The following is an 87,754-nucleotide window of genomic DNA, read 5'->3' as shown; positions in this document are numbered from 1 at the left end:
GTGATTCCCGTCCGACTGGACCCCTACCCGTCCCTGCCGGCAGGGCCCAGTAACTGACGAAGGTTGCTGAATCCGTCACGGATGCGGGACTTGACCGCCGGGACGCTCAGATTCAAGGTTTTTTGAATGCCCGACCCCGCAATACCGCGGCTGGGAACCCACGCCAAGTGTCTGGCCGGACTACTGCAGGTCCGGGCCAGCGGACATACGGTGGAGGTGGTTCTCAGAGGTAGCTGCAGATGCGGCCGGGATCGCAGCCTGCGGGGGTCCCGGCTGCGACGGTGGCGTGAAGCCCGGCGACGGCGGAACGGAGCGCCATCAGCTCGGTGATCTGGTTATCAAGGTCGGCCAGTTGCCCGGCGAGCATGTCATGGACGTGGGTGCACGGAGCCTCTCCGGCTTCGCGGATGGCCAGAATCTCCCGTATCTGCGCCAGGGCCAGCCCTGTACGCATATGAACCTCTGTCAGTGGAACCGCGATCCTGCCTGCCTTGACATTCCAGTGTAGGGGAAGGTTGAGAATGAGAGTCAGGCACCTGACCTCGGCTGAGGGTGGGGATGAAAGTATCCGGGGCAGTGCCGGGCATCGCGCGGGCTGCCGGCGTCAGGACAAATGGAGGGTTCATGACCGGGGAATCGGTTTTTGATTATGATCTGGCCATCATCGGCTCCGGAGGCGGGGCGTTCGCCGCGGCGATACGGGCTACAAACCTGGGCAAGCGGGTGTTGATGGTCGAACGCGGCGCCGTGGGCGGGACGTGTGTGAACACGGGCTGCATTCCGTCGAAGGCTCTGCTGGCCGCAGCGGAGGCCCGACACGTGGCCATGGACGCGTCCGGACGCTTCGCAGGCATCAGCACCTCCGCCGCACCGGTGGAGATGGCCGAACTGATCGAGGCCAAGCGGTCCCTGGTCGAGACCATCCGGGCGGAAAAGTACGTTGACTTGGCCGCTGACTACGGCTGGGAAGTCCGGCAGGGCACGGCCGTGTTCGCCGGCACCTCGTCCGAACCTGTCCTGCAGATCACCGGACCCGATGGTGCCGGCACGCGGGTGAGTGCCGAACACTATCTGGTAGCCACCGGCTCAGCCCCCAGGATCCCGCCGGTCCAGGGGCTGGCGGATGTGGAGTACCTGACCTCCACCACTGCCATGGAACTGGACGAGGTGCCCGCATCCATGCTGATTCTCGGCGGCGGGTACGTGGCGCTGGAACAGGCACAGCTTTTTGCCCGGCTGGGAACGAAGGTGACCATGCTGGTCCGCTCCAGGCTGGCCTCGGCCGAGGAACCCGAAGCCGCCCACGCCCTGATGGGCGTTTTCGCTGAGGAGGGCATCCGGGTCGTCCGCCGGGCAGCCGTGTCCTCCGTCCGCACCGATCCGGCCAGCGGGGACGTGGTCGCCACCGCTGCCGTATCCGGAGGGCAGGAGGAATTCCGGGCCGCCCGGGTGCTTATCGCGACTGGGCGGCGCCCGGTCACCGAAGCACTGAATCTGGCCGCCGTCGGTGTCCGGACCGGAGACTGCGGCGAGATTCTGGTTCAGGCCACTCTTCGCAGCACCAACCCCAGGATCTGGGCCGCCGGTGACGTGACCGGCCACCGTGAGTTCGTATACGTCGCCGCCGCCCACGGAACCCTGATGGTAGAGAACGCGTTTAACCATGCCGGCCGTGACGTGGACTACCGGCACCTGCCCAGGGTCACGTTCACCGGCCCCGCCCTGGCAGCTGTGGGGATGACCGACAAGGAAGCCAATCAGGCAGGCATCCGGTGCACCTGCCGGGTCCTGCCCCTGGAATATGTCCCCCGCGCCCTGGTGAACCGCGACACCCGAGGCTTCATCAAGATCGTCGCCGACGCCGATACCGGACGGATCCTCGGCATCACTGCGGTCGGCAAGGAAGCCGGGGACATTGTCGCCGCCGGGGTCTACATCCTCGAGGCCGGCATGACCGTAGAGCAGGTCGCGAACCTCTGGAGCCCCTACCTGACCATGGCAGAAGGCATCAAAATAGCCGCGCAGTCGTTCACCACCGACGTCTCCAAACTCTCCTGCTGCGCAGCCTGATCCCTTGCCCTGGCCGAGATGAGTGTCTTAAGGGATATGTCTCGCCCCGGGCCAGAACCACGTCATACACATCGCCTGGCTAGGGCTGCCGTGCCGGGATGGAAGTCATCTCCGGGACGCGGGAAAGGGCTAGAGATCACCCCGCACCCCCTTCCCAAAAGACTCCTGCTGAGCCGGGATGACTCTCCGGCTGGCTCACGTTCCCGCTACGTCCGGGCAAGAGCGCCTGGATTCGCGAGCTTTCGCAAGCGCTTGCGAAATGGGCAGATCAGGATCTACCCTTAGCACATGACGTCTGCCGTGGATACCGTCGCTGAACTTGCGGGTGTTTCTGTTTCAACGGTTTCCCGCGCCCTTCGCGATGTTCCCGGCATATCTGCCGAAACACGCAAGCGCGTGCGAAAGATCGCTCAAGAGCTTGGATATGTGCCTTCCCTCGCCGGATCCCGTCTGGCAACCGGCAAAACGGGCACCGTGGCGATCGTGACCCCCAGTCTGTCCAAATGGTTCTTTGGCAACATCCTGGCCGCCGCCGGCGGCGTCCTGCGGGAGGCCGGGTACGACGTTCTCTTGTACGAGTTGGCTGATGCGGCCACGCGCGGGCGTTTCTTTGACGGGCCCACGTTGCCGGGCCGCGCCGACGGTGTGCTCATCCTCGCCCTGCAACCCACCCCTGAAGAGCTGGCCATCCTGACCGCACAGGGGTTGCCCGTGGCTGTGCTGGGATCCGAACAACACGGCATACCCGGCGTCCGGGTCCAGGACAGGCAGGCCGGCAGATCAGCAGTGCGCCACCTGCTGAATCTGGGACACGAACAGATCGGCTTCATCGGCATCAAGGAACCTGCCGGAAGCACCCTTGGCGGCGTGCCGCCAGCCCAGCGGCTACTCGGCTACCGAGATGCCCTCGCCGAAGCCGGGCTGGGCTCGAGCCCTGACAGCGAAGCTTTCGAGGAAAACTCGATGGCCGGAGGCTCTGCAGCCATGGCTCAACTGCTCTGTGCCGACATCACCCTGACGGCCGTGTTTGTTGCTTCCGACGAAATGGCCTTCGGCGCCCTCCGCACTCTCCGCAAGGCCGGGATCAGCGTTCCGGGTGACATGTCCGTGGTCGGCTTCGACAACCACGAGCTCTCCGAGCTTCTCGAGCTGACGACCATGGACCATTCCGTCGCCCGCCAGGGTAGCGAAGCGGCACGACTTCTGCTCGCCAGCCTCAAAACTACCGGCTCTGCACCAGCAGCCGTCACCGTCCTGGCCACCTTGGTCATCCGGGAAAGCACCGCACCCCCGCGGCCGCTACGCACCAGAACATCCCTCCGCAACACCAGCATCTAGACACCGACACCGAAAGAAGCAGCTCATGGAATACCGCAAGCTTGGCTCATCCGGCATGTATATCAGTGAACTCGCGTATGGAAACTGGGTCACCCACGGCGAGCAGATTGGCCAGGATATCGCCAGCGCCTGCGTCCGCCAGGCGCTCGATCTGGGAATCACGACCTTCGACACCGCCGACGCCTACGCCGGAACCAAGGCCGAGACAGCCCTCGGCGAAGCACTTAAGGGCGTACGGCGCGAGAGCCTGGAGATTTTCACCAAGGTTTACTTCCCCACGGGCGAAGGCAAGAACGACCGTGGGCTGTCCCGCAAGCATGTGATGGAATCCATCAACGGTTCGCTGCGCCGGCTGCAGACGGACTACGTGGACCTCTACCAAGCCCACCGCTACGACTACGAAACCCCGCTGGAAGAGACCATGCAGGCCTTTGCGGACATCGTCCGTGCGGGCAAGGCCCTCTACATCGGCGTATCCGAATGGACGGTCGATGAAATTCGCGCCGGCGCGAAACTGGCCCGCGAACTGGGCATCCAGCTGATCTCCAACCAGCCGCAGTACAACATGCTCTGGCGCGTCATTGAGGAAGAAGTGGTGCCGGTCAGCGAGGAACTGGGACTTGGCCAGATCTGCTGGTCTCCCATGGCCCAGGGTGTGCTCACCGGCAAATACGTGGCCGGGCAGCCCGCCCCTTCGGCATCGCGCTTCACGACAGGCGACGGCGGACTCAAGACCGACCACCGCTACCTCGGCGATGACGTCCTCACCCGGGTCCAGCAGCTCAAACCCCTCGCCGAGGAGGCGGGGCTGTCAATGGCAGCCCTCGCGCTGGCCTGGGTACTTCAGAACAGCAACGTCTCCGCCGCCATCGTCGGAGCCTCACGCCCCGAACAACTTGTGGACAACGCAGCCGCCGTCGGCGTGAAGCTGGAAGCGGATCTTCTGGCCCAGATCGACGCCATCCTGGAACCCGTCATTGAACGCGAACCCGGCAAAGTCGAGTCCTTCCTGACCCGCCCATAAAACAACCTTGGTTCAAGTCAGAATGATCGATGCGGGGCACGGCCGGAAAGACTCGGCCGGCGCCTTGCAGAGCCTTCCGGGCCAGAGTGTACGAAGCCGACCACCGGGCCGCGGCCGTGGCGCCGTTGAATGAGGGACGGGCAAGGCCGTTCCCGGCCGTCCCCTTCACCCTAGACCCGCGAGCCGTACCCCCGACAGGGCAGGACAAATCCGCAATTACGAGGCTATTCGGCGTTCGCGGCCCGGAACGTCATTCCTCCATCTGTGGAGGCAACGATCCCGTCCGGGGTGGCAGCCCAGATCCATGGCCTGCCGTCGGCGCCCTTGACGGCGGCGATTGCTAATACCGCGGCCTCGATGCGGCCCTCCTTCATCACTCGACCCTCGAAGGGGCGCAAGCGAACCCTCAGCCCCGAGCTGGTGGCCGAGCTGGCCCATCGCGCCGACCCCGAAACAGGACCTCGACCGGCAGATCGAGGCACTGCGCGGCGAGGGCATCCCTGCCCGGCACATCTACGTGGGAGGGCGTGCACGGCAACGTCCCGGGTCCACGTCACGCCCGGAGTCCGCAGGAACTCCTTGAGGCACTGACAGCGGAAGCCGCCGCATAGACCGTCGGCGACGGCTTCGACAGTGACGGCCCGGCCGTTGTCCGCGTGGGCGCCGTGGTGAGCAGGCAGCAATTCGAGCAGGACCAGGCAGCGGTGCGCACCGCCGTCGAACGCGGTGCTAACCTCCTGCACGGAACGTACGACGGCGACCCCGCCGGCGCGCTGTTCTTCCCGACCGCCGTGCTCACCGACCTGCCGTTCGACGACGCCGCCGTGACCGAGGAGATTTTCGGCCCGGTTGTGACAGTCCTGGAAGTGGCCGACTAGGAAGCCGGGCTCGCAGCCATCAACGACTCCCGCTACGGCCTGACCGCCGGCATCTGCACCGCCTCCCTGGCTCGCGCCCCGGACTTCGCCGCCCGTGCCCAGGCCGGCGTGCGCCTCCGGCCTCGGAACCTGGGCCGGGACCACCCGGTAGTCGCCGCAGCCCGGCCGGTCGAGGGTTGAGACTGTCGAAACTGAGCCTGCAACAATGGCCCCATGAGCGACATCATCCTGGGCTGGGACCCGGCCGGCCGGAACCGCTGGAACTACGCGGCTGTTATTGAACAGGTCGCCGCGACAGGGCTGCACCTGGAGCCATGGAGCGTGGGCCGGAGCGTTGCCGCAGGCACCAGCGTGTGGCTAGTCCTGTTGGGAGCTCACGGTCCCGGCGTGATCGGCCATGGCGTCGTCCTGTCGGATCAACCCGGGCAACCGGAACAGCCGGAGTCCGCGCCCAACCCAAATAAGGCTGAATTCACCGTGCACGTGGCGTTCGATGCGCTCCTGCCCCTGGGCGACCAGGTGCCCGCCCAGGTCCTCATCGGGGCGATACCCGACGTCGCGTGGGACAGCGCCGACATCGCAGGAGTGGAACTCGGAACCGCCGATGCGGCGGCCATCCGCAGCGTTTGGACCGCCTTCGGGCCGGTGTCGGGGCCAGACCCCACCCAACCGGTCCCCGGCACCTACCCGGAAGAGGTGGTCACCCGGGTGCCAGTCAACCGGTACGAACGCGACCCTGAGGCCCGGCGGGCCTGCATCGCGCACCGCGGCAGCAGCTGCGCGGCCTGTGGGTTCTCCTTCGAGCTGGCCTACGGGGAGCTCGGCAAAGACTTCATCGACGTCCACCATGTGGTGCCAGTGGCCCAACTCGGCGGCGGCTACCAACTGGATCCGCTCACGGACCTGGTTCCGCTCTGCGCCAATTGCCATGCCATGGCCCACTACGGAGTGAGCACACCGCGGACCGAGGTGGAGCTGCGGCGGGCCCTTGCCAACGCCGGATTCCTTGGCGGAAAAGTTGTCTCCCCGGAAGAACTCGACGCGGTGCAGGCGGCCCGCGAGATCCTGGGCCCGGAATAAGGCCCACCTGTTCACCCAACCTTTCCCTCTGCTCAACCCGAGTGACCCCGCCCCGACAGGCGCCGCGCCCACCGTGGAGGGGTGAGGATCGCAATTGTTGCCGAGTCATTCCTGCCGCTGATGAACGGGGTAACCCACTCCATCCTGAGGGTGCTTGAACACCTGGAGGACCAGGGCCACGACGTCCTGGTCATTGCCCCGTCCACCCATGCAGTCGCCGAGTTCGCGGGACCGGCCGAGGTTGTTCACGGCGCGACGGTGCACCGGCTTCCTGCTGTTCCACTGGCCGGCTACACCAACGTGCGAGTGGCGATGGGCGGTGTGTACCGGGTCAAGCGAATCCTTGCCGACTACGCACCCGACGTTGTCCACCTGGCGTCACCGTTTGTTCTGGGCTGGCGGGCCGCGCAGGCCGCGCATCAGTTACGGATCCCCACCATAGCCATCTACCAGACCGAGGTTCCCAGCTACGCCGCACGCTATGGTGTGCCGTTCCTGGAGAACTGGGCGTGGCATCGGGTGGAGAACATCCACCTGCTGGCCACCCGGACCCTGGTACCGTCCACCTTCGCGCTGAACCAGTTGCGCGGCCGCGGGATTCCCCGGGTGGGAATGTGGCGGCGCGGTGTGGATACCGCGCGGTTTTCGCCGGAAAAGCGCGACGACGGGTGGCGGGCAACGGTTGCCCCCGGCGGTGAGCGGATCATCGGCTACGTCGGCCGGCTGGCCATCGAAAAACAGGTGGAGGACCTGGCCGCGCTCGCCGACGTCCCGAACAGCAGGCTGGTGATAGTGGGCGACGGACCCCAATTGTCCGCCCTGCAGGAAGCCCTGCCGGACGCCGTTTTCACGGGGTTCCTCGGCGGGGAGGAGCTCGCGAAGGCGGTGGCGTCCTTCGACCTTTTTGTCCATCCCGGCGAGTTCGAGACGTTCTGCCAGACCATCCAGGAGGCCATGGCATCCGGGGTTCCGGTGGTGGCGACCGGCCGCGGCGGGCCCCTGGACCTGGTGGAAAACTCCCGCACGGGCTGGCTGTACAAGCCCGGCGATCTGGCTGGTTTCCGGGCCCGGGTGATGGACCTGATGGGCGACGACGCCAAGCGCCGCGCGTTCGCCACGGCAGCGCACGCCTCGGTCCAGGACCGGACGTGGCCTGTGCTCAGTGCCGAACTGGTGCGTCACTACCGATCAGTAATCACCGGTGAACCGGTGGTTGAGCCCGTCGAAACCAAGAGCGGAGCGTCCCTGTGAAAATATCGGTGATCGGCTGCGGCTACCTCGGCGCGGTGCACGCCGCCACGCTCGCGTCCATGGGCCACACTGTGGTGGGCATCGATGTGGACGCCGCAAAGGTGGACCAGCTGGGCCGCGGCCAGGCCCCCTTCTTCGAACCCGGCCTGGACGAACTGCTCCGCGACGGACGCAGCACAGGCCGCCTCAAGTTCTCCACGGACGTCGCCGCTGCCGCCGGCGCCCAGGTCCATTTCCTGTGCGTCGGGACGCCGCAGTCCAAGACGTCCGACGGCGCCGACCTCACCTTCCTCGTCGCCGCCACCGAGGCGCTGCTCCCGCACCTGGCGAGGGGCGCCGTCGTCGTCGGTAAATCAACGGTGCCCGTGGGCACTGTCGACATGCTCCAGGGCGTCCTTGCGGGGCGGCCGGACGTACAGCTGGGCTGGAACCCGGAGTTCCTGCGTCAGGGCACCGCGGTGAAGGACTCGCTGGTGCCGGACCGGCTGGTCTACGGCGTGGCGGGCGGACGCGCCGCAGCCTTCAACCCCAAGACCGGGGCGCCGCGTGCGGTGACGGCTGCGCTGGATGCCGTTTATGAGCCGCTGCTGAACGCCGGCATTCCGCGCCTGGTGTGCAACTTTCCCACGGCGGAGCTGATCAAGTCGGCCGCCAACGCGTTCCTGGCCACCAAGGTCAGCTTCATCAACGCCATCTCCGAACTGTGCGACGCGTCCGGCGCGGACGTGGCCGAACTCAGCGAGGCCATGGGCATGGACCCGAGGATCGGCAACCGCTACATGCATGCCGGGCTGGGCTTCGGCGGCGGGTGCCTGCCCAAGGACATCCGCAGCCTCCGCAGCCAGGCCGCCGCGCTGGGTGTAGACCCCGTCAACGACTGGATGGGCGTGGTGGATGCCATCAACGTCCGCCAGCGGCCCCGGACAGTGGCCCTGGCCGCGGAACTGTGCGGCGGCGGGCTGTCCGGACGCGCGATCACCATCCTCGGAGCCTCCTTCAAGCCCGAGACCGACGACATCCGCGACTCCCCCGCACTGGACGTCGCCGCCCGGCTGGCGGCCGCCGGCGCGCACGTTACGGTGACTGATCCGAAAGCCGTTAACCACGCGTGGCTGCGGTATCCACAACTGCGGTTCGAAGCCTCCCCAACGCGGGCTTTGGAGGGTGCGGAGCTGGTGCTGCTGCTCACCGAGTGGGACGAATACCGGCGCCTGAGCCCCGCCGTTGCGGGCGCTTTGGTGCGGCGGCGGGTGATCCTGGATGCCAGGAACGTGCTCGACGCCGCTACCTGGCAGGCGGAGGGTTGGGTGGTCCGCGGGCTGGGCACCAACGCCGGCGCCGCTGCGAGTCAGGTTTCCGGGGCCGGGCGGGCTGCGGGTCAGGTTTCCGGGGCCGGTCTGACGGGAATGCGTAACTCTTAGCCCGGTTCCACCGCCGCGGACCAGCAGCAACGCCAATTCCGGGGCCTCCATTCCTAAGGGCCGCGCAAAAGTCACGCATTTTCGTTCCGCGATCCCCACCTGCACTCTAGGATGTGCGTGGGGGGTGGTAGCGCATGGGGGGTTCCAGGCGGCAGAACAAGGATTTGGGCGCGCCGAATTTCGGGGCGCTTCTTGATGCAAGCCCGGATGCGCTTCTGGCGGTCAGCGCCGACGGCACCATCAAAATGGCCAACGCGGCGGCCAGCAGGCTCTTCGGCTACACGCGCGACGAGCTGATCGGAAGCGACCACTGGCTGCTCCTGTCGGAGGGATTCCGGAACGAAACCAGGCTACTTCGGGAGCACCTGCAGGCGCAGCCCGACGTACCGCTGCCGCCGCGGGAGGTCTACGGACTGCACCGGGACGGCACGGAGTTCGCCGCCGAGGTGGCCGGCTCATTGCTGGACGACGGCGGCTCGCAGGTTTTGCTGGTTTCGGTACGGAGCACGGAGCACCGGAAGGGAACTGACGCCGACCTCCGCGAGGCCATGTCCCTGCTGACGGCCACCCTCGAGTCCACTGCCGACGGCATCCTCGTGATCAGCTCTGACGGCAGTGTTGCCGGGTTCAATGACCAATTCCTGAAAATGTGGGGCATCCCGCCGGAACTCCTGGACGGTGACACCGATGTGCCCATCATGCGGCTGATCGTCTCCCAGGTTGCGAACCCGGAGGCCTTCATGGCCAGGATCGCCGAGGTTGTGGACAGCCCCGGGGCCGAGAGCCACGACGTGCTGGACTTCAGGGACGGCAGGACTTTTGAAAGGTATTCGCGGCCCCAACGCGTGGGCGAGCGGATCGCCGGCCGGGTGTGGAGCTTCCGGGATGTCACCCCGCGCAGGAGGGCTCAGGAGCAGGCCGAGCAGGCCCTGACTGATCTGGCGGCCCAGGCGGAACAGCTGAGAGCCCTTGCGTTCCAGGATCCGCTGACCGGGCTGGCCAACCGGGCAGTGTTCAACCAGGCCCTCACTGCGGCCCTCCGCGAACCACGCCTGAAGACCGTGGATGTCCTGCTCATTGACCTGGACGATTTCAAGGAAGTCAACGATATTCTGGGGCACCAGGCCGGCGATGACATGCTGGTGGAAGTGGCGCGCCGGCTGCGCGGCTGCGTCCCCACCGCCGATGTGGTGGCCCGGCTCGGGGGCGACGAGTTTGTGGTGCTGCTGACGGCCTGCCCCGACGCCGATGCCATTGCCATTGCCAAATGCATCGTCCGCTGCCTGCGTGTTCCCGTGACCATCAACAGCACGGTGCTGCGGCCGAGCCTGAGCCTGGGGCTCGCCTCCACCGGTAAGGAAGCGATCGTCGCTTCCGAGTTGTTGCGTGAGGCGGACATCGCCATGTACGCGGCCAAGGCTGCCGGCAAGAACCGCTTCCTGCGCTTCCATCCGGACATGATGACTGCCCTGGTGCAGCGCACGGAGATGGAAGCGGGACTGCAACTGGCCGTCACGCGCGGCGAAATCACGGTGGCCTTCCAGCCGATTGTGTCCGCGCGGATCGGGCAGGTGGTCCAGTTCGAGGCGCTGGCACGGTGGGACCACTCCGGCGAGCGCATCCCGCCGTCGGTCTTCATCCCGATGGCGGAGCGCAGCGGCATGATCAGCGAAATCGGCAACGAGGTGATGGGGCTCAGCCTGGTGCAGTTGGCGCCGTGGCTGCGCGAGGACCCGTCGCGGTCGCTCGCGGTCAACGTGTCCGGCGTGCAGCTGCAGGAACCGCAGTTTGCCGACGACGTCCTCCGCCTGGCCGCTGCCTGCGGCGTGGGCGCCTACCAGCTGGTCCTGGAAGTCACCGAGAGTGTCTTTTTCGACCCGGGCTGCGGGCTGATCAGGCAGCTCAGCAGCCTGCGTGAAGCCGGCGTCCGAGTGGCGCTGGATGACTTCGGCACCGGCTACTCATCGCTGGGTCGGCTGCAGGACCTGCCGGTGGACACAGTCAAAATCGACCGCACGTTTGTGTCCATGGTGCAGACGGGACGGGAACGCCTGCCCATCCTGCGCTCCATGATCAACATGGCCCACAGCCTGGGCCTGACCGTCACCGCCGAAGGTGTCGAATCGGCCGCGCAGGCAGACTACCTGACCGCACTGGAGTGCGATTCGCTGCAGGGGTACCTCTTCTCGCTGCCGGAGACCGGGCAACGCCTGGAAATCGCAATCCGGCAGGCCGAAGGCGCCTTAGGAGCTCTGGCGGGCCGGCGGCCAGGGACAGCTGACCCGTGCCAAGATCAGGACACGCGAGGACAATGAACCTATGGACGTCGTTGTCATCGAAACGCGGCCGCTTGGGGACCGCAGCTACCTGGTACACGACGGCGAGGTGGCGCTGGTCATCGATCCGCAGCGGGACACGGACCGGGTGGAGGCCGCGGCGGCGGAAGCCGGCGTCCGGATCACCCACGTTGCCGAAACCCACCTGCACAACGACTACCTCACCGGTGGGCTCATCCTGGCCCGTGCGCACGGTGCCGAGTATCTCGTCAGCGCGGCGGACGACGTCGGGTTTGAGCGCCGGCCAATAGCCGACGGCGGCACGGTCCAGGTGGGCCGGCTCACTGTGAAGGCCGTGGCCACGCCTGGCCACACCCACCATCACCTCAGCTACCTGGTCAGCGACGGCGATGAACAGGCGGTGTTCTCTGGCGGCAGCCTGCTCTACGGGTCTGTGGGGCGCACTGATTTGGTCAGCGGCGAGGACACCGAACAGCTGACCCATGCCCAGTACTCCGCCGTCCGCCGTCTGGCCGCCCAGGCCAAGCCGGACGCGGCCCTGTACCCCACCCACGGGTTCGGCTCGTTTTGTTCATCCGGGCCGGCATCGAGCGTCCATGCCTCCACCATTGCCGAACAGCAGGAAACCAACCACGCGTTCACGGACACCGATGAGGACCACTTTGTGCGGGAGCTCATCAACAACCTGACCGCCTACCCGTCCTACTACGCGCACATGGCCGCGGCGAATCGGCAGGGTCCCGGGCCGGCGGACCTCACCGTGCCGGAATCCGTGGATCCGGACGAGCTCTCGCGCCGGCTCGCGGACGGCGAATGGGTGGTGGACCTGCGCCACCGGGTGGCCTTCGCCAGCAGCCACCTGCAGGGATCGGTGAGTTTCGAGTATGGCCGCGGCTCCAGTTTCACCGCGTACCTGGGCTGGGTCCTGCCGTGGAACCAGAAACTGACGCTGGTGGGGTCAGAGGACGACGTCGAAAACGCCATCCGGGACCTGTCCCGCATCGGCATCGAATCCCCCGATGCCGCCCTCGGAGCGGACCCATCGGCACTCGCGCCGGGCACCGCCGTCGTGCATTATCCGCGCGTGGGGTGGGAGGACCTGCTGCACAGGCGCGGGGCCGGGGACGTGGTGCTGGACGTCCGCCGGACGGAAGAGTACGACGCCGGCCACGTCGCCGGGGCGGTGAACATCCCGCTGCATGAGCTGCTGGCGCGGATGGCCGAGATTCCGGCAGGCAGGGTGTGGGTGCACTGCGAGTCGGGATACCGCTCGGGTGTGGCAGCCAGCCTGCTGCAACGTGCCGGCCGGGAGGTAGTTCATATAGACGCGAAGTACCATCGTTCTTGAGCTGTGAGGGATATCATAGGGGTGCGTCTTCGCCCAGGTCTCGGGCGGCCCCTGGTCTCAAGCTTTGCGGGTGAAGGGCGCACTTATGGGGAGGGATCCGCGTGTCTCAGACTGGTCTCTTGGAGCGACGTCCCGCCATCGGCAGGAGCACGGCCAGGCTGGGTTGGCTGATCGCGCTTGGTGCTGTGGTGCTGGGCGTTCTTGGACTGTTTTTTGCTGCCAACAGCGGCACTCCGGCGGCCATGGTGGCGGGCGACTTTTCCGTTCTCGCGGCCGCCCTGTTGGCCGGTTTCAGCTGCGGCCGGACGGCTTTGCGCGGCGGAATGAATGCGCGCGCCTGGACCCTGATGTCGGTGGCCGCCTTCGTCTGGGCCGCCGGCATGGCGGTCTGGACCTACTTTGGCCTCACGAACAGTCACGTCTACCCGTTCCCGTCCCTGGCAGATGTCGGGTTCGTGGGGTACTCGGTGCCCGCCGCTGTCGCACTTTTCAGCTTCAAGCGGCCGGGCGGCACCACCCGTGTCGGGTTGCTCCGGACAGTGCTGGACGCCGCTGTGATTGCCGGCTCGGTCCTGACGGTCAGCTGGTACGTGGCGTTGGGCCCGGCCTTCAGCTCGGGCGGGGACTTCCTGACCCGGCTCACCACCATTGCCTACCCGGTGGTAGACGTGATCATCACCTCGCTCGTGCTGGTCCTTGCGATGCGCCGGCAGCCCGGCGAACGGCTGCCGTGGTTCTGCTTCGGCGGCGGCCTGCTGGTCCTCACCATCGCGGACAGCACGTATGTGAGGCTGACGTTCGACGGCGTCACGGGTGTCACCGGTTCACCGCTCGCCTTGGGCTGGATCAGCGCCTTCCTCCTGATTGCGCTGGCACCGCTGCTCCCCTACGCCGAAAAACCGCGGCCGGACCGCAAGGCGTTTGCGCTGGCTCTGGAACTGCTCCCCTACGCGCCCATCCTCGTGGCCGTGGTGGTGGTTGCGGCCCCTCACGTTAGCGAAATGAGTTCTTTCGTGCTGGTGGTGGCCAGAGTCACTGTTGCCCTTGTCCTGGTCCGCCAGGTGTTGATCGTCATTGAGAACATCACCCTGACCACGGGGCTGGAGCAGGAAGTGGCGGCCAGGACGGTAGAGCTCGAGGGCCTGGGCGCGATTGTCAACGCCTCCAGGGACGCCATCCTGAGCACCACGCCGGAGGGCATCATCACCAGCTGGAACCCGGGAGCAGAACAGCAGTACGGCTTCACAGCCGCGGAAGCGATCGGCAGTGATGTGGTCCAGATTCTCCTGCCTCCGGGGAGCACAGAAGGCGATGAAGTCTTTGTGCACCTCCGCGACAGCGGGGAGGCCATGAGCTTCGAAACCGAACACACGCGCAAGGACGGCGTAGTCATTCCCGTGTCCGTGACCGTCTCCCCGATCCGGGAAGGCGGGACCCTCCGCGGGGTTGCCTCCATAACCAGGGACATCACCCTGCGCCGGGCCGCCGAGCAGGAACTGCAGGCGGCCCGGGAGGCGGCCTTGGAATCCAGCCGGCTCAAGTCCGAGTTCCTGGCCACCATGAGCCACGAAATCCGTACCCCCATGAACGGCGTGGTGGGGCTGACCGCACTGCTGCTGGAGACGCCGCTAGACCAGACGCAGAAGCAGTACGCCCAGGGCGTCAAGGGCGCCGGCGAGGCGCTGCTATCGCTCATCAACGACATCCTGGACTTCTCCAAGCTGGAAGCCGGCAAGGTTGACCTGGATATCCGTACCTTCGATCCCCGCGTCCTCGTGGAGGAAGTGGCGGGCTTGCTGACAGAGCCCGCCCAGGCCAAGAACCTGGAGCTCATCGCCTACTGTGAACCGGAAGTTCCGGCCAGGCTGCACGGTGATTCCGGCCGGATCCGCCAGATCCTGCTGAACCTCGCCTCCAACGCCGTCAAGTTCACGGCGGCCGGGGAGGTGTCCATCCGCGTGACGACGGAGACGCCGGACGCGAAACCCGGGGCCACCGCCATGGTTTGTTTCGAAGTCCGCGATACCGGCATCGGCATCGACCCTGCGCACCACGCTCGGCTGTTCGAATCCTTCTCCCAGGCTGACGCTTCCACCACCCGGCGCTACGGCGGCACCGGCCTGGGCCTGGCCATTTGCAGCCGGCTCACTGACGCAATGGACGGCGAGATCGGCCTGGAAAGCGCTCCGGGCGAGGGCAGCATGTTCTGGTTCCGTATCCCCGTGCCCGTCGCACCGCCGTCCACGGATCCTGTGCCGGCCGCCGGGTTCCTCACTGGGCTGCGCGTCCTGGTGGTGGACGACAACGCCACCAACCGCCTAGTACTGGAATCCCAGCTGCGCGGCTGGAAGCTGCAGCCGGAGGCGGTGCCGGATGCCCGCGCAGCGTTGGCCCGCGCCCACGAAGCCGCAGCCGACGGGATGCCTTTCCACCTGGCCGTACTGGACCTCTGCATGCCTGATACCGACGGCTTGGAGCTGGCCCGCGAACTCAAGGCCGACGACGCACTGGCGGACATCGAGCTGATCATGCTCACGTCCACCATGCAGGTCAACGCGGCCGAGATCGCCGACGCCGGAGTCCGCGAATGGCTCATGAAACCGGTCCGCAGCTCCGAGTTCTACAACCGCCTGGTCCGGCTGATGTCCACGAGTGAACACCATGCCCCGGCGCCCTCGCCCTCCGGCCGACCTTCCGACGCTGACTCCTCGTCTGGGTCATCCCATGAGTCCTCCGCTGAGTCGCCCCTCCGGGGGGCATCACGGGGCCGCATCCTCGTGGTGGAGGACAACGAGGTGAATCAGCTGGTGGCCCGCGCCACGGTGACCAAATTCGGCTACGCGGTGGACGTGGTGGCCGACGGCGCCGAGGCCGTAGCCGCCACCGCCAGCACCCGGTACGCCGCCGTCCTGATGGACTGCCACATGCCGGTGATGGACGGGTTCGAGGCCACGCGCGTCATCCGGCGGCGCGCCGGGGACAGCCATCTTCCCATCATCGCGATGACCGCCGGTGCCCTGGACGGGGACCGGGAACGCTGCCTCGCCGCCGGCATGGACGACTACCTCTCCAAGCCGGTGGACGCCGCCGAGCTTGAAGCTGCCCTGGCCCGCTGGGTCCCCGAACAGGCACCGCACTCTTCGCTGGAAGAGCTGGTGGCTCCTCAGTTGGAGGCGGCTCCCCAGCACGACGCTCCCCATCTGCTGGCCGTCACCGGTAGAGGTGCTCCGGCGCTGGATACGGACCGGCTCGCCATACTGCGCGACCTCGGCCCGGAGGACGGCCTGGGCTTGCTGCCCGCAACGACGGAGGCGTTCCGTAAAGACGTTCCCGCGCGGCTCGCGGCGCTGCGCGGAGCGGTGACCGACGGCGGCGGGCCGGCCCTGGCGCAGGCCGCGCACGCCCTGAAAGGTGCGGCCGCCAACATCGGGGCCACCGCCGTCGCAAGCCTGTGCGGCGAACTGGAAGACATGGGCCGCAGCGGAAGGCTCGACGGCGGCCCGCGGCTGGTCAGCCGGCTGGAAGCGGAGCTTGTGCGCGTGGACTTTGAACTCGATTTAGCGCTGGAGGTGGCACAGTGAAAGTCCTGGTGGCGGATGACGATACGGGCTCGCTCCTGGTGGCCCGCGCCGCCGTCGAACGCTCCGGACATGACTGCCTGACGGCGGCCGACGGTGACGAGGCGTGGGCCCTCTACCTGGAACACCAGCCCGACGTGGTAGTCACGGACTGGATGATGCCCGGGATGGACGGGCTGGCGCTGTGCCGGGCCATCCGGGCGCGCGAGGCGGATCTGTACACGTATATTGTGCTGCTGACGTCTCAGGGGTCCCGGGACGATGTGCTCGCCGGACTCGAAGCCGGGGCGGACGACTACGTCACCAAGCCGCTGGACCCGTTCGTCCTGCACGCGCGGCTCCTCGTGGCGCTCCGCGTGACCACACTGCACGCGGACCTGGCGCATTACCGGAAGGTGCTCTCGCAGCAGGCGCGGACCGATCCGCTGACGGGGCTGCACAACCGGCTCAAGCTTTCCGAGGACCTCGAGCAGCTGCATGCGCGCAGCCAGCGGTACACGGAGGGGTACTGCGTGGCCATGTGCGACGTGGACAACTTCAAGAGCTACAACGACATCTACGGGCACCAGGCGGGCGATCTCGCGCTGCGGGCCGTGGCGAAGGCGCTGGTGGGCGCGGCGCGGAAGAGCGACGGCGTGTACCGGTATGGCGGCGAGGAGTTCCTGCTGGTGCTGCCGAACCAGTCGCAGCTGAGCGCCAAGGCCTTTATGGAGCGGGCGCTGGACACTGTGCGCGAGCTGGTGATTGTCCACTCCGGGGACCCGCTGGGGCAGCTGACGCTGAGCGCCGGGATTTCCGCGTTCACCGCCGAGCACCGGGCCGACGCCGACACCCTCCTGGGCGAAGCCGACGCCGCGCTTTATGCTGCGAAGGCGGCCGGCCGGAACCGGGTGGAGCTGGCGCTGCAGTAGCGGCTACGCGGCTTTTTTGCGCTGCTTCGTCTGGGACGGCTGCTGGTTGGCGGGCTGCTGCTGCACCGGATGGCGCTTCCCGGGCTGCTGCTGGGTTACCGGGCGGTGCTGAGCGGGCTGTTTCGGGGCGGACTGCCTTGGGGCTGCGTGCTCGGCGGGCTCCACCGGGGCCTCAGGCTGTGTTGCGGGTTCCCGAACTTGCTCGTCCGCTGGTTCCGCGTCCTGCACCGCTTCGTCCTGCACGGTCTCGTACTCGGTGGTCCCGTCCTGCTCCAACTCAACCAACGCGTACATGCGGTTGCGGCGCCAGCGGCGGACCAGGTCCACACCGGCAAGGATGCCTGCCAGCGGCGTCAGGACAGCCGCAGCGTAGACGAACAGCATCCACGTCAAGGTAGCCATGGGCGGCTGGTTGTTGTTCAACAGGGAGAGCCCGCCGAACATGGCGATGATCCAAAAAAGCAACACTGCCGTCAACACCGCGGCCGCGGGGAAGTACTGGTTGCTTACGATTTTCTTCAGGGTTTCCATGCAATTTCCTCCTGCCTGGCCGGGGGTGCGGCGAGAGGCCGCATGAACACCAGTATGGGGCTGCCGGTCCGCGGATTTGCGCAACACGCAGGCGGTGGTGACGAACGTAACTGCGGACAGGTTGAGACCGGTGATCGAGCCTGTCCAGATCCAGGTTCGACAGGCTCAACACCGGTCGGGGCTTCCCTGCTGCGGGCACAGCCAATACCGTGGATGCCAACTGCCCCTGACCTTGGAGGACATCATGCGCAAAGTCACGTCCGGCCTGTTCCACTCCGTTGACGGCGTGGTCTCAGACCCGTTCCTCTGGCAGTTCGACAGCTTCGACGACGACCTCGGAACGGCCCTGACCCGCATGATGGAAAGCGTGGACACCGTGGTGCTTGGCAGGGTGAGCTACCAGGAGTGGGCTGGCTACTGGCCAACAGCGTCCGTGGACGAGGACTTCGCCGGCTTCATCAACCCGGTGGAAAAGTTTGTGGCCTCCCGGACGCTGATGGAGCCGCTTGAGTGGCAGAACTCCCACCTGATCGAGGGACCCCTGGAGGAATTCGTGGCCGGCCTCAAGGAACGCGACGGCGGCGAGATCGCCGTGACCGGCAGCATTTCCGTGGTGCGCCAGCTGCTGTTCGCCGGGCTGCTGGATGAGCTGACCCTGATCACCCACCCCGTGGTGGCCGGCAGCGGCCGGAAGCTGTTCGAGGACGGCGACCCCGTGTCGCGGCTCGGCCTGAAGGACCAGTACCGGACCACGAAGGGCAACGTCGTCAGCACCTACGGGCTGCTGGGCGAATAAGGACCGCTACCCCGTCAAGCCCCGTTGCGTTCGATTGCCTGGCCAATGATCCGGGCGCCCTCCGGGAAGGCACCCGGATTCGGCCCTGAGTAATTGAGCCGGATGTAAGCACCGGCGGGTTCGGCGGGGAACCATGCGCGGCCTGCAGCGATGATCACCCCGGCGGTTTCGCAGTCGCGGGTCAGCCGTTCGAGGTCAGTCCCGTCAGGCAACCGCGCCCATAGGTTCAGGCCGCCCTTGGGCACCTGCTCGATGTGCACCCGCGGAGCGTGCTCGCGCATGCTGGTGACCAAAAGATCCCGACGCGATTGGAGCTGATGGCGGAGGCTGCGCAGGTGCGTCTGCCACCCAGGCTGCGTCACGACGTCGAGCGCTGCAGCCTGGAGCAGGCCGCTGACGTACATCGATTCGGCCGCCCGGTCCGCCAGGATGCGCTCCCGCGCCGGCCCGCGCGCGATGACGGCGGCGATGCGGATAGCCGGCGACACGCTTTTGGTCAGCGAGCGCAGGTAGACCACGTGGCCGGAGTCGTCGCGGGAGGCGACGGGCACGGGGTTGGTGGTGATGCCGAAGTCGTGCGCCCAGTCATCTTCCACAAGGAATGCGCCCTTCGCCCGCACCACTTCCAGGACCTCGTCGCCGCGTCCTGCGGCCCACTGCGCCCCGGTGGGGTTCGCGTAGTTGGGCTGGGCGTAGAACAGCCGCGCACCGGTTTCGTCAAAGGCGCGGGCCAGTTCCGCAGTGTCCGGCCCCTCTGGCCCGCTGGGCACCGGGACAACACGGACACCGGCCTGGGCGGCCGCCAGGATAGCGCCCCAGTAGGTGGGCGATTCCATGAGCAGCGGCTGCCCGCGGCCCGCGAGCGCGCTGAAGATAGAACTGAGCCCGCTTTGGCTTCCGGGAAGTATGACGACGTCGCTCGGGTTCGGCGGTGTGGTCCCGGCCGGCGTGGACGCCCCTAGTTCATGCGCGAACCACGACTGCAGTTCCGGCAGACCCGCCGCGGGCGGACGGGACAGCGCTGCGTCGCCGCGGGCGGCGCGGGTGAGTGCGGACCGCACCAGCCGCTCCGGCAGGAGTTCCCGGTCCGGGTAGCCGGAGTGGAAGGAGATCGCATCGTTCGGCACGTTACGCATGGTGGTGGAGGCCGGAGGCAGCGGTGCCAGCGGAGACCGCAGCGCCGCCGTTTGCCAGCCGTAGTCCGACGGGCGCGCGGTCCGGACAGCCCGCACGAATGTGCCAACGCCGGGCCGGCTCTCGATCAGCCCCTGTGCCGTGAGCGTCTGCAGGGCCTTCTGCACCGTGACGGGACTGGCCTGATAGTCGGCCACCAGCGACCGGGTGGACGGCAGCTTCGCACCGGGCGCGGCCGAAGAGATCCATTTCTTCAGATGCGCCGCAATCCGGGAACTGCTATCGTTGTTCATGAGAGACAATAGTAGCGCTACTACACTTATGCCGCCACTGATACCGTCCAATCAGCCCACCGGACTGTGGTGGGGCCTCCTTGGAGTAGCGGCCTTCTCCTTCACGGTTCCGTTCACCAAGGTGGCCGTCGCAGGCCTGTCCCCGATGTTCATCGGGTCCGGCCGCGCTGTGGTAGCCGCCATTCTCGCCGCCTTTGCCCTCGCACTCACCCGGCAACGACTCCCCCGGGGCACGCACTGGGCGCGCCTCGCCGTGGTGGCCGCCGGCATCGTCGTCGGGTTTCCCCTCCTCACCTCCTTTGCGCTCACCACCACACCGGCCAGTCACGGCGCCGTGGTGATCGCGCTGTTGCCCGCTGCAACGGCCACCGTGGCTGTCCTGCGCGGACGTGAGCATCCCCCACTGGCGTTCTGGCTCATCACCGTAGTGGGCGGGCTGGCAGCGATAGCGTTCGGCTCCCTGCAATCCGGCGGGTTCGGGCAGCTGCACTGGTCCGATTTGCTGCTCCTCGGCGCGGTGCTGGCCGCGGCCATCGGCTACGCGGAAGGCGGCCTGCTGGCCCGCGAACTCGGCGCCTGGCAGACCGTGTCCTGGGCGCTGGTGCTGGCATCGCCGCTGATGGTGTTCCTCGTGGCGTTGTCCGTGGCGCAGCAGCCGCCGTCGGGCACGCCGGTCCAGTGGCTGGCCTTCGCCTACCTGGGAGTGGTCAGCATGTTCCTGGGCTTCTTCGCCTGGTACCGCGGCCTGGCCATTGGCCCCATGGCGCAGGTCAGCCAGATCCAGCTCGTGCAGCCCGTGCTGAGCATCTGCTGGGCGGGCTTCCTGCTCGGTGAGTCGCTGACGTGGAGCACCATCGTCGGCGGCCTGGCCGTTATCCTCTGCGCGGGCGCCGCGGTCCGGGTCCGGCTCAAGCCGGCACCACCACAACCCGCCGCCCCCTCAGCCCGCCGCCCCCACGCCACAAGCACCTCAAGCACCTCAAGCACCTCAAGCCCCGTAAAGGATTAGTCCCATGTACACACCAGCCCATTTCGCAGCCGGCCCCGACGCCGTCCGGGAACTACTCACGAGGCCTGGCGCAGCGAACCTGGTCACCATGACCTCGGAGGGCCTGCTCGCCACGCTGCTGCCGTTCGTGTACGACCCCTCGGTGGGCGAACATGGCGCGCTGCATACCCACGTCGCCAGGAACAACCCACAGTGGTCCGAACCGGCGATCGGGGAATCACTGATGATCGTCCAGGGCGCGGACGCCTACATTTCGCCGTCCTGGTATGCGTCGAAGGCCGAGCACGGACGCGTGGTGCCCACGTGGAATTACTCCACGGCGCACGTATACGGCACCGTGGTGATCCATGACGACCCTGCCTGGATCGCCGGCCAGGTCAGGCGCCTGACCAACGTCAATGAGGCCGGTCTTGACCACCCGTGGGGCGTGGACGACGCGCCGGAACGCTACATCTCCGGCCAACTGCGCGCCATTGTGGGCATCGAACTGGTCATCACCAGAATAGAGGCGATAACCAAGCTCAGCCAGAACCGGTCCGCAGCGGACGTCGACGGCGTCGTGGCTGGGCTCAGCGCCCGCGGGCAGGCGGACAGCGCCGCCGACGTCGAGCGGGCCCGGCGGGGTCGCGCCTAACCGGCGCTTCGGCTCAGCGTGCGACGAGCGCCTCGCTGGCCTCCCACAGACCCTGCGCCAGCTCGGCGTCGTACGCCTGGGCGTTGGCCTTGGCCAGGGCGCGCTTGGCGTAGTAGGCGCCGGAGATCCAGTCAGTGCCGGCGGTGCCGTTGATGAGCCAGAGCAGCGTGTCGGCGCCCTGGTCCGGGGTGAGCATAAAGCGGTTGAGCAGTGTCTTGTAGGCGTGCCGCATGGGGCTGGTGGACTCTGCCGCGAAGTTGGTGCGGACCACGCCCGGGTGGAACACCGCCGTCGTGATTCCCTGCTCGCCGAAGCGGCGGTGCAGCTCGGACGTGAAGAGGATGTTGGCGAGCTTGGCGGTGCCGTAGGCGCGGTTGGTGGAGTAGGTGTGCTCCGATTTCAGGTCGAACAGGTCCATCTTGCCGAAGCCGTTGGCCGCGCTGGCGGTGTTGATGACCTTGGCGTTGCTGGCGGTGAGGACGTCCATCAGCTCGGTGGTGAGCAGGAACGGCGCCAGGTGGTTGACCTGGAAGGTGGACTCATTGCCGTCCACCGTGAACTGGTGCTTGCCCATGATGCCGCCGGCGTTGTTGGCCAGGACGTCGATCCGCTCGTAGTCGTCCTTCAGCTGCGCGGCGAGCGTGCGGACCTGGCCCAGGTCGGCGAAGTCGCTGACGAAGTAGTCGGCGTTAAGCTCCTTCGCGATGGCCTGCGTCTTCTCCTCGGAGCGGCCGACGACGACCACCCGGTCGCCTGCCTGCGTCAGCGTCCGCGCGGCTGCCGCGCCGATGCCGTCGCTGGCGCCGGTGATCACGATGGTGCGTTGGGTCAAGGGGTGTCCTTTGGTTGGGGCAGAACGGGATGGGCTGCCTCTGGCACAACGACGGCGGGACGGCAGGTGTTCCCTGCGCCGCCGTCGGGCTAGGTCACGCTTCCTGTTCGGGCTTCAGCTCCCGGACAACAGGGCTGTTCACCGCGGGCCGCGGCCCCAGAGCCAGCGTCACTTTGGCCAGCCAGCGCCGCCCAACGGCCTGATTGGCCCCCACGAGGACGAATATTCCGAGCCAGACGATCAGCGCAATATCCTTCGACGCCTGGAACTCGGCGTAGCTGGGATGGCCGGGGCTCACCTTTCCCGTGAGCAGGGGGAACCACAGATCGATGGCCCGGTACGTGGCCAGGCAGAAGCCCGCGATGAGGGTCCATCCGACGATGCTGAAAAGTAGGCCGATGCGCCTCAGCCTCTTGCATTGGCTGTCCCAGGATGCCGCCGATATTTCGGGCATCCGTGTTGTCTCTTCCATATGGCCCCCAAGTTCCTGTCACGCGCATCCAAAGTGTCCGCGCCTGCAATATTGTCCACCATCAGGCGCGGAGCCAGGGGACCTCCGGGGTACGACGACGGCGGGGCGGCCAGCGTTTCTGCCGGCGCCCCGCCGTCGTACTTCAGTCAGCCGTGGCTGGAGTCAGAGCGTCAGCCCGCCACACCGGCGAGCAGGAAGAGGACCGCCGCGATGGCGAAACCCATAACGCCGATGAGGGTTTCCATGACGGTCCAGGTCTTGAGCGTGGTCTTGACGTCCATGCCGAAGAAGCGGCCCACCAGCCAGAAGCCGGAGTCGTTGACGTGGGAGACCACTACGGAGCCGGCGGCCACGGCGATGACCAGGGCCGCCACCTGCATTCCGGTCAGTCCGGCCAAGGCCACGGCCGGGGCGATGAGGCCCGCGGTGGTGGTCAATGCCACGGTGGCGGAACCCTGGGCGATGCGGAGGATGGCTGAGATCAGGAAGCCTGCAAGGATCAGCGGGATGCCAAGGTTGCCCAGGACGTCTGCCAGTGCGGCGCCGATGCCGGACGTGCGCAATACGCCGCCGAACATGCCGCCGGCGCCGGTGATGAGGATGACCGAGCAGACCGGGCCGAGCGAGGATTCGAGCAGCTTCTCGATGGCGCCTGCGTCCTTGCCGCGGCGGGCGCCCAGGACGAATACGGCCACCAGGACGGCGATCAGCAGGGCCACCGGGGTTTCACCGATAGTGCGGAGGATCTGGAACCACTGCTCGCCCTTAACATCGTCGGGCAGCACACCGGACGAAGCGAGGGTGTTCAGGCCGGTGTTGATGAAGATCAGGACGAGCGGCAGGAGCAGCAGGCCCACGATGGTGCGGAAGCGCGGCGGGTTGGACTCGGCTTCGGCACTGGCGTGGCCCAGGATTTCGGGAACCGGAAGGACCAGCTTCTTGCCAGTCCACAGGCCGAACAGGTAGGCGGTGACGTACCAGGTGGGGATGGCGGTGATGAGGCCGGCGATCATCACCAGGCCGATGTTGGCGTCGAAGAAGGCCGCAGCGGAGACCGGGCCCGGGTGCGGCGGCAGGAAGATGTGCATCACGGAGAATGCACCGGCGGCGGGGAGGCCGTAGCGCAGCACTCCCCCGCCCAGGCGGTGGGCCACGGCGAAGACGACGGGGAGCATGACCACAAGGCCGGCGTCGAAGAAGATGGGGAAGCCGAAGAGCAGGGAGGCGAGGCCCAGGGCGAAGGGGGCACGCTTTTCACCGAAGACGCCGATCAGGTAGTCGGCCAGGACTTTCGCGCCGCCGCTGGTTTCGACGATGCGTCCGAGCATTGCACCCAGGCCGACGAGGAGCGCCACGGTGCCCAGCGTGGTGCCGAACCCGTTGATCAGCACCGGCACCACCTGGTTGGCGGGGATTCCGGTGGCAAATGCGGTGGCGAGGCTGATCACGATCAGGGCGACGAGTGCGTGCATCCGCAGCTTGATGATCAGGAACAGCAGCGCGACGATCGCTGCCGCTGCGATGAGCAGCAGGGGGCCTGCGCCCAGCGTTTGGGTCCATCCTTCGATGACCATGATTCTCCTTTGAAACAGAATTTATTGGGGATTGGGGGGGTGAAAAGCCTGAGCGCAGGCTCAGGAGTTACAGGGCGCCTAGTGCGCGGGGAGCCGGAGTGCAGCGACGATGGTCTTAATGAGCTCCTCCGGGGACCTGGAAATGTCCAGGCGCAAACTGCCCGCGGCCACTTCCTGATCGGTCAGCGGTTCCAGGGTGGCCAGCTGGCTGGGCAGGAGGGTGGGCGGCATGAAGTGGCCTTCGCGGCCCTGCATGCGCTGGCCGATCAGGTCGGCCTCGCCGTGCAGGTGAAGGAACAGGACCCGGCCCTGCGCTTCGGAGAGCAGCTGGCGGTAGCTGTGCTTGAGCGCGGAGCAGGTGAGCACGGTGCTCTTCCCGGCCGCGGCCTGGGCAGTCATCCAGTCCTGGATTTCCTGCAGCCAGGGCCAGCGGTCCTCGTCCTGCAGTGGGATGCCCTGGGTCATCTTGTCGATGTTGGACTGCGGGTGGAACTCGTCCGCTTCAGCGCAGGCCCAGCCAAGCTGCTGGGAAAGAGCTGCCGCAATGGTGGACTTGCCGGAACCGGCAACGCCCATCACCACCAGGTGCGTGGCTGGATACTGCATGTTTTACCTCCGAAGAAGACGCCGTTGGCTTAGTGAAGAAAGCTCGTAGCACATGCCACAAGGAAGTGCGCTGGAGATAAGGTATCACCATAACTGACCACAGATACTATCTTTTGGTGTCACAAGTCATACCTTTCCGACTTTTTCGGTACGATTGGAGGGCGCGCAGGCGCAGAGGAAGGCAGGAAAGATGTCGACGGCGACACTACCGGACGCGGATGACGCGCACGACGGCGGGGCCTCCCCCGCCATGCATGAACGTGTTCTCGAGGCGGTTGGCGTTGCCATTGCTGAAGGGAGCCTTCCTCCGGGCAGCCGGCTGACCCTTGAAGGCCTCCAGCAGGAGTACGGCATCTCCCGCACCGTTGCGCGGGACACCATGAAGGTCCTGGAGTCTATGAACCTGGTGTATTCGCGCCGACGGGTGGGCATCGTGGTCCAGGAGCGCAGGCTGTGGAATGTCTTCGATCCCAAGCTAGTGCGCTGGCGCCTGGGCTCTGCCCGGCGCGATAATCAGTACAGCAGCCTCACGGAGCTGCGCATCGCCGTCGAGCCCATTGCAGCTGCCGGTGCTGCCCGCCGGGCGAGCGCCGCGGAACGGGCCAAGCTGGTTTTCCTGGCCGCAGAGCTGCGGCGGCTGGGCGAAGCCGGCGAACTCGAGGCGTTCCTGGCGGTAGACATCGAGTTCCACTGCCTGCTGCTCCAAAGCTGCGGCAATGAGATGTTCACGGCCTTGGAAGGCATGGTGGCCGAGGTGCTCACCAGCCGGACCAAACAGGGCCTGATGCCCTTCAAGCCGCGGAACGAAGCGCTACAGGCCCACGAGGATGTTGCGGCGGCAGTGGCCCGAGGGGACGCCGTGGGGGCGGAGACCGCCGTCCACCACATCCTGGACGAGGTCCGGAACGCGATGGGCCTGCACTGACTCTTTCGGTACGCCGCGTTAGTGAGTAGCCTGCAAATAGGGGCTTATGCAAAGGGCCCATACATGCCGTGCAGAAGTATCTGTGAGGTGAAAGATGGCCATCACCGGACATTCACGAATAGGGACCGCCTCAACCGCTGCTCCTGCGGTGGTACCCCGGCGCAAAGGCGCCATGGTGGTCAGCTGGATGACCTCCACCGACCACAAGGTCATCGGATACATGTACCTGATCGCCTCGTTTGTGTTCTTCATGATGGCTGGCGTTATGGCCCTGCTGATCCGGGCCGAGCTCTTCGAACCTGGCATGCAGATCCTGCAGACCAAGGAGCAATACAACCAGCTGTTCACGATGCACGGCACCATGATGCTGCTGATGTTCGCCACCCCGCTGTTCGCCGGCTTCGCCAACGTCATCATGCCGCTGCAGATCGGCGCCCCCGACGTCGCCTTCCCGCGGCTGAACGCTCTGGCCTTCTGGTTCTTCCTCTTCGGATCCACCATCGCCGTCTCGGGCTTCATCACCCCGCAGGGCGCGGCGGCGTTCGGCTGGTTCGCGTACGCGCCGTTGAATAACACCACTTTCACCCCCGGCGTGGGCGGTGACCTGTGGGTCTTCGGCCTGGCGCTGTCCGGATTCGGCACCATCCTTGGCGCGGTCAACTTCATCACCACCATCATCTGCATGCGCGCCCCGGGCATGACCATGTGGCGGATGCCGATCTTCACCTGGAACACACTGGTCACGGCCATCCTGGTGATCATGGCATTCCCGCCGCTCGCGGCGGCACTGTTTGCCTTGGGGGCGGACCGCAAGTTCGGTGCCCACATCTATGATCCGGAGAACGGCGGGGCGGTTCTGTGGCAGCACCTGTTCTGGTTCTTCGGCCACCCTGAGGTGTACATCATTGCGCTGCCGTTCTTCGGCATTGTGTCCGAAATCTTCCCCGTCTTCAGCCGCAAACCGATCTTCGGATACAAGGGCCTTGTCTACGCGACCATCGCCATCGCAGCCCTGTCCATGACCGTGTGGGCACACCACATGTACGTGACCGGTTCGGTGCTGCTGCCGTTCTTCGCCTTCATGACCATGCTGATCGCAGTACCTACCGGGGTGAAGTTCTTCAACTGGATCGGCACCATGTGGCGGGGGTCCCTGACGTTCGAGACTCCGATGCTGTGGAGCCTCGGCTTCCTCATCACATTCCTTTTCGGCGGCCTGACCGGCATCATCCTGGCTTCACCGCCGCTGGACTTCCACGTCTCCGATTCCTACTTCGTGGTGGCGCACTTCCACTACGTGGTGTTCGGCACCGTGGTGTTCGCGATGTTCGCAGGCTTCTACTTCTGGTGGCCAAAGTTCACCGGCAAGATGCTCAACGAGCGCCTCGGAAAGATCCACTTCTGGATGCTGTTCTTGGGCTTCCATGGGACCTTCCTCATCCAGCACTGGCTGGGTGTCAAGGGCATGCCCCGCCGCTACGCGGACTATCTGGTGGAGGACAACTTCGCCTGGATGAACCAGTTCTCCACCATCTCGTCATACCTTCTCGGCGCCTCGACAATTGCGTTCTTCTGGAATGTTTACATCACGTCGCGCAGCACGGACCGCGTTGAGGTGGATGACCCGTGGGGCTTCGGCGCCTCGCTCGAATGGGTAACGTCCTGCCCGCCGCCGCGGCACAACTTCACCTCCCTGCCCCGGATCCGTTCGGAACGTCCCGCCCTGGACCTCCACCACCCGGAGCTCCGCGTCCGCGAGCACGACACCACGCACAGCCCTGCCGCGGCTGCCCTGGGTGCTGCCGATATCGGCGAAAAGGACGTACGCAATCCAGACCCGGGCCAGTAACCGGGTGGGGAGCGAAAACCGGCCCTAACCCGACCGCCCCACAGCCCGGACTGCCAACAGGAACTTCACGCCGCCGTCGGTTAGCAGCGCCGGGGCCGCGTTGCTCCATTTTGGGCGCCATCAGGTGCAGGGATTTGAGGTTTCGCCGCACCACCTGGTTGATGTCGCAACCCAGTCGTCGGGAATGGGATGGCCGGGCCGTTCGAGGCAGCGTTTGCCGCGCGGCGTGAGTATCAGCCTGCCCTTGAACTTCCGCAGGAGCCTCCAGTCGATAAGGTGCTCCCGGAGCTCTCGGACCGCCGCGCGTGGGCCTCCCGGTTGCCCTTGCCCATGATGGGATCGCTCCAGCCGAACTCCTCCATGGCGCGGAGGACATGGCGGGCCTCAGGTAGCCGTCCTTCCCGTAGGTCGCCAGTCGGGGCAATTGGTCGGCGTGTATTAACCCCCTTTGAAGCACATCCGGGTTAACAAAAGCAGGGCCGGTCAAATGACCGGCCCTGCTTTGAAAATGAAACCCTAAGGCCCCAGAATCTCTAAAGAATTAGAGTGCCTGGATGTTGACGGCCTGGGGACCCTTGGGGCCCTGCTCGGTTTCGAAGGAAACCTTCTGGTTCTCTTCGAGTGAGCGGAAGCCGGAAGAGGCGATCGCGGAGTAGTGAGCGAAAACGTCCTGTGAGGAGTCATCGGGGGAAATGAAGCCGAAGCCCTTTTCAGCGTTAAACCATTTGACGGTACCAGTAGCCATTATTTTTGTCCTTCGTGAAGGTGGAGGAAAAGTCCCGACTTTCGGGTCCTCCGGTGTGGGGTGTTCAAAACCGCTACTTCAGAAAGACGCGGACTTTCGACCGCGCGTACTGCCTGAACTACCAACTGCATAAACACAACAACAGGATCAACAGTACAGGAGATTTTCCCAACCATTTACCACTCGGCTACCGAGACGGGTGGTTGAGCCTGTCGAAACCCCGGCGTAGCGTTCTCCTATGGGACCATTTCGGGCAATTCTCCTACCGGGTGCTGTACTCCCCGCCCAGGCCGCCTACGGCGGACTCATCGCAGCCCTCGGGCCGGATGTCCAGGCAATCGCCAAGGATCTCGAGCTTTATGCGGGCGATGAGCCGCCGTTGGACTGGAGCCTGGACACAGAGATCGACGGCGTGCTGCGCGATGCCGATACCCAGGGATGGGAAGCGTTCCATTTGGCGGGCTATTCAGGTGGCGGCGCGGCGGCGCTGGCGTTCGCTGCCAAGCACCCTGACAGGCTGTTGAGCCTGGCGCTGCTGGAGCCAGCCTGGGCCGGGAACTGGGACTGGAGCCCCGCCCACACGGAGCTCTGGAAGAAGTACGAGCAGCTGGAATCACTGCCGCCGGAGCAGTTCATGCCCGCCTTCATGAGGCTGGGAGTTAAGCCCGACGTCGTCCTTCCGCCGCCGCCGGATCCCCCGCCGCCGTGGATGGCCAAACGGCCCGCGGGTATCAGGGCGTTCCTGCGGTGCTTCAAAAACTATGACCTGGAGAGGACGCGTCTGGCCGACTTTCGCCAGCCCGTCTTCTTCGCTCTCGGCGGCCTGAGCAATCCCGATGACTACGGCGATATTGCCAGCCGGCTGTCCAGGGTCTTCTTCCCGGACTTCCGACTGGAAGTGTTCCCCAAGCGCCACCATTTCGACCCGCCACACCGGATCGAGCCCGAGCGGCTGGCTGAGTTGCTCCGGCGGCACTGGGAGCAGGCGGAAGCAGCAATCCCCGGCTGATCCTTTACCTTTGGGCGCGGCGGTTGCTGCGCTTGCTACGGAGGCAAACATGACGACCATTCCTCACCGGAAACTGCGCAACCAGAGCAGCAAAATCCTGGAGCGCGTTAAGAACGGCGAAACCATCGACGTCACGAACAACGGCGAAATAGCCGCGACCTTGATCCCGCCGGCGGCGTCACCTTTTGAGCGGCTACTGCTGGCGGGACAGGTCCGTCCTGCTGCCAAGGGCCCAGTCGATTTCCTGACACTTCCGCGAGTCACGTCCGAAGTCGACACGGCTGAGATCCTGGCTGACCTCCGAGGGGACCGTTGATCATCTATCTGGACACGTCGGCTGTCCTCAAGCTGGTGGTCGAAGAGGCGGAATCATCCGCAGCCGCCCAATACCTTTCGGAAGCTGGAGCCCAGGGGCACGAGTTGGTGGCGTCGATGCTGCTCTATACGGAGCTTCATTGCGCGGCCCATCGCCGGGGATTTCCCCGCGAGCCAGTCAATACGGTTCTGGGTGCCATCAATCTGGTCGATGTTGCCCGCTCGGACTTGATGTACGCGGCGGCCTTGCCGGCAGGCTTCGAAGCGCTGACGCCATTCATCTGGCCGCAGCCATCCGGCTGCAGTCCGACGTTATGGTGGCGTATGACGCCCAGCTGCTGACCGCCGCCGTCGAGGCAGGCCTGAACGTCCGCTCCCCCGGTGGTTGAGAGCGCCCGGTCGTTGAGCCTGTCGGGTCCCCCGGAAATTGTCACTGTCGCCGTGTAGCTCAGGAATCACCGCACCCCTGCATGAGGACACTTAGTTGATGGTGCCGGCGTCGTATTGAAGGGGTGCCTCGGTCGCGCCGGGAATGACTGCCGCAGGGGTCGGGGCGATGTGAAGACGAGTGGAGAACGCGGCGACCAGGGCAAACAGGAAGGCTGCTGCCGCGATGGCCAGCGCTATCGCTGCGACGGTTCCGTAGCCGCTGACCCGGGGGTCCAGGAACGGGTAGGGGTACCAGTCGACGATGGGACCGCGGATCAGGCTGTAGACCAGGTAGAGCAGGGGGAACCCGAGCCAGATCAGCGAGGTGCGGACGGGGACCCTGGTTCTGGGCAGGTCAACAAGCCAGTCGATCACCATGATGGTCGGGATGGTGTAGTGCAGGACGACGTTGATCCAGGGGATGGGCGTGTTGACGTCGATGTTGCTCAGCAGGAGGTTGTAAACGATCCCCGTGATGGTCATGTAGATGGTCGCAGCTCCGCGCAGGAGTTCAAGCCAGCGGGGACTTTCGCCCTTCCACGCATACCGGCCGGCGATAGCCAGGGTGATGACGGCGATGATGTTTGATTCGATGGTGAAGTAGCTGAAGAAGTTCCCCGCAGAGGCGCCGGGAACATTCTGGAGCAAGTGTGTCAGCTGGAAAAATATGGCCAAAAATCCGAGCAGGGCAAACCAGAATCTGAAGAGGGCGAGACCTCGATTGGGTGTCATATGGAGATCCTATGTGGCCAGGAAACGCCGAGTCCCCAGCTAATGGTTATTGTGACGGCCATTAAACGGCTTTGTGGTCATAATTATGAGCACTAGATGCGCGGCCGTGGCCTGTCGAAACCCCCGGGCCGGGAGCTGGGACTGGAGCCCTGCGCACGCCAGACTCTGGAAGCAGTACAAGCAGCTGGAGGCGCTGCCGCCGGGAGACTTCATGCCCGCCTTCATGATGCTGGGTGTATTGCCCGACGTCGTCCTGCCGCCTTCGCCGCCCGATCCCCCGCCGCCGCGGATGGCCAAGCGCCCGGCCGGCATCAGCGCGTTCCTGCAGACGGACACGACCTATGACGGCCGTTGAATCGCACCGGGCGTTCCGGCAGCGCCGCACCGCCGCGTTCCAGACATAGCACGAGAACATGCCCCTGCGGGCCTCGTCCGTGCCGGCCGGGTTCGACATGAAGAGGTGCTGACGGCAGGCGGATGTGCTGTTGGAAGGCTAGGGCTGGACAACATTCACGAGTTCTGACCGTTTTCCTGTCTGCAGGTCCTCGGTAAGGACCAGCGCACCGACCTCGGGGCAGTGATATTTATGCTCCCGGGAATTCTTTTCAAGCGGCGTCCAGTCGTAAACCTTGACGCAGTCGGTGTAGGTGCGGGTTTTCGTGGAGACGGTCTCGCCGGTAGCGACGGTGTCCCGCTTATCTTCTGCATGACCAACGTAAAATTCCTGCCTATAGGAATCGCCAACGCGCTGCTCGGCCTTCATCCAGATGCCGGCTTTTGCCCCATCTTTTCCGTGGAGAAAGCTGCCGGAGTGGTCCAGCAACATCCCATTCCAGTAGTTGTTCACGTCCTCGCCGAAGTACCACACGTCACCGTTTTTGTGTTGTGCCAGGTAGTCCCGGGTTTCCTCTACGAGCTGCCCGTTCTTGTATTCCTTATCTAGATAGACAACCGTCTCAACGCCCTCTATGGTCTTGGTCTCCTGCAGGATTTCGATTTCAATCCTCTCGGTGACGCTTCCTTGCTCGGTGGTCTCGTAGGTCATCTTTTTGCCGACGGGGAGGGCAAAGTGTTTATTAGTGATTTTGGTGGTGAAATCGGCAGGGTTGATCTGCGGACTGTACTCCCCGGCCCTGCTCCTTTTGGTGTTTTCGGAGAACAGAAGTGCCGCCCCGCCAGCAATCAGCAGCACGACGATGAGAGCAAAGAATATTTTGGTTCGTTGATTCATGACCTTTCCCACTCCTTCTAAGTAGAAATTCCTGTAGGGGTCAGAGCACCGTTGCTTGCCCATGGCCATAGGAGAAAGATAATGCAGTCCGTCTTGAACCTGAACCCCCTCGACGAACACTCCGCATGGAGAGTCACCGCCCCGTAACGTCAGTGAAGGTACGATCTGTCCTGAACACTTCGCGCCTATCCAGGACGGAGTGCCGTGGGCGTGACCCCGGGCTGCCGTAGCATCCTGATTTTTCCGTTCTTGTCCTCGCGGTTTTCTAAGTCCCGGAATAAACTGCGATTATCGATCCCCACGATGAATGAGCAGGACTGGTCATGAAACTAGATCGCTCCATTGTTATCAACAAGCCTCCATCGGTCGTTTTTGATTTCGTCGCCGTGAACCACCTGCACAACCATCCACGGTGGGATCCCCACATGGAGCTTCAACAGCTCACGGACGGACCTGTCGGCATCGGCACACGGTATCAGCGCCGGCACACACGGATCGGCGCCCCCATCGAGGGCACGATGGAGGTCGTCGAGTTCGAACCAGGGCAGTCCATGGGCTTCCATATTCATGACCAAACACCCAACGGGCCGCTGGAAGTCCGCTCACGCTCAACCCTGGAGCCCCTGGACGAGGGCGCCAGCACCAGAATGACCATCTATCTGGACATTCCTGCCATGGATGCTTCGATGGACCCGACGATGATCGAAGGCAGCCTCCGCAGGATGAAGGAACTCATCGAAGCCGAAGCCTAGGCAAAGACCGGGCCAACCGCGGTGGTTGAGCCTCTCGAAACCACTGCCGGCCGCCGCGCTGTCCGGCCATTGCCGCTCCCCTACCCCGGGAACCCAAAGCAGGGGAAGAACTCCTCCACACCCGGGCGGGCAATTTCGATGCAACGCGCCTTCACCTGTTCCAGGACTGCATTGCTGTCCGTGCCTGCAGCCGTCAGTCCGTTGACCGTGACCGACACATTTGCCGTGGCGGCACGCCTCAAATTGTTGTCGGTTGAGTTGACGTTTCCCACGCCCGGGATGTTCTCGTGTGAGCTGAGGGTGTCATGCTCGAGCGGGCCGGTGCCGGTCCACGACGCCGAGAGGCTGATAGTGACGGGGTTGCCGTCGCCGTCGGTGCCGGCAAGTTCGGTGGTGATGGATGCACTGGTCAGTCTCGGATCAACCTCCAGGGGTGCAAAGTTCTGGCCGTCAGCCTGGAACAGCACCACGCCGCGGCCGGGCGCCGCACAGACGTCGCTGATGCGCACGAACACGCTGGTCAGGCCCTGCTTGTTCACGGGGCCGGGCTGGGCAGCGAACATGCCCACCATTGAGGAGACGAAGATTTCGGTCCGCTCGCAGCCGACGGTCTCGACCACCGCTGCAGAGCCATGCGACGACGAAATCGTGTGGTAAATATTGGGAGCGGCTCCGGCCGGTGCCGCACTCAGGGCCACCATGGCCGCCGTGGACAGTCCGATGAGCAAGCGTTTCATGACGACTCCTTTGTCCGCTTCTCTCAGGTTAGGCCTCCCAAATAAGGCAGTCCATAGGGGGATGCATCCAGCCCATTCTTTAGAGCAGCCAAGGCCCCCGGGCCCCGCTGCGAGGCGACGAATTCGCCGTCGTCGTTTCTGCATAACGACGACGGAGCTCCCCCAACGGGGTGCGTCGCCGAAGGGAGCACTGGGGGCAAGGCGGAGGGGCGCCCTGCCTGATCTCTCTGCTAAATGCAGCTGGGCTGGTAGGCCGGATCAGCGGGGCCGGAAGCCTTACCCAGTGCGTGGGCCACGATCTGGTGCACCACGGGGTCGTTCGGCGTCTGGTCATGTTCGAAGAGATCGGCCGGGCACTTGTCCTGGATGGTGATGTTTGTGACCTGCCGTGCCGGGCCGTTGAGGAACTGGCTGTGGTAGGGAATGACCACTTCGTCGTAGACCGTGGAGATGACGGTGTAGGCAGGCCCCGCAACGGTGTCGCCGATGGAGTTGAGCTTCTGCATGAATGCCGAGCCTGCCTGCTGGTCGGCGCAGGCAGCACAGCCCAGGCCGGTGTGGTCCGGATCCGGGATAAAGCCCGGCGGCGGGACGATCACGCCCTCCGTGCCGTGGTTGGAGGGTGCGATGCCGATGAGCTGATGGACATGCTTGGCTCCGCCGAGAAAGCCCATGTAGTAGCGGGGCATCATGCCGCCCTGGCTGTGGCCCACCAGATTCACTTTCTTGGCGCCGGTGGCAGCACGTACCGCGTCCACGAACGGGGCGAGTTCCTGTGCGGATTCGGCCACCGGCGCGGTGGCGTACACGCCGTTCGTCTCGCCGTAGTTCAGGGCGAAAACGCAGTACCCGGCGCTCTTGAGGTACGGCGAGAGGGTAGACCAGTTCTTCACCATGCTCTCGAAGGTTCCAGGCACCAGAATGACCGGATACGGATGCTCGGCGGTTGGTTTGCAGGACCAGTCGTTGGCTCCGGGCGGGGAAATCTCAACAACGTCCGCTTGGGCGGGAGCCACGGCCAGGGACCCGGCGAGGACGGCGGCCGCGGCGATAGACAGGGTTTTGGTAAGCAGTGACATAGAAACCTCATTGTTTGTGTGTCAGCGGGGGGCCGGCCGTGGATCTTCGTGTCAACCAGGGCTTGGGCTAGGGATACTCAAATGTACGCAGCCCGGAAGTCCATATGGAGTTGGCTGCACGGATGTGCGCGAAGAAAGCTGCCAGCCCGGGCCCTCCTGCGAAAGGGTGAAACCCTCGTTCGCCTCGCTATTACTGGTGAGTAGCTTTCGCTCAGGCGTTTGGGGCGGAGAGGATCGCCAGGAGCACCTGCACAAACGTTCATGGCCCGGTACGCCTGAGAGGGAACTGCCACCAGGCGCCGCTTGTCCAACAAACGCATCAGACCGGTAGGCTGGGTTTCCGAACACCACTAAGCGAGGCATAACGTGCACGAGGACGCCGTCCGGTTCCTGTCCCAGCCGGTGGAGGCACAGCCCGGCTCACCTCTCCGGGTTGCGGTGTACTCCCGGATCGCTGAGGCCATCCGCAACAGCCTGCTGACGCCCGGCTCGATGCTCCCCACTGAAACGGAGCTCGGCGCGGACATGAAGGTCAGCCGCACCGTGGTCCGCGAAGCCCTGATGCTGCTCGAGGAGGACGGGCTCATCCGGGCCCGCCGGGGCGTCGGCCGGTTTGTCGCCGACACCCTCCCCCGCATCGGCATCGAGCGGATCCGCCCCTTCGAGGAAGTCCTCGGCGGGCCCGGCCAGCACCTCGAGATCAAACGCATCCAACGGGAGCGGGAGCCCGCCTCCGAGTTCGTTGCCCCCGGCGTGGGCGTCGAGCCCGGCGCCGACTGCTGGCTTTGGGAGTCCGTCCTGATCCGCGACGGCGAAGCCATCGCCCACCTGCAGGAAAACATCTCGGCCCTGCCGGTGAGCCTGGGTAGCAGTTCCGCCCCCGCGACGTTGGAGATCGACGACGACGGCGGCACCCTGCTTGCCAGCCTGAACAGCCGCTTCGGCCGGGTCCTCGGGCCGGGCGAGTGCCAGATCAGCCTGAGCCAGGTGGGGCCCAGCCGGGCCAAGCTGCTGGACCTGCGGGCACCGGATCCGGTCCTCGTGCTGACGCAGTACGTCAGGCACGCGAACCGGCCCTTTTACCTGGCCAAGTGCCTGATCGCGGCACGCGCCGGGCACCTCTCCGTGATGCAGTCCCTCCAGTCCTGACCGACCCGGCCAAGAAGCCCGTTTAGGCGACCGCCGCACTCACGGCCGCTGCCGCCGTCGTACTTTCAAGATCCGCAAACCCCTGCAGCACCTCCACCAGGTGCGGCGCGAAGTCGCCGTCCAGCTCCAGCACCACACGGCACCGCGCTCCGGGCTGCTCCGGGTAACCCATGTACCGTCCGCGCATGTCGCAGACGGTCTGGCCGCGGCCGGGACCGTCGGTGGTGTCGACGTCGACCGTCACCACCGGGGCCACCGTCGCTTTGATGCCGCCCACTGCGAGGGCCGCGGCGAGGGGGTCGTGCATCGCCGAGCAGGCCCGCCCGAACTGGCTCTCGTAGAAGCGGAAGTAATAGCCCAACATCTCCCCCAACGCGCGGGGAACCGGGTGGCCGGCGGCGAGCAGTTCCTGCCGGTGGCTTTCCTCGAGCACGCTAGTCATGGTGACGTCCAGCGGCACCAGGGTCACGTCCCAGTCGGCGGCGAGCACGTCCGCGGCGGCTTCGGGGTCGTTGGCGATGTTTGCCTCGGCCACCGGCGTGATGTTGCCCGGGGCCAGGGCGGCGCCTCCCATGATGGTGATCTGGTCTACCAGCGTGGGCAGCGCTGGTTCCAGCCGGAGGGCTTCGGCGATGTTGGTCAGCGGGCCGATGGCGAGCACCCGGAGCGTGCCGGGGTGTTCGTGGGCGAGCCGGACCAGCATCTCGGCGGCGGTTTCGGGCGCAAGCGAAGCAGAGGCGGTCTCCAGCGAAACCCCGCCGATCCCGTTCTCCCCGTGCACCCACGGCGCCCCGCCACCGAACGAACCGGCCTGGGGGTCGTGGGCACCGAGTGCCACAGGAATGTGCGCGTGGCCGGCCAGCTGGAGCAGGTCCAGGGTGTTGCGGGCGCCGACGGCGGCACTGACGTTGCCGCTGACCGTCCCGATCCCCACCACTTCGGCCGTGGGGGCGGCGAGCAGGTAGGCCAGGGCGAGGGCGTCGTCGATCCCGGTGTCGCAGTCGAGGTAGAAGGGGTGGGTGGTGGGCGTGGTCATGCTTGGTTTCTCGTTTCGTTGGTGCTGGACGTGATGCTGGACGGCGTGGGGTTTAGAGCTTTTCGCCTTGGGGGGCGGCGACGAAGAGGCTGACGATGAACGCGGCGGCCGTGATGGCCACCGAAATCCAGAGGGCGGTGGCGTAGCCGCCGGCCGTGGCCTGGGCGGCGAAGGGCGCCACGAGTACGACGCCGAGGCTCGCCCCGATGCCGAAGGAGGCACCGTTGATACCGGGCAGGGCAGCGGGGGCTTCCTTGGGTGAGAGCAGCACCGAGAGCCCGTTGATAGCAGTGAGGAAGAAGCCGTTGTAGAAGATGCCGAGTGCCGCGACGGCGATCAGCACCGCCACCTGGTTGTCGGAGAAGGTGGCCGCAACAATTGCGCAGGCGAGGCTGAGTCCGGTGCCGATGCGGAGCGTTTTGATCCAGCCGCGGCGGTCGGCCAGCCAGCCAGCGAGCGGGGCCGCGAAGACGCCGATGAGGGCGGCCGGGGTAAGGAACAGCAGCGCGGACAGGGATGCGCTCAGGCCGAAGCCGGCGACGGTGTCCTGGCTGAGGAGCACCACGGTGAAGTTGATGATGGCGAAGATGCCGGCGAGGGTGAGGACGGTGGTGGCGATGACCGGCCAGACCTGGCGCGAGCGCAGGTGGTGGACGGCGATGAGCGGGTGGCTGCGCTTCTTCTCGATCATCCAGAAGGCGGCGAAGGACGCGACGGTGCCGGCGAGCAGGGCCAGGGTGCTGGGGGCGGTCCAGCCGGCGGCCGAGCCGCCGGAGACGAAGTAGGTGATGAAGACCAGGAACACGGACAGGGATCCTGCGCCCCACCAGTCCATCGCGCCGCGGATGCCCTGCGGGCGTCCGGCCGGGACGATCCTGATGATGCAGATGGCTGCTATGGCCGTCAGGACGAGGACGACGACGAAGATGGACCGGAATCCCAGGGTTTCGGCCATGAGCCCGCCGACGTAGCCGTCCACGCCGCCCACTCCCCCGTTGATGGCGGCGATGATGCCCACGGACGTGCCGAACACTTTGGCCTGCAGGTTTTCACTGAGCACGATGTAGGCGAGCGCGAAGACCGCGCTGGAAACGCCCTGCAGGAACCGGCCGGCAACGAGCAGGGGCAGCGTGGGCGCGGCGATGCAGAGGATGGTCCCGGCGCCCATGATGCCCAGTACCAGCAGCAGCGCGGCGCGGCGGCCAATGAAGTCGCTCCAGCGTCCGATGACGGGTCCGGCGATGGCGCCGGCGAGGAAGAACATGGACTGGACGGGTGCTGCGCTCTCGGCGCCCTGGCCGAACGAGGCCGCGATCTGCGGCAGCGCCGGGGTGACCATGCTGGCGTTGAGCTGGAAGGACAGCACGCCGAGCAGCAGCGTGGAGATCAGCAGGGCGGCGCGGCGCCCGCCGAGTTTTTGTTCCCCACCGGCGATGGCCGGCGGCGAGGTGGTGACCGGGGTTGGGGTGTTCACATCAAACTCCTTTGTTCTGCAGGGCGGTTCCTGCCCTTGGGATGTGAGTTGTTATACAACCATGTATGACGAACAAGTACAACCATGGCGTACACTATTTCCTAATTCGGCCGCTTCCGGCTTCACCTCGAGAGAGACTTCCCATGAGCAATCGACTTTCTGCCGTCACCGTCGTCGGCAGCATCAACCTGGACCTGATCGCCACGGCCGAAAGGCTTCCCACGGCCGGCGAAACCATCGGCGGGGCCGTGCTCTCCGAACAGCCCGGCGGCAAGGGCGCCAACCAGGCCGCGGCAGCAGCTCGTCTGGGCGGCAGCGCCCGGATGGTGGGTGCGGTGGGGAACGACGCCCAGGGGCGGCGGATGCTTGACGCCTTGGTGAGTGCCGGCGTCGACACCGCGGGTGTCGCCGTCCTTCCCGACGCGACGGGCACCGCGCTGATCGTGGTGGACCGCGACGGCGAGAACCAGATCGTCGTCTGCCCGGGCGCCAACTCCAGCCTCTCTCTGGACGGCGTGGAGTTCGGCCCGGACGAGACGGTGCTGTGCCAGCTGGAGGTGGGCCTGCCCGTGGTGCTGGAAGCCGCCCGTCGCTCCTCCGGTTTCTTCGTGCTGAACGCGGCCCCGGCCTTGGACCTGCCGGCGGAGCTGCTGGAGCGCTGCGACCTGGTGATCGTCAACGAGAGCGAGTACGAGCTGATTCCGGCACTGGCAGAAGCGAAGCTGGTCGCCGTGACGTACGGCAAGGACGGCTCGGCGATGTTCGAGCATGGCCGGAAGGTGGCCGAGGCGCCTTCAGCTTCAGTGACGGTGGCGAACACCGTGGGCGCCGGCGACGCGTTCTGCGCCGCCCTGGTCCTGGCCCTGCGGAACGGGCTGGACTACACCCGGGCCCTGGCCGTCGCCAACGCGGTCGGCGCGGACGCCGTGGGCGATCCCTCTTCCCAGCCGGAGTTGGCACGGCTGAGCCACTACATCCAGCGGACCGAGCGAGCCGCGGACAGCGCACGGTGAGCGTCGCATTAAGGCGGGCGACGCCGTCGGACTTTCCGGACGTCCGCCGGATCACCCGCGAGGCGTACCTCCGCGCCGGGCACTTCACGGCGGACCATCCCTACATGAGCGTCCTGGAGGACGTGGAACACCGCGCCGAGCACGCGCAGGTGTGGGTGGCGGAGGCCACCGGGCAGGTGGTGGCGGCGGTGACGCTGACGTTCGCCGGCCAGCCGTACAGCGAGATCGCCACCGACGGCGAGCTGGAGTTCCGGATGCTCGCCGTGGACCCGGCGCGCCAGGGCGGCGGCGTGGGGCGCTCGGTGGTGCGCAAGGTGGTGGACCACGCCCGGCAACTGCCCGGCATCGAGGCGATCAGCATCACCAGCGCCACGTTCATGGAACGCGCCCACGGCCTCTATGAGTCGCTGGGCTTCCGGCGCGCGCCGGAGCGGGACTGGTACGTGCCGGGCGAGGACGTGCTGCTGTGGGTGTTCCGGCTGGAGCTATAGGGCACGGGCCGTAAGGCACGACGGCGGCACTCGCCATTGGTGCGCGTCTCACCGGCGACGCACCAGCACCGGTATGGCAGCCCGGACGCCTTGGTTGATGTTGGCGTCGCGCACACGCGATGCGTACGCACAAGGCTGGGTGGCAGAGTGGAACACGCTCGTTAACAGCGGTGACATCAACCGGCTTGTGGAGGGCATCTGTTCGTTAAGGCGCTGGTTGAGCACGGCTTGGTGGACCCCGCCCTCGTCGCCGAGCGGTTGCTGACAGTGACCAATGACGACGTTCGCCGGGACCGCGCCCTTCCGTGGATCCGGAGCGTGCCCGAGATCTGACACGAAACCGCCTCGGGTTCTTGGCTGGTCTGGCATCCTTCTGGGAGCGGCCCCCGGTGGTTGAGCTACGGATGCACCAGCACCTTCACGGCCATGTCCTTGTTTGCTCGACGCCGTCCTCGCCCGGGACGGCATGGTCATTGCAAGCGGGCACAACGAACGAGTTCAAAACGCCGATCCGATCGCGCACGGAGAAATGTCCGCGCTCCGCGCAGCCGGCCGGCAGAGGAGCTACCGCATCCTCGGTAGACGTGTTCTGGCTGGTCAACTTTGTCACCTTGGGGTTCAGCATGTAGTGCGTTTTGTAGTCGAACGACGACTGGCCGTCTTCGCCCTGCACAGTACTCTGCTCGCGGGTGTTGGTCGTGTAACTCACCGGAGGCAAGGGGGCCGACGTCGCTTTTGAGTGCGCCGGCGTGAACGCCGTGCCGGACACCATACCTGCCACCAATCAGACAGAAGGTGAGGTCGCATTGTCAGTCGTCTTAGGTGATTTCAATCTCCTGATTGCATATGTAACAGCCACTCCACCAAGGACTAATCCGAGCGTGATTACCCAAACAGAGTTGATCGCTCCCGCGACGACCTTACCCTCCGTCGGGTCTTCGAATGTACCCCCAACAGGGGCAATAGTGGCAGCGCTACTTGGTGATGGGGCAGAGGTAGAGTTCACTGTCGCTGTTGACGACGGTGTTTCCGAAGATGTCGTTTCAGGTTCCTGGGTGAATTCATCCACCACAGCCTCGGGTGAATTCACACCAGGTTCAGCCACCGTCATTTCCTGCGCCGCATTGCCAGCAGCAGGGATGTTTTGGGTGGAAGCGGCTTCAATCTGCTGGGAGGGAGCATAAGCCCGCGCAGGAGCCGGTTGCGCAGGCGCTGGTGTTGGTGCAGTAGTAGCAGGTGCCGGGGCAGCATTAGTCGTAGCAACGGGAGCTTCAATAGCAGTTACGGGGGGAGCTTCAGCAGTGGAGAGCGTAGAACCTGCTGATCCCTGCAACCCGCAATGCGTACCTACCCCTGCCCATGCAGCACCAGGTTGGAGATTCAAGCAGGAGGGAGCAGCCTGATTAGGCGCGGGGATGAATAGCAACCTGTTAGGGGTTGCGCCCTTACTGGCAGTGATTACACCTGTCGTCGCGTTATTGATCATCGACTGGTGAACTTGTGCGGGGGATAACGAAGGGTCACGGGAAAGCAGGATTGCGGCCGCACCAGACACGTGAGGAGCAGCCATTGAAGTACCGTCCAAAGTGTTGTAGCCGGTAGGAGCGTTGCTCCAAGCAGACCTGATGGATACTCCCGGCGCTTGAATATCGACGCAGGAGCCGTAGTTAGACCATGACGCTTGAGCGTCGTTAATATTCGTTGCTGCAACGGTAATAGCAGTCGGAACTCGCGCAGGAGAAGTAGCACAGGCATCCGCGCCGGAGTTGCCTGCTGATGCGACTACTGTTATCCCGTCGTTCACAGCGCTTTGAACGGCTTCGTCAAATGAAGCATTAGTGAAACCACCAATACTGAGGTTTAGTACTGCTGGCTGACCAGCCACATGGTGCTGAACTGACCAGTCAATTCCTGCCATGATCGTTGAAGCCCAACCGCTTCCATCACACTCAAGCGCTCGGATGGGGATGATGCTGGCTTTCCTGGCAACGCCATATGTTGTTCCGGCGGCGGTTCCAGCGACGTGCGTCCCGTGACCATTACAGTCATTGATTCCATTACCATCATGAACTCCCCACCAGACAGCAGGAACCCTGCCGGAAAATTCTGTATGGGAAACATATAGCCCTGTATCAACAATATAGACGTTCACCCCAGCACCTTCATCACCGATGCTGTACTGTCCGTCTCTTCCTGATCGCTGATCTACTCGGTCAAGCCCCCAAATGGAAGTAGTGCCAGAGATTGAAACGGGAGTGTCAAGTTCAACTGAGGCCACGTCTTCCGATTCTTTCAGGGACTCCACTTCCCTAGGTGTCGCTACAACTACCGAAGCTTTCATAGCGTGGGAAAGAGTCGCCTTAACTTCAATCCCTTGTTGCTGCAGGGACTTAGACTCCGCTTCTGCATTCACATCATTGCCATATTTCACAATATACCTCTGCTCTCCTTCGGGTAGAGCAGAGGAGGACGAAGGAGAAGGAAAGGCTGGAAATGGCGGATTGGTTGCAAGATCAGCATGAGCAACAGCAGGGGCTAGAGATAGAGCTATTGATGCGAGGAATACAGATGTAACGGCTTTAAGGAAATAGGGCGGTATTGACATCTGCATTGTTCTTTCGTATAGAGGATCCCCTTATCGCAGGAGCAGCCATAGGTGATTGACGAGTATTAAGAGAAGCAGCATTACCGTGAGCCATCCAAGTGACAACAAGGAAGTTCCAGGTCTTTGACCTCAGCGAACTGCTTGTCGAACTATATAGTCCAGCACGAACATCTTGCCGCAACTGTAGGCGCCTTCGATACCCCTGGCCATGGCGGTGAGCTCTTCGTTATCTCTGATCCAATCGGGGCAAAGGCCCGCCGCCCACAATCACGCGCCGAGCACGTGGTCCGCACGCACCACGAATGGGCCAGCATCGCGGCACCCATTACCGATCCGGCAACCGGCCGGCTGCCTGGCGTGCTGGATGTCTCGGGGCCCGCCGGAATCCCTCAGCGCGGACATCCCCTTCGCATGGTGATTCCGCGGATCGTGGCGGGTTGCGATGGAAGATCTCACCGCCGAGATGGGATTGGGAAGCATCTCTCTTCCTCTCCACAATCGGCTTCCGGACAATCCCGGTGTCCCGGTGGGCAGCTGATTCTTCTAGGGAACTCCAGCCGCGGGTTCATCACAATGCCACTAACCGTTCCCGCGAACATGGCGGGCGCACTTGTCATCAATGCACGTCTTGCCGCGGCCATCGCCTATCTGCGCGGGTACGACCCCAAGGATTGCGAAGACCATCGGCATCAAGGTTGGCCAGAAGGTGGCCATGGAGGCGATCAAGAAGATCCCGATCGCGCTAATTCGCGAGATCAACAAGAAGGTCGGTTTCATGCTGCTGGCCAAGTACGGCACGAAGCGTGGGCTCGTTGTCTTGGCCAAAGGTATACCTCTCGTCGGTGGAGTGGTCGGCGGCGCAGTGGACGCGACCATGACCAGCGTTATCGGCCGCACCGCGAGGGCGATGTTCCGCGCGGACTGATCGATTGGTTTTCTAGCGGTCACCTCAGCCTCAGCGCCGAGCAATCCTCGATGTACTGGCCCTGAAGCAGTCAGTCGGCAGCTAAAGCGTGACGGGATGGTGCCCGAGCGCGCTTTCATGGACAGCCTGCACTGGAGTGGAGCTGGCGACTGGCGCCGCCCTGGACCCTAGTAGCGGCCGACGGCGCCGACCCGGTCACGTGTAGAAGGCCAGCCACGCCGGGGTTAAGGTGGCCACCGTCGGCGCAACCCGCGGTAACGGACTCAACCGGCCCTCGTATGATGTGCACATGACGGCACCGCAGATCTATGTCAGCTTCCCCGGAACTGCCCGTGAAGCGCTCAGCTTCTACGCGGACGTTTTTGGCGGTGAACTCTCCATCCACACCTATAAGGAATTCAGCCGCAGCGACGGGCCGCCGGACGCCATAGCCCACGGAATGCTCAGCGGCCCAGTCGCTTTAGGCGGATCCGATGCGGCAGCTGGCGAGACGAGCGTCCGGGTCGAGGGCATCATGCTCTCCTTGCTCGGGACAGCCGAACCGGCGGTGCTCCACGAGTGGTTCGACAAGCTTGCGAATGAAGGCACTGTAGTCGATCCTCTTTCCCCGAGGCCCTGGGGCGCTTCTGATGGCTAGGTCATCGATTGTCACGGACTGCACTGGCTGATCGGATACGAGCCCACGACCTGAGCACCGGCATTTGCGAAGCCGACCACGCCCAGACCTGGCTCAAGAAATCCTGGCCGCCGCGGCAACAGCGTCCACGTCTTCGCGGACTCGTCCAGGGCTGGGCTTGTGGCCGTTCCACGCGAGGGCGCCGCTGTCAGTCCGCTGGGCCCTGGTGACGGACGACGGCGCCGACCCCGAGCAGGTGCAGAAGTTCCGGGACGCAGGGCTTGCGGTTGAGGTGGCTGCTGGCGTTGCCGTCTCGTCTAGGCTTTGCCCTTGGCCCACCAGAGGAATTCGGAGGCGTGCTGCTAGTTCTCACACTACCTAACCGAGTTCGTGGCGCCGCTCCATGGCCCTGGGCATCAGCCCGGACCAGCACAGCCCCCGGCACCTGCACGACGCCGCCGACGTCCTGGAACTGCGGCGGGAGCACCGGCTGCAGCAGGTCATGCCGGCGCTTCAAGACCTGCTGGCCGACGATTCCAGCTCCGGCCGGCACCTGCTGGTGCTGACCGACGCCCGCGGCGAGATCCTGTGGCGGGTGGGCAGCCCGGCGGTGCTGCGGCGGGCGGACCGGCTGGAGTTCTCCGAAGGGGCTGACTGGTCCGAGGCCGGGATCGCCACCAACGCCATGAGCGAGGCGCTTGTCACAGGCCGGCCGGTGCAGCTGTTCTCCGCCGAGCACCTGATCCGCACCCACCACGAATGGGCCTGAACGGCGGCGCCCATCACGGACCCTTTGACGGGTAAGTTGCTGGGCGTGCTCGACGTCTCCGGACCGCTGGACACCCTCAGCGCGGACACGCTGCGGATGGTGCGGTGCGCGGTCAGGGTGGCCGAGTCGCTGCTGGGAACTCCCGACGGCGGGACCGCTTTGGGTGCCTCTCCCGTTCGCGCGTCCCGGCAGGCTGTACGGCGGCCTTCTGTTGGCGTGGAGTCGCTGGAGCTTCTTGGGGACAAACCGGCGGCAGTGTTCCGGGACGGCAGCCGGGTGCCGCTGACGCTGCGCCGGGCGGAGATCCTTGCCCTGCTGGATTCCCGGACCCAGGGCTGGACCGCCGAGGAACTGGCCTACGAGCTCCACGGCGACGCAGGCACGCCGCGTGCGATCCGCACCGAGATGTTCCGGGTCCGGTCCGTGCTGGGCGATGCGGTGGAGTCGAACCCCTACCGCCTTGTTGCGGGGCTCGCCGGGTGTTCCGATGCAGGGCTCGTGCTGCAGTTGCTTCGCGAGGGCAGGGTTGCTGAGGCGCTCGACGCTTACCGCGCGCCCCTGCTCAGCCGTTCCGGGACTATGGCCGTGCAGCTCCTGCGGCACCGGTTGGACCTGGCGCTGGGGGCGGCCGTGCGGTCCAGCGCTGACACCGGGCTCATTATCCGGTGGCTGTCCACGGATATGGGCTGCGTGGATTTTGCGGCAGTCGAGGTGCTGGGACAGCTGGTGGGACGCGGGGATGCGCGGTATCTGTCGTTCCGGGCGTCCGCAGTTGGGTGAGTCCTGCCCCATTGTTGAGTCCGTCGAATCCTCTCCCAGCAAATGTCTAAGGAACACGACAACCTGCACCACGCCCCAACTCTTGTCGCCAGGTGGAATCGGTGAGCCCCAACGAAGCCGAGCAGAATCCCCAGGATCCCAGCGCTAATCGCTTTGCTTAGCCTGTTACTCCCGAGGCCTCAAATGTCCAGGCAAGACCGCATCGATTTTGACGGTCAGCTCGGCATGGCCTTCAGTCGGTAGCCCATAATAGGAGATCGTGTAGGACAACGCGTTATAGAAGGCAATTACTCCCAAAGCCAGCAGCTTTTCGAGGAAGCCTACGTCGATTTTAAGGACAGTCCCGAGATATTCGCCTTGGTCAATGAACTTCCGCAGTTGGCGAGCTTGGTAAAGAGATGCATGAGTCCCACTCGATAGAAACGAGTAAACGCCTTCGGATTTCTCTTTGCTCAAAGTGCCGTTGGCATTTTTCTCAATCAGTTCAAACATCCACGACACAGCTTTTTCCGGGGACGGCAGAACTTGATTCGAGATCGTCCGCCCCGGCTTACTTTCGCTCAAATCATCCTTCGTGGTGTCGGGGAAAGCAGCAATTGCACGAGCACGGACTGCAACCCAACGCTGCTGCGCTTGCTCGTAGGGGCCGTCATGCTTGGAACTCATACGGCCGGCAGCGAATTTTGCGAACTCGCAGCTTGCGAACTCCTCGAGATAAGCCCTAGCCAGAATGTCGTCTTCGGTCCCTGAGCCGTCACCAAGTACCCATATTGCATGCGCACAGTATTCCAATACTGACCGTACGAGTGGCAGCGGCGAAAACATCACCTCCCCATGACGGTATACCGAAGCGAGGCCACCCAAGTGATGAGCCGCAACCTCCAGGTATGTCACGACCACTTCAGACACCAAGTCGAAGCCCGCAAGAATGCCTTCGCTGTTTGCAGGATCTTTCCCAGCAAGTGTGTTTTGAGCTGAGGAAGCGGCTGAACCCGACGACGGTTGCCATGCACACTTGGCTAGGGTAAGAAACGCCGTGCGGCATGCCTCCGCAAGGTCAGCCAGTTCTTCTACGCGCGCAAATTCATATTTTGAGCTATTCTCCATGGGGCGACCCTACGGCAGGGGTCGTCACTACTGATAACCGACGATGCCGTCTTGTTCCAGAGGCGGACCACGGCGAGGGACCGAATCCGACAAAATGGATTTTCAAGCTACTCCTAGATCGCGTATAGCCAATGGGGTGTATGCGTCACCGCTGTCCTCTCGCACTAACTAATCTGGACTCGGATTCAAATGCGTGTCGGGCGATCACATCTCGCGCCGCAATACTGAGCCGTTCTCAACTAACACAATTCGAGTGAAGACACCGTCCGGCATGGCAAGACGAGAACAGCCACCCGAGAGCACTTCAATGCCAAGCTCTCATGACCAGAGGTCAAAGCAATACGAAACCACTTTGCTACAGCGAGGGGAACCATAAAGCGACTGGCTATGCAGTTCGAGGACTCCAGAACCACGATCATCACGATCCGCCACAACAAGACACATGGCGAACTCCTGACACATGACTCGTCATCCTGAAAGTGCCAGCGTCGAGCGCCAAACCGCCAAATGCACGCTGAGACGCTACTGTTCATTTCATGGCAATTATTCGAAGTTTAGAGCCCGGCAACTCAGCAGTTCGCTTGCATCGGACCGAAGTGGACTGCACGTATCAGTTTTTGGACGACGAGACCTACGGACGGGTTCTGCACCTCGCGACTTACGGCTCCGACGATCGCGCATCCCCACCAAAGGTAAGCCAAGTCATACAGCTCGATGAACTCCATGGCCACAAGCTGATCAAGATCCTTCAAGAGCTTTTCCCGCGTCCTGACCTCGGGTAAAGCAATTCTGCCGTACTGCCTCGGCGGCCAGGTATCCATCTTCCAGCAACGTGATAAGAACCGGCAGTACGGCAACGACGAAGGCGCTGGCGACGGCTGGAAGAAGCACGTCGCCGAACGCCTCGCCGAGGACCGCACCATCACCGGCGCCGAACATGAGAAGTGGCTGTTGGACAGGGTCAAGAACTCCATCCAGCACTGGGACATCCTCGGCCAGCAGGTGTACTTCGCCGAACGCGACCGTAACAAGGCTCCCGAGATCGACGACGTCTCCATGGACGGGTGAAACGGCTACGCCTCATCCCGCCGACGCATACCCTGGGCGGGGTGGACGCGAACGTCCGCAACGCCGTGGTTCTCACAGGCGACGTCCACCGCAACTGGGCCAACGACGTCAAGGTGGACTACAAGGACCCGGGCCTCCCCCGTGGTCGGCGCAGAACTCGCCTGCACCTCGATTACCTCCACCGGCACCGGCTCCATAGCGGGTAATATGATGGCAGGAACCTGGCATTCGAAGTTCTATAACGACAGGCCCAGCTACAAGAACCCAGACCTCCCGGACGCTCTCGACAAGCCCCACTTCACCGGGGGTTCATGCGCATGTCACATACCAACCTCAGAGGTCAATTCAGTTAGCACTCAGGGCTGAAGACCTACAGGGAGACCCAAAATGGCCCGAGTTGCCTGGTTGAGGCCTACAACAGGGTTTAGGTTGCCGAACACCCTAGCCGGCAGGTCGATTCTATATGTGAGAGAACCGACATCAACATGTTCATATGCGAGGACATCCGCTCTGCGAAGGACTGAGACGTTGTGGTCCGTCATGTCGTAAGCACGGACGAAAATAATCGCGAATGATTGAGTGAATGGTGGATCATTCGACATCGTCTGATGGTCGTAGCCAAACCCGGATCCTGAACCATATTCCCTCAAGTGCGCGAGAAAGCCGCAAACCCCATTTTGTCGACCGACCGATTCCAGCCGTGCAATGATTTGGTTGGCAAGCCACGGTACGGTGAATGAGTTCTCGTGCGGAGTTGTTGGCTGCAGGCCGACGCTCACGAGGTAGAGTTTGGCCTCATCAATACCACCCGTCGCGCCGTCGCTCAACTCAATCTGATGCATTCCTTCGATCTGGTGCGTGGAGGTCGCATTTGTTGTGGTCTTTACTTCGGCCCCGACGGTACCCCAGGTGAAGTCTCTTAGAGACTTCTGCCAGCCGGACCACGCTTCGATTACATTGGCGACGTCAACGTCGTCCGCCTGTTGGCAGATGGCGTTGAGTAGCAGCAGCTCGCCAGCGAGTCCGATGAATGCCGCGTCGGAGAGCCGCAGGCGCTCGATGGCGAGTTCAATGACAGGCTCCGCTTTCTTAAAGGCCTGCTCAAGATCGTCGTCCGCGCCGCTTCGAAGCAGTTCGGAGCAGAGGAAGGCAGCGACTTGAACGAAGTGGCCGGCAGCTGGCAGCAGCAGGCGGTTGGCCCTGAATGCCGCATCCTGGGCGTCCAGATGCCACCAGGGCTGGTATTCGATTGCCTCCCTAATGGTTCGCGATGCAGGATTCAGTTCTGGGCCTGCCAAAAAGATCTCTATTCGATCTTGAGGCGTTTTCGAAATGCCTACGACATGTGAATCGGTGATCCAGCGGATGTTGCGCTGCGTCGTCGTATCTGGCCGTGCAAGTTCATGTATCCACTCCAGCAGTTGCTCGTAGCTCGGCATTCAGTCCATACCTCCTTAAGCCACGGTTGAACGAAGCGGCTGAACATATGCGGCAAACTGGTCGGGCCCACCGGCCGGGACGCACACTCCGACAGCGATCGTTGGGTAGGCCTGATCAGGCAACTGATTCACGTAAAAGAGGATTTGGCCGTCAGAGCCAGCAGGACGCCAGGTTTCCTCACCTGCCACTACTTCTGGGAGATCTTCTCCTCGGTGATAAAAGTCGAAGTATTCGTCCCCCCTATAGTCTGCCGGTCCTGCGTTGGGGTCGTTCGCTCCCCAAGTCGTTGCGATCTGACTGCCGACGACCGCCTTCTGCGTCACAGGGACGTCGAATGGTAGGGCACCGAGCGGGCCTCCGGCGGCTGAACCGCTGCCGTAACGAATGCCAACCCAGAACCTTGGCTGATGCCGTCTCTTCTCTTCCAGAGAGACCATCGACCACAGTTCGTCACGTTTGCCTGTTACGAACAGGCCGCGAACAAGGCGCGAAAGGCATTCTTCCCACAGCCGAAAGTACGCCGGGATAGCGTAAGGGCAATCCTTGCGTACCAGGGAATCAGAATCACCCGACGGTTCGGCGGGGCGGTAAAGCCGCTTGCCAATTGGCAAGGGCTGAATCGCGTTCACCCTTGCCTCCACCTGGGACCAGAGCGCGCCCTGCCAATTGTCCGAACCAGGACGGTAGGAGTCGTACTTCAATTGGTCAAGAAGATCGGCGGCCTGAGCGAGTGACAGAGACTCGGTGAGAATGCGCCCACGCACGCGGTTCCTGACTTCTACATCCACCGAACGCGCCTGTTGGAAGAGGTCGGCGACGAGTCGTGCATTGGGATCCTCATGGTCACCACTGTTGATCAAAGGAATGAACGGTTTGCGGCCGGGAAATAGCGGCTTGTTGCCTATGTTAGAAATCTTCCCGGTGGCCAGAAATTCCTGTCCCTGAAGTACCACGGGGCTAGGAATTACCAGATTATCCTGCATCGCGTCGGTAATTACGGCCCGCAGGGCTTCGTCGACGTCGTGGTAATCAGTGAAGAAATCGATCTGTTGCTGGGGTGCGAAGATACGGCAAAGCTCGATGTGCGAGCCGCGATAGCCGAACCATCGCTGCATCTGCATCTGAGTGTCCGCGAGGGGGCTGTTGGAGGTGCGGAGGAACAAGGTTGTCGTCAGCCCTTCAAGGGTGAGTCCGCGAGCCATAACGTTACCGGACACAAAGATAGTGGACAGGTCTCGCGGGGCTCGCCATGTTCCGTCTTCATTCTGTAGCGCGGCGTACTCTGGACGATCATCGGCCGTCACGTCGCTGTTGACAACCGCAACCCTGGTTCCCGGGATAATCTCATTCGTCAGGATGTCTTTGACCGTTTGCCAATCAGGTATTTGGCGTGGGCTTGGAGTGTTGAACTCAAGGTGGATTCTTTGAGCAGAGTCACTAAATCGGTCGATCCAAACTGACCATTTTTCCTCCTCCGCATCCAGCTGGAAACTCAGGGATTCGGGGAGATAACTGTCGCCGGATGTTAGGCGAGACCTTGCTTCTTCCCGACTGGTAGTCCCGGCCCAAAGTAGAACGTCCTCCGCGGTTCTAAAATGCTCGTCAACCAGTGCGGACGGGTGAATGAGCATGGCGTGAGGTCTAGATACAGCGGCCGTCACTGCATCGGCGGATTCGAAGTCGGTCCGGGCTGCTGCGACAGGTCCTAGCCTTTGGCTGTCCCAATGAATACGAATTGCCCCTGCAACAAGGAACGCCCGGATGGAGTCCGCCAGGTCTTCGGTGGGATTCGTTGTCGTCGGGATACACAGGCCCGCTTCGCGTCCCCGGTGGTAATAGGTCTCTCCGCCTGTGTAGTAGTCGTTGATTCCCCTGGGCTCAGTGAAGGTAGATGACCTCACGGACACGCCACCGCGGTCCAGTGGAGTACGGAGAGCCACTAGGAAATCCCGCGGTGCTAGTGGGTTGTGTTCGTCTTGTAGAAAATTTGCCTGCGGGGTTGCGGTGTAACCGACATAGGTGGCGAACAGATTTGCAGGTGCGGCTTGGGAGGGAGGCGCCCAGAGGTCGACGATTGCCCGGGGAATCTGTTTGAGATTGCCATACAAAGGGTCTTGCGACGCCTCAACGTTTGCGTCAAGGATTGAGCCGTCGTCGGCCTCATCATCGAGAACGAGCATGTGCGCGGGCCGGTTCAGTTCGCTTATCACGCCAAATACAGACTCGCTTAGGCTCCGGCGGAGGGCCTGGAGATGCCCGGCATGCTTTAGGGCGACCACGATAATCGGTTGCCGCCTGGCCATAGCCCTCTGCACACGCACCGGCGTAAGTTGGTAACGCGCTGCAAGCGATATGGCCGTTGAGGGTGGTGTTTTTGGCAGGAGGATACGGCGCCTTTGCTTGTCCGTAGAGTCTTCACCTGTATCAAGTTGCAGTTGTAGCCGATCGAGTGTCTGTTGCCACAACGACAGGCGCGTGCCCGCTAATACCACAACGATGTCGACCTTACGGTCGAGCGAAAGGGCGGCAACGCCCAGCATCGAGGCGGTTTTGCCTGACTGCACAGATCCCATGACCAGACCGCGTCTGGCACGACTGGCTGGCCACACCTGCGCTGAAGGGTCGCCCTGGCCGAAAACGCCGCGATTGACAATGTACTTGCAGTCAGCCTCGAGGACATCGCGTGAAGTCTCGCTTAGCCCACTTAGAGTGGCGGTGTACCGCCACCACCACGTGTCTTCCTGCGGACTTGAAATGCGAGGGTGTGTATATACAGTTTCAGTTGGCAAGTGATTACCCCACGGAGAATTATTTGGTGTCATTGCCCAGAATGGCCATCAGGGAATCGACACCCGATGAACCGAAGCGATTTCTGATCCTGTCCGACGCGTCTTTTGAGTCGACTTCCAGCAAGTCGACGACTGCTTTTGCAACTCGCGCAATAAAAATCCATTGCGTTTTGGTCTGAGTCTTCTTTGGGCGTGCCCACACGGATCTTTCTTCACCTAAATCGGCAGTGGCGGAAGCCTCAAAAATGGCCTCGGCGGCAGCCTCTATTTTTCCCTCGACGTGGTCCGGATCGGCCGCATATGCGATGGCGACGCCCAATAGCGAGCCTACGAGTTGGAGTTCCTGCCACTTCTGCCCAGCGTCACCATCTTTGAACTTTGGGGACCAAAGTTCCTCATCATAGGAGGCGTGAATCTTTGCCGATGCAGCGACCCATCTGAAAAGTTCCGCGACTGCATCGGGCTTGTTGAGCGGGTCGTCGGCTTTATGCTTCGCTCGTTTGAGGAGATCGTCGATGTGACGTGCTGTTGATGGCATATCCTTGCCATTTGTTTCACCCAGCAAAGTGGCAATGATCCAGGAGAGAACCTTCGTTCGTCGATAACGCGACTCTCCAAAACCATAGCTTCGCAGCGTTGCACCGAGGTGTTCGACTTCCGGCCAAACGTCGACAAGAGCAGGCGAAATATCTTTAAGCTGGGTGCGAGGGTCGGAGTCACCGGCCGCAACCAGCGTCGCCCGGGTTAGTTGAAGTTCGTGGAAGATTGCGTTACGAATTTCCTCGGCATTCAGGTGCATTCCCTGCTTGTTGTAGAGGTTGAAAACCTCGTGAATCTGGCTCTGACTGGCTCGTTTGTAGAGGATGACCGGAATCTGGTAGTTCGGCACGCTCTCGAATAGGTCCTTTATCAGGACCTGCTCGTCAGCGGCGTGAATCACTTCCTCGGTAATCTGCGTGAAGTACTTGCCCTGAAGGGATTGCAGTGGGCCACTTAGACCCAGATCGCTGTTGCGGAGCTTGAAAGGGAAGAAGTATTCATCCTCAATCTTCGAACTCACCTGCTCGTGCTGCAATTTCTTCCACATGCGCTTGAAAAGTGGGTAATTCTCCTGGAATTCCTTCAGGAGAATTCCATTTTGGTCATGATGCTTGTCGGCTTCCCTGACTCGGTCAACGGCAAGGGGGTGTTTGCCTACAAAGCGGAGAATTGCCGTCAGACGCTGCTTACCATCGACAACCTCATATGGCTGCCTAGGATCTTCTGACTGGAGAAGAATAATCGATGGTAAGGGAATACCACGCAGAATGGACTCGATAAGCATCTGGCGGGCAGAAGCCCCCCAGACGTCACCGCGCTGGTAGGAAGGCGTGAGGTTGAGTTTTTTACCGGTGAAAGCGGAGATATACCAAGTCTTCGCCTCTGCGGACACCGGTTCTAAGGGTTCGGCGTGTATAGCCTCGGGTTCGTCCTCCCATGCGTCGATCCAGGCTTTGGTGGCTGCCGCACGGGAGACGGAGTCCTCTTCGTACTTCTGCACGAAAATTTGCTGGATACGGACTGCCTGATCGGCGCGCTCGTACAGGTGGCCCAGGGCAGCGATCGTGAGTTGCGGTGATAGACCGGAGCGGTCGATGGCTTCGACAGGGTCAATCCCTAGCGCCGACACAAGTTCAACACTAAATTCATCAGCGCTGATGTTGGAGAGTTCGTAGTCAAGGCGAAGCCATCCCTGAACATCAGCCAGCCGACTCATCCACGCACTGGAGGCGAAGTCGACTTCCGATGCATCAAAGGATCCGCCTGCCTGGTCGAAGTCGGTCGGCGTGTCCGCGACGACCGAGAGGGTCGCTAGTCGTTCTGCAATGTCGTTCTGCAACTGAACGGCGGGGTCATCGCTAAGGTCCTCGTCGAGTTGGTCGGGGGTTTCGGTCACGTTCGTGCCTCTCTAGAAAGTCTGAAAGTCCTCGGTTCAGGCAACCTTGGATAGCTTGTTTGGCCTGACGCGGGTTTTGAATCCGTCTAGCAGTGGTTCGGCGATTGCCTTTACAACCCGGGCGTTGACAGCATTGCCGAGTGCCTTATAAGCGGCCAATTCGCTAGTTGGAAGCTTGATACTCCCAAGGCTCTGTAATGCCGCACACTCCTCAGGGGACATGTATCTCCTGGCGCCAGCAATTTGAGCGCCAAGAATCGGAACCTGGGTTTGGGTCATAGCAATCAGACTGGGCGCCGTCGTGGGCTGCTTTACACGGATGCCGGAGGCCCGCACCTGCAGCACATACCTGTCGATGTTCCGTTCGCCACCCTGAGCGTTCCATTCAAACTTTTGGAAGCTGGATGGGAATTCCCATGGCCGCCACTCGTTCAGCCACGGTCTAATCCATGGTTCGTTTTCGCGGTAGAACTCCCGGTTCTGCCGAATAAAAGTCTGCTTCCAGCGAGGGAAGCTTAGGTCGCCTTCTCGTCGGGAGTGGCTGGGGACAAGAGCGTACTGCTCGGGGATCGAAAGGCCATCCAATTCGAACCCGAAGTTCCCCCGGACGTGAAGTCCGCTGAGCCCGCGCGGCCCTGTAGTTTCCCAGATCGCTGGCGGAGTCGTGTCCTGGTACGGGTATGTGGCCCCAAATTCCATCGACCAGAGCGGGAACGAGGGGAGCTTAACCCGACTAGGTGACCGGCGCAGGAAGTCGCCCCACATGTCGATCGCGCGAAGTGTCTGGGTTGGCACCGCACGCACTTTCTGGACATCATGGCGTAGGACCGATGTGATGTCTGTGGGTTTCTTATCCTTAGTCGGCCATTCGAAGTCGCCGAGGCCGTCCAATGAGCCAACGAAGTAGGCCCGCTCCCGGATCTGCGGAATTCCGAACTGGTGCGGCGAAAAGCGATTGATCGCTACCTGGTATCCAAGGCCCTCCAACTTATCGACAATCGTGTCTTTGGTTTTTCCGCCGCGGTGACGAAGGATGTTTGGGACGTTCTCGAGGATGAACCGCCGGGGCCGCTTCACCTCTAGGATGTCAAAGACCTTGAAGAAGAGGCGCCCTTGAAGGGTATGCTCGAAGCCGAGTTGTTCGCCCGCCTTTGAGAACGGTTGGCATGGGAAACCAGCTGCCAGCACATCGTGGTCGGGGACTATCGAATCGATGGCATCTACGGGGTCGAGGTCGTTGACGTCCTTCCACGCCTCGAGACCAAAGTTGTCTTTGTATAGCGCGTTGAGAGTGGGCTCCCACTCGGCCGCAAACACTCCTTCGCCACCCAATTCTTGGAGCGCCACGTGGAAACCGCCGAGGCCAGCGAAGAGATCAATGAAGCGGAACGCCGGCGTTCTCTGAAGCACGTACCAGTTCTCCAATTTTTAAGTCTAGGGTCGCGAATATCAAACTTCAGGATAGTAGCAACCGGTGACATCTAATGACGACGCGCACGACCCTGCCCCTCGAAACCGAATTTCGAGTCAAGTCAAGTCGCGGGGAGGCTCCGCAGTGAGATCCTCGCCACAGCTGGATCCTTGATACACGTCATGCCGCCACCGGTCAGGGCTACCAGCACGATGGCGGCCCTGACCGGCGCAGATCGATGGTTGCCTCGGTGAGCGTGGTGAGGGTCTACAACTAAAGCGACTGCGACTCACTGTTCACCTCTGCCGGTTCCAGAACTGGTGCCCGGCGAACGGCATCAAGCCTCAGATGGCGTCGTTCCACCTTAGTTGCCCTTTTCTGCCGTATGGCAGTAAACGTCTGTACACACATCACTGTCGTCGCGGTTAAAGACGGTTCCTGCGCTCGTGAACTCGTAATTCGGCTGCTCCCAACAACCATGCATCAACTGAGCGCCTGGAGACTTAGGGTGCCGCTCGTCAAGGTTTCGATTGAGGCCTGGCGGGATTCACCTTTCTTGCTGCGCGGCGGCCGCGGGGGGCGTCCTTTCCAGGGGGCGGGCGGGTGGGCAGGATCGTCCCAAAGACGGCTTGGGCGAGGTTTTTCCACGTTTGCGCATCGGCGCCGTTGCGGTCGTCGGTCCACATCAGACTTCCGTTCGTTCCGAATCCCCTATCGTGTGATGTGATGCCTTGGTCGGCGTACCACTGTTTTTTTAGTGACCACTTGCGGGCATAGTCGGGCAGGTCGAGCATACCGGCATGCTCCCAGTAGATGGTTCTTCGGTCTGGGAGGGTGATCGTGAAGTCGGGTAGGACGGTTCGGCCGTCAGTGCCGGTGAGTGGCTTCTCGTACTCCCAATGGCCTGGCACGAGTTCGTCGAGGATCGCAGCGACGATGACCTCGTTTTTACTAGCTACGGGGACACCGCTCGCCGTTACATGCATCAGCTTTCGTTCGAATCGGCGAGCCTCCCCCCGAAGTTCAAGTGTGACCGGATCCGGTCGAGCAAATAGGTCCGTGAGGCGCCGAGAGGTCTCGGAGCGCCATGGATGGGCTAGCTCGCGAAGATCTTCGAGAGTTCCTTCGTGAAGTATCACGACGCGGTCGCGCTGCCGGGTAAGCGCCGTGTACATGAGTTCGCGAGAGATATTGGTGCGCGCCGGTAGCACAACGAATGTGGTGCCGAACTCCGATCCCTGCGACTTGTGTACCGTAACAGCCCACGCCAACTCCAACGGTGGGTCATCGGTCGAAGAAGGCCAGTAGGAGTAGGTGACTGCGGGTTGGGACGAAAACTCCACGCCGAGTTGCAGGGCGCTCTTTGGGCGCTTGGTCGCGGCGACGAGACGGCCAATCGCAACCCCGATCTCACCGTTGGCGACGTAGTCCAGCTTTTCAACGGTCTGGTCGCGCGTCCACCCTTGCATCCGGGCGTTGCGGGTCTGCATAACCTTGTCGCCGCGCGTAATTTGCTCGGGGCCAATCGGGCGCGGAACATTCCACCGTCCGTGGCGCTGGGCAAAGTCAAGATCCTTCGCGCGGTACGTGCGCTTGAGGTGGCGGTTCAGTTCGGTGACGCCGAATGCTCTGGAACGGGTTGGAGAGAGGATCTGCCATTCCTCTGCACTCTTCCCTGCCCCGAGTTCCCAGTTCAAATACTTACCGTTTTCAGTCCCGCCGTAGGTTAAAGCGAACCCGCGCTCAGATTCGTCATTGTTGGCGAGTTCCGGCAGGAACCGCTGCAGCGCGTCGGTCAGCGTCTCGACCGCGGTGCGGCTTCCCCAGGGTTCGTAAGTGATGGTGGGAGTGGAGGGATCCCGCCGTAGATCTTCCCAAATAGAATCGTCGGCACCGCCGCCCGAACGCTCACCGAACCAGCTCGCAAGCTGCAGGTCTTGTCTGACTCCATTGCTGCCATCTGGCAACTGACGCCTGGTGACGGTCAGCTCTACGTACCCGGCAGCCACACGCTCCGCATCGGGTAATGCGCCGGGGCGCAACTCGGTCACAAGGTCGACGAACGGGCGCCCCGGACCGATCGGCGGTAGCTGGCGCGGATCACCGACAAGGATGATTCGCTTGACGTCGCGGACCGCATCTAAGGTTGCCGCCAGCATCTCCTCGGTGAGCATCGAGGCCTCGTCAATAACAACGAGATCCGCCTGCACACGGGTGTGAACATCTTCGGTTGCTCGGTATCGCGCACCGTCCCAACGGCCGGAAGGTGCCAGGAAGCTGGCCAACGTTTTGGCGGGACGCCCAACCTTGGTCTGCAACTGCACCCGGGCCTTGCCGGTAGGTGCAAGAAGGATGACAGATCCGGTGGCGATCCCGTCAAGTCCGACGAGCGCGCGCAGCAGCGTCGTCTTGCCGGTGCCTGCGGGCCCGATCAACACACTCAGCGGTGAGGAGAAAAGCTGGGAAAGCCCAGCGGCCTTTTCGGCTCGGGCGCGTTCTTCGGTTGCGTCGACTTCCCTGGTTGGCGACACTGCGATAGTTTCGTCGAGCGATCGATCCAGCAACTCGCGGGCGGCGATTAGTTCGCCGTAATCGGACTTGGCGCGCTGCTCTTCGACCCATGCACGGATAACGTACGAGATGTCATCGTGGCGCAGGCACTTTAGAGCGGCTGAGCCGTCGGCAAGATCAACGCCAAGTAGTGGCGACCATACTCCCGCGTCTTGCATCTCCTGCAGCGACGCATGGTCCAGACCGAGACCCTTTAGTACGACTGCGGAAAGCTGGGGCGGTTGGGTCAGTCCATAGCTGGCCGCATGGTCGAGGGCCTCGCCTTGCGGGAGCAGCGTGTCGCCATGATTGGCGCGGCCCTCCAGAACATCGATCAACAGCGCCTCGACGCGTCGGCGGTCGAGGTTGTCATCCATGCGGGCCGTATCCGGAAGTGGCGTTTGCCAGGTGACATGGGCAGGCGGGAAGCAGGCCCGGTCGACAGTGGTGAACGGAATGCGTCCGTCCCGTCCATAGGTGCAGATCGAGGCCAAGTACGGGTTCCCAAGCAGCTCCTCGACCGTCAAGGAGACCGCGGTGTCGCCCTCCATGAGAGCTGTCACCTGAACCTGGCTGATGTCCATGGCCGACAGGAGCCTGAGGGCCTTTTGCGTCACTTGATCTTGCCCGTTCCAGATCCGGCCGATGGATGGTCCGAGGACACCCTGCACGGCGGCGCGGAAGTGCGCACGGTCAGCGAATCCCGCGGCAAGATATTCCCATGGGTCGGCGTTGTCATCGCATGACGCCACAACCGCGCGTGCTGCCACCTGAGGTCGTTCTACACCGAGATGTCCGAGCACTGCGGCTAATCCAGGGACAGGCCCACGCAACTGCCAAAGCCTCTCGATCTGGGCTTCAACCCATGCTAGGGCGGTGTCCGGCAACGCTACACCGAGATCCTGGCAGGCTCTGCCTGCGGTCAACAGGCTGGTAAGGGCTTGGATCGCCGCGTCGTCACTGACATGTTCCGTGACGTATGAGAATTCGATGTCGCGGCCTTCGGGCGACCACGCCAATGCCGCGGAGACGTCGGTGCCGGCGTCCAAGAGTGGCACCAGCTCCTGGTACGGCAAGAGGATCCCGTCGACCATGCCGGGGCGTAGGCTGTGGGCCACGATCGTCTCCCACATGGAGGAGTTGAACGGTGGATTCCCGCTCTGCCGCCACATGGGTGGCTGCATGACCTGGGTTATCCGCGCGGCACCGACAAGGAGCCGGCCCGTCAGTTCCCCCTCCTGGAACGGTGAGTGCTTGAGGTACATGAGCACCAAAGAGTCGCCAGCTGCCACCGGGTCGAAGAACTCCCTGATGACCGCCTGCTGGTTTTCCCCATCCATCACCCAAGCTGCGTCGTTCCAGCCCAACGCGTCATCGGCGGCGCCCTCGGCGTCCGGGTTAAAACCTCGGACCCGATTGATACCAATTTCTTTGTAAAGGGAGCTTCGGTTCAGCCACCGGAACGGCAGCGCCTCGAACGCGTAGCCCGGAACATCAACAGGTGTGGGGTGCAGAGTTCCTTTGAGGGCCCGGTTATTGCCGTAAGGGTGAATCTTAGTCACCCGATAGCCGTTCGGGGACATGAAGGTCGCCCGCTCGCTAAGGCAAGGCAGCCGGTTGGTGTCAAGGGAGGAGAAGGTCGAACCCGCATTGGCCTGTTCGTAGGCATCGTCACGCCTGGTGCCGATATTCGCCAGCAAGGTGCAGGAAGAGTTCCCCAAAGGTGAATCGCATACACGGTCATCCCATGCCCTATCCCGCCACGGGACCCGCATTGAGAGGTGTTGAACGCCGACCATGGCAACCGACCTTCCTGTGTAGAAGCACTTACTGTTGATCAGATCGGGACTGTTCCGAGAGCCAATCTAAGCCCGGACGGGCCCTCCCTTAGCGCGGCTTACTCAAACTTACCCAAGGGGAACGCCCCGCATGATTGCGACACTCAGGCCACAGCTGGCGAGATGCAAGAATAGGGCCCATGGCCGCCAAAGGGAGGCTCGGACATTGGAGCAGACGTATAGATGAGCGAACCAATCCTCTACGTGGTGGCTTTCTCCTCGGAAGACGACTCGGATGCCGCATATAGCCCCATCACTACTGACTGGGAGCAATCGGGCGAGGGCGGTACGCGCCCCCAACTGCTAAGCCGAGAGATCGTTCCAGCCCTTCCGGCTCTTTGGTATTGCCTTCATCTGCCCAAGAGCCCTCATGACGTTGTTGATATTCGAATCAAATACCTGCCTTGGCTTCAGAAGGCAGCGTTCGCGCACAATGTGCTGCTAGTCCCTATGGGTTTGGTGCGCCGGTCGGTGATGGGGATTCCGAACGAATGGTCTCGCACCCTGCTGATAGGTCCTGATGATAAGCGCGCGGAGCTAGACCGATTGGGCCGCGACCTTAACTTCAGCCTGCCCGTGGCCGTGTTCTCTGAGCTGTCCACGATGTCGTTGCGGACCCATTGGAAGGCCATTGCTGAGATCCAGGCTGGTCCTATTCCTGCAGGATTGCGCGAAGCCGACATCGAACCTGTGAGGGCATTGGATACGGCGGGAATCGAACTGCCCATGCGTCGCTTACTACGACAACTCGGCAACAAGAGCATGGAGCTGCCGACCGATCCAGAGAGCATGGTTCTTGAGGCCTGGAGAACTCAAGCACTTGTCTCCGCACTCGCTCAGCTTGACTCCGAGAACTGCACAGCGGCAGAGGCAGGGGATCGATTGTCGTCGGAGTGGGAAGCCGCTGCGCAGCGACTTCGACGCCCACTAACGATTGGGCTGCCGGGTGTGTCCCCGAAGCAGCGGCGTCTGTACCAGGTGCAGTACGAGGATACGCCTACGCCCGTCGTGACCCCTGGTGGCCCATCCATCTCAGTTTGGCCTGAACGCTACGAGGGTGCCTCCGATTCTGAGATTGAGTCCTCGGCCGTCGCACTATTGGTTGCACATCAAGCCGTCGCCGACGACTCCATGGGGATAATGATGCCTGCCGTTCCTCCCAAAGCCTTCACAGCCCTGGCCGCATTAGAGCAGCACTGTTCCGACCTTGCAAAGCGTGGCCAAAGCGCGCGCCCGCCGGCTGTGCGAAGACTGCTAAGGCAGCTGAACAAAGCAATGCTGCCAGTTTGGGAAGCCGCCTTGGCAAACAACCTAGTGCGGTCCTCCGCTCTCACCGTCATTGGAAGCTTCCCCATCGGACTGAGCAGCCCTCCGGGATCATCTGACGCGCTCTCATGTTTGATGCCCGTTTCGTACCGTCCGCTCCTGCCTTTGACCAGGTCGGTCCCGAACAGTTTGTTGCCACGACGCGACGCGCAGCTTGGCGAAGGATTCAAGGTGCTAGTGGCCGAGTGCATTCTTGCCGAGGACCCGGTCGGGCAAGCCTCTCGACGGGCTTGGGGGGCCGTCTCCGCAATGTTTTCCCGAGACGATCCTCGGTCGTCGATGACATACCAGGCAACCTTGTCGGTCGATGATCTAAGAAGTGCCATCGCAGAGCACACGCCAGACGTTCTGGTCATTAGTGCCCACGGGTTTTCCAATCCCGCGCAAAATGTGGCGGGCATCCAAGTCGGAAAAGAACTTTCGCTAGGCATCGACCTTGGCCCGCTGCCGCCGTTGGTCATCTTGAGCGCCTGCCATGTCGCACCAAGAGGGACCGGCGCCGTTACGATTGCCGATCTTCTTCTGCGCGAAGGGGCCATCGCCGTGCTAGGGACACTGGTGCCTGTGAACGTCCTACACAACGCGGTGTTGATGCAGCGCTTATTCGTCTACATGACCGAAGTTCTGGCCGGCCGAGCGGATCATAGGTCGGTCCGCGAAGTATGGCATCGCGTTCAGACGAGCAACGCTGTCCACGATGTAACGTCCGGGCACCCGATGTTTGAGAAGTGGTTCATGACTCGGCCTCCTGCCGGGGGTCCCTCCCCGCACGAAATATTCAAGCTAGGCGGTTCAGCGAAGCGGCTCCGTCGCGGGAGCGTCTACGGTGATACGGAAGCCCGCTTGTTGGAGATCGCCGACGGTTTCGGGGACAAGGATCGCGTTACGAATTGGTTGAAAAACGATTATGTTCCCGAGTCTGCTTTCTATTGCCTCATCGGTGATCCCGATCGGATTCATCTACAACAGCCTAAAGATCCGTCCAAAATCTAAGCGAAACACGACGAAAGGCCGTAGGCGAGAGGTATCCGCGCGGGAACATAGGCGGACCGCCCCTGATCCGGAGTGGCGCAGATGCGCCAGCAGGGCCTCATAACCCGGATCATCGCCGTGGCCGCCCGGGTGGCATCCACCACCATTCGGCATCACCCGGCCGTTGCCGCACACCTGGAACCGCCCATCCGGAAGGAGCAGTCAACGCGGCCCCCGGTGCTCCTCGGGCGACAGCATCGGCCGGGCGGAACTGGAGGCCGTCCTAGCCCTGCACAGAGCCGAGGGCCGACTGCCCACCAGCCACAACCCCACAGCACTGGAAAGTGCGGTGGGGTTGTGGCTGCAACGGCGCCGGCAGGAGACCGAGTCTGGCCCCTCCCCCGTCTACAGGCTGCACTCGACGTCATCCCGGATAGTGGCAGGGCCCCGTTGGAAGACCGATGACGAAGCACGGTAAACCCGACGCCTAGTCAAGATGGCCGACTTGGCAGGGAACCCGGGAAGTGGTTCAAGGCACCTGATTCAGTCGATGAGTACCGGCTGTTTGGCACCGTCCGCAGACTCGACAACCGGCGCAACCTTGCCCGACCGGTGGTGAAGCCAGTTCGCCACCGCCAGAAGCGCCACGAGCGCGAAAGTGCTCAGGAGCTGGGGACGGGAATCCTCGCCGATGAAGCCCACCGTGAAGATCGCCGCGAGGATGAGGAGACCGAAGCCCGTGAGCCACGGGAAGCCAGGCATCCGCAGGGGAAGTTCCGTTCCCTCGCGGTCGGCGCGGAGGCGCAGCGCGAGCTGGGCCAGGAGCGCGGACGTCCACACCAGCAGGCACGTCGAACCCACGATGTTGAGCAGGACGGGAAGGACCATCTCGGGGAAAGCCAGCTCCAGCACGACCGTGACAACGCCGAAGGCAACGCTGGCCAGGACCGCGACAACAGGTACCCGGGCTTTGGAAACGGAGGCAAGCAGCCGTGGCGCTTCGCCCCGCTCGGCCAGGGAGAACGCCATCCGCGAGGCACCGTACAGGTTGGCGTTGAGGGCGGAGAGCAGAGCTGCCACGGCCACCAGGGTGATGGCGGTGGCCGCGCCGGGCATGCCGGCGGCGTCCAGCACCGCAGCAAACGGGCTCTTCAGTCCCGCAGAACCCACGGGAACCACTGCCGCGATCACGAAGATCGCACCGATGTAGAAGACCAGGATGCGCCACAGCACCGTCCGGACTGCCTTCTTCACACTGCGGGCAGGCTCGGCGGTCTCAGCTGCCGCCACGGACACAATCTCGGTGCCGCCGAACGCAAATGCCACCACGAAGAGTGCCGTGGCGATCCCGGCGAAACCGTCGGGCGCGAATCCGTCCCCGGTGAAGTTGGCCAGGCCCGGCGACTGCACGCCCGGCAGCCAGCCGAAGAGCAGGGCAGCGCCCACCAGGAGGAACCCGACGATTGCGGCCACCTTGAGCAGGGCGAACCAGAACTCGAACTCGCCGAAGTTCTTCACGCTGGTGAGGTTCACAGCGGTGAGCACCACGATGAACACGAAGGCCATCAGCCACACCGGCAGGGCCGGGAAGATGATGGACAGCAGGCCTGCCGCACCGAGCGCTTCGGCCGCGATGACCACCACGAGCTGCAGCCACCAGAGCCAGCCCACCGTGGCACCGGCCACCGGCCCGTAGGCCTTGGCGGTATAGACGGAGAAGGCACCGCTGTCCGGGTTGGCGGCGGCCATCTCGCCGAGGGCCCACATCACCAGGATGATGAGGGTGCCGGCCACAAGGTAGGAGATCAGCACGGCCGGCCCGGCCGCCTGGATGCCGGCGCCGGAGCCGATGAAGAGGCCCGCGCCGATGGCGCTTCCGAGCCCCATCATGGTGAGCTGGCGGGGTTTGAGTGCGGCGCCCAGTGCGCGGCCAGACGTCATTGTCTGTTGTTCCATGGGGAGTCCTCTGGTTGTAGGTGGAACGGATGGGGTTTCAGGTCAGTCGGTTTTTCAGGCTGCGTGGGCTTCCAAAAGCCGGAGCACACGATCGTTGGAGGCAGGGCCGGCAACGGTGATCCGCACCCCGTCCCCCTGGTACGCCCGGACCAGGATGCCTGCGCGGTCAAACGCGTCCACCAGCCTCGCCTGGAGGCGGTCCTCCGCACGGATCCACAGGAAGTTGCCCTGGCTCGCCTGCAGTTTCCAGCCCTGCGCTTCCAGCTGTGCGGCCATCCGTGCGCGTTCCTGCCTGACCGCGGCGACCCGGGCTTCCATCTCCTCCCCGGCGTCCAGCGACGCGATGGCCGCCTTCTGGGCCAGCGCACTCACGGAGAAGGGAAGGGCGGTCCGGCGCAGTCCCTCAGCGATGGCCGGCGCCGCCACGGCGTAGCCCACGCGCAGGCCGGCGAGCCCGTAGGCCTTCGAGAAGGTGCGCAGGATGCAGACGTTGGGGTACTGGCGGTAGAGCGCGAGGGAATCGGGGCCGCTGCCCGCTTCGGCGTATTCCACGTAGGCCTCGTCGATCACCACGAGGATGTCGGTGCGGACGGAGTGCAGGAAGGCCTCGATCCGTTCATGGCTGATCGGCACGCCGGTGGGATTGTTGGGGGTGCAGAGCAGGATCACCTTCGTGCGGGCAGTGACGGCGGCGGCCATGCCAGCGAGGTCGTGGCCCTCAGCGCCGTCCAGCGGAATGCGGACCGGCCGGGCGCCTGCCAGCTCAATCAGGATGGGGTAGGCCTCGAACGAACGCCACGCGAAGATCACTTCATCCCCGGCATCGCACAGGCCGGTGATGATCTGCTGGAGGACGCCCACGCTGCCGGGTCCCACCGCGACCTCTCCGGCATTGACGCCGAGGTGGCGGGCAATCCGTTCACGGAGTTCGACGGCGGCACTGTCAGGGTAGCGGTTCATGGTGCCGGCCGCTTCGGCCACCGCAGCGGCGGCAGCGGGCAGTGGCTCGTAGTGGCTTTCGTTGCTGGCGAGGGCTGCGATGTCCGTGCCGGCGCCGCGCCGGCCCGGGACGTAGGGCGGGAGGCCGGCCACCGCGCCGCGAAGGGTGGGGAGCGCGGTGTCCGGTGCGGTCAGGAGCTGATCACGGGTCATGAGGAACGATCATGTTGTGACCCGGCCCACAATGCAAGATACGCTCAACCCATTGGGACTTCTGCTCAACTTCTACTGTCTGTGGTGAAAATATGACCATCCCGAACCCCCGCACCGTGGATTCACTCGACGGCAGGATCATCCTGGCCCTGGACAAGGATCCGGAAGCCAGCGCCCTGGCACTCTCGCGGACGCTCGGCGTCGCCCGGAACACGGTCCATGCCCGGCTGGCACGGCTCGAGCGCAGCGGCGCCCTCCGCTCCTTCAGCCGCAGACTGGACCCCGCCGCGCTTGGCTATGACCTAATGGCTTTCCTCTCGCTGGCCATCAGCCAGACGCGGGCGGGAGCGGTGGAAAACGGGCTCGCGGCCATCCCGGAGGTCATCGAGGTGCACGCCACCACCGGCGACGCGGACCTCATGGCCAAGGTGGTGGCCCGGAGTACGGCCGATCTTTACCGCATCACCAACCAGATCCTGGCCATCGACGGAATCCAGCGGACCAGCACGGCCATCTCCGTGGTTGAACTTATGCCGCCCCGCTACGACGGCCTCCTGAGCCGACTGACGGAGCAGGAATCTCGCCCCTCCGACTAAACGCAGGTGATGCACGCCACAGATGGGCATATTTTCATTAATGACTCCATTCTGCTGCCAAATATCCCAATCCAACTTGGCTCTGTTGCCTATTCTTGGACAAAATCAGAAGATTCCTGCATGACTTCACTTACCGTCTCCGGCCGCGTGGCGCAGGTTCTCAGCAGCTATCTCAGCGATGTCTTCGGCGTCATGGGCAACGGAAACGTCTACTTCCTGGACGCCGCGGAAAAGCTGGGCCTCCGCTTCTCCCCCGTCCGCCATGAAGGCGCCGCCATCGCCGCGGCCGACGCCTACTACCGAACGTCAGGACGTCTCGCCGCGGGCACCACCACCTACGGCCCCGGCTACACCAATGCGCTCACCGCCCTCGCAGAGGCGGTCCAGGCGCAAATCCCCGTTGTGCTGGTCACCGGGGACGCTCCGAGCAGCGGCGCCCGGCCCCAGGACGTGGACCAGGCGGCAATCGCTGCAGGCCTCGGCGCGGCGACCTTCACCGTCACCCGCGACGCCGCGGGCTCCATCACGCAGCAGGCGGTGGAGTACGCGCTCACCAAGCGGACCGCCGTGGTTATTGCCATTCCCTACGACCTCGCGGCACTGGAGGCTGCGGACGAGGAACTTCCGGCACCGTTGGCACTTCAGGTAACGGACGACGTCGACGGCGGCCTTGGGCAGGTAGCCCGCCTGCTCGCCGGGGCGAAGCGGCCGCTGATCCTCGCCGGCCGCGGTGCGCATCTCGCCGGAGCCGGCCCGGAACTCAGGGAGCTCGCCGACCGCCTGGGCGCGCTGACGGCCGGAACCGCCCTGGCGCTCAACCTCCTCCAGGGCGACGGATACCTCGGCGTGGCGGGCGGCTTTGGCACGGACACCGCGGCCGGGCTCATGGGTGAGGCCGATGTGGTCCTCGTGGCCGGGGCAAGCCTGAGCCCCTTCACCATGCGGTTCGGGCACCTGCTAGGCCCGGACAGCACCGTCATCCAGATCGACACCGCCCTGCAGCCGACGCACCCCCGGGTGGATACGTTCGTCAGCGCGGACATGAAGTCTGCTGCGGGACGCCTCCTGAGGATCCTGGATGGCCCGGCCTCGCCGGAAGCCAGCCGCGCAGAAGCCTGGCGTGCGGAAGCCCGCAGGCGCCTGGCTGAAGGACCGGCCCACCACCCAGGCTCAGCGGAGACGCCGGACGGACGGCTGGACCCGCGCTCCCTTGCCACGGCACTGGATGCGGTGCTGCCGGAGCGCCGCACCGTGGTCCAGGACGGCGGGCACTTCGTCGGCTGGGCACCCATGTACTGGCGCATCCCGAGACCGCAGGACCTGGTCATGGTGGGGACCGCCTACCAGACCATCGGGCTGGGCCTTGCCAGCGCCGTCGGGGCAGCCCGCGCGGTGGAGGATGGGCGCACCCTGGTGCTGGCCTCCGGCGACGGCGGTTTCCTGATGGGTCTGTCCGACCTCGAATCGCTGATTGGGGCGGCCAGCAGCGCCGTCGTCGTGATCTACAACGATGCCGCCTACGGAGCCGAAATCCACCAGTACGCTTCCCAGGGCCTGACCGAAAAGCCCATGCTGATCCCCGAGGTGGACTTCAGCGGCGTCGCCCGCGCACTCGGTGCCGAGTCGTCGATCATCCGCTCGCTGGCGGACCTTGCCGCGCTCAAGGACTGGATCGACGCCGGCGCCCAGGGAACCTTCGTGGCCGACTGCCGGATCACGTCGAGCGTCCGGGCCCCGTGGCTGAGCGAATGGATGCAGGCCATGCAGGCCGCGAAGGCGGCGGTGGCGGGGTAGGGGTACTGCCTAGCCGGGCGCACGCGGCTGCAGCTGCCCCGGTCCAGGGCAGGAGTCACTCCCCAAACCCGGGCGCCGCCGTCGAAACTTACGACGGCGGCCGGCTGGCAGGGCGCCAAACGCCCCTATTGTCACGGGCGCCTATTGTCCCGGGGCGGTAGACGGCGTCTTCTTGGCTGCTTCGTCGAGGTCTTCCGAATCAGCATCGGAGCGTTCCACCTGTGGGCGGCCGTCCTTGCTTCAGTGCTATGGCATCTGGGGAGATCCAGCAGCGGCTTTCCCCAAAAGCCAGCCCCACCAGATCAGGACGGCGCCGAAAAGCACGCCCGCGAGCAGGCCAAACACCGGAACGAACGGACCCTCAAGGGCGAGGAACAGAACACTGCTGACTGCCAGCAGCACCCCGGCTGCGCGGGGGAAAACGGAGCAGCGGGCCGCCGCGGCACCAATCATCCCCAGACCCAGAAACCATCCGAGGGCTGCAACGCCGACGACGATCATCGGCCAGGAAGCCACCAGCGGCCCGTCAAGCCGAAGCAGGTCAGGAGCCCGCTCCGCAAGCACCGGAAATACTATCGCTTCGACGGCGGAAAGAGCGCCGGTACAGCCTGCACCCACCAGAGTGACTACCAGGCCTGCGCGTCCCAGCCTGCCCATTTGATCCCCATGGGCGGCAACAAGGCCGGTCGCTCCGAAAACTGTCAGAACAAAGACAACCAAGCCAGCCAGGTGCACGGGAACTCACCACGCCGCGGATTCCAGGACCACGTCACTGACCGGCCGATCGAAAATACTCGGGTGTAGGAACGTCACGGCGATGAGCAACACACCGGTTACCGCAAACGACACCGCTGATAAGCGAAGCGAAACCCTCAACATGGCCATGCCCCACTATAGATTTTTGGCGCCGCCACTGGGAACGGCGCCGTCGGCCTGGTAGAACTGCGGCTCGAAAACAGTCCCGCCGGTCCGCCCAAAAAGCTGTACAGGCTGTCCGGACAGGGCCGTCAAGTCCTGGAGCAATTCGCGTACCGGAACATACAGCTGTTCGCACAGCCCGAAGTCCAGAACATTATCGAGAGGACCCAGACATGAACCTACAGGGCATCATGCGCACCAACCTCAAGTGGTTGTTCTCGTGAACACGCCGGTCGCCGGGGTCGTAGGGCCTGCAGCATTTCGGCGCGCTGCAGGTCCGGGTTTTGGTCGCCGAAGAGGTGCAGCTCGGGGAAGACGACTAGCCTGCTGTGGGGCTGGGAGCCCAGGGCTTCTTTTGACCTCGTCGGCGAAGGCCAAGACCGTGCAGGGAAGGACTTGCAGCTCGCGCTGGTAGTCCTTTCTTGAGCCCCGAATTGAGCCATCCAACGGATGGGGTCACAACGAACTCTGTTTAGACAACGAAGACCTAGCCGCAGGGAAAGAAGTAGCCAAATTGCCGAAGGGAATCGTAATCAGTAGCCGAGGCAACTCAGCCTCCGTCCTCGTCGACGGCGTCTTCGCCCTCTTCATGGTCACTGTCGCTGAGGCCGAGGCCTACGTCGCCAGCATCCGCGCCCTCGACTCCCTCGACGCGCCAGCCCCTTAAGCCCCTAACCGCCCCCAGGCCGTCCTCCGGGCGGTCCGAATGAATCGCTCATGTTAGTACTCTGGGGGACGCCGACGCTCAGACCAGGCGGAGCCGCTCGGCGCCCTTGAAGTAGTCCCGGCCTTTGCCGCGGATTGTCCTAGGAGGCAAGACCTCGACTCGGTCCAGCACCAGCTTCAGGAATTCGCGGCGCTCTGCGGTGCTCCAGACGCCCCAACGTGAGTCCCCGCGATGGCTCCGGTATCGCCGGAAGGCGAGGCTGTCGACGCAGGGAATAACGCCGTCCGACGTCGACGGGAGCGCGGCGAAGTGCCTGTTGTGCTGCTTTCAGGCGGACGAGCGGTTCCATCAACTGGTGGGGCGGCGCCAGGGATGGGTACCGCCGTCGAGGTCTACCACAAGACGCTTGCCCAGCTCTATGACTACTTCATCCCCTACCCCACCGAGAAGCTGCACAAGTCCAACCACGACCCCGTCGCGCTCATGGCAGCCCTGCACGTCGGCGATATTGAGGAAAGTGGAGGTCTCCCGCAAGCACGGGGACCTCCTGCACCGGACGATGTTTATGGGGCTGGCGCAGGGCGGAGCAGGCCTCTGCTTGCTGAGTGACTGCTGATTCGCGTGGAGGACGGCCTCACCCTGGTGCTGGCCTCCGGCGACGGCGGTTTCCTGATGGGCCTGTCCGACCTCGAATCGCTCATTAGTACGGCGAGCAGCGCCGTCGTCGTGATCTACAACGATGCCGCCTACGGAGCCGAAATCCACCAGTACGGCTCCCAGGGCCTGACCGAAAAGCCCATGCTGATCCCCGAGGTGGACTTCAGCGGCGTCGCCCGCGCGCTGGGTGCCGAGTCGTCGATCATCCGCTCGCTGGCGGACCTTGAGGCGCTCAAGGACTGGATCGACGCCGGCGCGAAGGGAACCTTTGTTGCCGACTGCCGGATCACGTCGAGCGTCCGGGCACCGTGGCTGAGCGAATGGATGCAGGCCTCGCAAGCGGCGAAGGCGGCCGTGGCGGGCTAGCTCTTGGGGCGTTACTCGCGACCTCAATATCGGGTGGTGCTGCTGCCGCGGCCGCCGCCATGGGGGAGCCACGCCACCGCAGGCACGGAAAACCAAGCCGGCATGCCGCCCCTTGTGCGACGCCCGCGCGATCTCATAGCTGCTTGGGTCACCACCAGCTTCCGGGCGGCTTCCTCCGAATCCACGCTGGGCATGGACCCGGGCAGGTGCCTCCGTGCTGATTCGGGCAGGACCCAGATGGCCACGGCGGCAACCGCGGCAACGGCCATGAGGTAGTACGCAGGCATCATGTCATTGCCGGTCAGTTCATCACAGCACTGCGCTATTGCCCACGCGGCGTACCCTGAAACCATGGCAGCCGACGGCAATTCCGTGCGCACCCTGGCGGGACGCGTGAAGGCGGTCTACGAGAACCTTCCGCTGCCTCCGCCCGTTGTGGCCGCGATGGCCCTTGATCTCCTTCTTGCCCGGCTCCGGCCCATGCCGCTTCCCGGCCCCCGTTCCATTCACAGGATGGCGGGCGCGGGACTGGTGGTGGCCGGCGCCGGCCTGAATGTCTGGGCCCTGGCTGAACGTCGACGGCGATCGGCGGGTCCCTTTGAGCTGGAGCAGCCGGAGGACCTGGTGGACACCGGTCCTTATGCGATCACCCGCCATCCCATGTACGTGGGCTGGTGGCTCATGCAACTCGGTGCGGGCACCCTAGCCGGCTCCTCCTGGGTTCTCGCGCTGCTGCCGGCCGAGCTGCTAATGGAGCACCGGTTTGTCCTCAAGGAAGAGGCCGCGCTCGCGCGCCTGTTTCCGCAGTCGTACCCGGACTACGCGGAAAAGGTGCCACGCTACCTTGGGCTCCCCCGCACGTAAGGTTCCTGCGGCTGGAACTCAAGCGCCGCCGTCGTACGCCTCCACAAGGCCCATGCCTGTCGGCGAGCGCGAGAGCAGGCACTAGGTCCTGCACCGCGGGCAAGGAATTCACAGGTCAACGGCCTAACATGTCCACATGAAGGCTGCCCGTGACGCACGCTCTGCCGCCGTTGTGATCAACGCCGGATCACGCCGAGGGGCGGCACACAAACTTGCGGTGGACACGATGCACAGGGCAGGCGTGCCGATCTCCGCCGTGCACCACGTACTGTCAGGGGCAGACCTGGCCAGGACGCTTGATCGAGTGCTTGCGGACGGGCACGACCTGGTGGTTGTCGGTGGCGGCGACGGGACGGTGACCTCCGCCGCCGGCCGAGTTGCCGGCACCGACGTTATGCTCGGCGTTCTTCCACTGGGCACCGCCAATGACTTCGCCCGCACGCTGGAGATACCGAATAATCTGGCCGAGGCGTGCGCCACCATCGCAGAAGGAAAGGTGGTGGACATCGACCTCGGCCGAGCTAACGGTGAGCCATTCCTCAACGTCGCGTCCGTGGGCCTGTCGGTGGCTGTTACCGAAGCTCTCAGCCCCCGCCTGAAGCGGCATCTCGGGCCGTTGGCCTACGGCATTGCCACCCTGCGCTCATATGCCCGTCACAAGCCGTTCCGGGCCCGTCTCGAGTTCCCCGAGGGGGACCACGAGCCGATGGAACTCGAAAACCTGCTTCAGGTGGCCGTCGGCAATGGCCGGCATTACGGCGGCGGCAACACGGTCTCCCCGACGGCAGGGATCGACGATCACATTCTTGACATCTACGCGATCCTGGCGGCGCCGCTCCGGGAGCACGTGAAGATCGCACGGCTACTCAAGGATGGAAGCTTCATCGAACACGACCGGGTGTACCACCTGACCAGCCGGCGTGTCCGGCTGGTCACCGAGCAGCCGCTGCCGGTGAACCTCGACGGCGAGATCGCGACGACCACGCCGACCGACTTCACCGTCCAGCGCAACGCCGTCCACGTCGTGGTACCTCAGAGCAGCAACAGCGCGCTGTTCGACGGGCCGGGCGCCGCGAACTGGCCGTCCAGTTGAAAGCTTATTAGCCCGTCTGGTCGGGGGGCGTGAACTCGCAGGCCGCGGGCGGGCACTACTGCAGTTAACGCACGCCACTCCGGTTCGATGGGCTGCCCGCCGTCGATATACTCCAAACATGCCAATCACGCGCCTCGACCGAGGCATCCACGCCAAGCCGTCCGCCCTCGAGCAGTACGGGTGCGATCTGTGAGCGGCGGTCTCGTCGCCCTGCTGGACGACGTCGCAGCCCTGGCCCGCATAGCGGCCGCCTCGGTGGACGACGTCGCTGCCGGAGCGGCCAAAGCGGGGGCCAAGGCCGCCGGCGTGGTAATCGATGACGCCGCCGTCACCCCGCAGTACGTATCGGGGGCGGACCCGTCCCGCGAACTGCCGATGATCAAGCGGATCTTCTGGGGCTCGCTCCGCAACAAACTGTTGATCATCCTGCCGGCCCTGCTGCTCATCAGCGCCTTCGTCCCATGGGCCATCCCGTTCATCCTCATGGCGGGCGGCACGTACCTCTGCTACGAGGGTGCCGAGAAGGTCTGGCACAAGCTCCGCGGACACCACTCCGCGGACGAAGATGCGCCGGCAGTCGAACGGGGACCGGAGGCGGAGGCGAAGGTTACCAAGGGCGCCATCACCACCGACTTCATCTTGTCCTGCGAGATCATGGTCATCTCGATGAACGAGGTGGCCGACGAGTCCTTGTGGGTCCGGGCTCTCATTCTGGTCGTTGTTGCCCTCGTGATCACGGTGCTCGTGTACGGTGCCGTCGCACTCATCGTCAAGATGGACGACGTCGGCCTGCACCTGGCCGCTAAGGATTCCGCGGGCTCCCAGCGCTTCGGGGAGCTGCTCGTCAAGGGGATGCCCTCGGTGCTGGCCGCGATCACCCTTATTGGGACGGTCGCCATGCTTTGGGTTGGTGGCCACATCATGCTGCAGGGAGCATACGACCTCGGCTGGCATGCGCCCTATGACTTGGTCCATGTCCTCGAGGCCCCCTTCGTCGGGATCCCGGTGGTGGGCGGCTTCCTGGCCTGGCTCGTGAACACCCTGTGCTCGGCCATCCTCGGACTCGCCTGGGGCCTCCTCGTCATGGCTATCGTGCACCCGCTGCTAAAAGTGCTGCCGTTCGGCAAGAAGAAGGGCGAGCACGAGGAGGGCGACGTCCGCGCCGCAATCGCCGGCTATCGGCCGACAAAACGGAACGCCGATCCCGCCCCTTAGCTCGTACCCACCGGGGGAAGTCAAAGGCGGACGGTCACCGGTCTAAACGGTCCTTCGACTGGGACGGAACGCAGACCGCTATACGGCGAGCCATCCCAGCCGGGCGCTTTCGCAAAGACCCGTTCGAGAAAGCGCCCACACCTCGTGAGCGCGATGAAACGCGAGTGAGGGCGCCGACTATTCCCGCATCCCAGGATGCACTGGGACAAAATTGGCCTTTTTCCCAGAGTTGGTTCGGCCCGTCGGCGTCCTGGAGTATCCCCGCGCATCAAGGCCGTTCTTCGCGCGGAATTCCGCGAGAGCTGCATCGTAGGCGTCGTTGAGGGCTCCAGTCTGGCGCAGTTTGGGCGGCTTAGGTACCAGGCATAGCGGCACCGTTGGTTCGCGGAGGTCATGGCTCCCTGCGACATCGCGCTGGTCGGTGCGGACGTGAAAGCTGCCGAGCAGGCGGACTACCACAAATTCGCCGTACGGTGTCCGAGACCGCCCGGGAGATGGCCAAATGGACTAACACTGATACTTTGTGCGACACTTCACAGGTTTTGGTGTGGTGCGCGCCACTATGCCCACCCGACCGCGCGCAGCACCAACCGCATCACCCGCAATCTTCCATGGAGGGAACCCACACTTATGAGCGATGTCTTATCAGCCATCAATGGCGTGATCTGGAGCGACTGGCTCGTCTATCTCTGCCTCGCCACCGGCGTCTACTTCTCCATCCGTACGCGCTTCATGCAGGTCCGGCACGTCAAGGGAATGATCCAGCAGCTGCTCCGGGGCGAAAAGTCCGCCTCCGGCGTGTCCTCATTCCAGGCGCTGGCAATGTCGCTGGCCGGACGCGTCGGAACCGGCAACGTCGCCGGCGTCGCAACCGCTGTCGCTTTCGGCGGCCCCGGCGCCCTCTTCTGGATGTGGATGGTCGCCTTCCTGGGCGCCTCGACCTCATTCATCGAGTGCACACTGGGCCAGATGTACAAGACCCGTGATCCGCTGACCGGTGAGTACCGTGGCGGCCCCGCGTATTACCTCTCCCGCGCGCGTGCCCACACCAAGGGCGCCGGTTTCTTCAAGGTCTACGGCTACGTCTTTGCGGCCGTTACCGTGCTGGCCTGCGGCGTGCTGATGCCCGGTGTCCAGGCCAACTCGATGGCCACCGCGATCAACGGCGCCTGGACCATCCCGTCCTGGGTCGTCGCCGTCGGATCCGTGATCCTCCTGGCGTTCGTCATCATCGGCGGCGTGAAGCGCATCGCCAGCGTCGCCGGCTTCGTCGTGCCGTTCATGGCCGCCGCGTACATCGTCCTCGCCATGGTGGTTGTCTTCGTCAACGCTGCCCAGCTGCCGGCGATCCTCTCGATGGTCTTCCGCAGCGCGTTCGGCATGGACGCGGCCCTCGGCGCCGTCATCGGCCTGGCCGTGATGTGGGGCGTCAAGCGCGGCGTCTACTCGAACGAGGCCGGCCAGGGAACCGGCCCCCACTCGTCGGCTGCCGCCGAAGTCTCCCACCCGGCCAAGCAGGGCCTGGTGCAGGCCTTCGCGGTCTACATCGACACCCTGTTCGTCTGCACGGCCACCGGCTTCCTGATCCTCTCCACCGGCGCCTACCGCGTCTTCTCCGGCGGCACTGAAGACAGCGAGGTCCTCGTGGAGGGAGGCCTGCTCTCGGCCACGGCCACGGCCGGACCCCAGTTCGTGCAGACCGGTTTCGACTCGGTCTTCCCAGGCTTTGGCGCCGCGTTCATCGCGATCACGCTGATCTTCTTCTGCCTGACCACGGTCATCGCGTACTACTACATGGCGGAGACCAACCTGCGCTTCCTCGTGGGCAACTCCTCGAACAAGATGATTCCCGGTGTCGGGGCCAGCGTCGGCCGTGTCACCACGATGGCCCTGCAGGTCCTGATCCTCATCGCGGTCGCGTACGGCAGTGTGAACACGGCCGCCGATGCCTGGCTGATGGGCGACATCGGAGTCGGCATGATGGCCTGGCTGAACATCATCGGCATCCTGATCCTGCAGAAGCCTGCCCTGGCGGCCCTCAGGGACTTCGAAAGGCAGCAGAAGCTCGGCCTCGACCCGGTCTTCGACCCCCGGCCCCTCGGCATCACCGGAGCCACTTTCTGGGAGTCCTACAAGCCGGCCGAGCGCGAGAAGGAATCCGCCCGGATCTAGTGCGCAGTGCACCGTGCGCCGCGCCGTTCACGCGGCGCACGGTCACACCCGCCCCGGCTTCATCAATGCACGCTGATTCTGAAACTTAGCTCTCACTGTGATGATCCGGTAGGTATGTCTTCCTTACCCGAATCTTCGACGACGGCATCAGCCGCCGAAGAACGCAGCGCCCGCGTCGCCGTCACTCTTTTCCCGGTGCTTATCCTGGCCGGAGGCGCCGTAGCGCTTGCCGCCCCAACAGCCTTCACAGGGCTGGCCCCCTGGATCAACCCACTTTTGGGACTCATCATGTTCGGCATGGGGCTGACACTCACGCCCCCTGACTTCGCCGTCATTGCCAAACGGCCGGTTCCGGTGGTGATCGGCGTTGTGGCGCAGTATGCCGTCATGCCGTTACTGGGCTGGTTGATCGCGGCGGCGCTGGGGCTGCCGCCTGCGCTGGCCGCGGGCGTCATCCTGGTGGGCTGCTGCCCCGGCGGAACGGCGTCCAACGTGGTGTCTTACCTGGCCAGGGGCGACGTCGCCCTGTCCGTCGCGATGACGACCGTTTCAACGCTGATTGCTCCGCTGCTGACCCCGGTGCTGGCATTGTGGCTGGCCGGTCAGTATATGCCGGTGGACGCCGGTTCGATGGCGTGGTCCATCGTCCAGATTGTGCTGTTCCCTGTGCTGCTGGGACTCGTCCTCCGGCTCTTCTCGCCGCGCCTGGTCAACAGGGTGCTGCCCGCCCTTCCTTGGATCTCGGTACTCGCCATCACCACTGTGGTGGTTGCGGTGGTGGCTGGAAGCGCAAAGGCCATTTTCTCAGCAGGACTGCTGGTTCTCGTTGCGGTGATTCTGCATAACGGCCTGGGATACGCCCTCGGTTACACTGCGGCCCGTTTGTTCCGGCTACCGATTCCTTCCAAGCGCACCACTGCGGTTGAGGTCGGCATGCAGAATTCAGGCCTTGCAGCAGGGCTGGCACGGCAGTATCTGACTCCCGAAGCGGCCCTGCCCGGCGCGATTTTCTCGGTCTGGCACAACGTTTCCGGTGCGGTCCTGGCGGCCTACTGGCGCCGCCGCAGCACTCCTGCTTTGAGCGACGGCGAGTCGGTTCCAGCGGCTGTCACGGAATAAGCGCGAACACTCGTAACGCTTCGAGTTAACCTCCGCTCCAACTCGAGGCACCCACCACGCCACCTGCCCTCCCTAGCGTGGACGGGTCACCGGCGAACAGCCGGCCCCCGTTATCCCAGGAGGAACCACTCATGCGCCCAATCCTGACTGCCGCGGCAGCCGCCGCCCTCATCGCCGCCATGGCGAGCCCAGCCGTCGCCAGCACCCAGACCGAAGCCGGCACGCCGGCGTCGAACGCTGCCGGAACCGCAACCTCTGCCATCAAGACGAACGAGCGCAACGGCTCCTTCGACCTGCAGAGCCACCGCGGCGGCCGCGGCGAATGGACCGAGGAGTCCCTCGCCGCGTTTGCGAACTCCCTGGCACTGGGCGTGACCACCTTGGAGCTGGACACCCACCTGACCGAGGACGGCAAGGTCATCGTGTGGCACGACGACACCATCCAAGCCGCCAAGTGCGCGGACACCGCACCCTCCACCGCCGGCGACCCCGAGTTCCCGTACGTGGGCGACCGCGTGGCCGAGCTGTCCCTCGCGCAGATCAAGACGCTCAACTGCGGCGTCGTGCAGCTGCCCGGCTACCCTGAGCAGGACGTCATCGAGGGCAACCGGATCGCCGAGCTCAAGGACGTCGACCAGCTGGTCCGCGGCGCTGGCGCCGCGAAGGTCCGCTTCAACGTGGAGACCAAGGTGGAGAGCAGCGAGATCGGCGGCGCCGGCATGGAGTCCCTCACCCGCGCGGTGGTGGCGGAGATCCAGGCCTCGGGGATGGCGGACCGGACCACACTGCAGTCCTTCGACTGGTCCTCGCTGAACCTCACCAAGGAGATCGCGCCCAACCTTCCCCTGGTGGCACTCTCCAGCGGCGACGCCTGGATGGGCGTGGGCCAGCCCGGCGCCAGCCGCAACCTGGGCGGCATCGACATCGACGACTACGACGGTTCCCTTCCGAAGGCTGCAGCTGCCCAGGGGTACGACGTCGTCTCCCCCACGTTCCGCTCCGTCACCGCCGAGATGATCGCCGAAGCCCACCAACTGAGCCTGCCCGTCATCCCGTGGACCGTGAACACCACCGCGGACATGGCGCGCCTGATGGACCTGGGCGTGGACGGCATCATCACCGACTACCCCACCCGCCTGCGCACCCTCATGGAGGAACGCGGCCTGAAGCTGCCCAAGGCGTACGAGGTCAAGGGGTAAGATATTCCCCGCTTCGCTTCCTGCGTCACTTATAGACTGCTATGGCATGCGTCCCTCGATTCTTAGGAGAAGCTCATGAACTACAGCGGAAGCCAGTCCGAAAAGCCCGTAGCAGCCGGTGACCTTGACCGCAGCCATATCGGTCAGAGTGTGAGCTTTCAGGCGAATGACTTCACGGTTGTCTTCGGAACCATCGCCGGCATTGCCCGAACGGACGCACAAGTGTACCTGTCCCTCCAAGGAGTCGGCGGCGGCACCCACCTGAAGGACGAGTACGACCTGCCTGTCGGTCACAACGTTTACCTCCAGATGGACCCGTTGAGCAGCGCTGGAAAATCACTTTCCGAAGTGGAACGGGTCATCAAAGAGAAGTTCGACGAGATCAAGAACAACCTCCGGGACCGGGAACAGAAGTCTGATTCCGAGTAACTAGCCGCTTACAGACCAGGAACCCCGCAGACCACCGCTGCGGGGTTCCTGTTTGCTTTGCCCGAGCCGCAAACCCTAGACCCGGGAGGACGGGCAGACGGACAGACGGGCGCCACTGTGGACATCCCAGACAATTACAAAGAGTTCTTAGCAGCCAAGCGGTTTTTGTAAACCAGTGGACTTCCCTTACGCCGTCAACAACTCAGTAGCGTATCTGTTCAGGGGCACTCCGTGATTGGCAGCCTCAATCGCCAGCTTGCGGTGGAGCTCAGGGGGTACCCGAAGGTTGAGCCTGCCACTAAACGTTTGGGTCGAAATTGGTTGCGGCACCGCTTCGCCAGAATCCCTAAGTTCGTCGATGACATCGGACACCAGGCGTTCGACGCCGCGAAGTGCCTCGAACTGATCCTCGTCCAGCCACGACAGCGAAGGGAACTCAAGGACAGTGGCAACGAACTCCTGGTCCTCCGGTGACCACTGCACCGAGTATCGGTACTGCGCAACCGGGGACGGAACGGCTGCTGCTTTTCGAGTGGACATCTACTTCTCCTTGCTCCGATCGATTGCGGCTAAGGCTTGTTTGACCTGATACGGCTTAGCCTTACCGTTCTTGTCCTGCAGATTGATTCTGGGATCCCCCGCCCGGTGAGTTTCTAGCTTGCTGTTCGATCTTCTCGATGCTTGCCACAGAAACAATGGTGCCACTTTTGGCACCACTCCTCAAGCTCTGGGTGCCGACTGCTAGACAAGGATGCGCTGACGCCACGTCCTGACTATCCAGCTGGAACTTGAAGGTTAGGCGCGCGACCTGGTTGCAAGTGTCACGGAAGTTTCCACACACTTGAAGTGGCAGGGCATGGACAGAAGCCACTGCTTGAGCAGCTCAGTTGGAATGTGAAACGGAAGTCTTCGTAAAATGTAACTAGAGATCGAGGAACACTGGCCGGACGGCATCCCGAACTCCCAAAAAGAGAGAGGCTTTGCCCGCTTTAGCGGACATGGCCTCTTCGTCGTTAAACCACAACCAATTTGAAAGAGGACACGATGTGCAATCAGAACAATGAGCACCGGCTTCATGTCGACGGTAGCTTTGCCATGGAATTCATAGTTAGCGGTGAGGACGAACACGGCCTTCCGCTACTTGAGGTGAACTCCTATCCGCTCATAGCTCAAGGAATGATTGGCGATCGCTGGGCTGTTGCTGTTGACTCGCAGCATTTGGTCGCCAATATCACGGAGCCACTTGAAGACGCGGGCCTGACGCTAAGGGACATGGACTCCTTGCCGCTTCGAGGGGGCTGGGCCACTATTTCTAGCGGGCAGGCCTCGGGCTTTCGAGTCGAGGATTTGGAAAGCACGTTCGGGCCAAGGGCGGCTGTAATCATTCTCAAAGCTCTGGCCGACGCACTACTTTCGGAGGCTATTAACGCCGATTGGCAAGGCACTCCATACCGCTCGATGAACATACCCGAGGACAACCGATACGAAGAGATTCTTGCCATGCAGGAGCAGATGCAGAATCGCATCGAAGCCGAAGAAAACCTTCAGACTACGCGGGATGCCTTCGACCTCATGATGAAGCAAGAATTTACCTGCTAAGAAGCGCTCCACCCAAGGCCACTAGAACGTGGTCTTTTTTTGTGCCCAAAACCAGTCAGCGCCCACAGCGTCAAAACGAAGAAACGAGAAGCAGATGAACTACCACTTTCCCCACCACCGCGAAACAGTCCAGCACTTTGCCTTTGACGGCGTGAGGCGCGCCAAGCCCAAGGAAGCCATCGCCATGTCTGGCACTCAACTTGCAGGCGAGCCACTTGAGCTAGCTTCCATGCGGCTCTCACTGATCAGCGTCTTTCTAAGCACCTTAGGATTCGGACCCAAGAAGGCAACTATAGACATGTGACCATTTAGTCACCTATCCTTGAACCGTGGACGCCGTATTCAAGGCCCTCGCCGACCCCACCCGCCGGGACCTGCTCGATGAGCTCTTCCGGGAGGACGGGCAGACCCTCCACGCGCTGGAGGCGCACTTCAACATGACCCGCTACGGGGTCATGAAGCACCTCAAGCTACTGGAGGAAGCCGGGCTGGTGGTCACCCGCCGCCGGGGCCGGGAGAAACTGCACTTCCTGAATCCGGTGCCCATCCGGCTGGTCCATGACCGCTGGGTCAGCAAGTATGCACAACCATGGGCCGCTGCCCTCAGCGACCTCAAAACCAGATTGGAAAGTCCCATGGAAAAGATCTTCGAAATCTACATCAAAACCACCCCGGAGCGGCTCTGGGAAGCCATCACCACCAGCGAGATCCGCAGCAAATACCAGTTCGGCAACACGCACACCGCGGACTGGACGCCGGGCGGCCACTACGAGATGCACAACCCCAAGGCCAACGGAATGGTCCTGGGCGAAGGCGAAAACATCGAAGTCGATCCCCCACGCAAACTCGTCCAGACCATGCGCGCCCTCTGGGGCGAAGACGTCAAGGAAGAGGGCACCTCCCGCGTCACCTGGGAGATCGAACCGGTGGGCGATTCCTGCCACCTCACCGTCACCCACGACCAGCTCCGCGAAGGCGCCAACGACCAGCTCTACGGCGGCTGGCCGATGATTCTCTCGGGCCTCAAGACCTGGCTGGAAACCGGCGAAAAGCTCACCACCCCGGGCTCACTCATGTACACATAAACGCGACCGCCGGCGCCCAACCGGCGCGCCGCCGTCGTAATTCCCGACGGCGGCCGCTGGCCAGGTGACCCGTCGGCTACGCCCTATTGCCCCGGAGCCCGGTATGACGGCGTCAACTTGGACGCCGCATCGACATCTTCCGGCGTCATGAGCGGCTTCAGCCGCACGGTCACGGTACCCGTCGAATTGATCATCAGTGAAAGGGCTGCAGCGCCCGCCTGGTCGGGCACATCAAAGACGCCCAGGACGTCGGTTTCCCCGAACGCGTAGTAGAAACACTCGAGGGATCCCCCCACCGATTTGAGGGCGTCCACCAGCGCGTCACGCCGCTTGGTGCCGCCTTCACGCATGAGCCCCTTGATTCCCTCGCCCACGTAATTCGCTTCAAACAGATACTTGGTCATGGTCTTTCCTGTCCCGTGATGTCCAGGACGCGGGCAGCCCAGCGCGTGCCTGGCACCCAATGAGGGAGGATCCTGGACGGTCCCCGAGTGGGGCCGTGGCCACAGCATAGGCTCGCTGCCGAGCACTGACAACGGGTGCTGCAAACTGGCGCGTTGGTGGCCTGCATACGCTCCCTGACTACTGGGGAACAAGCCGCCACAGGGACGTGACCTCGGCCGCGCGCGCCTCGAACAGAGGATCGTCGCGGTCCGATGCCTTCGGATGCGTTGGCTTGGTGTCGAGCCGTTCCATCACCTTCAGCCCAGCCGCCTTGATGGCGGTCAGCAGATCGTCACGCGACCGCAGGCCAAGGTGCTCGGCCAGGTCGGAGAGGACAAGCCAGCCCTCACCGCCCGGCTCCAGATGGTCGGAGAGTTCGTTCAGGAAGCGGAACAGCATCCTGCTCCCGGGGTCGTAGACGGCGCTGTCCAGAGTGGAATGCGGCGTGGCCGGAATCCAGGGCGGGTTGCACACAATGAGCGGTGCCCGTCCGGGCGGGAACATGTCGGTCAGGACGGCCTCAGCACGGTCCTGGACACCGAGGTTCCGGAAATTCTCACCGGCGCAGGCGATTGCACGCGGTTCATTGTCCGTCGCTACCACGCGGTGGACGCCACGGCGGGCGAGGACGGCAGCGAGCACCCCGGTGCCGGTTCCGACGTCGAACGCCAGCGTGTCAGAGGGCAACGCAGCGGCGGCCACGAGATCCACATACTCACTCCGGGTGGGGAAGAACGTGCCATAGTGCGGGTGGATGCGGCCCTGCAGGGCATCGACGTAGACGCCATTCCGTCGCCACTCGTGGGCGCCAATCGCCCCGACAAGCTCATGCAGGGACACAACAGAAGATTCGCCGATATCACCGTACGCTTCAGCGGCGGCCTCCCGGATATCCGGTGCACGGCGCAGCGGCACCACCGGGCCCGGATCAAGAGGAATCAGCAGCAGGCCGAGAATGCGTGCACGATGCGAGCGGGACTGGCGATACCGATAGAACTCATCGGCCGGAGTTCCTGCGATCTTTTTCTTTCCGGCGCCTACCCGCCGGTCCATGGCGTTGAGGATCTGCCGCCCGTTGTGAAAGTCACCGTGCCAGAGCATCGCGATCCCCTGTGACGCCATCCGGTTCGCATCATCGGCCGTGAGAGAGTCGGAGACCACTTCGACGCGCGTCGGCGCCGGTCTGCCGTTCGCGGAACGCCATCGCGCGGTCATGCTGGTACCAGCCTCGGCCCAGGTCACGAGGGCGGGCTCATCCACCGCAGCTGTGCGCGAGGGTTTGAGGACCGAGGTTGGGATTCCCACGGGAGCTGGCGTGTCGGTACTGATAAAAGATCCATTCCAAGAGTCCGGGGGCCGATCGGAGACTGACGATTGCGGCGGCGATTCCACGACGTCCAGGGCTACGGCCCAAGATTTCAGACCGTCATCCGGCCGCGAACCGAGCTTGGTCGATGGCCGCTGGCGCCCTTCAACCTACATTGTCAGGATACAGGGGTGCCATGGTCGCCAGGCGCCCGTCGGCACCCAAGCCGGGCGCCGTCGTCGTACTCCCCTGCACCCGTCCTCGATGCATTGATTTCCACCTGGCCAGGCCATACCGTGAAGGGATGGTCGGCCGAAGTGCAGGTGCGGGCATGCGAACTATTTCCTGGTCAGCGCGCTGTCTCCTGTTGTGCTTCCTGGCCGTGGGGATCCTCGGCGGCGCCACCTCTCCTCCACCGGACCCGGCTGTCTCACCGCCCACAGAACCCGCGAATCCTGGTCAGGCCTACGAGGCGTTGGACTCCTTCCTGCAGGAGCAGATCGAGGCCCTCGGGATTCCGGGCGCCGCCATCGCCGTCGTCCGGGACGGCGCCCAGGTGCACTCCGCCGCTTTTGGACGCGCCGACGACTCCGGGCGGCCGATGACCACCCAGACGCCGGTGCTGCTGGCCTCCACCAGCAAGTCCCTCACGGCCATCGCCGTGATGCAGCAGGTGGAGGCGGGCCGGCTGCGGCTGGATGAGCCGGTACAGACTTACCTGCCCTGGTTCACGCTGGACGACAGCCGCTCGCAAGCCATCACGGTCCGCCATCTGCTCCACCAGGCCAGCGGCATGGCATCCAAGGACACCGCCTTCGAGGCCTCCGAGGCAAAAGGCCCGGAGGCCATCGAAGACGGGGTCCGCGCACTGTCAGGTGCCCCGTTGGCCGGCGAACCGGGCGAGGCCTTCCACTACGCCAGCGCCAACTTCAACATCCTGGGCCTCCTGGTGCAGACGGTCTCCGGCCAGCCCTTCGGCGACTACCTGAAGCAGCACGTCTTCAGACCGCTGGAGATGACGCACAGCCATCCCACGCAGGCTGCCGCACGCGCGGACAACGCGGCCGCCGGCTACTCCCTGTGGTTCGGCTCGTCCTGGCGCCAGACCGACGTGCCCGCACCCACCACCGGAATGCCGTCGTCCACCCTGTACGCGTCGGCCGAGGACCTGGGCCATCAGCTGACCGCGCTGCTCGACGGCGGACAGTACGGCGATACCCGGATCCTCCAGCCTGGGAGCGTGGCGGCGATGTTCGAGCCCCGCGTGCAGGTGGACGGTTCCAAGGGGTACGCCATGGGGTGGTTCACCCGGCCGCTCGTGGAGTCCGCCGATCCCGCAGCAGCTCCTGTCCCGGAGGGGTCGTTGCCCCTGCTCCTGGAGCATCAGGGCGAATGGGGCAACAGCCACACCTACCTGGCCATGGTTCCCGAATCCGGACTCGGCGTCGCCCTGGTCATCAACGGCAATGACACCGCTGCCCCGTCGCGGCTGAAGGCCATCGACACCAACATCCTGCGGATCCTCCACGGGCAGTCCCCGGTGCCCGCCGTGGTGCACGAGGACTGGCTGCAGCGCTACAGTTGGGCGGTCTCGTTGGCACTTCTGCTGGCGGAGCTGTTGAGCCTGTGGCTGGCGCTGCGGTTTCTGCTCAGGCGGCGTGCAACGTCCCCGAAGCGCTGGGTTCCCCTGGTCTGGGGCGCCGCGGCTCTCGCCCTCGACGGGTTCGCGCTGTGGCTGTGCCTCGTCTACGCCCCGGCCCGGTTCGACACCAACCTGTTTGTGATAATCCGCCAGTTTCCCGACGTCGGCATCTCGCTGGCGCCAGTGCTCGCGCTGGCCATCCTCTGGCCGATCCCGCGGACGGTCTGGCTGCTCCTTAGGACGAGGGCATGATGCACCGTCCGATCACCCGACGAGTCGCCGATGGGTTGTCCCAGGTCGCGGAGAGCGTGCACAATGTCGTCAAGTACAGGATCGAATCCCGCTCCGCACCTAGAGCGGGAACCCCAACCGGAACCACTCTGAAGGAGCTCTTCATGGGCAAGCTCACCGTCACCGCGTTTACTACCCTGGACAACGTCGCCGAGGAGCCCCATCTCTGGTCGGGCCCGTTCTTCAGCGACGCCACCGGCGCGTTCAACGACGAAGTGCTGGCCGAGGCGGACTCGATGCTGCTCGGCCGGGTCACCTACGACGGCTTCGCCGCCGCCTGGCCGTCGCGATCGGGGGACTTCACCTCCGACAAGTTTAATGCCATGCCCAAGTACGTCGTGTCGACCACCCTGGAACACGCCGACTGGAACAACACCACGATTATCGCCGATGACATACCCGGCCGGATCCGCGCCCTTCGCGAGCGGGAGAACGTAATCGTTTGGGGCAGCCCGACGCTCGTCAAGACGCTCATCGCGGAGAATCTCGTCGACGAGTACGCTCTGCTGGTCTCGCCTATCGTGCTCGGCCAGGGCAAGAAAATGCTGCCGGAGGACGGAACCCAGCGCACGCTGCGGGTCGTCGAACCGCGGCTCCTCGACGGCGGGATGCTGGCACTACGGATGGCACCGGCAACGACCTGAGGAGTGAGTCTAAGCATGACGAACAGATCGAGCAGACCCGGGATCAGATATTCGCTACCGTGCGTTCCGCGATCTCCCGCATACGTTCAACACCAGGGTGCCACGGCCGCGTCGAGGGGCCAGCAAAAACGAGAGTGCGCTCAAGCCGCAGCTCGAGGGCGATGCGCTTCACCGCGGCAAGCGGGTGGTCAGCCCGGATAACGGCACGGAAGTCGTCACGGGCCAGGACGACTGCTCGATCGGGAATCGGGTCCGGATCAACTAGCACGGCAGCGTCGACTGCCCCGGTTGCGAGCCAGACGTCGAGTTCATTGTCGCCGCCCTCGAAGAGGCGGGTGTCCAGACCAGGCAATTCCGCCCGCCATTGGCGCAGCAGTTCGGGGACGAGCCGATGGGACACGGTTACCCCGGCCGCGAGGCGAACAGGTCCCGTCGCGGCGCGACCGTGGTGCAAATCCACGGTTGCTTCAAGGGAGCGAACGCTGGCGAGGACACTGCGGGCATGCGTGAGAACCGTATCACCCAGAGGCGTTGCTGCGATCTCAGGGGAGCGCTGTACCAGGGGCGCACCCGTGGACTGCTCGAACGCTGCGAGTGCATGCGAAACAGCCGATTGGCTCATCCGCAGGTGATCCGCAGCGGCACCAAAGCCGCCCTGCTCCAGTACGGCAACGAGGACCTCCAACTGACGTGATGTTACTGAGGCGCGGGTCCGGGCTTGTGAACTGCTCGCCGAGCAGCGACCGGAGGGGCTTGTAAAGGTACCCACCCTCAGGGTGCTTTATGCGCCACCCCCGCGCATCACCCTCGATCAGTTCACCACCATCGCCCTCCGTCCGAGCTTGCAGCAGCTTCGTCCAACCGAGGTTCATATGTACGATGAACGCCTCAAGCTGCCGCTCGTTACCGGACCGGTTGTAAAGGTCGACGGCCAGTCGGACCTCCCCTTTGGAAGCCTGCAACGTGTGCCACTACTTCGGACGAGAAGCCATGAGCTCACCCTACGTTGTTCTTGCGGGGTACACGGGGGTCGGGGACCAATGCGCGGGAAAGTAGCGCTAAGGCCGCTTGGGAGGTTGACCGCAGTTCAGCCACTGAAGTCGAGTACGAGCCTTCCGCGCACGCCGCCTGCTTCTGGCCGCTCATGCGCCGCACGGATCGCGCGGTCAGAGGGCAGCTCCATAGACATGGCCTGGGCGATGGTGTGCTGTTTGACGTTGCGTGATCCGGCCGCCGTTGGTAGCAGGTCCTGGGACCCCTCCCGGTTGCGCCAGGTTTCTCACGTGACGAGGCTGACGGCGGGCGATCCTGCAGTAAATGACTTGGCGTGGGCCGAGATGAGTTGACAGATTATCTGGGTGCTGTCAACAGCTATGCTCCAGATTTCGTAGGCGGCGCGGGCTACTTTAGTTTTCTTGACGCTGACGACCAGTCCCGCGTCGAGGATAACTACGGGGGCAACTACGCCCGGTTGGCCAAGATGAAGCCGCCACTTGTGTCAGACTGAGCGGTTGCCTCGGCGGCGCGATCCTTAGCTGCCGGGGGCTTCCTGGCTGCGTTCCTGGCGTCCATGCCAAGGCGCCATGCTGCAGTGTCCGGGGTGCCGCTTACGGGATGGACGTAATAGCCTTCCTCCCCGGTGATGGACTGCGTTCCACGGGTCGCGTGGATGAGGTACTGCCGCTGATTGTGGGCCGTGTATTTCACTTCAATTTCCAGCGCCAGATCCCAAATATGCCCGGTGCTGCGCAGTTCCCTTTTCGTCTCCGCAAGGAAAATCAGGGCGCGTGCCTCTTCGAGCTGCTGGGCGGTCGGTTCGGTGTAGCGGGTCATTTGCTTGGCCTTCCTGCTGTGCCTGGCTGCGGGGCTGTTCCTGGTTGTCCGTCGGTGCGCGTTGGCGGTGTTACCGGCTGGCCCGCCGGGTTGTCGGACTTTGGCGCTGACGGGGGTGCGACTGTCAGGTGAGAACAGCGGCTTTTGATAGTTCGAATGGCGTTTTCGAGGAAGCCAACGACGAGAGGTTGGGCAGCCAGCTTCCATGACATCGCCGGTGACTTCGTCGTCATTGAGTTCCCGGTCTTCTACCGGTGCTGGTCTCCGTCGTGAAACGGATGTTGATGATGGATGCGAAGGATAAGACCGTGATCGCCGCTGGCGTGCGGAGCCCGCTCCGAAGGACAGCCTGATCATGGATGGGTGGAGGTCACCCACTTTCAAACTGTCCTTCGGCGGCAGCGAGGTTGCCTGCCTTTAGCCCTGGCGGGAATAGGATTCCCACTTGTGGGCCTGGTGTTCGCCGTCGACGAAGCGGACGGTGCCTGATTTGGACCGCATCACGATCGACTGGGTCAGCACCTTGTCCTTGGCGTAG

Annotated in this window: 75 protein-coding genes and 7 pseudogenes; 48 read left to right on the top strand and 34 right to left on the bottom strand. The window is 63.8% G+C overall.

What is annotated here, in order from left to right; genetic code table 11:
* Positions 1-223: 223 nt before the first annotated feature.
* Entirely contained in the window at positions 224-454 is a 231-nt protein-coding gene (locus tag ACZYZ4_RS14170) for a MerR family DNA-binding protein (protein ID WP_463861877.1), read from the bottom strand.
* Positions 455-624: 170 nt separating this feature from the next.
* Here ACZYZ4_RS14170 and merA point away from each other — a divergent pair, with 170 nt between their 5' ends.
* From merA to ACZYZ4_RS14155, 3 genes are all read left to right on the top strand, one after another.
* Positions 625-2,070 (top strand): mercury(II) reductase, encoded by a 1,446-nt coding sequence (merA, locus tag ACZYZ4_RS14165; RefSeq protein ID WP_463861875.1) that lies wholly within the window; start codon positions 625-627, stop codon positions 2,068-2,070.
* A 288-nt stretch (positions 2,071-2,358) separates the two neighbouring features.
* A complete protein-coding gene (locus tag ACZYZ4_RS14160; RefSeq protein ID WP_463861873.1) occupies positions 2,359-3,408 on the top strand; it encodes a LacI family DNA-binding transcriptional regulator in 1,050 nt (349 codons plus the stop codon).
* A 25-nt stretch (positions 3,409-3,433) separates the two neighbouring features.
* On the top strand, positions 3,434-4,432 hold the full coding sequence (locus tag ACZYZ4_RS14155) for an aldo/keto reductase family protein (protein ID WP_463861871.1): 999 nt from the start codon (positions 3,434-3,436) through the stop codon (positions 4,430-4,432).
* A 224-nt stretch (positions 4,433-4,656) separates the two neighbouring features.
* Here ACZYZ4_RS14155 and ACZYZ4_RS14150 read toward each other — a convergent pair whose 3' ends face one another.
* Positions 4,657-4,806: a hypothetical protein gene (locus tag ACZYZ4_RS14150; protein ID WP_463861869.1), complete on the bottom strand. Its 150-nt coding sequence runs from the start codon at positions 4,804-4,806 to the stop codon at positions 4,657-4,659.
* A gap of 139 nt (positions 4,807-4,945) precedes the next feature.
* Between ACZYZ4_RS14150 and ACZYZ4_RS14145 the strand changes: the two are divergent.
* The 8 genes and pseudogenes from ACZYZ4_RS14145 to ACZYZ4_RS14110 form a co-directional block, all read left to right on the top strand.
* A pseudogene (locus ACZYZ4_RS14145) lies at positions 4,946-5,421 on the top strand (aldehyde dehydrogenase family protein); the annotation flags it as partial.
* Between the two features lie 102 nt (positions 5,422-5,523).
* Positions 5,524-6,390 (top strand): HNH endonuclease, encoded by an 867-nt coding sequence (locus ACZYZ4_RS14140; protein WP_463861867.1) that lies wholly within the window; start codon positions 5,524-5,526, stop codon positions 6,388-6,390.
* Between the two features lie 81 nt (positions 6,391-6,471).
* Positions 6,472-7,641, top strand: a complete 1,170-nt coding sequence (locus ACZYZ4_RS14135) for a glycosyltransferase family 4 protein (protein WP_463861865.1) — start codon at positions 6,472-6,474, stop codon at positions 7,639-7,641.
* On the top strand, positions 7,638-9,062 hold the full coding sequence (locus tag ACZYZ4_RS14130) for a UDP-glucose dehydrogenase family protein (protein WP_463861863.1): 1,425 nt from the start codon (positions 7,638-7,640) through the stop codon (positions 9,060-9,062). The genes ACZYZ4_RS14135 and ACZYZ4_RS14130 overlap by 4 nt, the downstream gene beginning before the upstream one ends.
* 134 nt (positions 9,063-9,196) lie before the next feature.
* The gene (locus tag ACZYZ4_RS14125) at positions 9,197-11,377 is read left to right on the top strand and encodes a putative bifunctional diguanylate cyclase/phosphodiesterase (RefSeq protein ID WP_463861861.1); all 2,181 of its coding nucleotides are present in this window, start codon (positions 9,197-9,199) and stop codon (positions 11,375-11,377) included.
* Between the two features lie 4 nt (positions 11,378-11,381).
* Positions 11,382-12,707, top strand: coding sequence for an MBL fold metallo-hydrolase (locus ACZYZ4_RS14120; protein ID WP_463861859.1), 1,326 nt, complete (start codon positions 11,382-11,384; stop codon positions 12,705-12,707).
* A 101-nt stretch (positions 12,708-12,808) separates the two neighbouring features.
* On the top strand, positions 12,809-16,288 hold the full coding sequence (locus tag ACZYZ4_RS14115) for a response regulator (RefSeq protein ID WP_463861858.1): 3,480 nt from the start codon (positions 12,809-12,811) through the stop codon (positions 16,286-16,288).
* Positions 16,285-17,196: a GGDEF domain-containing protein gene (locus ACZYZ4_RS14110; protein WP_463861856.1), complete on the top strand. Its 912-nt coding sequence runs from the start codon at positions 16,285-16,287 to the stop codon at positions 17,194-17,196. The genes ACZYZ4_RS14115 and ACZYZ4_RS14110 overlap by 4 nt, the downstream gene beginning before the upstream one ends.
* A gap of 3 nt (positions 17,197-17,199) precedes the next feature.
* Here the strand turns inward: ACZYZ4_RS14110 and ACZYZ4_RS14105 are convergent, their stop codons facing one another.
* Positions 17,200-17,727, bottom strand: coding sequence for a hypothetical protein (locus ACZYZ4_RS14105; protein WP_463861854.1), 528 nt, complete (start codon positions 17,725-17,727; stop codon positions 17,200-17,202).
* Positions 17,728-17,971: 244 nt separating this feature from the next.
* Between ACZYZ4_RS14105 and ACZYZ4_RS14100 the strand changes: the two genes are divergently transcribed.
* Entirely contained in the window at positions 17,972-18,523 is a 552-nt protein-coding gene (locus tag ACZYZ4_RS14100; protein WP_463861852.1) for a dihydrofolate reductase family protein, read from the top strand.
* 14 nt (positions 18,524-18,537) lie between these two features.
* Here the strand turns inward: ACZYZ4_RS14100 and ACZYZ4_RS14095 are convergent, their stop codons facing one another.
* Positions 18,538-19,950: an aminotransferase-like domain-containing protein gene (locus ACZYZ4_RS14095; protein WP_463861850.1), complete on the bottom strand. Its 1,413-nt coding sequence runs from the start codon at positions 19,948-19,950 to the stop codon at positions 18,538-18,540.
* On the opposite strand from ACZYZ4_RS14095, the gene ACZYZ4_RS14090 reads away from it, so the two are divergent.
* Together ACZYZ4_RS14090 and ACZYZ4_RS14085 are read left to right on the top strand one after the other, a co-directional pair.
* The gene (locus tag ACZYZ4_RS14090) at positions 19,949-20,959 is read left to right on the top strand and encodes a DMT family transporter (protein ID WP_463861848.1); all 1,011 of its coding nucleotides are present in this window, start codon (positions 19,949-19,951) and stop codon (positions 20,957-20,959) included. The two genes, ACZYZ4_RS14095 and ACZYZ4_RS14090, sit on opposite strands and share 2 nt — an antisense overlap.
* Before the next feature lie 4 nt (positions 20,960-20,963).
* Positions 20,964-21,593 carry an FMN-binding negative transcriptional regulator gene (locus ACZYZ4_RS14085; RefSeq protein WP_463861846.1) on the top strand — a complete coding sequence of 210 codons (630 nt, stop codon included), beginning with the start codon at positions 20,964-20,966 and terminating at the stop codon, positions 21,591-21,593.
* Between the two features lie 13 nt (positions 21,594-21,606).
* On the opposite strand, the gene ACZYZ4_RS14080 is transcribed toward ACZYZ4_RS14085, so the two are convergent.
* From ACZYZ4_RS14080 to ACZYZ4_RS14065, 4 genes are all read right to left on the bottom strand, one after another.
* Positions 21,607-22,425 carry an SDR family NAD(P)-dependent oxidoreductase gene (locus ACZYZ4_RS14080; RefSeq protein WP_463861844.1) on the bottom strand — a complete coding sequence of 273 codons (819 nt, stop codon included), beginning with the start codon at positions 22,423-22,425 and terminating at the stop codon, positions 21,607-21,609.
* Between the two features lie 94 nt (positions 22,426-22,519).
* Positions 22,520-22,897: a hypothetical protein gene (locus ACZYZ4_RS14075; protein WP_463861842.1), complete on the bottom strand. Its 378-nt coding sequence runs from the start codon at positions 22,895-22,897 to the stop codon at positions 22,520-22,522.
* A gap of 170 nt (positions 22,898-23,067) precedes the next feature.
* Positions 23,068-24,471, bottom strand: a complete 1,404-nt coding sequence (locus tag ACZYZ4_RS14070) for a GntP family permease (RefSeq protein ID WP_463861840.1) — start codon at positions 24,469-24,471, stop codon at positions 23,068-23,070.
* Positions 24,472-24,549: 78 nt separating this feature from the next.
* Positions 24,550-25,077, bottom strand: a complete 528-nt coding sequence (locus ACZYZ4_RS14065; protein ID WP_463861838.1) for a gluconokinase — start codon at positions 25,075-25,077, stop codon at positions 24,550-24,552.
* 190 nt (positions 25,078-25,267) lie between these two features.
* On the opposite strand from ACZYZ4_RS14065, the gene ACZYZ4_RS14060 reads away from it, so the two are divergent.
* Both ACZYZ4_RS14060 and ctaD read left to right on the top strand, forming a co-directional pair.
* Positions 25,268-26,002 carry a FadR/GntR family transcriptional regulator gene (locus ACZYZ4_RS14060; RefSeq protein ID WP_463861836.1) on the top strand — a complete coding sequence of 245 codons (735 nt, stop codon included), beginning with the start codon at positions 25,268-25,270 and terminating at the stop codon, positions 26,000-26,002.
* Between the two features lie 94 nt (positions 26,003-26,096).
* Positions 26,097-27,851 (top strand): aa3-type cytochrome oxidase subunit I, encoded by a 1,755-nt coding sequence (ctaD, locus tag ACZYZ4_RS14055; protein ID WP_463861835.1) that lies wholly within the window; start codon positions 26,097-26,099, stop codon positions 27,849-27,851.
* Between the two features lie 541 nt (positions 27,852-28,392).
* On the opposite strand, the gene ACZYZ4_RS14050 is transcribed toward ctaD, so the two are convergent.
* Positions 28,393-28,596, bottom strand: a complete 204-nt coding sequence (locus tag ACZYZ4_RS14050; protein WP_024365339.1) for a cold-shock protein — start codon at positions 28,594-28,596, stop codon at positions 28,393-28,395.
* Between the two features lie 238 nt (positions 28,597-28,834).
* On the opposite strand from ACZYZ4_RS14050, the gene ACZYZ4_RS14045 reads away from it, so the two are divergent.
* From ACZYZ4_RS14045 to ACZYZ4_RS14035, 3 genes are read left to right on the top strand one after another with little or no spacing between them, the layout of a single operon-like run.
* Positions 28,835-29,605, top strand: coding sequence for an alpha/beta fold hydrolase (locus tag ACZYZ4_RS14045; protein ID WP_463861832.1), 771 nt, complete (start codon positions 28,835-28,837; stop codon positions 29,603-29,605).
* A gap of 49 nt (positions 29,606-29,654) precedes the next feature.
* Complete coding sequence (locus ACZYZ4_RS14040; protein ID WP_463861830.1) at positions 29,655-29,921, top strand: type II toxin-antitoxin system Phd/YefM family antitoxin; 267 nt, start codon at positions 29,655-29,657, stop codon at positions 29,919-29,921.
* Entirely contained in the window at positions 29,918-30,262 is a 345-nt protein-coding gene (locus ACZYZ4_RS14035) for a PIN domain-containing protein (protein ID WP_463861828.1), read from the top strand. Before ACZYZ4_RS14040 ends, ACZYZ4_RS14035 begins: the two co-directional genes overlap by 4 nt.
* Positions 30,263-30,400: 138 nt before the next feature.
* On the opposite strand, the gene ACZYZ4_RS14030 is transcribed toward ACZYZ4_RS14035, so the two are convergent.
* A complete protein-coding gene (locus ACZYZ4_RS14030; RefSeq protein WP_463861826.1) occupies positions 30,401-31,081 on the bottom strand; it encodes a Pr6Pr family membrane protein in 681 nt (226 codons plus the stop codon).
* 85 nt (positions 31,082-31,166) lie between these two features.
* Here ACZYZ4_RS14030 and ACZYZ4_RS14025 point away from each other — a divergent pair, with 85 nt between their 5' ends.
* A complete protein-coding gene (locus ACZYZ4_RS14025; protein WP_463861825.1) occupies positions 31,167-31,436 on the top strand; it encodes a hypothetical protein in 270 nt (89 codons plus the stop codon).
* A gap of 138 nt (positions 31,437-31,574) precedes the next feature.
* Here ACZYZ4_RS14025 and ACZYZ4_RS14020 read toward each other — a convergent pair whose 3' ends face one another.
* Positions 31,575-32,381 (bottom strand): hypothetical protein, encoded by an 807-nt coding sequence (locus ACZYZ4_RS14020; protein WP_463861823.1) that lies wholly within the window; start codon positions 32,379-32,381, stop codon positions 31,575-31,577.
* Positions 32,382-32,635: 254 nt separating this feature from the next.
* Here ACZYZ4_RS14020 and ACZYZ4_RS14015 point away from each other — a divergent pair, with 254 nt between their 5' ends.
* Complete coding sequence (locus ACZYZ4_RS14015; RefSeq protein ID WP_463861821.1) at positions 32,636-33,064, top strand: SRPBCC family protein; 429 nt, start codon at positions 32,636-32,638, stop codon at positions 33,062-33,064.
* A gap of 80 nt (positions 33,065-33,144) precedes the next feature.
* Here the strand turns inward: ACZYZ4_RS14015 and ACZYZ4_RS14010 are convergent, their stop codons facing one another.
* Together ACZYZ4_RS14010 and ACZYZ4_RS14005 are read right to left on the bottom strand one after the other, a co-directional pair.
* Positions 33,145-33,801 carry a hypothetical protein gene (locus ACZYZ4_RS14010; RefSeq protein WP_463861819.1) on the bottom strand — a complete coding sequence of 219 codons (657 nt, stop codon included), beginning with the start codon at positions 33,799-33,801 and terminating at the stop codon, positions 33,145-33,147.
* A 230-nt stretch (positions 33,802-34,031) separates the two neighbouring features.
* Entirely contained in the window at positions 34,032-34,880 is an 849-nt protein-coding gene (locus ACZYZ4_RS14005) for an esterase/lipase family protein (RefSeq protein ID WP_463861818.1), read from the bottom strand.
* Between the two features lie 366 nt (positions 34,881-35,246).
* On the opposite strand from ACZYZ4_RS14005, the gene ACZYZ4_RS14000 reads away from it, so the two are divergent.
* Positions 35,247-36,029 carry a GntR family transcriptional regulator gene (locus ACZYZ4_RS14000; RefSeq protein ID WP_463861816.1) on the top strand — a complete coding sequence of 261 codons (783 nt, stop codon included), beginning with the start codon at positions 35,247-35,249 and terminating at the stop codon, positions 36,027-36,029.
* Positions 36,030-36,051: 22 nt separating this feature from the next.
* Here the strand turns inward: ACZYZ4_RS14000 and ACZYZ4_RS13995 are convergent, their stop codons facing one another.
* Positions 36,052-37,065 (bottom strand): nucleoside hydrolase, encoded by a 1,014-nt coding sequence (locus ACZYZ4_RS13995; protein WP_463861814.1) that lies wholly within the window; start codon positions 37,063-37,065, stop codon positions 36,052-36,054.
* A 52-nt stretch (positions 37,066-37,117) separates the two neighbouring features.
* The gene (locus ACZYZ4_RS13990) at positions 37,118-38,539 is read right to left on the bottom strand and encodes an MFS transporter (RefSeq protein WP_463861812.1); all 1,422 of its coding nucleotides are present in this window, start codon (positions 38,537-38,539) and stop codon (positions 37,118-37,120) included.
* 143 nt (positions 38,540-38,682) lie between these two features.
* Here ACZYZ4_RS13990 and ACZYZ4_RS13985 point away from each other — a divergent pair, with 143 nt between their 5' ends.
* The 3 genes and pseudogenes from ACZYZ4_RS13985 to ACZYZ4_RS13975 form a co-directional block, all read left to right on the top strand.
* On the top strand, positions 38,683-39,552 hold the full coding sequence (locus ACZYZ4_RS13985) for a ribokinase (protein ID WP_463861810.1): 870 nt from the start codon (positions 38,683-38,685) through the stop codon (positions 39,550-39,552).
* A complete protein-coding gene (locus ACZYZ4_RS13980) occupies positions 39,549-40,043 on the top strand; it encodes a GNAT family N-acetyltransferase (protein WP_463861808.1) in 495 nt (164 codons plus the stop codon). Before ACZYZ4_RS13985 ends, ACZYZ4_RS13980 begins: the two co-directional genes overlap by 4 nt.
* 439 nt (positions 40,044-40,482) lie before the next feature.
* A pseudogene (locus tag ACZYZ4_RS13975) lies at positions 40,483-40,614 on the top strand (nucleoside deaminase); the annotation flags it as partial.
* Positions 40,615-40,827: 213 nt separating this feature from the next.
* Here ACZYZ4_RS13975 and ACZYZ4_RS13970 read toward each other — a convergent pair.
* Positions 40,828-42,654, bottom strand: a complete 1,827-nt coding sequence (locus ACZYZ4_RS13970) for a S8 family peptidase (protein WP_463861806.1) — start codon at positions 42,652-42,654, stop codon at positions 40,828-40,830.
* A 706-nt stretch (positions 42,655-43,360) separates the two neighbouring features.
* Between ACZYZ4_RS13970 and ACZYZ4_RS13965 the strand changes: the two genes are divergently transcribed.
* From ACZYZ4_RS13965 to ACZYZ4_RS13950, 4 genes and pseudogenes are all read left to right on the top strand, one after another.
* Positions 43,361-43,573: a hypothetical protein gene (locus ACZYZ4_RS13965; RefSeq protein ID WP_463861805.1), complete on the top strand. Its 213-nt coding sequence runs from the start codon at positions 43,361-43,363 to the stop codon at positions 43,571-43,573.
* Positions 43,574-43,862: 289 nt separating this feature from the next.
* Entirely contained in the window at positions 43,863-44,210 is a 348-nt protein-coding gene (locus tag ACZYZ4_RS13960) for a VOC family protein (protein WP_463861803.1), read from the top strand.
* A 379-nt stretch (positions 44,211-44,589) separates the two neighbouring features.
* Positions 44,590-44,958: pseudogene (locus ACZYZ4_RS13955) on the top strand (transcriptional regulator); the annotation flags it as partial.
* 24 nt (positions 44,959-44,982) lie between these two features.
* The gene (locus ACZYZ4_RS13950; protein WP_463861799.1) at positions 44,983-45,738 is read left to right on the top strand and encodes a hypothetical protein; all 756 of its coding nucleotides are present in this window, start codon (positions 44,983-44,985) and stop codon (positions 45,736-45,738) included.
* Positions 45,739-45,903: 165 nt separating this feature from the next.
* Here the strand turns inward: ACZYZ4_RS13950 and ACZYZ4_RS13945 are convergent, their stop codons facing one another.
* Positions 45,904-46,845: a hypothetical protein gene (locus ACZYZ4_RS13945; protein WP_463861797.1), complete on the bottom strand. Its 942-nt coding sequence runs from the start codon at positions 46,843-46,845 to the stop codon at positions 45,904-45,906.
* Positions 46,846-47,583: 738 nt separating this feature from the next.
* Positions 47,584-47,784 (bottom strand): hypothetical protein, encoded by a 201-nt coding sequence (locus ACZYZ4_RS13940; protein ID WP_463861795.1) that lies wholly within the window; start codon positions 47,782-47,784, stop codon positions 47,584-47,586.
* Here ACZYZ4_RS13940 and ACZYZ4_RS13935 point away from each other — a divergent pair.
* Positions 47,686-48,177, top strand: a pseudogene (locus ACZYZ4_RS13935) (alkaline phosphatase D family protein); the annotation flags it as partial. The gene ACZYZ4_RS13940 and the pseudogene ACZYZ4_RS13935 sit on opposite strands and share 99 nt — an antisense overlap.
* A gap of 92 nt (positions 48,178-48,269) precedes the next feature.
* Here the strand turns inward: ACZYZ4_RS13935 and ACZYZ4_RS13930 are convergent.
* From ACZYZ4_RS13930 to ACZYZ4_RS13910, 5 genes are all read right to left on the bottom strand, one after another.
* A complete protein-coding gene (locus tag ACZYZ4_RS13930; protein ID WP_463861793.1) occupies positions 48,270-49,352 on the bottom strand; it encodes a PD-(D/E)XK motif protein in 1,083 nt (360 codons plus the stop codon).
* Positions 49,353-49,367: 15 nt separating this feature from the next.
* On the bottom strand, positions 49,368-51,893 hold the full coding sequence (locus ACZYZ4_RS13925; protein ID WP_463861791.1) for a Z1 domain-containing protein: 2,526 nt from the start codon (positions 51,891-51,893) through the stop codon (positions 49,368-49,370).
* A 268-nt stretch (positions 51,894-52,161) separates the two neighbouring features.
* A complete protein-coding gene (locus ACZYZ4_RS13920; RefSeq protein ID WP_463861789.1) occupies positions 52,162-54,078 on the bottom strand; it encodes a DUF262 domain-containing protein in 1,917 nt (638 codons plus the stop codon).
* Positions 54,079-54,114: 36 nt separating this feature from the next.
* Positions 54,115-55,503 carry a DNA cytosine methyltransferase gene (locus tag ACZYZ4_RS13915; RefSeq protein WP_463861787.1) on the bottom strand — a complete coding sequence of 463 codons (1,389 nt, stop codon included), beginning with the start codon at positions 55,501-55,503 and terminating at the stop codon, positions 54,115-54,117.
* Between the two features lie 504 nt (positions 55,504-56,007).
* Positions 56,008-59,739, bottom strand: coding sequence for an AAA family ATPase (locus ACZYZ4_RS13910; protein ID WP_463861786.1), 3,732 nt, complete (start codon positions 59,737-59,739; stop codon positions 56,008-56,010).
* A gap of 321 nt (positions 59,740-60,060) precedes the next feature.
* Here ACZYZ4_RS13910 and ACZYZ4_RS13905 point away from each other — a divergent pair, with 321 nt between their 5' ends.
* On the top strand, positions 60,061-62,196 hold the full coding sequence (locus ACZYZ4_RS13905; protein WP_463861784.1) for a CHAT domain-containing protein: 2,136 nt from the start codon (positions 60,061-60,063) through the stop codon (positions 62,194-62,196).
* A 522-nt stretch (positions 62,197-62,718) separates the two neighbouring features.
* On the opposite strand, the gene ACZYZ4_RS13900 is transcribed toward ACZYZ4_RS13905, so the two are convergent.
* Positions 62,719-64,131 (bottom strand): amino acid permease, encoded by a 1,413-nt coding sequence (locus tag ACZYZ4_RS13900; RefSeq protein WP_463861783.1) that lies wholly within the window; start codon positions 64,129-64,131, stop codon positions 62,719-62,721.
* Between the two features lie 54 nt (positions 64,132-64,185).
* Positions 64,186-65,283 (bottom strand): histidinol-phosphate transaminase, encoded by a 1,098-nt coding sequence (gene hisC / locus ACZYZ4_RS13895; protein ID WP_463861781.1) that lies wholly within the window; start codon positions 65,281-65,283, stop codon positions 64,186-64,188.
* A gap of 92 nt (positions 65,284-65,375) precedes the next feature.
* On the opposite strand from hisC, the gene ACZYZ4_RS13890 reads away from it, so the two are divergent.
* Both ACZYZ4_RS13890 and ACZYZ4_RS13885 read left to right on the top strand, forming a co-directional pair.
* On the top strand, positions 65,376-65,879 hold the full coding sequence (locus tag ACZYZ4_RS13890; protein WP_463861779.1) for an Lrp/AsnC family transcriptional regulator: 504 nt from the start codon (positions 65,376-65,378) through the stop codon (positions 65,877-65,879).
* A 120-nt stretch (positions 65,880-65,999) separates the two neighbouring features.
* On the top strand, positions 66,000-67,673 hold the full coding sequence (locus ACZYZ4_RS13885) for a thiamine pyrophosphate-binding protein (RefSeq protein WP_463861777.1): 1,674 nt from the start codon (positions 66,000-66,002) through the stop codon (positions 67,671-67,673).
* A 246-nt stretch (positions 67,674-67,919) separates the two neighbouring features.
* Here ACZYZ4_RS13885 and ACZYZ4_RS13880 read toward each other — a convergent pair whose 3' ends face one another.
* Positions 67,920-68,330 carry a hypothetical protein gene (locus ACZYZ4_RS13880; RefSeq protein WP_463861775.1) on the bottom strand — a complete coding sequence of 137 codons (411 nt, stop codon included), beginning with the start codon at positions 68,328-68,330 and terminating at the stop codon, positions 67,920-67,922.
* A gap of 775 nt (positions 68,331-69,105) precedes the next feature.
* On the opposite strand from ACZYZ4_RS13880, the gene ACZYZ4_RS13875 reads away from it, so the two are divergent.
* From ACZYZ4_RS13875 to ACZYZ4_RS13865, 3 genes and pseudogenes are all read left to right on the top strand, one after another.
* On the top strand, positions 69,106-69,258 hold the full coding sequence (locus ACZYZ4_RS13875) for a hypothetical protein (protein ID WP_463861773.1): 153 nt from the start codon (positions 69,106-69,108) through the stop codon (positions 69,256-69,258).
* Positions 69,259-69,630: 372 nt separating this feature from the next.
* Positions 69,631-69,867 carry a hypothetical protein gene (locus tag ACZYZ4_RS13870; RefSeq protein WP_463861771.1) on the top strand — a complete coding sequence of 79 codons (237 nt, stop codon included), beginning with the start codon at positions 69,631-69,633 and terminating at the stop codon, positions 69,865-69,867.
* 12 nt (positions 69,868-69,879) lie between these two features.
* A pseudogene (locus tag ACZYZ4_RS13865) lies at positions 69,880-70,281 on the top strand (thiamine pyrophosphate-dependent enzyme); the annotation flags it as partial.
* Between the two features lie 23 nt (positions 70,282-70,304).
* Here ACZYZ4_RS13865 and ACZYZ4_RS13860 read toward each other — a convergent pair.
* Entirely contained in the window at positions 70,305-70,634 is a 330-nt protein-coding gene (locus tag ACZYZ4_RS13860; RefSeq protein WP_463861769.1) for a hypothetical protein, read from the bottom strand.
* On the opposite strand from ACZYZ4_RS13860, the gene ACZYZ4_RS13855 reads away from it, so the two are divergent.
* The 7 genes from ACZYZ4_RS13855 (at position 70,633) to ACZYZ4_RS13825 (ending at position 78,372) form a co-directional block, all read left to right on the top strand.
* Entirely contained in the window at positions 70,633-71,145 is a 513-nt protein-coding gene (locus ACZYZ4_RS13855) for a methyltransferase family protein (RefSeq protein WP_463861767.1), read from the top strand. The two genes, ACZYZ4_RS13860 and ACZYZ4_RS13855, sit on opposite strands and share 2 nt — an antisense overlap.
* A 136-nt stretch (positions 71,146-71,281) precedes the next feature.
* Positions 71,282-72,238 carry a lipid kinase gene (locus tag ACZYZ4_RS13850; RefSeq protein ID WP_463861765.1) on the top strand — a complete coding sequence of 319 codons (957 nt, stop codon included), beginning with the start codon at positions 71,282-71,284 and terminating at the stop codon, positions 72,236-72,238.
* A 189-nt stretch (positions 72,239-72,427) separates the two neighbouring features.
* Positions 72,428-73,453, top strand: coding sequence for a DUF808 domain-containing protein (locus tag ACZYZ4_RS13845; RefSeq protein ID WP_463861763.1), 1,026 nt, complete (start codon positions 72,428-72,430; stop codon positions 73,451-73,453).
* A gap of 630 nt (positions 73,454-74,083) precedes the next feature.
* A complete protein-coding gene (locus ACZYZ4_RS13840; protein ID WP_463861762.1) occupies positions 74,084-75,625 on the top strand; it encodes an alanine/glycine:cation symporter family protein in 1,542 nt (513 codons plus the stop codon).
* A 114-nt stretch (positions 75,626-75,739) separates the two neighbouring features.
* The gene (locus ACZYZ4_RS13835) at positions 75,740-76,744 is read left to right on the top strand and encodes a bile acid:sodium symporter family protein (RefSeq protein WP_463861760.1); all 1,005 of its coding nucleotides are present in this window, start codon (positions 75,740-75,742) and stop codon (positions 76,742-76,744) included.
* A gap of 131 nt (positions 76,745-76,875) precedes the next feature.
* On the top strand, positions 76,876-77,943 hold the full coding sequence (locus ACZYZ4_RS13830; RefSeq protein WP_463861759.1) for a glycerophosphodiester phosphodiesterase family protein: 1,068 nt from the start codon (positions 76,876-76,878) through the stop codon (positions 77,941-77,943).
* 75 nt (positions 77,944-78,018) lie between these two features.
* Positions 78,019-78,372 (top strand): hypothetical protein, encoded by a 354-nt coding sequence (locus tag ACZYZ4_RS13825; protein WP_463861757.1) that lies wholly within the window; start codon positions 78,019-78,021, stop codon positions 78,370-78,372.
* A gap of 186 nt (positions 78,373-78,558) precedes the next feature.
* On the opposite strand, the gene ACZYZ4_RS13820 is transcribed toward ACZYZ4_RS13825, so the two are convergent.
* Entirely contained in the window at positions 78,559-78,912 is a 354-nt protein-coding gene (locus ACZYZ4_RS13820; protein ID WP_463861755.1) for a type II toxin-antitoxin system HicB family antitoxin, read from the bottom strand.
* Positions 78,913-79,416: 504 nt separating this feature from the next.
* On the opposite strand from ACZYZ4_RS13820, the gene ACZYZ4_RS13815 reads away from it, so the two are divergent.
* The 3 genes from ACZYZ4_RS13815 to ACZYZ4_RS13805 all read left to right on the top strand — a co-directional run bounded on the left by ACZYZ4_RS13815 (position 79,417) and on the right by ACZYZ4_RS13805 (position 81,056).
* The gene (locus ACZYZ4_RS13815; RefSeq protein ID WP_463861753.1) at positions 79,417-79,971 is read left to right on the top strand and encodes a hypothetical protein; all 555 of its coding nucleotides are present in this window, start codon (positions 79,417-79,419) and stop codon (positions 79,969-79,971) included.
* A 94-nt stretch (positions 79,972-80,065) separates the two neighbouring features.
* Entirely contained in the window at positions 80,066-80,275 is a 210-nt protein-coding gene (locus ACZYZ4_RS13810; protein ID WP_463861751.1) for a hypothetical protein, read from the top strand.
* Positions 80,276-80,300: 25 nt separating this feature from the next.
* Positions 80,301-81,056 (top strand): ArsR/SmtB family transcription factor, encoded by a 756-nt coding sequence (locus tag ACZYZ4_RS13805; protein ID WP_463861750.1) that lies wholly within the window; start codon positions 80,301-80,303, stop codon positions 81,054-81,056.
* An 83-nt stretch (positions 81,057-81,139) separates the two neighbouring features.
* On the opposite strand, the gene ACZYZ4_RS13800 is transcribed toward ACZYZ4_RS13805, so the two are convergent.
* Together ACZYZ4_RS13800 and ACZYZ4_RS13795 are read right to left on the bottom strand one after the other, a co-directional pair.
* Positions 81,140-81,460: a GYD domain-containing protein gene (locus tag ACZYZ4_RS13800; protein WP_463861748.1), complete on the bottom strand. Its 321-nt coding sequence runs from the start codon at positions 81,458-81,460 to the stop codon at positions 81,140-81,142.
* Between the two features lie 178 nt (positions 81,461-81,638).
* Positions 81,639-82,805: a methyltransferase gene (locus ACZYZ4_RS13795; protein ID WP_463861746.1), complete on the bottom strand. Its 1,167-nt coding sequence runs from the start codon at positions 82,803-82,805 to the stop codon at positions 81,639-81,641.
* Between the two features lie 332 nt (positions 82,806-83,137).
* Here ACZYZ4_RS13795 and ACZYZ4_RS13790 point away from each other — a divergent pair, with 332 nt between their 5' ends.
* Positions 83,138-84,700 carry a serine hydrolase domain-containing protein gene (locus tag ACZYZ4_RS13790; protein ID WP_463861744.1) on the top strand — a complete coding sequence of 521 codons (1,563 nt, stop codon included), beginning with the start codon at positions 83,138-83,140 and terminating at the stop codon, positions 84,698-84,700.
* 143 nt (positions 84,701-84,843) lie between these two features.
* Positions 84,844-85,383, top strand: a complete 540-nt coding sequence (locus ACZYZ4_RS13785) for a dihydrofolate reductase family protein (protein WP_463861742.1) — start codon at positions 84,844-84,846, stop codon at positions 85,381-85,383.
* Positions 85,384-85,426: 43 nt separating this feature from the next.
* Here ACZYZ4_RS13785 and ACZYZ4_RS13780 read toward each other — a convergent pair whose 3' ends face one another.
* The 4 genes and pseudogenes from ACZYZ4_RS13780 to ACZYZ4_RS13765 form a co-directional block, all read right to left on the bottom strand.
* The gene (locus ACZYZ4_RS13780) at positions 85,427-86,068 is read right to left on the bottom strand and encodes a LysR family transcriptional regulator (RefSeq protein ID WP_463861740.1); all 642 of its coding nucleotides are present in this window, start codon (positions 86,066-86,068) and stop codon (positions 85,427-85,429) included.
* Positions 86,069-86,081: 13 nt separating this feature from the next.
* Positions 86,082-86,345, bottom strand: a pseudogene (locus ACZYZ4_RS13775) (DUF3644 domain-containing protein); the annotation flags it as partial.
* 499 nt (positions 86,346-86,844) lie between these two features.
* Complete coding sequence (locus ACZYZ4_RS13770) at positions 86,845-87,216, bottom strand: hypothetical protein (protein WP_463861738.1); 372 nt, start codon at positions 87,214-87,216, stop codon at positions 86,845-86,847.
* A 417-nt stretch (positions 87,217-87,633) separates the two neighbouring features.
* Positions 87,634-87,754, bottom strand: a pseudogene (locus ACZYZ4_RS13765) (fructose-bisphosphatase class II); the annotation flags it as partial.

Source organism: Pseudarthrobacter adonitolis (genome assembly GCF_055412845.1).
Note: the sequence above shows the minus strand (reverse complement) of the source record. Positions and strands in the feature narration are given on the sequence as shown.

What these genes read in the sequence shown, in the direction of transcription:
- ACZYZ4_RS14170 (WP_463861877.1), bottom strand. Translation starts at nt 454, where the DNA reads ATGCGTACAGGGCTGGCCCTGGCGCAGATACGGGAGATTCTGGCCATC.
- merA (WP_463861875.1), top strand. Translation starts at nt 625, where the DNA reads ATGACCGGGGAATCGGTTTTTGATTATGATCTGGCCATCATCGGCTCC.
- ACZYZ4_RS14160 (WP_463861873.1), top strand. Translation starts at nt 2,359, where the DNA reads ATGACGTCTGCCGTGGATACCGTCGCTGAACTTGCGGGTGTTTCTGTT.
- ACZYZ4_RS14155 (WP_463861871.1), top strand. Translation starts at nt 3,434, where the DNA reads ATGGAATACCGCAAGCTTGGCTCATCCGGCATGTATATCAGTGAACTC.
- ACZYZ4_RS14150 (WP_463861869.1), bottom strand. Translation starts at nt 4,806, where the DNA reads ATGAAGGAGGGCCGCATCGAGGCCGCGGTATTAGCAATCGCCGCCGTC.
- ACZYZ4_RS14140 (WP_463861867.1), top strand. Translation starts at nt 5,524, where the DNA reads ATGAGCGACATCATCCTGGGCTGGGACCCGGCCGGCCGGAACCGCTGG.
- ACZYZ4_RS14125 (WP_463861861.1), top strand. Translation starts at nt 9,197, where the DNA reads ATGGGGGGTTCCAGGCGGCAGAACAAGGATTTGGGCGCGCCGAATTTC.
- ACZYZ4_RS14120 (WP_463861859.1), top strand. Translation starts at nt 11,382, where the DNA reads ATGGACGTCGTTGTCATCGAAACGCGGCCGCTTGGGGACCGCAGCTAC.
- ACZYZ4_RS14105 (WP_463861854.1), bottom strand. Translation starts at nt 17,727, where the DNA reads ATGGAAACCCTGAAGAAAATCGTAAGCAACCAGTACTTCCCCGCGGCC.
- ACZYZ4_RS14100 (WP_463861852.1), top strand. Translation starts at nt 17,972, where the DNA reads ATGCGCAAAGTCACGTCCGGCCTGTTCCACTCCGTTGACGGCGTGGTC.
- ACZYZ4_RS14090 (WP_463861848.1), top strand. Translation starts at nt 19,949, where the DNA reads ATGAGAGACAATAGTAGCGCTACTACACTTATGCCGCCACTGATACCG.
- ACZYZ4_RS14095 (WP_463861850.1), bottom strand. Translation starts at nt 19,950, where the DNA reads ATGAACAACGATAGCAGTTCCCGGATTGCGGCGCATCTGAAGAAATGG.
- ACZYZ4_RS14085 (WP_463861846.1), top strand. Translation starts at nt 20,964, where the DNA reads ATGTACACACCAGCCCATTTCGCAGCCGGCCCCGACGCCGTCCGGGAA.
- ACZYZ4_RS14075 (WP_463861842.1), bottom strand. Translation starts at nt 22,897, where the DNA reads ATGGAAGAGACAACACGGATGCCCGAAATATCGGCGGCATCCTGGGAC.
- ACZYZ4_RS14070 (WP_463861840.1), bottom strand. Translation starts at nt 24,471, where the DNA reads ATGGTCATCGAAGGATGGACCCAAACGCTGGGCGCAGGCCCCCTGCTG.
- ACZYZ4_RS14065 (WP_463861838.1), bottom strand. Translation starts at nt 25,077, where the DNA reads ATGCAGTATCCAGCCACGCACCTGGTGGTGATGGGCGTTGCCGGTTCC.
- ACZYZ4_RS14060 (WP_463861836.1), top strand. Translation starts at nt 25,268, where the DNA reads ATGTCGACGGCGACACTACCGGACGCGGATGACGCGCACGACGGCGGG.
- ctaD (WP_463861835.1), top strand. Translation starts at nt 26,097, where the DNA reads ATGGCCATCACCGGACATTCACGAATAGGGACCGCCTCAACCGCTGCT.
- ACZYZ4_RS14050 (WP_024365339.1), bottom strand. Translation starts at nt 28,596, where the DNA reads ATGGCTACTGGTACCGTCAAATGGTTTAACGCTGAAAAGGGCTTCGGC.
- ACZYZ4_RS14045 (WP_463861832.1), top strand. Translation starts at nt 28,835, where the DNA reads ATGGGACCATTTCGGGCAATTCTCCTACCGGGTGCTGTACTCCCCGCC.
- ACZYZ4_RS14040 (WP_463861830.1), top strand. Translation starts at nt 29,655, where the DNA reads ATGACGACCATTCCTCACCGGAAACTGCGCAACCAGAGCAGCAAAATC.
- ACZYZ4_RS14030 (WP_463861826.1), bottom strand. Translation starts at nt 31,081, where the DNA reads ATGACACCCAATCGAGGTCTCGCCCTCTTCAGATTCTGGTTTGCCCTG.
- ACZYZ4_RS14025 (WP_463861825.1), top strand. Translation starts at nt 31,167, where the DNA reads ATGAGCACTAGATGCGCGGCCGTGGCCTGTCGAAACCCCCGGGCCGGG.
- ACZYZ4_RS14020 (WP_463861823.1), bottom strand. Translation starts at nt 32,381, where the DNA reads ATGGCCATGGGCAAGCAACGGTGCTCTGACCCCTACAGGAATTTCTAC.
- ACZYZ4_RS14015 (WP_463861821.1), top strand. Translation starts at nt 32,636, where the DNA reads ATGAAACTAGATCGCTCCATTGTTATCAACAAGCCTCCATCGGTCGTT.
- ACZYZ4_RS14010 (WP_463861819.1), bottom strand. Translation starts at nt 33,801, where the DNA reads ATGAAACGCTTGCTCATCGGACTGTCCACGGCGGCCATGGTGGCCCTG.
- ACZYZ4_RS14005 (WP_463861818.1), bottom strand. Translation starts at nt 34,880, where the DNA reads ATGTCACTGCTTACCAAAACCCTGTCTATCGCCGCGGCCGCCGTCCTC.
- ACZYZ4_RS13995 (WP_463861814.1), bottom strand. Translation starts at nt 37,065, where the DNA reads ATGACCACGCCCACCACCCACCCCTTCTACCTCGACTGCGACACCGGG.
- ACZYZ4_RS13985 (WP_463861810.1), top strand. Translation starts at nt 38,683, where the DNA reads ATGAGCAATCGACTTTCTGCCGTCACCGTCGTCGGCAGCATCAACCTG.
- ACZYZ4_RS13970 (WP_463861806.1), bottom strand. Translation starts at nt 42,654, where the DNA reads ATGCAGATGTCAATACCGCCCTATTTCCTTAAAGCCGTTACATCTGTA.
- ACZYZ4_RS13965 (WP_463861805.1), top strand. Translation starts at nt 43,361, where the DNA reads ATGGAGGCGATCAAGAAGATCCCGATCGCGCTAATTCGCGAGATCAAC.
- ACZYZ4_RS13960 (WP_463861803.1), top strand. Translation starts at nt 43,863, where the DNA reads ATGACGGCACCGCAGATCTATGTCAGCTTCCCCGGAACTGCCCGTGAA.
- ACZYZ4_RS13945 (WP_463861797.1), bottom strand. Translation starts at nt 46,845, where the DNA reads ATGGAGAATAGCTCAAAATATGAATTTGCGCGCGTAGAAGAACTGGCT.
- ACZYZ4_RS13940 (WP_463861795.1), bottom strand. Translation starts at nt 47,784, where the DNA reads ATGTTCGGCGCCGGTGATGGTGCGGTCCTCGGCGAGGCGTTCGGCGAC.
- ACZYZ4_RS13930 (WP_463861793.1), bottom strand. Translation starts at nt 49,352, where the DNA reads ATGCCGAGCTACGAGCAACTGCTGGAGTGGATACATGAACTTGCACGG.
- ACZYZ4_RS13925 (WP_463861791.1), bottom strand. Translation starts at nt 51,893, where the DNA reads ATGCTGGGCGTTGCCGCCCTTTCGCTCGACCGTAAGGTCGACATCGTT.
- ACZYZ4_RS13905 (WP_463861784.1), top strand. Translation starts at nt 60,061, where the DNA reads ATGAGCGAACCAATCCTCTACGTGGTGGCTTTCTCCTCGGAAGACGAC.
- ACZYZ4_RS13900 (WP_463861783.1), bottom strand. Translation starts at nt 64,131, where the DNA reads ATGGAACAACAGACAATGACGTCTGGCCGCGCACTGGGCGCCGCACTC.
- hisC (WP_463861781.1), bottom strand. Translation starts at nt 65,283, where the DNA reads ATGACCCGTGATCAGCTCCTGACCGCACCGGACACCGCGCTCCCCACC.
- ACZYZ4_RS13890 (WP_463861779.1), top strand. Translation starts at nt 65,376, where the DNA reads ATGACCATCCCGAACCCCCGCACCGTGGATTCACTCGACGGCAGGATC.
- ACZYZ4_RS13885 (WP_463861777.1), top strand. Translation starts at nt 66,000, where the DNA reads ATGACTTCACTTACCGTCTCCGGCCGCGTGGCGCAGGTTCTCAGCAGC.
- ACZYZ4_RS13880 (WP_463861775.1), bottom strand. Translation starts at nt 68,330, where the DNA reads ATGGGCAGGCTGGGACGCGCAGGCCTGGTAGTCACTCTGGTGGGTGCA.
- ACZYZ4_RS13870 (WP_463861771.1), top strand. Translation starts at nt 69,631, where the DNA reads ATGGGTACCGCCGTCGAGGTCTACCACAAGACGCTTGCCCAGCTCTAT.
- ACZYZ4_RS13855 (WP_463861767.1), top strand. Translation starts at nt 70,633, where the DNA reads ATGGCAGCCGACGGCAATTCCGTGCGCACCCTGGCGGGACGCGTGAAG.
- ACZYZ4_RS13860 (WP_463861769.1), bottom strand. Translation starts at nt 70,634, where the DNA reads ATGGTTTCAGGGTACGCCGCGTGGGCAATAGCGCAGTGCTGTGATGAA.
- ACZYZ4_RS13850 (WP_463861765.1), top strand. Translation starts at nt 71,282, where the DNA reads ATGAAGGCTGCCCGTGACGCACGCTCTGCCGCCGTTGTGATCAACGCC.
- ACZYZ4_RS13840 (WP_463861762.1), top strand. Translation starts at nt 74,084, where the DNA reads ATGAGCGATGTCTTATCAGCCATCAATGGCGTGATCTGGAGCGACTGG.
- ACZYZ4_RS13835 (WP_463861760.1), top strand. Translation starts at nt 75,740, where the DNA reads ATGTCTTCCTTACCCGAATCTTCGACGACGGCATCAGCCGCCGAAGAA.
- ACZYZ4_RS13830 (WP_463861759.1), top strand. Translation starts at nt 76,876, where the DNA reads ATGCGCCCAATCCTGACTGCCGCGGCAGCCGCCGCCCTCATCGCCGCC.
- ACZYZ4_RS13825 (WP_463861757.1), top strand. Translation starts at nt 78,019, where the DNA reads ATGAACTACAGCGGAAGCCAGTCCGAAAAGCCCGTAGCAGCCGGTGAC.
- ACZYZ4_RS13820 (WP_463861755.1), bottom strand. Translation starts at nt 78,912, where the DNA reads ATGTCCACTCGAAAAGCAGCAGCCGTTCCGTCCCCGGTTGCGCAGTAC.
- ACZYZ4_RS13815 (WP_463861753.1), top strand. Translation starts at nt 79,417, where the DNA reads ATGTGCAATCAGAACAATGAGCACCGGCTTCATGTCGACGGTAGCTTT.
- ACZYZ4_RS13810 (WP_463861751.1), top strand. Translation starts at nt 80,066, where the DNA reads ATGAACTACCACTTTCCCCACCACCGCGAAACAGTCCAGCACTTTGCC.
- ACZYZ4_RS13800 (WP_463861748.1), bottom strand. Translation starts at nt 81,460, where the DNA reads ATGACCAAGTATCTGTTTGAAGCGAATTACGTGGGCGAGGGAATCAAG.
- ACZYZ4_RS13790 (WP_463861744.1), top strand. Translation starts at nt 83,138, where the DNA reads ATGCGAACTATTTCCTGGTCAGCGCGCTGTCTCCTGTTGTGCTTCCTG.
- ACZYZ4_RS13785 (WP_463861742.1), top strand. Translation starts at nt 84,844, where the DNA reads ATGGGCAAGCTCACCGTCACCGCGTTTACTACCCTGGACAACGTCGCC.
- ACZYZ4_RS13770 (WP_463861738.1), bottom strand. Translation starts at nt 87,216, where the DNA reads ATGACCCGCTACACCGAACCGACCGCCCAGCAGCTCGAAGAGGCACGC.